At 47.6% G+C, this 89668-nt stretch carries 92 protein-coding genes; 65 read left to right on the top strand and 27 right to left on the bottom strand.

The genetic code is table 11. From position 1 onward, the window contains the following. Positions 1-93: 93 nt before the first annotated feature. A complete protein-coding gene (locus NC796_RS10410; RefSeq protein WP_310684333.1) occupies positions 94-756 on the bottom strand; it encodes a patatin-like phospholipase family protein in 663 nt (220 codons plus the stop codon). Positions 757-1090: 334 nt separating this feature from the next. On the opposite strand from NC796_RS10410, the gene NC796_RS10405 reads away from it, so the two are divergent. From NC796_RS10405 to NC796_RS10385, 5 genes are all read left to right on the top strand, one after another. Then, positions 1091-2017 carry a ring-cleaving dioxygenase gene (locus NC796_RS10405; protein WP_310684332.1) on the top strand — a complete coding sequence of 309 codons (927 nt, stop codon included), beginning with the start codon at positions 1091-1093 and terminating at the stop codon, positions 2015-2017. A 114-nt stretch (positions 2018-2131) separates the two neighbouring features. Next, positions 2132-3064, top strand: a complete 933-nt coding sequence (locus NC796_RS10400) for a ring-cleaving dioxygenase (RefSeq protein ID WP_310684331.1) — start codon at positions 2132-2134, stop codon at positions 3062-3064. A gap of 51 nt (positions 3065-3115) precedes the next feature. After that, complete coding sequence (locus NC796_RS10395; protein ID WP_310684330.1) at positions 3116-3790, top strand: alpha/beta fold hydrolase; 675 nt, start codon at positions 3116-3118, stop codon at positions 3788-3790. A 28-nt stretch (positions 3791-3818) separates the two neighbouring features. Next, complete coding sequence (locus NC796_RS10390) at positions 3819-4385, top strand: NADPH-dependent FMN reductase (protein WP_310684329.1); 567 nt, start codon at positions 3819-3821, stop codon at positions 4383-4385. 184 nt (positions 4386-4569) lie between these two features. Then, positions 4570-4920 (top strand): hypothetical protein, encoded by a 351-nt coding sequence (locus NC796_RS10385; protein WP_310684328.1) that lies wholly within the window; start codon positions 4570-4572, stop codon positions 4918-4920. A gap of 101 nt (positions 4921-5021) precedes the next feature. Here the strand turns inward: NC796_RS10385 and NC796_RS10380 are convergent, their stop codons facing one another. Further along, the gene (locus NC796_RS10380; protein ID WP_310684327.1) at positions 5022-6005 is read right to left on the bottom strand and encodes a C-terminal binding protein; all 984 of its coding nucleotides are present in this window, start codon (positions 6003-6005) and stop codon (positions 5022-5024) included. A gap of 111 nt (positions 6006-6116) precedes the next feature. Between NC796_RS10380 and NC796_RS10375 the strand changes: the two genes are divergently transcribed. The 3 genes from NC796_RS10375 to NC796_RS10365 all read left to right on the top strand — a co-directional run bounded on the left by NC796_RS10375 (position 6117) and on the right by NC796_RS10365 (position 9524). After that, positions 6117-7688, top strand: coding sequence for a cation:proton antiporter (locus tag NC796_RS10375; protein WP_310684326.1), 1572 nt, complete (start codon positions 6117-6119; stop codon positions 7686-7688). Between the two features lie 64 nt (positions 7689-7752). Then, entirely contained in the window at positions 7753-8034 is a 282-nt protein-coding gene (locus NC796_RS10370; protein WP_310684325.1) for a UBP-type zinc finger domain-containing protein, read from the top strand. A gap of 110 nt (positions 8035-8144) precedes the next feature. Next, positions 8145-9524, top strand: a complete 1380-nt coding sequence (locus NC796_RS10365) for an amidohydrolase family protein (protein WP_310684324.1) — start codon at positions 8145-8147, stop codon at positions 9522-9524. Between the two features lie 83 nt (positions 9525-9607). Here the strand turns inward: NC796_RS10365 and NC796_RS10360 are convergent, their stop codons facing one another. The 4 genes from NC796_RS10360 to NC796_RS10345 all read right to left on the bottom strand — a co-directional run bounded on the left by NC796_RS10360 (position 9608) and on the right by NC796_RS10345 (position 15532). Continuing rightward, the gene (locus tag NC796_RS10360) at positions 9608-10033 is read right to left on the bottom strand and encodes a MarR family transcriptional regulator (protein ID WP_310684323.1); all 426 of its coding nucleotides are present in this window, start codon (positions 10031-10033) and stop codon (positions 9608-9610) included. A 141-nt stretch (positions 10034-10174) separates the two neighbouring features. Further along, positions 10175-12643 (bottom strand): glycogen/starch/alpha-glucan phosphorylase, encoded by a 2469-nt coding sequence (locus NC796_RS10355; protein ID WP_310684322.1) that lies wholly within the window; start codon positions 12641-12643, stop codon positions 10175-10177. A 430-nt stretch (positions 12644-13073) separates the two neighbouring features. Continuing rightward, complete coding sequence (gene ispE / locus NC796_RS10350) at positions 13074-13946, bottom strand: 4-(cytidine 5'-diphospho)-2-C-methyl-D-erythritol kinase (RefSeq protein ID WP_310684321.1); 873 nt, start codon at positions 13944-13946, stop codon at positions 13074-13076. 167 nt (positions 13947-14113) lie between these two features. Continuing rightward, a complete protein-coding gene (locus tag NC796_RS10345) occupies positions 14114-15532 on the bottom strand; it encodes an HD domain-containing protein (RefSeq protein WP_310684320.1) in 1419 nt (472 codons plus the stop codon). 119 nt (positions 15533-15651) lie between these two features. Between NC796_RS10345 and NC796_RS10340 the strand changes: the two genes are divergently transcribed. Continuing rightward, complete coding sequence (locus NC796_RS10340; protein WP_310684319.1) at positions 15652-16584, top strand: cation diffusion facilitator family transporter; 933 nt, start codon at positions 15652-15654, stop codon at positions 16582-16584. A 711-nt stretch (positions 16585-17295) separates the two neighbouring features. Here the strand turns inward: NC796_RS10340 and NC796_RS10335 are convergent. Then, positions 17296-17484 (bottom strand): hypothetical protein, encoded by a 189-nt coding sequence (locus NC796_RS10335; protein ID WP_310684318.1) that lies wholly within the window; start codon positions 17482-17484, stop codon positions 17296-17298. Between the two features lie 311 nt (positions 17485-17795). Next, complete coding sequence (locus NC796_RS10330; RefSeq protein WP_310684317.1) at positions 17796-18809, bottom strand: sugar phosphate nucleotidyltransferase; 1014 nt, start codon at positions 18807-18809, stop codon at positions 17796-17798. A gap of 121 nt (positions 18810-18930) precedes the next feature. Between NC796_RS10330 and murF the strand changes: the two genes are divergently transcribed. The 6 genes from murF to NC796_RS10300 all read left to right on the top strand — a co-directional run bounded on the left by murF (position 18931) and on the right by NC796_RS10300 (position 24033). Then, complete coding sequence (murF, locus tag NC796_RS10325) at positions 18931-20604, top strand: UDP-N-acetylmuramoyl-tripeptide--D-alanyl-D-alanine ligase (RefSeq protein WP_310684316.1); 1674 nt, start codon at positions 18931-18933, stop codon at positions 20602-20604. A gap of 630 nt (positions 20605-21234) precedes the next feature. Then, positions 21235-21708, top strand: a complete 474-nt coding sequence (locus tag NC796_RS10320) for a Spy/CpxP family protein refolding chaperone (protein WP_310684315.1) — start codon at positions 21235-21237, stop codon at positions 21706-21708. Positions 21709-21826: 118 nt separating this feature from the next. After that, entirely contained in the window at positions 21827-22405 is a 579-nt protein-coding gene (locus NC796_RS10315; protein WP_310684314.1) for an RNA polymerase sigma factor, read from the top strand. 6 nt (positions 22406-22411) lie between these two features. Next, a complete protein-coding gene (locus NC796_RS10310) occupies positions 22412-22744 on the top strand; it encodes a hypothetical protein (RefSeq protein ID WP_310684313.1) in 333 nt (110 codons plus the stop codon). Positions 22745-22750: 6 nt separating this feature from the next. Beyond that, positions 22751-23263, top strand: coding sequence for a periplasmic heavy metal sensor (locus NC796_RS10305; protein ID WP_310684312.1), 513 nt, complete (start codon positions 22751-22753; stop codon positions 23261-23263). A gap of 119 nt (positions 23264-23382) precedes the next feature. Further along, the gene (locus NC796_RS10300) at positions 23383-24033 is read left to right on the top strand and encodes an NAD(P)-binding domain-containing protein (protein ID WP_310684311.1); all 651 of its coding nucleotides are present in this window, start codon (positions 23383-23385) and stop codon (positions 24031-24033) included. A gap of 115 nt (positions 24034-24148) precedes the next feature. Here NC796_RS10300 and NC796_RS10295 read toward each other — a convergent pair whose 3' ends face one another. Further along, positions 24149-24817: a helix-turn-helix transcriptional regulator gene (locus NC796_RS10295; RefSeq protein ID WP_310684310.1), complete on the bottom strand. Its 669-nt coding sequence runs from the start codon at positions 24815-24817 to the stop codon at positions 24149-24151. A gap of 162 nt (positions 24818-24979) precedes the next feature. On the opposite strand from NC796_RS10295, the gene NC796_RS10290 reads away from it, so the two are divergent. Then, positions 24980-25381, top strand: coding sequence for a VOC family protein (locus NC796_RS10290; RefSeq protein ID WP_310684309.1), 402 nt, complete (start codon positions 24980-24982; stop codon positions 25379-25381). Positions 25382-25489: 108 nt separating this feature from the next. Here the strand turns inward: NC796_RS10290 and NC796_RS10285 are convergent, their stop codons facing one another. Next, complete coding sequence (locus NC796_RS10285; protein WP_310684308.1) at positions 25490-26671, bottom strand: Mrp/NBP35 family ATP-binding protein; 1182 nt, start codon at positions 26669-26671, stop codon at positions 25490-25492. A gap of 280 nt (positions 26672-26951) precedes the next feature. On the opposite strand from NC796_RS10285, the gene NC796_RS10280 reads away from it, so the two are divergent. Further along, positions 26952-28271, top strand: a complete 1320-nt coding sequence (locus NC796_RS10280) for an IPT/TIG domain-containing protein (RefSeq protein ID WP_310684307.1) — start codon at positions 26952-26954, stop codon at positions 28269-28271. 12 nt (positions 28272-28283) lie between these two features. Here NC796_RS10280 and NC796_RS10275 read toward each other — a convergent pair whose 3' ends face one another. Further along, the gene (locus NC796_RS10275) at positions 28284-28913 is read right to left on the bottom strand and encodes a CPBP family intramembrane glutamic endopeptidase (RefSeq protein ID WP_310684306.1); all 630 of its coding nucleotides are present in this window, start codon (positions 28911-28913) and stop codon (positions 28284-28286) included. Positions 28914-29275: 362 nt separating this feature from the next. Between NC796_RS10275 and uvrA the strand changes: the two genes are divergently transcribed. Then, positions 29276-32083: an excinuclease ABC subunit UvrA gene (gene uvrA, locus NC796_RS10270; protein WP_310684305.1), complete on the top strand. Its 2808-nt coding sequence runs from the start codon at positions 29276-29278 to the stop codon at positions 32081-32083. A 198-nt stretch (positions 32084-32281) separates the two neighbouring features. After that, the gene (locus NC796_RS10265) at positions 32282-32911 is read left to right on the top strand and encodes a porin family protein (protein WP_310684304.1); all 630 of its coding nucleotides are present in this window, start codon (positions 32282-32284) and stop codon (positions 32909-32911) included. A gap of 804 nt (positions 32912-33715) precedes the next feature. Here NC796_RS10265 and NC796_RS10260 read toward each other — a convergent pair. Then, a complete protein-coding gene (locus NC796_RS10260; protein WP_310684303.1) occupies positions 33716-34045 on the bottom strand; it encodes a hypothetical protein in 330 nt (109 codons plus the stop codon). Here NC796_RS10260 and NC796_RS10255 point away from each other — a divergent pair. Next, complete coding sequence (locus tag NC796_RS10255) at positions 34044-34904, top strand: hypothetical protein (protein WP_310684302.1); 861 nt, start codon at positions 34044-34046, stop codon at positions 34902-34904. The genes NC796_RS10260 and NC796_RS10255 overlap by 2 nt on opposite strands. Before the next feature lie 187 nt (positions 34905-35091). Continuing rightward, positions 35092-35373, top strand: a complete 282-nt coding sequence (locus NC796_RS10250) for a hypothetical protein (protein ID WP_310684301.1) — start codon at positions 35092-35094, stop codon at positions 35371-35373. Between the two features lie 158 nt (positions 35374-35531). On the opposite strand, the gene NC796_RS10245 is transcribed toward NC796_RS10250, so the two are convergent. Beyond that, positions 35532-35945: a hypothetical protein gene (locus NC796_RS10245; RefSeq protein WP_310684300.1), complete on the bottom strand. Its 414-nt coding sequence runs from the start codon at positions 35943-35945 to the stop codon at positions 35532-35534. A gap of 196 nt (positions 35946-36141) precedes the next feature. Between NC796_RS10245 and NC796_RS10240 the strand changes: the two genes are divergently transcribed. The 7 genes from NC796_RS10240 (at position 36142) to NC796_RS10210 (ending at position 41175) form a co-directional block, all read left to right on the top strand. After that, positions 36142-36459 (top strand): hypothetical protein, encoded by a 318-nt coding sequence (locus NC796_RS10240; protein WP_310684299.1) that lies wholly within the window; start codon positions 36142-36144, stop codon positions 36457-36459. A 12-nt stretch (positions 36460-36471) separates the two neighbouring features. Then, complete coding sequence (locus tag NC796_RS10235) at positions 36472-36729, top strand: hypothetical protein (protein ID WP_310684298.1); 258 nt, start codon at positions 36472-36474, stop codon at positions 36727-36729. Continuing rightward, positions 36680-38812, top strand: coding sequence for a hypothetical protein (locus NC796_RS10230; RefSeq protein WP_310684297.1), 2133 nt, complete (start codon positions 36680-36682; stop codon positions 38810-38812). The genes NC796_RS10235 and NC796_RS10230 overlap by 50 nt, the downstream gene beginning before the upstream one ends. A gap of 273 nt (positions 38813-39085) precedes the next feature. Next, positions 39086-39373: a hypothetical protein gene (locus NC796_RS10225; RefSeq protein ID WP_310684296.1), complete on the top strand. Its 288-nt coding sequence runs from the start codon at positions 39086-39088 to the stop codon at positions 39371-39373. After that, positions 39357-39908, top strand: a complete 552-nt coding sequence (locus NC796_RS10220) for a hypothetical protein (RefSeq protein ID WP_310684295.1) — start codon at positions 39357-39359, stop codon at positions 39906-39908. The genes NC796_RS10225 and NC796_RS10220 overlap by 17 nt, the downstream gene beginning before the upstream one ends. A gap of 81 nt (positions 39909-39989) precedes the next feature. Then, complete coding sequence (locus NC796_RS10215) at positions 39990-40859, top strand: hypothetical protein (RefSeq protein WP_310684294.1); 870 nt, start codon at positions 39990-39992, stop codon at positions 40857-40859. Then, complete coding sequence (locus NC796_RS10210) at positions 40843-41175, top strand: STAS-like domain-containing protein (protein WP_310684293.1); 333 nt, start codon at positions 40843-40845, stop codon at positions 41173-41175. The genes NC796_RS10215 and NC796_RS10210 overlap by 17 nt, the downstream gene beginning before the upstream one ends. Before the next feature lie 305 nt (positions 41176-41480). Here the strand turns inward: NC796_RS10210 and NC796_RS10205 are convergent, their stop codons facing one another. From NC796_RS10205 to NC796_RS10155, 11 genes are all read right to left on the bottom strand, one after another. After that, on the bottom strand, positions 41481-41930 hold the full coding sequence (locus tag NC796_RS10205; RefSeq protein ID WP_310684292.1) for a MerR family transcriptional regulator: 450 nt from the start codon (positions 41928-41930) through the stop codon (positions 41481-41483). A gap of 28 nt (positions 41931-41958) precedes the next feature. Then, entirely contained in the window at positions 41959-42432 is a 474-nt protein-coding gene (locus tag NC796_RS10200) for a hypothetical protein (protein WP_310684291.1), read from the bottom strand. Beyond that, positions 42425-42760 (bottom strand): heavy metal-associated domain-containing protein, encoded by a 336-nt coding sequence (locus NC796_RS10195; protein ID WP_310684290.1) that lies wholly within the window; start codon positions 42758-42760, stop codon positions 42425-42427. Before NC796_RS10195 ends, NC796_RS10200 begins: the two co-directional genes overlap by 8 nt. A 29-nt stretch (positions 42761-42789) precedes the next feature. Then, on the bottom strand, positions 42790-43641 hold the full coding sequence (locus NC796_RS10190) for a hypothetical protein (protein ID WP_310684289.1): 852 nt from the start codon (positions 43639-43641) through the stop codon (positions 42790-42792). 9 nt (positions 43642-43650) lie between these two features. Further along, positions 43651-44058, bottom strand: a complete 408-nt coding sequence (locus tag NC796_RS10185) for a hypothetical protein (protein ID WP_310684288.1) — start codon at positions 44056-44058, stop codon at positions 43651-43653. 82 nt (positions 44059-44140) lie between these two features. Further along, positions 44141-44725 (bottom strand): hypothetical protein, encoded by a 585-nt coding sequence (locus NC796_RS10180; RefSeq protein ID WP_310684287.1) that lies wholly within the window; start codon positions 44723-44725, stop codon positions 44141-44143. A 30-nt stretch (positions 44726-44755) separates the two neighbouring features. Next, positions 44756-47176, bottom strand: coding sequence for a heavy metal translocating P-type ATPase (locus NC796_RS10175; RefSeq protein WP_310684286.1), 2421 nt, complete (start codon positions 47174-47176; stop codon positions 44756-44758). Between the two features lie 3 nt (positions 47177-47179). Continuing rightward, a complete protein-coding gene (locus NC796_RS10170) occupies positions 47180-47389 on the bottom strand; it encodes a heavy-metal-associated domain-containing protein (protein ID WP_310684285.1) in 210 nt (69 codons plus the stop codon). A gap of 36 nt (positions 47390-47425) precedes the next feature. Beyond that, a complete protein-coding gene (locus NC796_RS10165) occupies positions 47426-47707 on the bottom strand; it encodes a hypothetical protein (RefSeq protein WP_310684284.1) in 282 nt (93 codons plus the stop codon). 153 nt (positions 47708-47860) lie between these two features. Then, on the bottom strand, positions 47861-48034 hold the full coding sequence (locus tag NC796_RS10160) for a hypothetical protein (protein ID WP_310684283.1): 174 nt from the start codon (positions 48032-48034) through the stop codon (positions 47861-47863). A 24-nt stretch (positions 48035-48058) separates the two neighbouring features. Further along, entirely contained in the window at positions 48059-48205 is a 147-nt protein-coding gene (locus NC796_RS10155) for a hypothetical protein (protein WP_310684282.1), read from the bottom strand. A gap of 360 nt (positions 48206-48565) precedes the next feature. On the opposite strand from NC796_RS10155, the gene NC796_RS10150 reads away from it, so the two are divergent. The 20 genes from NC796_RS10150 (at position 48566) to NC796_RS10055 (ending at position 65750) form a co-directional block, all read left to right on the top strand. Continuing rightward, positions 48566-50632, top strand: coding sequence for a copper-translocating P-type ATPase (locus NC796_RS10150; RefSeq protein WP_310684281.1), 2067 nt, complete (start codon positions 48566-48568; stop codon positions 50630-50632). A gap of 12 nt (positions 50633-50644) precedes the next feature. Continuing rightward, positions 50645-50986, top strand: coding sequence for a P-II family nitrogen regulator (locus NC796_RS10145; RefSeq protein WP_310684280.1), 342 nt, complete (start codon positions 50645-50647; stop codon positions 50984-50986). Between the two features lie 94 nt (positions 50987-51080). Further along, a complete protein-coding gene (locus NC796_RS10140) occupies positions 51081-51467 on the top strand; it encodes a DUF302 domain-containing protein (protein WP_310684279.1) in 387 nt (128 codons plus the stop codon). 43 nt (positions 51468-51510) lie between these two features. Next, positions 51511-51975 carry a hypothetical protein gene (locus tag NC796_RS10135; protein ID WP_310684278.1) on the top strand — a complete coding sequence of 155 codons (465 nt, stop codon included), beginning with the start codon at positions 51511-51513 and terminating at the stop codon, positions 51973-51975. A gap of 83 nt (positions 51976-52058) precedes the next feature. Further along, positions 52059-52256: a hypothetical protein gene (locus NC796_RS10130; RefSeq protein ID WP_310684276.1), complete on the top strand. Its 198-nt coding sequence runs from the start codon at positions 52059-52061 to the stop codon at positions 52254-52256. Next, positions 52249-52437 (top strand): hypothetical protein, encoded by a 189-nt coding sequence (locus NC796_RS10125; protein WP_310684275.1) that lies wholly within the window; start codon positions 52249-52251, stop codon positions 52435-52437. Before NC796_RS10130 ends, NC796_RS10125 begins: the two co-directional genes overlap by 8 nt. A 14-nt stretch (positions 52438-52451) precedes the next feature. Then, a complete protein-coding gene (locus NC796_RS10120; protein WP_310684274.1) occupies positions 52452-52736 on the top strand; it encodes a DUF5676 family membrane protein in 285 nt (94 codons plus the stop codon). A gap of 40 nt (positions 52737-52776) precedes the next feature. After that, positions 52777-53469, top strand: a complete 693-nt coding sequence (locus tag NC796_RS10115) for a lycopene cyclase domain-containing protein (RefSeq protein WP_409070367.1) — start codon at positions 52777-52779, stop codon at positions 53467-53469. Positions 53470-53910: 441 nt separating this feature from the next. Then, positions 53911-54999, top strand: coding sequence for a site-2 protease family protein (locus tag NC796_RS10110; protein ID WP_310684272.1), 1089 nt, complete (start codon positions 53911-53913; stop codon positions 54997-54999). A 134-nt stretch (positions 55000-55133) separates the two neighbouring features. Next, a complete protein-coding gene (locus NC796_RS10105) occupies positions 55134-55349 on the top strand; it encodes an SHOCT domain-containing protein (RefSeq protein ID WP_310684271.1) in 216 nt (71 codons plus the stop codon). A gap of 23 nt (positions 55350-55372) precedes the next feature. After that, the gene (locus tag NC796_RS10100; RefSeq protein ID WP_310684270.1) at positions 55373-56404 is read left to right on the top strand and encodes a type II glyceraldehyde-3-phosphate dehydrogenase; all 1032 of its coding nucleotides are present in this window, start codon (positions 55373-55375) and stop codon (positions 56402-56404) included. Positions 56405-56455: 51 nt separating this feature from the next. Beyond that, positions 56456-57127 (top strand): isoprenylcysteine carboxylmethyltransferase family protein, encoded by a 672-nt coding sequence (locus NC796_RS10095; RefSeq protein WP_310684269.1) that lies wholly within the window; start codon positions 56456-56458, stop codon positions 57125-57127. Between the two features lie 270 nt (positions 57128-57397). Continuing rightward, positions 57398-58249 carry a restriction endonuclease gene (locus tag NC796_RS10090; RefSeq protein ID WP_310684268.1) on the top strand — a complete coding sequence of 284 codons (852 nt, stop codon included), beginning with the start codon at positions 57398-57400 and terminating at the stop codon, positions 58247-58249. Continuing rightward, complete coding sequence (locus NC796_RS10085; RefSeq protein WP_310684266.1) at positions 58246-59622, top strand: MBL fold metallo-hydrolase; 1377 nt, start codon at positions 58246-58248, stop codon at positions 59620-59622. Before NC796_RS10090 ends, NC796_RS10085 begins: the two co-directional genes overlap by 4 nt. Before the next feature lie 14 nt (positions 59623-59636). Further along, positions 59637-61142, top strand: coding sequence for a thymidine phosphorylase family protein (locus NC796_RS10080; RefSeq protein WP_310684265.1), 1506 nt, complete (start codon positions 59637-59639; stop codon positions 61140-61142). Further along, the gene (locus tag NC796_RS10075) at positions 61139-62029 is read left to right on the top strand and encodes a ribose-phosphate pyrophosphokinase (protein WP_310684264.1); all 891 of its coding nucleotides are present in this window, start codon (positions 61139-61141) and stop codon (positions 62027-62029) included. The genes NC796_RS10080 and NC796_RS10075 overlap by 4 nt, the downstream gene beginning before the upstream one ends. A 12-nt stretch (positions 62030-62041) precedes the next feature. Continuing rightward, complete coding sequence (locus NC796_RS10070; RefSeq protein ID WP_310684263.1) at positions 62042-62374, top strand: hypothetical protein; 333 nt, start codon at positions 62042-62044, stop codon at positions 62372-62374. Positions 62375-62406: 32 nt separating this feature from the next. After that, positions 62407-63936 (top strand): glucoamylase family protein, encoded by a 1530-nt coding sequence (locus tag NC796_RS10065; protein ID WP_310684262.1) that lies wholly within the window; start codon positions 62407-62409, stop codon positions 63934-63936. Positions 63937-63991: 55 nt separating this feature from the next. Then, positions 63992-64912, top strand: coding sequence for a c-type cytochrome (locus tag NC796_RS10060; protein WP_310684261.1), 921 nt, complete (start codon positions 63992-63994; stop codon positions 64910-64912). Then, a complete protein-coding gene (locus tag NC796_RS10055; protein WP_310684260.1) occupies positions 64887-65750 on the top strand; it encodes a patatin-like phospholipase family protein in 864 nt (287 codons plus the stop codon). The genes NC796_RS10060 and NC796_RS10055 overlap by 26 nt, the downstream gene beginning before the upstream one ends. On the opposite strand, the gene NC796_RS10050 is transcribed toward NC796_RS10055, so the two are convergent. Genes NC796_RS10050 through NC796_RS10040 form a run of 3 tightly spaced genes read right to left on the bottom strand, consistent with a single transcriptional unit; the run spans position 65747 to position 70721 of the window. Beyond that, the gene (locus NC796_RS10050) at positions 65747-67048 is read right to left on the bottom strand and encodes a DUF1302 family protein (RefSeq protein ID WP_310684259.1); all 1302 of its coding nucleotides are present in this window, start codon (positions 67046-67048) and stop codon (positions 65747-65749) included. The two genes, NC796_RS10055 and NC796_RS10050, sit on opposite strands and share 4 nt — an antisense overlap. A gap of 6 nt (positions 67049-67054) precedes the next feature. Then, positions 67055-67807: an outer membrane lipoprotein-sorting protein gene (locus NC796_RS10045; protein WP_310684258.1), complete on the bottom strand. Its 753-nt coding sequence runs from the start codon at positions 67805-67807 to the stop codon at positions 67055-67057. Next, positions 67794-70721, bottom strand: coding sequence for an MMPL family transporter (locus tag NC796_RS10040; protein WP_310684257.1), 2928 nt, complete (start codon positions 70719-70721; stop codon positions 67794-67796). The genes NC796_RS10045 and NC796_RS10040 overlap by 14 nt, the downstream gene beginning before the upstream one ends. Before the next feature lie 220 nt (positions 70722-70941). Between NC796_RS10040 and NC796_RS10035 the strand changes: the two genes are divergently transcribed. From NC796_RS10035 to NC796_RS09955, 17 genes are all read left to right on the top strand, one after another. After that, positions 70942-72153 (top strand): MFS transporter, encoded by a 1212-nt coding sequence (locus NC796_RS10035; RefSeq protein ID WP_310684256.1) that lies wholly within the window; start codon positions 70942-70944, stop codon positions 72151-72153. Positions 72154-72395: 242 nt separating this feature from the next. Continuing rightward, positions 72396-73526 carry a cyclopropane fatty acyl phospholipid synthase gene (cfa, locus tag NC796_RS10030; RefSeq protein WP_310684255.1) on the top strand — a complete coding sequence of 377 codons (1131 nt, stop codon included), beginning with the start codon at positions 72396-72398 and terminating at the stop codon, positions 73524-73526. Between the two features lie 164 nt (positions 73527-73690). Beyond that, on the top strand, positions 73691-74017 hold the full coding sequence (locus NC796_RS10025; RefSeq protein ID WP_310684254.1) for an SPW repeat protein: 327 nt from the start codon (positions 73691-73693) through the stop codon (positions 74015-74017). Positions 74018-74209: 192 nt separating this feature from the next. Beyond that, positions 74210-75691 (top strand): aminotransferase class V-fold PLP-dependent enzyme, encoded by a 1482-nt coding sequence (locus tag NC796_RS10020; protein ID WP_310684253.1) that lies wholly within the window; start codon positions 74210-74212, stop codon positions 75689-75691. 268 nt (positions 75692-75959) lie between these two features. Next, a complete protein-coding gene (gene glgC, locus NC796_RS10015; RefSeq protein WP_310684252.1) occupies positions 75960-77237 on the top strand; it encodes a glucose-1-phosphate adenylyltransferase in 1278 nt (425 codons plus the stop codon). A gap of 151 nt (positions 77238-77388) precedes the next feature. After that, positions 77389-79476 (top strand): isoamylase, encoded by a 2088-nt coding sequence (locus NC796_RS10010; RefSeq protein ID WP_310684251.1) that lies wholly within the window; start codon positions 77389-77391, stop codon positions 79474-79476. 216 nt (positions 79477-79692) lie between these two features. After that, on the top strand, positions 79693-79971 hold the full coding sequence (locus NC796_RS10005) for a hypothetical protein (protein ID WP_310684250.1): 279 nt from the start codon (positions 79693-79695) through the stop codon (positions 79969-79971). A gap of 20 nt (positions 79972-79991) precedes the next feature. Then, positions 79992-80159 carry a DUF2933 domain-containing protein gene (locus NC796_RS10000; RefSeq protein ID WP_310684249.1) on the top strand — a complete coding sequence of 56 codons (168 nt, stop codon included), beginning with the start codon at positions 79992-79994 and terminating at the stop codon, positions 80157-80159. Between the two features lie 21 nt (positions 80160-80180). Beyond that, positions 80181-80447 (top strand): DUF5676 family membrane protein, encoded by a 267-nt coding sequence (locus NC796_RS09995; protein ID WP_073067774.1) that lies wholly within the window; start codon positions 80181-80183, stop codon positions 80445-80447. Between the two features lie 105 nt (positions 80448-80552). Continuing rightward, positions 80553-82961, top strand: a complete 2409-nt coding sequence (locus tag NC796_RS09990) for a hypothetical protein (RefSeq protein WP_310684248.1) — start codon at positions 80553-80555, stop codon at positions 82959-82961. A 183-nt stretch (positions 82962-83144) separates the two neighbouring features. Beyond that, positions 83145-85850, top strand: a complete 2706-nt coding sequence (locus tag NC796_RS09985) for a heavy metal translocating P-type ATPase (protein WP_310684247.1) — start codon at positions 83145-83147, stop codon at positions 85848-85850. A 17-nt stretch (positions 85851-85867) separates the two neighbouring features. Further along, positions 85868-86245 (top strand): cupredoxin domain-containing protein, encoded by a 378-nt coding sequence (locus tag NC796_RS09980; protein WP_310684246.1) that lies wholly within the window; start codon positions 85868-85870, stop codon positions 86243-86245. A 253-nt stretch (positions 86246-86498) separates the two neighbouring features. Beyond that, entirely contained in the window at positions 86499-86687 is a 189-nt protein-coding gene (locus NC796_RS09975; RefSeq protein WP_310684245.1) for a YHS domain-containing protein, read from the top strand. A gap of 36 nt (positions 86688-86723) precedes the next feature. Beyond that, complete coding sequence (locus NC796_RS09970; protein ID WP_310684244.1) at positions 86724-86942, top strand: hypothetical protein; 219 nt, start codon at positions 86724-86726, stop codon at positions 86940-86942. A gap of 9 nt (positions 86943-86951) precedes the next feature. Beyond that, on the top strand, positions 86952-87134 hold the full coding sequence (locus NC796_RS09965; RefSeq protein ID WP_310684243.1) for a YHS domain-containing protein: 183 nt from the start codon (positions 86952-86954) through the stop codon (positions 87132-87134). Between the two features lie 96 nt (positions 87135-87230). Next, on the top strand, positions 87231-88376 hold the full coding sequence (locus NC796_RS09960) for an NAD(P)/FAD-dependent oxidoreductase (RefSeq protein WP_310684242.1): 1146 nt from the start codon (positions 87231-87233) through the stop codon (positions 88374-88376). A 224-nt stretch (positions 88377-88600) separates the two neighbouring features. Further along, entirely contained in the window at positions 88601-89272 is a 672-nt protein-coding gene (locus tag NC796_RS09955; RefSeq protein WP_310684241.1) for a hypothetical protein, read from the top strand. Positions 89273-89668: the final 396 nt, after the last annotated feature.

Raw genomic sequence — 89668 nt, 5'->3', positions numbered from 1 at the left:
ATTTTCTTCGCTGAGTTGGGTGTATTCTTGCATAAGCAACACGAATATAACCCGCTTGGCCGAAGACCTCAGGGGCGCGCCCCTGAGGTCTTCCTACGTGTTGCACTTATTACTTGAACTCAGGTTTGATAAATTCTCAATGGCAATATCCAGTGCATTTGTGACGACCTCAATAATGTCATCGGGCTTTTTGTACAGGCGCAGGGCGTTGATATCAACAGCAATGATCTGTTCGGCACCCATGGTTTTCAAACTTTGAATCGGTACATTTTCAACAAGCACGCCGTCAACCAGCATCTTCCCATCCGACTCGACAGGAATAAATATACCGGGCACACAAGTGCTGGCCATGACGGCAGTCGCCAGATCACCTTTTTTAAAGACCACCTTTTGGCCACTGGAAAGATCTGTTGCGGTGATGGCAAGTGGTTTCTCGGCATCTTCAATATTAACATCACCCAAGTGTTTTCTTATGAGGTTGCCTAGTTTTTTGTTTGACAACAATCCCATTTTTGAGATCGATAGGCTGGATACATCCAGCCATTTTAGGTTGACTGCTATTTCTTCAATCTTTTTTATTTCTGTGCCGAAAGCGTAAAAAGCGCCGATCATCGCACCGATACTTGTTCCACTCACGTATGTAATTTGTATGTTGCGCTCTTCCAGTGCCTTCAACACCCCGATATGTGCGGCTCCCAGTGCAGCACCACCACCCAGCGCTAAACCAACTTTGGGATCATCAAAAAAATTGATCATATACTGAAACCTTAAGTTCTTGTGCAGATGAATAGTAGCAAAAGGAAGGTCAGCTTTCAAAGAGTTCTCGCAATTTGCCTAATATAAAGCTGTATCCGTGCTTGCTAAGGCATTTTCACCGTTGAAAATAAACAACAGGATACTTCTATACTGTGTGATAAACAGTATTACCAGAATTTTGAGAATCTGATAACCAAAAAACGAGTTGTTTTTTTGAACTTGAACGATTTGTCGATTTTATGTGCTTAATCTCGTCTATCAGCCACATAGAAACTTACTATTGCAATTAAAATAGTTTAATGTTAAACTATTTTCGAATCAAATAAAGAAGCCAATGAGTCATAACAAAGGAATCCATCACATAACGGCCGTAGCAGGTGATCCTCAGCAGAATCTTGAATTCTATACTAAAGTGCTGGGTATGCGACTGGTGAAAAAGACCGTGAATTTTGATGATCCATCAGTATATCACCTGTATTATGGAGATGAAACGGGTCGGCCGGGATCTATCCTGACCTTTTTCCCATGGTCGCACTTGCAGCAGGGCGAACCCGGCCGTGGGCAAGTAGTAGCTGTTAGTTTCGCGGTTCCAGAGGGTGCGCTTGAGTTTTGGGCAGATCACCTGGAGGAACAGAATATAGATTATATGGAACCATTTGAGCGGTTTGAGAAGCAGGTGCTGGGACTACAGGATCCCAACGGTTTGCACCTGGAGCTGGTAGAAGATTCCAAAGTGAACAAACTGGCGGGTTGGTCAAGCGGTGTTATTCCGTCAGAACACGCAATCCGTGGATTCCATGGGGCAACACTTGCGGAAGAGGATTATGAACCCACAGGCGAACTCCTCGAATCAGATCTGGGATTTCAAAAAGCGGATGAACACGCAGATCGTCATCTTTACCAGACAGATGCGAAGCTGGGTTCCGTAATCGAAATTATTGATCAGTCTGAACTGGATGGGCGGCCGGGCAAAGGTACGGTGCATCATATCGCCTTCCGCGCGGAAAATGAAGAGGTACAGCGTTCGATCCGAAAGAAATTGTTGGATACCGGATATCACGTAACCGAACGGAAAGATCGCCAGTACTTCAAATCGGTCTATTTCTATGAGTCGGGCGGTGTTCTTTTTGAAATTGCCACCGACGATCCCGGCTTTGCTATTGATGAACCTGTGGAGGAGTTGGGAAGTCAACTCAAGCTACCAAGATGGCTTGAGGATCGAAGAGATCTTATCGAAGCGGATCTGCCGGAATTGAATTGAAATATAAATCAGTGGGTATCACTTGCGTTGAAATTAATTTCTGCGCTATGGGTAAGGCGTTTTCTAACTCCTGCTGACAACAACAGAAGCGTTTTAATACTAAACAAAAATACCATGGAAAATCACTATAAAGGAATCCATCACATAACAGCACTTGCAGGCGATCCCAATCGGAATGCCGAGTTTTACGTCAAGAAGCTCGGAATGCGGCTGGTGAAGAAATCAGTCAACCAGGACGATCCCAGTACCTATCACCTGTTTTACGGAAATGCCACTGGTTCGCCCGGCTCGGGACTCACTTTTTTCCCATGGCCGATGGCTGTGCAGGGCAAGCCGGGACTTGGTGAGGCGGTGACTGTCTCTTTGACGGTGCCCGAGGGCTCACAGGAGTTTTGGGCGGAGCGTTTCGGTGAGCAGGATATCGATTTCGATGGGCCGTTTGATCAATTTGGCCACCAGGTAATGCGGTTTAAGGATCCCGATCGTATGCAGCTGGAATTGGTTTTTGATGAGAAGGCGGCCGAGTTGCCAGGCTGGTCCGAAAGTACCGTTCCGGAGGAACATACCATACGAGGTTTCTGGGGTACCACACTTAGGCTGAAGCAGTATAATCCTACAGCTAAAATTCTTAACGAACTGTTTGGATTTGAGAAGACAGCTGAAGATGGAGACCGTTATCTCTATACCACGGATGCCCCGATCGGTCGTGCCGTGATTATTGAAAAAGGAGAATCCAGGCCCTCCTCCAACGGACGTGGCATCATTCACCACGTGGCATTCCGGATCCGGGACAAAGAGGAACAGGAAGAACTTCGTCAAAAGGTTATCGAGATGGGGCTTCAACCCTCGCAGGTAATCGATCGCCACTGGTTTCATTCGGTCTATTTCAGGGAGCCGGGGGGCGTACTTTTTGAGATAGCCACGGAAGGTCCGGGCTACGATGTAGATGAAGATCCCGATAAACTTGGCGAGAAACTGATTCTTCCGCCGTGGCTGGAAGCAAAGCGCGAGATGATCGAGAAAAGATTGCCGGAAATCAAGGTTTAAGATTTGAGACTGCTGATTTCTTAGATCCTAACTTTAATCAAAATTAACCAGATGTCTCTATTCAGAGTTGATCCCAAAAACCCATTTAGCGGGCCGCACCAGGAAATAAAAGAACAAACATTCGGCGCGCCATTGTCCAGGGCCAAGGCAGCCATGATATTGGTGCACGGTCGCGGTGCCACGGCCGAAAGCATGAGGCCGCTGGCCGAGGAGTTTGCGCAGCCCGACTTCCATTACGTAACTCCGCAGGCCGCCAATCATACTTGGTATCCCTACTCATTCCTGGAGCCGAAAGAAAAAAACCAGCCCGGCCTCTCATCCGGTCTCCAGAAGGTTCATGACCTTTTGGAATCAATAGAAGAAGGCGGTATCCCCCAAAATAAGATTATGATTTTGGGCTTTTCGCAGGGTGGATGCCTTGCAACAGAATTTGCGGCTCGACATCCCGCCCGGTACGGCGGCGTGGTTGGCTTCAGCGGGGGATTGATCGGCCCGGAAATAGAGTTTGAGGAGTACCATGGCGAAATGGAGGAAACTCCCGTCTTTCTGGGCTGTAGTACCGTCGATCCCCATATTCCCAAAGAACGGGTTAATGAAACAGAGCAGGTGCTGCGATCCCTGGGTGCCGATGTAAATAAAAAGCTATACCCGGGTATGCCTCATACCGTCAACGAGGATGAGATCAAGATCATCCGCGGGATGATGGCCAAGCTCTTACAGCAATAAGAAAACAAAAACCAAAAGCTATACATCTATGGCAGAACAAATAAAAATACTCGGCTTTGCAGGTAGTCTCCGGAAAGGATCGTACAATAAATCGTTGATCAGAGCTGCCATTGAGGTTTCACCTAATGATATGGAGATTGAGTTTTTTGATCTCGGAGGAATTCCACTATATAACGCAGATGTTGAGGCCGATGGAGATCCTGGGCGTGTGAAAGAGTTTAAGCAGGCCATTGAGGCTGCCGATGGATTGCTTATTGCCACTCCTGAATATAACCATGGCGTCCCGGCTGTAACCAAGAATGCCATTGACTGGGCATCGCGTCCCCCAAAGAAAGCGCCTCTCAATGAGAAGCCGGTCGGAATTTTGGGCGCTTCACCGGGCATGACCGGCTCGGCAAGGGGACAGAGTCAGCTGCGCCAGGCATTTGAGTTCACCAACTCCTACTGCATGCCCCAGCCCGAGATCCTGGTATACCGGGCCCACGAGAAATTCGACGAGCAGGGTAACCTCACCGACGAGCGAACCCGCGAATATCTCGGAAAATACCTCGAATCTCTATATGATTGGATACTGAAATTTAAAGAAACAGGTTAAAGGCCCTGGTAATTGAATTGAAAACATCCGTCTACTTTTTGGTCGTCATCTCGACCGTTAGGGAGAGATCTTAGTTGAACAGGATTACTTTTTTATTTAAAAAGATCTCTCATTCCACAAGCTCCATTCGAGATGACTTAAATAATAATATTTAATCTAAATATCCTGCTTTAAAACAGAAATCATGAAAATAACACGCTTATATACCGGAGACGACGGGGAATCCCACTTCGAAGAGATCGAAATTCCACTGGAAGACGCCGGTGAAATAGGTCGCCTTTCAGAATTGGAGGAAGCCACCGGCATTATCTTCAGGGAAACGAGTCCAGATTATGATTACGACTGGCACAAAGCGCCACGCAGGCAATATATCATCATGCTGGATGGAGCGGTTGATGTGGAGATCGGCGACGGGACCGTAAGGCGTTTCAGCACCGGAGATGTGTTACTGGCTGAAGACACCACGGGACGGGGTCATATCAGTCGAGCTGTGGATAACCAGCCCCGAAAGTCAATTTTTGTTACGCTTGATTAGTGTTGTTATTGGTTTATTGGGTGGCATGGGAATGCACTCAAACATTTAACCTGCAACGTTAAACCTTTAATCTTGCCATTTTGGCTATTTAGGTTATGATCTTAAAAAGGGTTTAAACAGTCATCGGGATTTTTATCCTGTAGCATAGCCAGAAGATTATCTGCCGTTCGTTTTTGTAGCTCTTTTTGTGCCCTATCGGAATACCAGGCATAATGTCCCGTAGCCATAACTTTGGGATGGTTTATCAATTCTTTCGATAATTCGTGTGGAATCTCTGTTTTAAACACATCAAGTCCCGCGCTGTGAATCTTGTCATTTTCGAGCGCCCCCATCAATGCTTCCTCATCAATGATTTCTCCCCGGGCCGTATTTGCAATGATTGGGCGTTGTTCCATCCGTTCGAACGCCTTTTCATCAATCAGATGGCGGCTATCATCGGTAAGATTGCAGTGGATACTGATGATATTTGCGGTCTCAAATAGTTCTTCCAAAGAGGCTTTTTTAACACCCAGTTCTTCAAACTTTTTATCGCTAATGAACGGATCATAGGCGATTACCTTTTTAAAAAGAGGCGTTGCTTTTTGAGCCAGCGTACTCCCAATTCTGCCGAGTCCAATAATACCCAGCACCTGCTGATGGATTTCCGGGATATCTTCTGCCGGTGGCGCGCTAAATTGTGAGTATATATTCTCATTTCCCGCTTTAAGCATGCGCATACAGGAAAGCATCAGGGCCAGTGCGTGATCCGAAACCGAGTGGTTGCCATAGCCTCGCACGTTTGAACACCGCACGCCATGCCGGGTACATGCATCCAGGTCTATGTTATCATATCCCACCCCATATCGGGCAACGGCTTTAAGGTGAGGCGTTTGCTCCAAAAATGCATCATTGATTTCCGTGAAACGAATCAAGATTCCGACGGCGTCCGTGGCCATCTTCAGTTTTGTTTCATAATCATCCTTTTCGCCTTCAAATACATCAAAATGGTACCCATTTTCTTCAAAAAGTTCTTTTTCATAGGTACATGAGGCGATGCCGGGATCTAAAAGAACAATTTTAGGGTTGTCAAATCTGCGTTGTGTCATAAAAAATATTGTCTGATTTTAGGAGATGCGAAGGTTAAATAATATCCTGTAGTAAGACAAAGGTTATAGAAGTACAAATCTTTTTGAATCATCTTAACAGGAAGGATTTTGATGGATATTCTCTGGATAGGAATGGCATTTATTTTCGGGATGCTGGTTTCCCGCATAAAACTACCGCCGCTGGTCGGTTACCTGGCTGCGGGGGGCATACTTTCAGTATATGGATATGAAGCGGGTGCTGCTCTACATGAGGTGGCCCACCTGGGCGTACTGTTGCTGCTGTTTACCGTGGGATTGCATCTCCGACTGAAGAATATTGTCAGGATAGAAGTGCTGGGCACCGGCGGTATCCACCTGCTCTTCAGCGTCGCAATTTTTGTCCCCATAGCGTGGGCTTTTGGGTATGATTTGCTGGCATCACTGATTATAGCGGTAGTATTGGGATTTTCGAGCACGGTATTGACCGCCAAGAACCTGGAGCGCAGGGGAGAGCTGGGGGCCTTTCACGGGCGCGTTGCCATCGGCATTCTCATCTTGCAGGATATCGTGGCCATCGTGTTGCTTGGGTTGACCAGTGGAACTACGCCATCGCCCTGGAGTTTGGCGCTGTTAGGATTGCCGCTTATTCGTCCCGGAATAATCAAAATCGTGGAGCTTAGCAATGAAGAAGAGCTCAAACTGCTATTCGCCCTCATGCTGGCGATGGGTGGTGGAGCTATCTTCGAAGGTCTGGGTCTCTCATCGGAACTCGGTGCTCTCGTTGCGGGAATGCTACTCTCTGGTCACGCAGTAGCAGATGAACTTTCCAAGAAGTTATGGGGATTAAAGGAGGCATTCCTGGTGGGATTTTTCCTGGAAGTGGGACTAGCTGGCCTACCCTCGCTGCAGGATTTTTACCTGGCACTGATCGCCATTGCTATTTTGCCAATTAAGGCGGTCCTTTTTTACGCACTGATGCTCACCTTTAAGCTCAGGGCGCGGACCTCTTTTATTGCCACAGTATCGCTTACCTCGTACAGTGAGTTTACCCTGATCGCCGGTTCTGTAGCAGCATCAGCCGGCTTTATTCCAGAAGGTGTGGTGATCGCTTTTGCTCTGCTGACGGCGGTTTCATTTGCCCTGAACGCCCCGCTATCAATCTGGGAAGAGCGGCTTTGGGAACGGATGGAGATGTTTCTCAGTCGGTTTGAACGGGATGTTCGCCACCCCGACCAGCAAACAATCTCCCTGGGATCAGCGGAGTATCTTGTGGTAGGGATGGGCAATGCCGGTCAGGCGGCCTACGATCGCCTTAAAAAGGAGGAGAAGCATGTTGTTGGAATGGATATCGACCCGGCGCGTATAGAACAAAACCTGTCGGAAGGGCGGCGCGTAATCTATGGGGATATGCAGGATATTGAGTTGTGGAATAATCTGGACCTGAGCAATGTAAAATCAGTGATTATGGCTATCGGTACACCGGAGGCCAAAGTGAATGCCACCAAGTATATGCGAACTAATAAGTACAAAGGAGCCATATATGCTTTGACAATGCGAGAGGATGAACACCGTGCACTGGGAGAAGCTGGGGCTTCAGCCGTTTGTTTGCCCATTACCCAGGCGGGACGCAAGCTTGCAGAGTTGAGTCTGTCAGACAATAATGCGCCGGAGGATATGATTCTGAGTCCAGAGTTGAATTCGTAGTATCTTCAGATTATGATTATTCAGATAGACCGGTTCCTACAGAAAACAAACAATAAGGATTGCTATGGAGTGCTCACATCTTGATCAAATTGAAATTACGGAAACTGATGTAACGGTCTGTCCCCAGTGTGTAGAGCAGGGTGACCAGTGGGTACACCTCCGCATGTGCCTGGTTTGTGGACAGGTGGGCTGCTGTGATTCATCAAAGAATACCCATGCACGGAAACATTACGAGGAGACTGGACATCCCCTTATCCGGTCAATTGAACCCAAAGAAACGTGGCGATACTGTTACCCTGAAAAACTGTATTTGAACTCACAAAACAAGGTTGTTCGTAAAGGATAGCTGAAAATTACATCATGTACTGGACTGAAATTGGTAAGTTGTTATTTTTCAGTACTTTAACAGGGTGATTGGATAGGTAGGAATACATCAAAAGATAAAGGGGAATGACTATGAAGATGAAGATTCTATTTCTGTTGACCGCCGGACTTTTATTGAGCTGCACATCAGAAGAACCGGTAGAAGCCGATAAGATAATTGAAAATGTAAATGTTATCTCCATGGCGAATGACGGGGAGATCCAGGAAAACCGTACGGTTGTAATCAGGGGAGATCGCATTGTCCGGATTACTGGAGCGGATCGGGTTCAGATGCCTGACACGGCTGAACGTATTGATGGGGGCGGTGGATACTTAATACCGGGACTTTCCGAGATGCATGCCCATATTCCTTCCGATCAGGACAATATGGGATATATTGAGGATGTGCTTTTCCTTTATCTCTCCAACGGGATTACCACTATTCGCGGAATGCTTGGTCAGCCGATACACCTCAAACTTCGGGAACAGGCGGCTCAAAATGAAATAGTGAGTCCCAGGATTTATACCTCTGGCCCGGGTTTTAGTGGTGGAAGTATTGAGAGTCCGGAACAGGCTCGTCAGCGGGTGCGGGATCAGCACAAGTTAGGTTATGATTTTCTCAAAATATTTCCCGGCCTCAGCCTTGAGGAATACAACGCCATTGCTGATGAGGCTAATTCAGTCGGTATCGAGTTTTCTGGCCATATTCCCGCTTCAGTGGGATTGCAGCGTGCCCTGGAGGCGGGGCAGGGAACCATTGATCACCTGGATAAATATATGGAGGCGCTGGTCGCTGACACTGTTGATGTAACCCAGGTTGAAGATCCCGGGGTGATCTATTTTGGGATGCATCTAGTACCGTACGTTGATAGCACTAAAATAACGGAAGTGGCCCAGATGACGGCAGAATCATCAACCTGGAATGTACCGACCCAGGCCCTGCTTGAACACGTCATCGGTACTGATTCAGCCGAGGTATTGGCCCAGCGCCCTGAGTTCAAGTATCTCCCAAGTGACATGGTCAAGGAGTGGATCAACAGCAAGCAGTCAATTACTGGTAATGAGATATATACTGAAGAATTAGCCCAACAGTACCTGCAGATTCGACGCGATATGATCAAAGCGCTGCATGATCAGGGGGCCGGTTTGTTGCTCGGTTCTGACGCGCCCCAGATTTTTAATGTGCCCGGCTTTTCAGTCCACCATGAATTGCAGTATATCGTTGATGCGGGTTTGACGTCGTTCGAAGCATTGCGAACCGGCACCTACAACCCGGCAGAATACTTCGATAATCTGGAAAACACCGGTACTATTGAGGAGGGAAAAATAGCGGATATGGTTCTGTTGGAGAATAATCCTCTGGATGATATCTCCAATTCAACTTCTGTTGCAGGAGTTATCTATAGAGGTAACTGGCTTAGTAAAGCAGAGATTGACAAGCGCCTTGCAGAGATAGCAGCCAAACATGAGTAGATTAAAAGACTTTTCAATAATCTGACCTTTTAAAACCAGGTTATTGCCGGAGTTCACTTATTAGCTTGTATATACAAATAACGCTACTCCAACTTCTCTGCTGCTTTGTAGCTCATTTCTGTGAGTACCTCTTTATAGCGTTCCCCGAGTTCTTGGGAAAAGCGTTGTTGAAGATTTTGCCAGGATTTTTCAAGCTGTGGATTCAGGGCTTTGCATTCCTCTGTGGGCATCACCTTGGTGGCACGGCCCTCAGAAACCCGCTCGAGGAAGCCACGGTACTCCATCTTTTCAATTAGCCGGGTCACGGTTGATGGGGAGAGGCCCAATTCCCGGCTTATTGCACTGGGTTGGATACCGGGTTGATCGTTGACGGTCATCAGCAGGTAAGCGTAGGAAGGAGCAAGACCGAGCGACCGGAATGCTTCTTCTGCCATAGTTGTCACTTTTCGGGACAGGATATTGGAAGCATAGTATAGACAGTTGCTGTATTTCGATTCTTTCAGTGCCATACATTCAAAATACAATAAATGATTGTATGTGCAATCAATTAATTTTAGAAAAAATAAAAGCATCCTGTAAGTGGCGACAGGATGAAAAATTATACGACGCACTCCTGTTCTGAAATGCGTCGTATATGAAGATAGAGTCTATTATTTTTCTACTTGCTCGATATCCCAGATGCGTTCGGCATAATCCTGGATGGAGCGATCGGAAGAGAAAAAGCCCATATTTGCCACATTGATAATGGCCCGCTTGTACCACTCTTGCTTGTCGCGGTACACCTGCTCTACCTCTTCCTGTTTTTCAACGTATGATTCATAATCAGCCAGAACCATGAAGTAATCGCCGTGATGCAGCAGGTTATTGATGATTGGCTGAAAAAGGTCCTTGTCCTCAGGACTAAAGAAACCTTCGCGAATCTGGTCAAGTGCCTTCTTGAGCTCCTTGTTCTTCTTGTAGTACTCAATGGGGTTATACCCCTCGTGGCGTAGCTTTTCGATATCTTCTACTTCCAGCCCGAAGATGAATATGTTTTCATCTCCCACCTGGTTGCGGATCTCAATATTTGCCCCGTCAAGTGTTCCAATGGTGAGAGCCCCATTCAGTGCAAACTTCATGTTACCGGTCCCGGAGGCCTCCATACCTGCGGTGGAGATCTGTTCAGAAAGATCGGCTGCCGGAATCATCTTTTCAGCGAGTGAAACACGGTAGTTGGGCAGGAAGATGCACTTTAGTTTATCTCCCACCTCGGGATCGTTATTGACTTTGCGACCAATATTGTTGATCAGCTTTATATGCTGCTTGGCCGTGGTGTAACCGGGTGCCGCTTTTCCACCAAAAATAACCGTGCGGGGATGCACGTCAGCATCGGGATTTTCCTTGATGCGGTTGTAAAGCGTGATCACATGAAGGGCTGCCATCAGCTGGCGCTTGTACTCATGTATACGCTTAATCTGGATATCGAAGATAGAATCCGGGTTCACATCGATATCCAGTTCTTTTTTAATGTAGTCCCCGAGCCGCTTCTTATTTTCACGTTTAATTTGATCAAACTGTTCCTGGAAATCGGCATCCTCAGCATATTGCTCCACCTGCTGTAGCTGGTCCAGGTTCGTCAGCCACTCGTCACCAATACGATCGGTTATCAGGTTTGCAAGCCCGGGGTTGCACTGCTTCAGCCAGCGTCGCGGTGTAATCCCGTTGGTTACGTTTGTAAATTTGTCCGGATAAAGCTCCGCATAATCCTTGAAGATCGTCTTCTTCATCAGGTCGGAGTGGATCTTGGAGACGCCGTTCACTTTATTAGCGGCTACAATTCCGAGAGGTCCCATATGCACCACTGGGTTCATTTCTTCTCCGACAATCCGCATGCGGCTCACGCGTTCCTCATCATCCGGGAAGTTGGCCCGAATTTCATTCATAAAACGACGGTTAATTTCATGGATGATTTGGGTATGCCGTGGAAGCAGGTTCTCCATAAGGGAGATCGGCCATTTTTCTAGTGCTTCCGGCATCAGTGTGTGGTTGGTGTAGTTGATACATTGCGAGGTAATCTCCCAGCTAGTATCCCAGTTCAGACCCTCGATATCCATCAGGATCCGCATTAGTTCAGGTACGGCCAGGTTGGGATGGGTGTCGTTACACTGGAAGGCCACTTTATCGGGCAGCTTGCGGAAATCATCGTGCTGTTTCTTAAACCGGCGTATCGCATCCTGCACCGAAGCGGAAACGAGGAAGTACTCCTGCTTCAGCCTGAGTTCCTGCCCCTTGAACACCTTGTCATTGGGATATAACACGCGCGAGATATTTTCCTCGAGCATGTTATCTCGCACCGCATCGATGTAATCGCCCTGGTTGAAACTCTTAAGGTCAAATTCATGAGAAGCGGTAGCTTTCCACAGTCGGAGGTGGTTCACAATGTCATTTTTGTAGCCCGGTACAGGGGTGTCATAGGCTACCGCCAGCACATCATGGGTGTTCTTCCATTCAAAGTGAAGCTCCCCGTCATCACCCATATGTGATACCGATTCTCCATAAAACTGAACGGGATATTCCACTTTGGGCCGCACGAGGCTCCAGGGATATCCATACTGCAGCCAGAGGTCGGCCTTTTCAATCTGCCACCCATCTTCAATCTCCTGGTCAAAAATGCCGTAGTCGTAGCGTATACCATATCCAATGGAGGGAATACCGAGCGTAGCCATGGAATCGAGATAGCAGGCGGCGAGTCGACCAAGTCCGCCATTACCCAGGCCGGCGTCGACCTCCACTTCACGGATTTTATCGTAGTCCAGCCCCATTTCCTCAAAAGCCTGAGCGGCCTCCTCCTGCATCCCGAGGTTGATAAGCATACTGTCGAGCAGTCGACCGATCAGGTACTCCATCGACAGGTAATAAACACGCTTAACATCCTGCTTGTAGTAGGTCTGCTGGGTATCGATCCACCGGTCGTGCAGGCGGTCCATCACCGAAATAACCACGCTTCGGTAGATATCCCATTCCGTGGATGAGTATTTATCTTTTGCCAGGGTATAATAGAGGTGCTGTTGAATGTCCTGTTTAAATGACTCCACGTCCATTCCGGTTCGCGGGTCAACGTCTGTAACTTTTTTATTCATAATACATACCTTATTTCTTACAAGTGAGTAGCTAATTAAAAGCTAATATTGATCAATTAAAAGTGAGGTGAGTAAATATTTCTAATATGTGGTCTCAGCTCTTCTAAGAATACAATCACGAACGGAAAAAGATCAGGTTATTTTGTACTGGAAACGGTGACAATGAGGATGGGTTATTGCTTCAAAGGTCTTGGGCTACCTGCTTCAAGCGATTTGAAGAAGAGCTTGAAGCAACTGCTACATTATCAAACAGTTTGAGATTACTTTTTAGTAGGGCTAAAGCGACTTTTCAGTATGAATATCTCGATTTTTTTTAACCGAAATGAAGTGTTGCCCAGAAGGCGATTTTTTGTTCATTTTGATCGTTCAAAAAATGATCAGAAGGAGTTAGAAGAAAATCCGCCATGCTTTTACCCGATAATCTAATTTGCTATTCTTTCCTATAAATACCGTGATCGGGTTTAAATCCCGGTTTGGTGATGTTAGTCGGGAATTCGAGTTCCACAAGGCCGTGATAGGCATTGGTCGCCACAAAATCCTGTTCAAAAAGGCCGTAAACCGCTGAACCGCTACCACTCATTGAGGCATATAACGCACCGAATTCATAAAATTGATCTTTCATATTACCTACAACGTGGTGGCGGGGCACGACTGACTGTTCAAGATCATTAAACAACGTATATTGCCATTCTTCCGGATCGGCCTCGGTCAATGTTTTTTCGAGGTCAAAATCAGGTTCAGGGTTGGGGTGGCAATGGCTGTAGGCCTCGGGTGTGCTGCTTTTTACATTGGGGAAACAGGTGATAATCCAGAAGTTGGGCTGAATGTCCAAGGGCTTGATCTCGTGCCCCACGCCCGACCCGATGCCGGTCTGCCCCTTGATAAACAGCGGCACATCTGCCCCAAGGTCACGGCTCAGATCTATCAGTTCTTCATCGGAAAGGCCGAGCTCTTCGATTTTGTTGAGCATCCGCAGGGTAAGCGCGGCGTTGCTGCTTCCACCGCCGAGTCCCGCACCCGCCGGAATTCGTTTATCCACTTTAATATGATAAGCGTTCTTGATATCCACGTATCGCTTGAGCTGGTCGATAGCCCGATTGATCAGGTTGTCCTCCCCGGTGGTGATTGTTTCGTCATCTGTATCGATGTCGAGCTGCCAGCGACTCGCTTTTTCCACCTCAAAACGGTCGCTCCAGTTTATAAACGCGAACCCGGTTTCGATGCGGTGATAACCAGTGGGCAGGCGCTCCAGAACGTGAAGTCCGAGATTAATTTTGGCGTATGATTCAGCAATCCACTTCATAAATCAGTTTAACAGTTTGGCAGTGTGTCAGTTAACAGTGGGGAATTAATGATTAAAAAAGTAGAATTGAAAATTTTCGATGCTGATGAAATCAAGATCCAGTCTAGAGCTATTAATTTAAGATATGAGCAGTAGGAACACTGACACACTGAACACTGTAGTACTGCTCACTGCTCACTGATAAACTGGTCTTTGATCTGCATCATGTATTCGTAGGCGGCATCGTGCTCGTTGGGGATCTCCCCGTCGAGAATCGCTTCTTTGATCGCATCCTTTATATCCCCGATGACAGGCCCGGGCTCAAGGTCGAACGCTTCCATGATTTCCTCCCCGCGGATCGGGTTGGTCCACTGTCGCATGCGGTCTTTTTCCTCTACTTCTTCGATCTTTTGTTCCACATGATCAAAATTCTTTTGGTAGCGGCGAACCTTGCGTTCATTTTTGCTGGTGATATCGGCACGGCAAAGCGTCATTAGATCGTCAATGTCATCACCCGCCTCATACAGTAATCGACGCACGGCACTGTCGGTCACCTCATCAGAGACCAGGGCAATGGGACGCAGGTGCAGCCGCACCAGTTTGCGAACGTAGCGCATCCGTTCATCTAGGGGAAGCCCCAAACGCCGAAAGATCGACTTTACCCACTTGGCACCGATGGCATCGTGGCCGTGGAATGTCCAGCCGGTGCCTTCTTCAAAGCGTTGTGTGGCCGGTTTGGCAATATCGTGCATGATCGCCGCCCAGCGCAGCCACAGGTTGTCACTCATCTCAGCCACATTGTCCAGTACCTTGAGCGTGTGCCAGAAGTTATCTTTATGCCGAACGCCCCGCACTTCTTTAACTCCATGGAGCCGGTGCATCTCCGGGAAAAACTCTTTCAACAGGCCGGTACGGAACAGGTAGGAAAACCCGATGGAGGGCTTGGGAGCGAGCACAATTTTATTCAGCTCATCGATTATCCGCTCCTTTGAAACAATGTCGATGCGAGAGGCCATCTTCTCGATCGCCTTGTAGGTATTTTCCTCGATCTCAAAGTTAAGCTGCGTGGCAAACCGCACTGCCCGCATCATGCGCAGGGGGTCATCATCGAAGGTTTGCTCCGGATCAACCGGCGTGCGGATAAGCTGCTTCTTCAGGTCTTGGATGCCTCCGAAAGGGTCCTTCAGGTCCCCAAAGCTATCTTTGTTGAGCGACCATGAGAGCGCGTTGATCGTAAAGTCACGCCGCAGCTGGTCGTCTTCGAGCGTTCCATCTTCTACAATAGGCTTGCGGGAGTTACGCCGGTAGCTTTCTTTGCGTGCGCCCACAAACTCGAGGTCCAGTCCCTCATATTTAACTTGTGCTGTCCCAAACTGCTTGAAAACCGCCAGTTTATCGCTGCCCAGCCGCTTTGCGACCTCTTTCGCCATTTTTATTCCAGATCCAACTGTGACAAAGTCGATATCCAGCTCATTGCTATCTTTATCACGCTGCAGAAAATAGTCGCGGACATATCCGCCTACCACATAGACCGGCTGGTCGAGGGCGGCGCCAGCTTCAGAAATAACTTCGAATACCTTTTTATGTTTAGGAGCTATATCCTTCAAAGGAAATGGTGTTGCCTGTTCAGATTCTTCAAATGAGCGTAAAAATAATAACAATTGTACTTGCTTTCAGGTATTCTTTCACTAATCTTTTTGGGCAAATGGAGGTAAAGTAAAGCGCTTTGAAAAAGTCTCGTCCCAAGATAGCATTACGCGTAAGCCTGGTGGTTTCGCTGTGTCTGTTGCTTGTTAAAACCAGCGGCTTCCTGGTTACCAATTCTACCACGGCGCTCTCCGATGCCGCCGAATCCTTTATCCACGTGCTGGCAGTGGCGTTCGTTTATTACGGATTTCTGCTCAGCTCCAAGCCTGCCGACGACAAGCACCTTTACGGCCACGAGCGGGTTGAATTTCTATCGGTCGGGGTGGAGGGAGCCGTTATCCTGATCGCCGGTATCACTATTATTTATCAATCAGTGAACACCTACCTGACGGGGTATAATCTTCAGGAATTAAATACCGGGATTTACTTGTTGGGCGGGGCAGCTGGAATCAACTTTTTGCTGGGCCGCTACCTGATGAAAGTGGGACGTGAAGAGGACAATATGATGGTAATCAGCAATGCACGGCATACCCTCACCGATGTGTGGACGAGTCTCGGTGTTGTAGGTACGCTGTTGATCATCAAGTTTACCGAGTGGGATGTGCTTGATTCCATTGTGGGGGTGGGACTGGCTCTGTTTATCATGTACGAGGGATTTAAGCTGCTCAAATATTCCATAGACGGACTGATGGACAGCCGGAATCCTAAGATCGATAAGAAAATCAGGGAGATTATGCGTGAGGAGCTGCCCGGTTCCATGAGCAACGTACACAACCTGCGGCACCGTACAACCGGCAACACGACCTGGATTGAGCTCCACGCTCTCTTCGAAAAGGGCGTCAGCCTGAAAAAGGCCCATGAAGATGCCACTGTATTGGAACGGCGACTCATCGACGGCGTGCGCGGAGATGTGATTGTGACGATTCACCTTGAGCCGGAGGGCCACCATGATGAGATCCATAAAACACTCCGCGAAGCCGACCAGGAGCGCCCGTTTGAGGATTTTATTTAGCAAACTCTTAAGAAACGATCCCCCTATTCTGTAAATATGACTTCCTCAAAAAGGTCCTGTTAGGTTTTCTAAACCAAATAAAGGTGTCCCTTTTGTCTTGAAACAAAAGGAACGAAAAATTCAAGAAGCATTTAACTCAACCGGTTTGACTCCAGCCAGTAGCGCTGAATGAACCCTATGCCGCACCGGTTTCAGACAGAAATGCTTCCGGTTTTTCATCTTTTGCTATAAGGAGAGGACCTTCGGGAACAAATTTGGCAATATGTTTCTTTAGCCCAGAGAATCCCTGCAGAAAGTCAATGAAAAGGCAACAACAGTTCCAAAGCAATTTATTAATTAAGAGCGATATGGAACAAGATCTGGGATTTTCTGGTGAATTTTTTGGTTCGTTTTTTCTTCATCGAAAAAATGAACAGCACAAGGGAAAATGCTTCCAGGTTTATGAACGGTTATCGGAATTGAAAACGATTTATTCGTTGGTTAGGTCACTTGCCAGCTCCCTCGGCAGGTAGAAATGCTTCGATTTATTATCCTGTTGCATAGTTGAATATAAAAACCCTCCAAGGTTTGGAACCCTTGGAGGGTTAAATTATAGACTAGGCAAAGGGATGAAAATCGATTAATCAAAAATTCCACCATCATCGGAACAGTCAGAACATGAGATATAAAAGGTATCTTGCCCGGTTTTGTTTCCGTCATCGACTTCAACCATTAGTTCCAAATCCAGCCGACATCACGGTTCAGAAAATGCAGATCCTGAATGTTATAAGAGTTATCTTTTTCCCCTACGGGAACATCGACTTCAAACCAGCCTTCCGGTGGAGTGGACTTACGGGAATTCAGAAGGGTACAGTTGGATAATATCGATACCAACAGCAGTACAAGAGTTACTCTAATCATGATGGATAAAATTAAACGTCTCAATGTATCAAGTTCACTAATCGTCGTCTCTTCGCCTTACTCCTGCTGCTGAAATCTAAATAGAAAGGTCTATCAATTTGTGTATATAACCTTCAAAAAAAATCTGGAAACACAATAAATTCTCTGTAAATATTTCTCGTGGTCTAAAATAAATTTGTAGATTTGTTCTTGATGATGTTGTGAGCTGTAAAACCAAAAAACCTCCAGGGCTACGAAAACCCTGGAGGTTTAGTAATGCTGATCAACAAGAGTTTGAAAATTTAATACTTTTACTCTCTACTCAATACCAATTACACTTTAACGCCGATCTTCGAATGATCTCCCACATGCACTTCCTGGTTCACATTTTTGAGCTCTACGTGCTGGCCTATGGTAGAGTTGGCGATCTGGCTGTCTTCAATCGTTGTATTTGAGCGAACAATGCTGTTTTTGACCGTCGTGTTTTTCAGGCTGCAACCGGCGGCTATACTGGCATTGGGGCCTATCGTGCAGTTTTCCAGGTCCACGCCTTCGCCGATATAAACCGGCTCTTTAATCGTAGTGTTTTCGTAGTCATCCTCGTTATAGGGATGCTGTTCCTGCTCTTTTTCGAGGATGACGCCTGATGTTGCCCGCCATGCCGGCAACGTACCACAGTCAAGCCACTGGTCGACGGTCGCTTTTTTGAACACTTTGTCATCCTTGAGCATCCGGTCGAGGGCATCGGTCAGCTGGTATTCATCACCTTTGCCGCGGATATTATTGTCGAGCAGATATTTGATCTCTTTCTTAATATCACCCGCATCTTTGAAGTAATACACACCGATGATCGCAAGGTTCGAGATCGGCTTGTCGGGTTTTTCCACAAAGTCGGTGATTTTATTCCCTTCATGCACCGCTACGCCAAAGCGGGAGGGATCGTCAACCTCTTTCAGCCACACAACGGAGTCAGCCTCTTCGACAGAAACTTCGGAGTCGGTATCAAAAATGGTATCCGCAAAAACGACAATGCATTCCCCTTCAAGATCTTCCTCAGCACAGTATACCGCATGGGCGGTACCCAGAGCCTCATTCTGTACCCGGAAGGATGATTTCGCGTCGTGACGGTCGCTCATCTTAGAAAGGGCGTCCTTAATCTCCTGCCCAAAATCTGGACCCAGGATAAATACAATCTCGTCAATGGTGCGGTCCAGCGTTCGAACAAAAGTCTCTACAATGCGTTCAACAATCATTTTTCCGGCTACGGGTAGCAGCGGCTTGGGTGTAGTATGCGAGTGGGGACGGACCCTTGTGCCGCGCCCTGCCATAGGGATAATTAATTTCATATATTTTCGTCCTGTTTAATTTGGATGAAAGTTTATTGAAGGCCGTTAATATAATGGAACTCAGTTACTTTAGCGACTTTCAAACAGACAGTTAACCTCAATTTAATTCGGATTTTCGCCTTTGAACTTGTACTTCCAGTTTATTGAACTCCTGCTCGTGGTCTTTGTATTGGTGATGGCCCGGCACACCTTCCTCAGGGGTAAATATTTCCTGCACATTTTTCAGCAAAAGGGATATAAAATAAAGGAATACCGGGGCTGGATTTTTGAGCACTGGAACCAGCGGGTGTTAACACCGGAACATGTGCTGTATAATCTCATTATTTTTTTGCTGCTCTATTTTATGTCGAATACCATTACCGGCAGTGCTGCGATTATTACGCTTTCAATGTTCGCCATTTTCTGGTTTGGTAAATTTGATTATTACCGCGGTGAAAAGCAGAAAAAACCGCTCGTGTTCACATCGCGGATGATCCGCCTTTCGATTCCTTATGCCATATTTAGCCTGATATTACCTTACCTGACGACAGCAGGTGCCTATCTAGGGCAGATCCCGTTTACCAATATTCCAATGAAGCAGCCACTTCTCCACAGTGCCGATATCTACGTGCTGGCGTTTGGCTGGGTGCTGGCTGATGCCCTGATGCCATTCTGGATTTTCCTGGCCGCCATGCTTACGGCTCCTATAGAGAAGCGGGTGCATCAATACTATATTGACCTGGCCCGGAAAAAGGTGGCCTCCATGCCAGAGCTGACCGTGATCGGGATAACGGGCAGCTATGGGAAGACGAGCACCAAATTCATGATTCGCGACCTGTTGGAAGAGCGGTATAGCGTATGTTCCACACCCGGCAGCTACAACACGCCGATGGGCATCTGCAAGGTGATCAACAACGACCTGGAGGCCCACCACCAGATTTTGATCCTTGAGATGGGCGCACGTTACGAGGGCAATATCGATGAACTTTGCGACATCGTGCAGCCGGATATTGCAGTGGTGACCAATGTGGGTATTGCCCACCTCGAGACCTTTGGCTCCCAGGATGCCATCGCCCGGACCAAGAGTACAATTGTGAAGCGTCTCAATCCCAACGGCAAAGCGGTGCTCAATTTCGATGATCCCCGCGTGCGGCAGATGGCCGCCCTCCGTGAGGATGTGGAAGTTTTGGGGGTGGGATTAGAACAGGGAGAAATCAGGGCCAGTGACATTACATTCGGTCCGGAAGGCACCGGTTTTCAACTACACTTGAATGGACAGACTGAGTCATTTCAAACCAAACTGCTCGGTTCCCACAATGTACTCAACATGCTGCTGGCTGTGGGGGTGGCTCGCCTTTTTGATATCCGCCCCAAAACGATGGCGGTGGCGGCATCTCAGATTGAACCGGTAGAACACCGCCTAGAGTTGAAAAAGCAGGGCGATATATACGTGATTGATGACGCTTTTAACTCGAACCCGGTTGGAGCGCGAAATGCTGTTGAGATTCTTTCCCAATTCAAAAGCGGTCGCCGTATTATCATAACTCCCGGCATGATAGAGCTGGGTGAACTGGAGGAGCAGAAAAACCGGGAGTTTGGGGAAGCCGTAGGCCGTGCTGATCTCGACCTGGTGATTCTTGTCGGCAAGCAGCGTACCAAGCCGATCCTACAGGGAATCCATTCCACGGGATTTCCCGGTGAAAAAGTGCGCGTAGTAAACAGCCTGTTCCAGGCCAACGATATTGTGCAGGAGTTTGCTCAGCCTGGCGATGTCATCCTCTACGAAAACGACCTTCCAGACACCTACAATGAGTAATTTGGTGATTATGGCTAATTGTTAGCTGGCCTAAGTAAATTTCGCTGATAGAGAGTGTAATTCTTGGAGATGTTCCTTTTATCTTGATAACGCCGGTAGTCGGACACAGAACAAAAGAGACGAAAAATTCAAGAAGCATTTAACTCAACCGGTTTGATTACCTCAATTGCTGCTGATCTGATTCGTCGCGGCAATGGTTTCAAGCAGAAATGCTTCCGTTTTTCACCTTTTGCTACAAAGAGATGAATATGAAACTTAAAAGGGCTACTGGAAAAGAATTTGGCAATACGTTCCCCGAGTCCAGAGAATCCCTGCAGGCAGCTAATTAAAAGGCATTAACAGTTCCAAAGCAATTTAGTATATAAAGGCAATCTAGAACAATATCTGGGATTTTCTGGTGAATTTTTTGGTTCGTTTTTTCTTCATCGAAAAAATGAACAGTAGAAAGAGATGATAACATCCAATCTGAAATTCAGGGCTAATGTCCAATAACGGGGAGTTGGTCTGAATGTAGCCGGAGATGCATAGGAAAATTAATTTCTTATTTTACCACAAGTTTTCTCCATGGTTGGCATCTAACTAATTGAAGAGCGATTAAAACTGCCGATAATAATTCCAATGGAGAAACCAATGAAATACTACATCCCATCCCTAATCCTGCTATTTACTTTCATGTTTGCCGAAACTGCTGCTGCTCAACAAGGGCGGCGGGCTATGGCCGAAAGGCCACACTTTCAACGCGGGAATATGGAGTATATGCTGCCGGATCTGACCGATGAGCAGCGGGAACAGATCCGCGACATCCGCCTGAAAGCACAGGAAGAGAGTCTCGACCTTCGAAACCAACTTAACGAAAAACGGGCGCGACTCCGAACGCTTACCACAGGTGGTGACGAGATAGATACAGAGGCCGCAAACCAGGTGATCGAAGAAGTGGGTGCATTGCGAACCGAACTCATGAAACAGCACCTGCAAACCCGGATGAATATACGAGAGCTACTAACCGACGAGCAAAAAGTGGTGTTTGATTCCCATGGGGCGTTTGGAGGTAATTTCGGAGACATGAAGTTTAATCGTCGCGGCATGCGATTTCATCACAGGTAAGATAAGATGCTGGCACAGCTGCCGGTAAGTCATTGAGCTTTCCGGCAGCCAATTGTTTGCGATTTAATTAGTCTTTAACCTGCAGTATCAGGAATTGGATAAACGAAGAAAGTGATAGTTGGAGAACGAGCAGCAACTCATAGAGCGGCTTAAAGAGCGCGACTCCCAAGCATTTAAAACGCTTGTGGAGGAGCAAAAAGACCGCATCTATAATACCTGCCTCGGTTTTCTCCATAATCATGAAGATGCCGAAGATACGGCACAGGAGGTATTTATAACGGTGTTTGACTCAATAGACTCATTCCGCAATGAGGCTTCACTTGCCACGTGGATCTACCGGATTGCAGTGACAAAGTCGCTGGAGCTTATTCGATACAGAAAGCGGAAAAAGCGGTGGTCGTTTTTTGAAGCCGTTGCCAACGAAGGGAATCCGGACCGGGTTTCGGCGCAGGATATGTTCGAGCATCCCGGCGTGGCGCTGGAGAATAAAGAGCGATCCGCGATCCTGTTCCGGGAGATCGATAAGCTCACGGAAAACCAGAAAACTGCTTTCATTCTCCACAAAGTGGAGGGCTTGGCTTACAAAGAGATTGCCGATGTCATGGAAACAAGCGTATCGGCGGTAGAGTCGCTCATTCACCGTGCCAAAACTAGCTTGCGGAAGCAGCTGCATAAATTTTATAAAGATGAGAGTTAGCTAAAGATGAAAAAAGATAGAAATATTGAGCAAGAGGTGGAAAAAACCCTTCGATCGCTGGAGGGTATAGAACGTGCCCAAACGAACGACTTTTTCTACTCGCGACTGCAGAAGCGCCTTGAGAATAAAGAAGAAGGCGTCAGTAGAAAATGGAATCCTCAGCTCTTGGTAGCCGCTGCCGCAGTTATTGTTCTTGTCTTGTTCAATATCCTGACGGTACTTGAATACCAGGAAGCGTATGGTGATGCCGAAACCGTTCGTCAACAGAACCTGGAGGCCTTTACCGAAGATTATCTGCTTGAAATTCCCACTATTTATGAACTTACTGACGAGGAATAAAATATCATGGAATATGCAAAGAAGTATCGCTGGGCATTAACGGGATTTATCATATTGCTTATTCTGAATATCGGGACCATAGCTACAATCTGGTTGATACGTCCCCCCAGGGAGGCCGTTTTTTTCAGGGATGAACCGCCCCGCCGGGTTCAGCAGTTTCTGCAGCGCGAACTTGAATTGAATCCCGGGCAACAGGAACGCATCCGGGATCTTAGAATACAGCACGTCCGTAAAATACGTCCCTTGATGGATCAACTCCGAAAGAGAAGGACCGCTTATGTAGGCCTGCTGCAATCTGCAGACAGTCTAAAAACAGAGCAGAATGTCGACAGCCTCTCAGCCCAGATCGGGCAGGCTCAAGCACGCATTGAACGCATTAACTATGAACATTTTCGCCAGATCAGGAGACAGCTCAGGGAAGATCAAAAACCGCGGTTCGATCGCATCCTTGAGCAAAGTATGCGCGGAATGCACCAACGGCGCGGGCCGGGAGCGGGGAACCGTTTCCTTGGGAACTGACGTGTCTATTTGTTAAGAAGGGCAATAGGGTTAAGCCTTCCTGATCTATTTTAGAGCAAATTATTTTCCTTTTGTGTATTCTACATAAACAACTGAAATCTATTGAGATGGAGGTGTTTATGAGGTTGGGAATCATAGGATCCGGAGATGTTGGAATGGCACTTGGACGTGGTTTCATAAAGTATGGTCACCACGTGATGATAGGTTCGCGTTCTCCCAAAAGTGAAAAGGTGACGAGCTGGGTTCACCAGGCGGGAGCAAGGGCCTCGGGCGGGACGTTTGAAGAGGCAGCGGAATATGGTGAAGTGATTGTGCTTGCCGTGGCCTGGAGCGGTTGTGAAAATGCAATCGGGTTGGCGGGTAAAAAGCATTTTTCTGGTAAAACAGTACTGGACGTCACTAATCCATTGGTGTTTGAAGAGGGGAAGCCGCCGCGCCTGGCTATTGGGCATACAGACTCAGGCGGGGAACAGATCCAGCGCTGGCTGCCAGAGGCTCACATCGTTAAGGTTTTTAATATTGTAGGAAATGCCCATATGGTTGATCCCGATTTTCCCGATGGCCCGCCAGACATGTTTATTTGCGGTAATAATGGCAACGCTAAAGAGACGGTTACCGAAATTTGTGAGCTTTTTGGTTGGTCCGTGATCGATATCGGGGGGATTGAGGGAGCGCGGGAACTGGAGCCTCTTTGTATCTTATGGGTCAAATATGGGATGCTTACCCAATCATGGGATCATGCATTCAAGTTATTGCGTAAGTCAGGTTAGCCAATATTTTTCAGCAATTTACTGCATGTTGTATGCTGATGTATTTGGCGGTTTTAAAAACTCTGTGTCATCCTGAACTTGTTTCAGGATCAAAATAAATATAGAGTAACACAGGCTAGCGAAAATACAGTTGGATGGCATGTTCTGCTATATTTTCCGTAATCACATAGGTTGTGATGCCCCCGATCACCAGCAGGCTGATCGCCACGATAGTCATATTCCACCTGTTTCCTACATATTGGATTGAGCTAAATAATGTTTTAGTGCTAAATCGGAAATTAAGATCCAGGAAAGGCACGAGATTAAGGGCAAATGCAAGTGCCAGACAACCGAGCAGGAGCGCCGGGGAAATAGTGTTCCAAAGAGCAAAAAGCATATCAGATCCCTGTAGCCATTTAAATGGATCGGGATACCACTCAATCTGCATTGTGTACTTGAAAATCCCTACGGAGAGGAAGCTAACGGGCAGGATCAGAAGAAAAGCCCCAACAGCTGTCATCACATTTTGTAGTCGATGTTTATCTACGTTGAGCCAGTCCTCCGAACTGGAATCAGACTGTTCTTGCGATACCCGACTCTCAGTCTTTAGGTCTGTAAATTCCTTTACGTCCACATCAAAAGCTGCCGCTACCGATAGCAAGGTTTCTTGAGAGCAAGTCCCTCTGCGCTCCAGTCGCTGAATTGTTCGTGTACTAACCCCGGCCGCTTTTGCCAGGTGAGATTGCGACCAAGAACGCTGTTTCCGTAAGGAGCGCACCATCCGGGCCAGTCGATTATTTGACATTTCTATATAGGTTATCTTCCTGTTTTGTAGTAATTTAGCAAATGCTGTCAACGCTGCAAATTAGACAGCACGACAGTAGGACGACAATTGAATAGTATGTTGTGAATTAACCGTTCTGTTAGCGTTCTTATTCCATCAAAAACAAAAAAAGGAGAGGGAATTATGGCACCAAAAACACTTAAAAAGATGAAAACAGCGGTCGCTTGGTTTGAAATTCCCACCAAGAAAATAAGCAGAGCCAAAAAGTTCTACGAGAGTATTTTTGAAGTGGAACTGACCGACCTGGATATGGGTGATGATGATTTCAAGATGAGTATGTTTCCCGTAGAAGAAGGCGGAATAGGTGGTGCTCTTTGTGAACACAAGGGGTTCTACAAACCCAGCCACGATGGAGCGCTGGTCTATTTAAGCGGTGAGCCCGATCTTCAACTCGTATTGAACCGTATTGAAAAGAATGGCGGTAAAATATTGACGCCCAAGACTCAAATATCCGGTGATTACGGGTATATGGCGGTCTTTGAAGATACCGAAGGCAATCGCGTAGCTCTACACTCAATGAAATAAATAAGCACAAACGGATGGGGTACACTCCCAGGTGTGCTCCATCTTACAAGCGAAAGTTTATTCGAAGGTGCAGCCCCACTTGTGTAGTGGACCGCACCAGCGGATTTATTACGGCTTGATCTTAATATCGATTTTCTCAGTAGGTCCCTGTTCCTTGTTGCGGAGGGCCAGTTGCTGGATAGTATTGTTGGACAGCTCGATAAAAGCCTGTGCCGACTTCGATTCTACATCCTGCAAAACAATGGGTTTGCCGGCATCGCCGCTTTCCCGGACGGACTGCTCCAGCGGGATTTCGCCCAGGAAGTTAATGCCCATGCGTTCTGCGAGGTCGCGGGCCCCGTGCTCACCGAAAATATGGTACTTCTTGTCCGGCATGTCCGGGGGCACGAAGTAGGCCATATTCTCTACGATACCCAGCACCGGCACGCTCACTTTTTTGAACATTGCTACTCCTTTTCGCGCATCATCCAAAGCAACATTTTGTGGAGTAGAAACAACGATAGCACCGGTCAAAGGCACGGTTTGCACGATCGTCAGCTGCACATCACCCGTTCCGGGAGGCAGGTCGAGAACCAGGTAATCGAGGTCGCCCCAGACCACTTCCTGCATAAATTGCTTGACGGCACTCGTAACCATCGGTCCGCGCCATATCATTGCCTGGTCAGGATCAACAAGCAGGCCCATGGAAACAAACTTAACTCCATACTTTTCCAGTGGAATAAGCTTCTTTTGTGTCGTGATATTCGGCCGCTCATGTGTGTCCATCATGGTGGGTATGCTCGGCCCGTAAATATCGGTATCCAGCAGGCCCACTTTGGCCCCGGTTCGCGCCAGGCCACAAGCCAGATTTACCGCAACTGTGGATTTTCCCACACCGCCCTTCCCGGAAGCCACGGCTATGATATTATCTACGCCCTGCAACAGCTCTTCATCGCCCTGCTGCTGGGGTGGCTTTTGCTGTTTCTTTTCCCGGTGCCCCTGACCCGGGAATGCCGGTTCGCCGCCTGCATCTTCATCGCCCTCGAGCTCTCTTTTTTTAGACAGATTCACTGCAGTCTGAATATCGAGGACCAGATCGTCGTCCACATATTTGCGAAGGGTGTCCTCGCACATCTTCTTCAGCTTAGTATCCAGTTCGGGCGTCTTTTCAGGAAGATCGATTGTGAACGTGATAAATTTATCCTGCACGATCAGGTCCTGGATCAGATTTAGGGTTACAAGGTCCTTTCCATACTTTGGATGGATGACATGGGCTAGCGCTGTTCGTACCTGCTGTTTATTGATGGACATTAAATTCCTGTTTGTAAACGATTTTGTTTTGAACGATCAAAGATAATGATTTTGCCAGAGATGCTAAACGCTGGTTCTGTATAAAAAAGTTCACAGATGGGAACATCATCCACCTATTACAGTTCAAATAAATGGAGAGATAGGTTTATCTGAGTCATTTCTGGAGTTGATAGTTTTCCAGGAGCAAGCGCAAGTTAGTATACGTCGGATTGTTCAGGCGTCTGATGCCCTTCATTTAACTTTTGAGCGGTCGTCTAAAATAGATAGAGAGGAAAAAACTATGTTAAGAGAGAAAAAGACAGTCCGGGAGTGGCTGCTTATTTCCTGTGTTGCCCTCCTTGTTAATTTAACTGCATGTTCAGATAGCAATACAATCGTGGGTTCGATCTATACCGAACATCCCCATCTAATTTCTATTGAACCTGACAGTGGAGTCTTCAATACACGTGTGATTATAACCGGTGATTATTTTGGCGGAGGAAAAAGTACCAATACAGTCCATTTCAATGGGCATGAGGCGCAATTGGTTTCTGCATCTAAAGAGCGATTGGAAGTACTTGTACCCAAAAATGCCGGATCCGGACCTGTAAGCGTTACAGTAAATGGCAAAACCGGGGAAGGCTCTCAGTTCACATATATTTATACCATTACAGTAGAAACCTGGGCCGGTGGGGTGATGGGAAATCGCAACGGAGATGGAGAGAGTGCACGTTTTAACAGGCCTTGGGGTATTGCAACAGATCCCAGCGGGGCCCTCTATATAGGTGATTCTGAGAACGCCCTGATTCGAAAGATCGACCGAGACCGGCATGTGACGACCTGGGCAGGAAGAGGTTGGGGTTCAGGATATAAAGATGGATCGGCTGATGAGGCACTTTTTTCAAAACCGATGGGCCTGGCATTGGCACCCAGTGGAATGTTGTATGTAGCAGATGCACATAACCTGGCGATACGAAGTGTCAGTTACGATCGGGATGTAGGCACCTATTCGGGCATTGCAAATGGGATATCCTGGAAGGCTCCCTCTGATATTGCCATTGGTCCCGACAAGACGATGTATGTCACTGATCCCTATAATTTCCAGGTTAAAAAGATCGATCGATGGGGAAATGTCAGCATATTAGCAGGGTCCGGCAGGCCGGGAGATAACGACGGCCCGGCGGAATCAGCTACATTTACTGCACCCTTGAGCCTGGCACTTCACCCCGATGGAAAGAGATTATATGTGGCTGACTATTACAGCCACCGAATCAGGCAAATTGATATCGAAACCGGAAGCGTGTCTACCCTGGCCGGTAATAGGGAGCCCGGGTTCCGGGACGGGGATTTGGAGATGGCCCGATTGAATCGACCGACCGGGATCGAGGTTGATGCTGACGGGACCATCCTTTTTTCTGACTCCGGCAACCACGCCATCCGGATGATACGAGATGAGGAGGTGGTAACATTGGCCGGTAATGGCATGCCGGGTCATGCTGATGGAATTGGTGACAAAGCTCGCTTCAACAAACCCTACCACCTGGCACTCAGTTATAGCGAGACCTTCCTGTATATCACTGACTGGGAAAATCACCTGGTGCGGAGAATGCGGATTGAATGAGCAGTTTACACCTCAAAAAGCCTCATAAAAAAAGTGCCCCATCCCGATGGTGAAGACCAGGCAACCGTAAATGGCATGTTCCACTGAAACCCAGTATAATGATCTCGATTTTCGGTAGGTCTGCACAAATATAAAGCCCCCGACAAGGGACAATCCCACAGCCCACCAGTTGTCATAAATAATGTGCAGGGCAGAAAAGGCGATAGCGCTCGCGATCCCCAGCAATTGTTCCGAGGGAAAAAGCTTGTCATACCGCTCGAAGAAAAAGGCCCGGTAGATAAGTTCTTGGGGAAGTGCCGACAGGAGCGGGTAGAGCAGCATTACGATCATCCAGACCAAGGGTTGTTGTCGCGGGAAAATGAACAGTTCATCGGGATTCAACAACAATACCAGCCCGGTGATGGTCAGCGCAACGGCAAGACTTTTAAGCAGCAGTTTTTGAACAGAGGCATTGCCATCCGGCAGCGAGAAGAGCTTGCTGAAGTCATGCCGTTTATCAAACCAGAGTACCAGAACAGTGAAGAGCGACACGGCCAGCAACCCCGCAATTTTTGGGATTGACACCAGGTCAAAATAAAATGCCAATGGCAGGCCGATAAAAAGGACCAGGAATTCGGCAAACAGGTAGTAACGGTTGTCCATGTTGTCTTGGCGTGTATTATCTTGATTTGCAGGTATTAAAATCTGCGAAATCTGCGCAATCTGCGGGAAGATTTAACTCCCGCGGTTTACGCTGATATCTCAGATTTACAGTTTAATTAAATTAGTCGCATTGATAAACATATTCAGCAGGAAGCAACGTTTCACTTTTAGATGTGCGACGCACTTGTGAAGTGCGTCGCACATGGTATATAGCCAACCAGAGAACGATACCACTCCCATTTTTTGTTACCACCCATTCATCAACCGCAGTAGAATTTTTTATCCATATTCAGGTCACATCTTCTGATCTAATTTTCGTATATTCACTTGTTTATTTGAAAGCTTAAAATTATCACTACTGAATGTCCCAATCTGAAGCTGTAGCGAAAGAGAAGCAAATCAAAAGTGGCGACCGTCCCATCATCGTTAAGGGAGCCCGGGTGCACAACCTCAAAGACATTGACATTGAAATTCCCAGGAACAAAATGACTGTGGTGACCGGCGTCTCCGGTTCCGGGAAGTCGAGTCTGGCTTTTGATACGATCTATGCCGAAGGCCAGCGACGATATGTGGAGAGTCTCTCCAGCTATGCCCGGCAGTTCCTTGAGCGGATGGACAAGCCGGACGTCGATTTTATGCAGGGTATTTCTCCCGCGATGGCGATCCAGCAGAAGACTACTTCATCCAACCCGCGTTCTACGGTTGGAACCACAACCGAAATTTATGACTATATGCGTCTGCTCTGGGGACGTATCGGCCGCACAATTTCTCCCAAGTCGGGTAAGGAAGTAAAGAAGGACTCCACCAAGACGGTCATTGACGAGCTGTTTGACCAGTACGAGGAGGGCACCAAGTTTTACGTGCTGTTTCCCATCCCGCACCACGAGAAAAAGAAGTTAAATGACGAGCTCAAGGTGCTCAAAGAAAAGGGACTCACACGCCTGCTTCATGTTGAAGATGAGCAGCTGCTGGATCTGACTACCGATGACGTCAATCCCAAGAAGATGAATGCTGATGAATACCGCGTGCTGGTTGACCGTCTCGGGGTGAAGAAGGACGACGATACCCGGAGCCGCATCGCCGATTCCGTGGAAACCGCTTTTCATGAAGGACGCGGCCGTTGCTCTATCAAAATTCGGAATGGGCAAGAGATAAACTTCAGCGAGCGTTTTGAGATGGACGGTATCGAGTTTGAAGAGCCTACGCCGCAGATGTTCTCCTTCAACAACCCGTATGGCGCCTGTGACAAATGCGAAGGCTTTGGACGGGTGGCCGGCATTGATGAAGACCTGGTAATTCCCGATCCCGGCAAGACGATCCGCGACGGTGCAATTGCCCCCTACAGTGGACAGAAATTCAGCAAAAATCTTCGCGACCTGATTAAGGTGTCGGCGCGCTACAGCCTGCCGATTGACACGCCGTATAATGAGCTTTCCAAGGAGATGAAGGATATCATCTGGAAGGGTAAGGATGAATACAAGGGGCTGAATGACTTTTTTGAGGATATTAAAAGCCAGTCCTACAAAGTGCACATGCGGGTATTCTATTCCCGGTACCGCGGCTACAGTCGCTGCCCCGATTGTGAAGGATACCGCGTGCGTCCGGATGGGCTTTACGTAAAGGTGGATGGCAAGCACATCGGGGAGATTGCTGAGCTGACGATTGGACATGCTCGAGAATTCTTCGAGGATCTGGAGCTGACCGACTTTGAAAAAGAAGTAGCTGAGCAGATCCTGTTCGAAATTCGCAAGCGCCTGAAGTACCTGGATGAAGTGGGACTCGATTACCTGACCCTGAACCGGCTGGCCAACACGCTCAGCGGCGGAGAATCCCAGCGAATTAGCCTGGCAAATTCACTGGGAAGCTCGCTCATTGGAAGTCTTTATGTGTTGGATGAACCCACTATCGGGCTGCACCCGCGCGACAACGATCGCCTGATCAACATCCTGAAGTCGTTACGCGATATCGGCAACACGGTGCTGGTGGTTGAGCACGATCCGGCAATGATCGAGGCCGCGGACAATATCATCGATATCGGTCCTTTTGCCGGTATACACGGCGGAGAAGTGGTCTTTGAAGGTTCTTACGAAAACCTTAAAGAAGCCAAGACGCTAACCGGTAAATATGTGAGCGGGCGCAAAGAGATTCCCGTGCCCGCCAAGCGTCGGAAGGGAAGTGGCAACTCCATCGTGCTGGAGGGGGCTACCGAACACAACCTGAAAAGCCTGGAAGTGGAATTTCCACTCGGCAAGTTTATATGCGTGACGGGAGTCAGCGGTTCTGGCAAGTCTACCCTGGTGCACGATACGCTCTACGGGGGCATCCAGAAACAGCTGGGTACCTACAACGACAAAGTGGGTCGGCACAAGGCTATTAAAGGATTAAATCACATCGACTCCGTGGAGATGGTCGACCAGTCACCGATAGGCCGTTCGTCACGCTCTAATCCCGCCACCTATACAAAAGCCTTTGACGGTATTCGCGATCTTTTTACCAACACACGACAATCCAAGCTGATGGGCTACGAGCCGGGTCATTTCTCTTTTAACGTGCCCGGCGGACGCTGCGAAACCTGTGAGGGCGAAGGCGTGCAGACGATCGAGATGCAGTTTATGGCGGATATCGAGCTTACCTGTGAAACCTGCAACGGCAAGCGCTACCGCAAGGATGTGCTGGGCGTGAAGTACCGTGGCAAGAACATTCATGATGTGCTGGAGATGTCGGTCTCCGAGGCGATTGATTTTTTTGTGGATGAAGCCTCGATTACGAACCGCTTACAGCCACTTGAGGATGTGGGACTAGGGTATTTGAAACTGGGACAGAGTGCGCCCACGCTATCTGGCGGAGAAGCGCAGCGGGTGAAGCTGGCGAAATTCCTATCCAAAAGTGCCGGTGACCACACGCTCTACTTCTTTGATGAGCCGACCACCGGCCTCCATTTCGAGGATATCAACAACCTGCTCGACTCCTTCAACCGCTTGGTAAATGAGGGGCATACGGTCATCATCATTGAACACAACCTGGATGTCATTAAAAGCGCCGATCATATTATTGATATCGGTCCCGAGGGCGGCTTTGCCGGCGGACAGATTGTGGGCACCGGCACCCCGGAAGAGATAGCCGAAATTGAAGAGAGCTATACGGGCAAGTATTTGAAGGAAGAGCTTTAAGGGTGTGAAACGCCAGATGTGAGACGAATACTATTTGCTATTCCTGAAGTTGTGAAAAACGGGAATAATAAAGTGGAAGTAAATTCAAGCTGAGTGCTATACGCATCACGAGTCAGGCATTTCGAATGGTTATTTCTATTTTCCAATCGCATCATATAAGTTAGCACTGTACAATCCACGGTCATCAACTCAATTTGTATGAGATTTAAAATATTCATTTCAGGAATATTTCTATTGGCCTTTGCCACCGTTCCGCTAAAAGCCCAGGATGAAATAAAACCCGACAAACGCTTAAAAGGCGGGATCGCTACCAGCAGCCTGACGAATACCGATTGGGAGAGCTCCTCTGCCCCCGGTTTTGTGATAGGCCTTTCATTCGATTTCCGGTTCACCCGTGCCTTTTCTGTGCAGCCGGAAGTATTGTACCTGGAAAAGGGAAGCAGTGAGCGTGATCCTTCGCTGGATATCGAGTTTGATCTCACGCTGGATTATGTGGAGATACCAGTGCTGGCCAAATATCATCTGCCGTTTGATGGATTCTTTCGTCCTCATCTTTACGCCGGGCCTTACATTTCATTTTTGATTGCCAACAACAGCAATATCGAACTGGTTGAAAATCAGCAGTCCACGCCCGATAAACTAGTTAACCAGGCCAGTGATACCGATTTTGGAGGCGTGTTGGGCGTAGGTACCGATCTTCATTTTCCTTTCAATACCATGACTGCGGAAATTCGCTATGACGTGGGGTTTACCGATGTTTTTAACGGGGCGGCTTCACAAGCTTCGCGGAACGGTACCCTGCTGTTTATGATCGGATTCCATTTCTAATTTAGAAAAGTCTACCTGCGCAAACGCTTTTATAGGTTGGGAGGTAGTTGTCTATCCTTACCACTCAACATGTCTGCCCTTATAAGCACCGTCTGTGCGACATCACAATGTCGCGCTCCATGACATTATGATGTCGCATGGTCTGACATTACAATGTCATGATGGATAACATTAGTATGTCGGAGTGCCTGACATTATAATGTCGCATACCCTGACATACTAATGTCGGATAGCCCGACACTATAATGTCAGACACACGGAGTAGTCCTTGTAGTCCGATGGAGTAGTAAGCAACAGTCACTCGTAGTAGTAAGGAGTGTACAACGGCACTGGTGCGGTCTACCTTCCACGGTGGGCTGCACCTCGGTACAGCACCGCCGCCAGAATGCTAATCGCCTGGTATTTCAATGCGGACGGTCGTGGATGGGGCTTAATGACAGAAACGAAACTTGCCCTTTGGCACAAAGATCTCTCACTCACGTTCGAGATGACTGGGTTATAGGGATGGAGTATATCCCCAGATAGTAGCCCAAAACCTGGCCAAATTCGGAGGGTTCGCAGTAGATTATGCTCGTCCGACAGACTACTATCCTCTATTCGACGTCGTCATTTCGACCGAGAGGGAGAAATCTTCCTACGATGAGGACTCGGTATTCAATTCAGACAAGAGCTGTAATTCTATCTGGCCATTTTTATGCCAACACACCAGCTCGGAAGTAGCTCCACTGAAACCAAAGAAATTGAATTGAGTATTCTGCGATTCACATACGTAACGCAGTTAAGGGTTGAAAAGAAGTCTCTGTGTCATCCTGAACTTGTTTCAAAACGAATATCGGGTTTAGCTGGCATAAAGGCCAATTTTGAGGATTCATGTACTACTTTTTGTACTACTACAAATGAACTATGTGAATTAAATTCACGTGCCCGACCGGTGGAAAAGTAATTCTTTTCTATATCTTTTGTGCCACAAGCCACGGTATTTTCCTGGGAAAAAAGTCTGTGAATTTCCTGCAAAAGACGTAGCTTTATTCGGTCTGCCGGTGGCACTACAGGGTTCCCATGAAGGGAAATGCTGTGTTCTACCGCACCCCAACATAACGGTAAATCAGCAATAAAAAACTCATTTGCATCCATGCCTGAAAAGGTGCCTGTATTATTAAGCAATACTCTTCCGAAAAGAGACCTGCTGCTCAAACTTATCGCAGGCCGACTGGCAAAACTCCCCAGCGATCTTAACTTTGCATCGGATCACGAACGAATGGTTGCAACACGCATTACTGCTGTTGAATATCTAAAAGAAACAGGGCAATACCGGAAACAATTGCAGGGTTGCCTTAAAAACTTTTCAGGCCGGACGACCGAAACCTTTCGCCCTGAGTTCGCCGCTTCGGTTCGCAGGCTATACCATGATCACCTGTTGACTCTTGGCCGGAGCCTGGTCGAATTTGCTGAACAAAAGGTCAATCGCAGGAAAGTCGTTGACATAGATTTTACCGGAGCAGACCTTACCAATCCCCACTTTTCCGGGCTCCTGGAGAGTCTTTTTAATGAATATGGCGAAGGTGTTCTTAACCTGGACTATGCCCCATGGACGTGTAGAATAGCCCGCATCTACAATTGCTCAAAGGATACCATGAAACGACTGGAAGGCAAGCTTCGCAGCATAGGGCAATTCGCCTGTATTGACGATGCCATTTCATTTTTAGAGCTCCGCATAGGTCTGCATGGGAAGTATACCTTTAAGCTCTTGGTGGATGATTTGGATGAGCTAATCAGTGATTTCCTCATTGATAGCACCAACGGGCATGTCAATAACGTGAAAGCTCGCAAACCCATTGATGAACTTGTAAAGGAAGCGGCAGGAAAATACGAAGTTCTGAATGCCCCAACATACCTGGTCAACCCCGAAGCCTACAAATCCATTCTCAAACACCGAATCAGAGCCACCCTTAAAAAGGGTACCCTATTTTCTCGAAAAGCGACCAAAATTTGAGAAAACAAATATGCGATTCCTCACCATAGAGGGTATAATTTGGGGTAAAATTACAGATTTTGAATTTATCCCCAATAATTGCTGGGTGTTTTCCAAAATCTGATTTTTTGGGGGCGTGAATGTTACTGGCAGATGTGGTTTCTTTGGCGGCGTTATCAAATAATTTGAACACTCTAATCTACCCGTCATGAACCAACAAGACCCCAAAGATACCTTGCTGGAAACCATTGCCAATCTTGAATCCAAAATAGAATTTCTGTTACGCGCGTACCAATCCAAGCCCGATAAATCGCGTTACATAACGGCCCAGGATATCGAAGCAGATTTTGGTATCGATCAGCGAACAGTCCTCAATCGCAGTAATCTGCCACCGTCCCACAAGCAGTTTATTCCGTGCCTGAGAGTGGGCGGCCGCCGGAAATATTTTGATCGCAAAGTTATTGAACGACTTTTTTCGGCAAATGTGTAACAAACTCGGGCTAAGCTGCTCTTGTATATTTTTTTTGGTAACACAGAACACTAAAAAACGTAATCAATTAATAGTGCCAGCGACCATGCACACAAACCAATCAACCTGTAGCCCTTGCAAAACCCAACACGATAATAGCAAAAAACAGGTACTTACCCTTATCGAACAGCTTTCTTCAGTAGTTCAAGAAGTGCGCTCTGAACATCCGGATCAAGCCGCAGGTGCGGTTGCTCGGATAGCTGATCTTCAATGTCACCTACAAGCACCTTAATCTCTTTCATGCGGTTATCAAGCAACTGCTTTTCTTTCAGCTCTTCGCTAATATCGGCCATTTCATTAACGGTAAATGGTGCGCCCTCTCCCGTTAGTAGCCAATTAAGATTTATCCCTGATTGTGCAAACCGTATTAGCGTGGAGCTGTTTACTTCCGTCTTCCCTCCATTTTTTATCTCTGAAATCACAGACCGATTTACGCCCGTCTCCCGCTGCATTTCAGACACATTTCCATCGTAATACTTCTCAAGCAGATACCGGACATTATCTTGTAATGTTTCGCCAGATTTTTTCTCCAAAATTCCTCTTTCCTATACTATTGGTTTTTATGTGATTGGAACAAATGCCCTTCCTAAATATTTTCTGATCACATCATTTTTTGTTGTTTCGTTACTATCACATCACTACTTTATCCCTGTAGGTATCGGTAACGTTTAACTGTTACCATCCGATTATACTACTTACCCATAAATTTTAAAAGACAGAAATACGCTTGTGAACGGACCAATAACAAAATATGAAATTAATCGAACCCGCTTGTCGCTAATTAAACAGGAAATTTTCCAGCAATTCGACTCTTATAATGAGTTCCGCCAGGAAATGTTTCCCGACGTCAAATTAAACACTTTTCGCCAATGGTTTAAAAAACCCTATTACATTTCTGACCGGCGCCTTTGTCATATGGAAAACACCTTGGGTATAACCCCTGCCCAGGTCAGAGCAAGACTGACAGAAGAATTTAACCTACCAAGCCAGCTACTGCAGGTAGCCAAGGGAATAAAATTTGAATTTATCGAACCTCAACTCACCTGACAGGCCCCACTTATGGCAACTATTAAAACGCGCTATACCCTTGGGGATACCATCCACTTTATAGACTGCGATGGTAAGAAACGTAAAGAAATCATCCGCATGATCGAAACCCAACTGGTAGAAGGTTACGACCTCTGGGTGATTTACGGATATGGAGACAACCTCTATGAACTCAACCATGTAAGCGAGCACAAAATTTTAATATCTCAAAAACAACTAAATGAGCAGCAGCAAAACCCGGGAAAGCTCTCTAAAGCTACTATCACCTAAAAATCGAAACAGCCCAGATGAATTAGAACCATCTGCCGTCACCGACTCTCAAAAAGAACCGTTTGAATATGTGGACAGCTCCGACCAGCTTGATTTTGGCTGGTACCGAAACGAAACTGATGGTACCAGTCGACGGATTGGCACCTTCGACATTGAAATACACTCTAAGATCATCCGCTATAATCCCGAAACACTGAAATGGGATTCGACGCTCTATGAATGCCAGGTGAGCTGGCTGACCCCAGAAACACGAACTCTAACCCAAAGCGAACTCTTTGTACTGGAGCCGGAAGATCTGCTGTCGAAGAAGGCCTTTCAGATTCAGATATTTAAGCATTCCTATCAATCAGCTCGCTTTAAGTCTGATGATGAAATCCTCTTCTTTATGAGCTTTTTGTGTAACCGCTGGCAACCGCAAACGGTCTATGAGTTCAACTATTATGGCTTTATAGAACACCATGGCTATACCTTTTATCTGACCCGCAACGCCTTAATTAATATTCCGGATGATCACCTTCGGGAGCCCCAATACATGATAGCACCCGACAGAGACTCTGGCCTATTCCCCATGGTAGCTGCCGACACTACCTTTTACGTGAAACCCGGCCGCATTGAGCCCGCCCCGTTGTTAGATCTTCCTTCGCCCACAGATGGCTTTTACAGCGATGAGGAACATCATCTGTTTGTGGAAAAAGAGCTCCAGTACTTTATCGATACCGTTCGAGACAAATTTGGAGAGCTTATCGCCGGACAACAGCCCGAGAAAAAGGTGGAAGGGTATTTCATCTTCTCCTATATGCTTTCCTTTCTGTTTTTTGACGAGATCTACGATGTGTTTAAACATGTCGTGTTTCTATACTTGTTTGGGGAACCCTCAACGGGGAAAGGCCAGCTCTCGCAGATCATGCTGAATTTCTTTGGCCAATCCTTTACGGACGTAGATTCCAATCCTACGCTCAAGTCCGCCGAAAACAAGCTGGCCAACCACAGCAAGATCCCAGTGATCATGGATGAGTTTGTGCCCGGGAAAGGCAAGATCACGCCACAAGTATTTAACATGTGGTACGAATTGAGACAACGTGGCGTGAGCGCTTCTCATGACCGGACCAAAAACGCCTGGAGTCCTGTTCGGTCGCAGCTGATGTTTATCTCTAACTACAAACCCACCGAAGATCACTTCCGATCGCGGTGTATTATGATCGAATACGCCAAAGATAAACGTGGTTCGGTGGATAATCTTTGGTGGTTTGATAACCACAAAAAAGAGATGCAGCGACTCTTTCTCTCGCTGCTTTACACCTTTAATGACTTTAATCGGGAGCTGTTCAAAAGTGAGCTACTCTGGACCAAGCGACTGCTAACCGAAGCCGTCGAGGAAGAATTAGGACGACGAAGTGACCAAGAAGGCGTTCGTTTTCAGATTAAAGACCGTCAAATCGAAAATATGGCGGCCCTTATTACCGTAGATCTATTTGTCTGTCGGCCCGGTGATGTCCAGTTCGCGGAACTGGTTGAACAGTCAGTTCAAGAAAGAGCCAAGGTAAGCGAAGAGGACCTACGGGAGATGCAGAACCTGCTTCGGGATTCGCGCGTATCCACCGAAATATTTCGTTATGGAGTGGAGTTTCTAGCCAACTCTGCAGAGCGCGAAGTGCACCAAACCCCACTTCAGCAGTTCTTGGCCAGTATTGAGATCATGAACGATAACGGGGAGCTGCCGAAACGCTATTACGGCTGGAACAGCAAGGATGGGCTGGTCATGTACTGGAGCGGTATTTGGGACGCCTACACCAACTATAACAAAGGCCGGGAGTATATCAGCCAGGATATCATCCGGGAAGAAATTGAGGCTCTTGACCTGCACGGAAAGGCAAAAACCAATTATTACAGCTACGAAGATCCGCTGAAGGGTACTGTCAAAGAAAGCCGACATGGCTACCATATTCCCCGCAAACATCTAACGCCAACCTGGCTACGCGCCTTTGGCAAGCGGGAGGAGGCGAACATCATGTTGGAAGAGCAAGGCCGCAAACCCGCCACCGAATACCAGACAAGCACCGGTGATAGCTCGCCACCATTTTAGGCGAAAATAGGAGAAATCTATGATTTTCTAAGAATTTGAAAACACCGTCTTATTTTCTTAGAACTTCCATTTCTCTCCCAAACAACACCCTATAAGTATAATAATAATAGTTAGTTAGTAAATAATTATATATCTAAGAAAACCACTAAGAAACGACTAAGAAGTCTAAGATCGGTCTAAGATATCTAAGATGAATCTTTGCCAATTTCTTAGACACTTAACCGATAGTTTTTACTGCACTTAACCTTGGCCTCTAAGAAAATAAGAAAGACTATGTCTAATTTTGAAAATCCTGAAAATACCACCAACCCGACGGGCAACATGTCCTCCAACAATGAAGATTTCATGACGATTGGTGAAGCGATCAGCTACATGTGTGAAAAGCTGGGACGCATCTCTCGGACCACCTTTTACCGATGCGGCTATCGCAAAATGATCACCGTGCGCAGTTACGGGCGGAATAAAAGTACCGGGCGTGAAGCTGTTAAACTATGTCGCAAGTCAGAAGTGGATTATATCATTCAGACCATCCAGGAGAATCCCCATGCCGAAAACCTATAACCGCGTAGATGAAATGCCGATTACCCGACAAAAAGTGGTAAAACCATCTATATCAACTGAGCATCTGGCAGCAAAAGTAGATGAAATCAACTGCCAGTATCATGATTTCAACAGACTCCATCTAACTATAGATGAAACGAGGCAACGCATTCAGGTGAATTATATAAATGAGGATGGTTTTGATGCCCCATTAACGGGTTGGCTTGACATGGGACAAATTGGGACGTACCTTGAAAACTACCAGCGTATGTTCTGCCTAGATCCCAACCGATTAGACCGTTTCTTCGATATGACGGAAGCTACAGCGATTCTACCGATCTGCTGGCTCCAGCCTACAAGAAGACGCCCGAAAGGCATTGCCAACGCTTTTATCTACATGAGACAAGCCTACCAGGGAATAATACCGAGAAGAAAACCTATTTCTATTAAACCAAATAAAGAAGAAAACAGTCTTTTTGATATTGTGGATGGGAATTCGACCTATTTTGTAGCGGAGTCGATTGGGATGACATCCTTGCCAGTTGTTTTAATATAAATCAACTATTTCATCTATCTGTTCAACTGTATAACTCTTATCTTTATCCCTCTCAAGCAAATTTTTAGAACAAAACAATTAATGAGTTTACATATAGGCGGTAGTTGGGATCCTTTAGTACGTATTAAGGAATTGGTAAAGAATCTGAGAATCCTTAGCTCTATTCCTGATGGCGGTACAGCGAGTTTTTCTACTATCGATTTTATTCGACCAGTTTCTATACTTCCTATCGCCAGCTATGCATTTGATCATAACATCACGATACAAAATGCCAATTCATATTTAGATAGTATTGAATTCCCTGAAGGAACGAATACTTCTGAATTCAATAAAATTGGGCAAACTTACTTTCCCATTACAAAAGCTGACCTAAAATCAGCCAATAGGGACGGGCGGGAAGAAAAGCTTAGATTTTTATCTGACCAATACCCAAAACTTTTGCGGCGCAATATTGATGACCAAGAATTTCTTGACCGAGTTGGTAATAACGTATTCTATCTTCTTATTTCCGAAATGGTTGATAATATAATGGAACATTCAGAAGCGGATTTAGCCTATATATTTTCCCAGTTTTGGCCAGCCAATAACTCTTGCGAAATCTGTCTTCTGGATAACGGGATAGGAATTTATCAATCCTTAAAAAATGCGGATAGAAGTGTTACCAATGATATGGATGCATTACAAAAAGTAATTCGCCAGCATTTATCTGCTAAAGATGAATTTGGCTCTCAAAAAAGAGGGACGGGAATTAAAAACACCATCAATTTGCTATCTAATAATGAACTAAATGGCTATTTTTGCGTTATAAGTGGTAATGCCGGGTATTTTATTGACAATAATGGGCGGAATCACTTTATTAATTTGACACAGGTTAGTTGGAATGGCACCATTATTTGTATGGGATTCCAAAAACCACCTAAACACGTCGACATCTATGAGTATATTCGATAAACATATCAACCTACGAAAAGAATTCGATGTAAGTGCCTTAAATAACAGGGCTACTGCTAAAAAATTGGTCAAGAGAATTGAAAGCTCATGGGTTAATACAGTTGTCTTAGACTTTTCCGATATAGAGTTCGCTTCTCGTTCTTTTTTGGATGAGCTGAACTCACACCTGCCTCATATCGACAAAGAAGTTAAAATGACAAATATGAATTCTTCTGTGAGAGAAATGGATGAATTGGTACAAAAGCCGAAAGACCATTCTAAAGCAGCATTCAGCAACTCAAAAGCCACCTCCGAGTCAGAACTCCTGACATTTTAAATAAAACTGTGGGAGTAGGCTCGAAACTTATTCCAACACTCAAGAAAAGTCAACTTGACCACTAACGAATAGTGTGAGTAGCAGTATCAAAAGCCATTGACTGCAGGTTATTCTTTCTGAACGGGCGGACAAGGTATATCACCTCACGAACAGCACACACCAATCTTTTTTTTAGGTTTTAAGACATCTCTACAGTTTGGACACTTCCAAAAATATTGGCAGGAATCGTAGGCATGGTCTCGGTTAACCATATCCACAGTGGGGACACGTAATGGTAGATTTGAGTCAAATACCTTTTGAGGAGCTCATTGTCGCAGCTGGTTTCCCGTTTCACTGTCTCCTTCCAGGGCGCCCAGAATAGGGCAATCTCCCTTAGGTCCTTCGCCGGTACATGAATCAATTAAATCTACTAGGGTATTTTTGATACGCTGTAGATCTTCGATTTTTTCTACCACATCCTGGTATTTTTCCTGCGCCTCACTTTTAATCTCTGAGCAGGTAGTGTCTTCATCCATCCGCAGCTCCAGCAGTTCCTTTATTTCACTGAGGGTAAACCCCAGCTCCTGGGCCCGTTTGATAAACCGAATCTGATCGATATGTCGTCGGGTAAATATGCGGTAGCCGGACCGGCGGCGGTCGGGTTCGGGAATGAGTTCGCGTTTCTCGTAGTACCGCACCGTTTCTTTGTTAACGGAAGCTCTGCGAGCCACTTCCCCGATTTTGAAAGTGACAATGCCCTCATATTTTTTGTCCATATCTTCTCTCATCTCATAACAAATTCATTTACTGGTATTCAGGAACATTCAATATGTAACTGCTGGACTTAACTGTCAGCAACATACTAAAAAAAGGAAGCAGCGTCATTTGCATTACTGGAGAAACTCCGACCGTCTCTCCAAACAACGTAATCGTGGGCATCAGCTCGCTATAAGTCCACCAGTCCATAAATTTGGCCGACCACTCCAGAATTAATCCACTTATAAAACCAACTGTTATCATGCACCCACCGGCTGCCGGCAACAGGGAACGTAATTTCTTGAAACCACAGATCCATCCTGTCAATACGCTGATAAGTAGTACCATCAGGACGTCTCCGATAATAGCCAGAGTGATGTGAAACAGCCCTGCTGCTAGTGTTACTTCATCCCACATGTCATAGAGCGGACCCGCCTGGGCGAACTCCCAAATAACATTCAAAAGAAACCCGTATGCAGCCAAGCAGAGTAATGTCCGTTTTGAGAAGAACGTCTTACTCATTGGATTCTTTTCTATTGGGATACGTGATATCTCGTACCGTGAATCCCGCTTTCTCTACTGCTTTTGTGAGCTCACTTTTATCGAGGGTTGTATTCTCTTTTAGTTTGATATCTGTGATACCTTCGTCAATATTTACATAGATATCTTCCACGCTATCCAACTTTTTCAATTTCTTCTCCAGACCGTAAGCGCAGAATGGACAAGCCAGCCCGTCCACTCCGACTACAATATCAGGATTCTTAATTTTCTTTTGTGCGTGAGCCTGATCAGCGGCTGACAGCATAAACAGTAAACCAAGGACCAAGCCAGTAATGGTTAAACGTTTCATAATGATCGTACTTTAAGATTTATGTTGGATTAAATGTGAAATTCTACGGCGAAGGTGAATCGGGGAACCGGGCTTTCACGCCCAATATTATCAACTACAGGCACTTGCAGGCCCGGCTTGACGGCCCAGTTTCGATAAGTGATCCAAGCTCCGAAGCCGGCAAAAAGACGACCTCCCTCTGAGTTTTGGATCACGGTACCGTTTCGTTTGTTAGCACCAAATACCTGTCCATTCAACTCCGCCATCAACACCACGTCGGGTTCATAGTAGTCTGTAAGCACGGGACGCACGCCGAGGGCCAAGTCATATAAAAAAGCATTTCCGCGTTCTATTCCATTGACGTTTGTATTAAGTCTATATCGGCCGGTAGCAAACATTAGCCAGCGTCGTCCTTCATAAGCCCCTGAAAGGCCGGCAAAAACATCCGTAGTATTGGGACTTATATTATTGTCACCGGTGGGTAGTTCGACACCTCCTAAAACGGCCGCATGATATACCCCTCCTGCCACGTCGTTTCGAAAGAACCGATACTTGGAACTGATGCCCAGATTGCCGAAACTCAAGCCGTTTGCTCCATGCCCGTTCAAGGGTTGATGGGTACTCAAACTCACTGCCCAATCCGCGGTTATTCCGTAAATTCCATGATAATCCATTTCGTACAGGGCCTGACGCGTATAGTGCTGAATGTTCAATCCCACTTCAAAACCAACGCCATATTGCCAGATAGTTCGCGGGCCGATTCCAAAAATAGGCTCATGGGCTTGAGTGGTTGAAATACTACCCAGACTGAAGAGAGCTAGTAACAGCAGACTTTTAATAGATAAGCTGGAAATTCTATTGAACATCGAAAAGTTCATAAAGCTATTGTGATTATTTTTCATCGTTAAAATTTAAATCCCCAGAAACCGCATGATTGGAACCAGTGCGTAGGCAAAAAAAGCTCCGGTGCTATAAATGATGACCGAAGACCAAAACATAACTTTGGTAAATCGGCCAGCCACTTCACATCCCTGACCTCCGGTGATGCTGCATGCCACTTTACCTTTTGGGCGGTACACCAGAATGCCACTTATAAGCAGCATAATTCCGGATCCAAGAAAAATCCATACTTTGTAGCCAGACAGGGTAACCATCCACGGAAACGTAGAAATCATGGATGTGACGGCTGCGCCCCCTGCAATAGCCGCCACAGCAGCTGGAAGGGCACAACAAATCAACGTGCCGGTTGAGGTAAACAGCGCTAAAAAACTGGATATTTTTTGCTGCCACGTTTGAATATTTTGGTCGTCAGTATTCATTGGTAGCTACATTCTTTGTTGTTCGATGGTAATATAAGGTCTGTACCATACCCCAGAGTCAAATTATTTTTGAGTTTATTAATCACCGATGTCCGCCTGGCCAGACCAGTACAGGCATATTTACTACAATACCGGTCTCTTCAATCGCAAGCTCACCATTTGACTGTGCCTCCATGAGGGCCTCAACCGTTTTCAATTCCCTGAGTTCGGCATTTTCATTCCAGCGCACCAAGTGGATAGAGCGTAGCGGACTGTAGCCAGGATCATCGGGTACGGAGCCAAAGATATCAGGCTGGAACCCGAAGGGGCCATGTCCTTCTACCCCGTCTTTGAAAACATAGATATCGGCCAGCAGGCTATCTGGTGTCTCTACCAACTTCGGAAGATGGACTACTTGCGGTCCCATCATTTCAGTAAGTAAATTGGCCACGGAGGAGTCAGAAGCTTCGGTATGAATGAAGTAGAGATCGCCTCCATTGTAGTAGCCTTTCACCAGGGGTGCCAGGTTCATGGCCTGCAGGGAATCGGGCACCACGCCCATGGCCGCGGTCATATCCTGCGGCTGGTCGTCCCAGTCTTTGACGAATTTTTGTTCGCACCCGGCTATTAACAATGCACCCAATAACGGGAGCAGTAAATTCGATTTTTTCCAATTTTTAAAAATCATAGTCCTAGCAGGTTAAAGGTTGGTATTCTATCAGTTTTTTGTTTCTGGTTTATAACCAATCTCCACAAGTGCTTCTCTCAAGCTGGAATCATTTATGTTTCCGTTGGTAAATAGTACGGTTACTTCACTTTGATCCAAGTCGGTACGGATGGTGATGTCATCAAACCGCTTGGAAAGCGCCTGCCGAATCGTTTCCACACAATGCTCGCAGTGCATGTTTGGAACCTGATAGGTGATCGACCGTTCCTTCTTTTCTTCTCTGTATTGAGAGGTTTTGGAGATCAACCGTCCCCAGAATGAGTTGGCCAGTACGGCCGTCACGCTGGCCACCATGGCGATCATCGCCCAGACCGGGTACAGCAAGCCGGTAGTAGCCAGGGGCACCCCGATGCCGTTGAAGCTGAAAGCCAGCAGCAAGTTCTGTTTGGTTTTTTTGAAGGAGTTTTCCCCGATTTCAAAGGCTTCGACCAAGGCGTACAACCGTTCGCCCATCAGGATCACATCGGCCGATTCGATAGCGATGTCCGTTCCCGTGCCGATCGCTATGCCCACATCAGCCTGGGTGAGCGCCGGTGCGTCGTTGATGCCGTCGCCGACCATCGCCACGCGCTTGCCTTCCTTTTGGATGTTGCGGATGCGTTCGGCTTTCTGGTCGGGTTTTACCCGGGCTTCGATCTGCTCGATTCCCACCTGCTCGGCGATGGCCCGTGCTGTTCGCTTGTTGTCGCCGGTGAGCAATACAAGATCTCTTCCCTGTTCCTTCAGGCGGCTGACGGTCTCGTTGGCATCCTCTTTAAGCGTATCGGCCAAGGCAAACAGGCCGTACATGCGGCCCTCAGAAGCCATCCCGATAACGGTGTGCCCCTGCTCTTCGTGGCTGGAAATCCAGTTTGAGTGGAGCTGTATATCCACACCCTCTTCCTCCAAATACTCCAGGCTTCCCAGCAGTATGGTTTGCCCTTCGATATTGGCACGGATACCTTTCCCGGTTGTTGAGTCGAATTCAGCGGCTTCGGGGAAAGCCTCTATTTCAGTTTTGGCATGTCCCACTATGGCCTGGGCCAGCGGGTGTTCGGAGTGCTGCTCGGCGGCTCCGGCCAGCCTGAGAAAGTCATTTTTAGGCATCTGATCGGTGGTAAACACATCCACAACCTTAGGTTCGCCAATAGTAACCGTACCCGTTTTGTCCAGCACCACGGTCTCGATATCTTTCATGATCTGAAAGGCTTCCCCCGAGCGCATCAGGATGCCCCGGTCAGCGGCCATGCCTCCGCCGCGAATCATCGCCAGCGGTGTGGCCATGCCGAGGGCACAAGGATAGCCCAGCACAAAGGCATCCAGCATGGCAAAGATGCCGCGCGGCAAGTTGGTCTGGCCCGTTACCAGCCAGAGGCCCAGCGTCCAAATGAGGATAGAAAGAATCGCAAAACCAACAACCCCCGGGACGTAATATTTGAGCACCCGGTCCACCAATTGGATGATGCCCGGCTTCATGGCACGGGCCTGTTCAATGTGCCGGGCGATCTGCTGCAAGAAGGAATCATCACCGAGAGCCGTCACTTTTACAAGCAACGTCCCGGTCTGATTGATGGATCCGCCCACAACCTCATCGCCTTTGTTTTTCTCCACCGGGATGGATTCGCCGGTCACGATGCTTTCGTCCACCCCGGAGCGCCCTTTGAGAATCTCCCCATCGACGGGAATATTTTCGCCGGGACGGATCCGGACGCGATCTCCAATTTCCAATTGATCCAGTTCGACTTCCCGCTCGTTTCCCTCTTCGTCCACCCTCCGGGCGGTGTCGGGCTGCAGGTCCAGCAGCTTGCGTACCGACTCCGAAGCCCGGGCGCGTACCTTGTTGGCTGACCAGCCGGACAGGATATGGTAGGTAGTAATAAACACCGATACGCCAAAAAACTCAGTGGCTGGAAAGACGGGGTTGTAGAGTCCGGCGATGCCGCCGACCAAGCCCGAGAATGCGCCAAACTCCAGCAGGTTGTGCTGGTTGAGGATCCCCCGGCGCAGGGACTGCCAGGCCTTTTTCTTGATATACCAACCCGGGCCGAACATCGTAATCAGAGCCAATATCATTGTAACGTAAGGATGCCACCAGCTCATAATACCGGCCCACATCTTTAACATGATGCCGAGCGCAGCCAGTGTGAGCACCGAAGCAACCAGCAGACGATTACGGTGCGTTTTTAGTTCCTGTTGCTGTTCCTGGAAGGCCTTGACCTTGTCGGGATCCCGGATGGTATAGCCCAGATCAAGCAGAATCTGTTTTAGGTCCGCTTCTTTTATATCGCCCGAATCATACTCAATCAGTACCTGCTCGTGAGCCAGGCTCACGTTGACTGTTGCAACGCCTTCCCGCTGCCCGATAGCCTTGTCGATACTTTGGGCACAGAATGAGCAGGCCATACCGCCGATATGGAGTTGAAGGGTTTGCATAGGTTATTTTTCGGCTGTGTAATTTGCTTTGTCCAGAGCCTGTTTCATCTCATCGAAGGAGGTTTTATCGGAATCAAACTCAACCTCGGCCGATTTATCGTCAAAGGTTACCTTTGCCTGATGAACGCCATCCAACCGCTCCAAAATATTGGTTGAACGGTCGGCGCAGCCTTCGCAGTGCAGATCGGGAATGTTGAATGTCAGTTTTTCCATACTATCATTTTACTTGTATTCAGATTAGTTGTTGATTTATAAAAGCATGAATTGAGCTGTCAAATAAGTTATTACTACCAGAACGGGTAGTTGCAATACCGGGGTCACGGCCACATCACCCAGGCTCTTCGGGAAGTGAGGCACCTTTCGGTTAAAGTGCCACCAGCCCAGTCGCTGGGCTACGAGTTCGGTAAGGTAGGCTCCAAGAAAACTTAGCAGAAACACAAAACTGTAGTGAACAATACCTGCCTTACTCAGCCACTGGTAGTCCGAAAGCCACCAACCGATTAGATAGAACAGGCCTACGGTGTATAGCACGTCCGAGACAATACCTATGGAACAATTCCGTAGTCGAATGGGCCATGGTTTACCAGCGCATGTGCTCAGGGCTTTGGTTTGGGCCAGCTCTCAGGGCGTATGCAAGAGCAGCGCTATTGCTGCGAGAAATACAACTAATTCAAGAGACATAACTCAAGAGTCCTGGTCAGAATCGTTCTCCTTATTTCGCTGAACCTTTGTGAGTTTAAAACCGGCATTTTCTACGGTTTCTTTCAGGATTTCATCCGAGGGCATATAGGGCTGTTTGAATGACAGCTTGGCAAAACCTTCCTTGGGATCAATCTCATGAATGGAGATGCCATCCAACTTTTCCAGTGAGCTTTTCAGCCCTCATGCACAGAACTCGCAAGACATGCCCTCAATTTGAAGCGTAATGGCTTTATCTTGCTGTATGGTCGTTGTAGTGTCTGCTTGACCGTAGGCATTGAGTGCAATGGCACCTACTAATATCAATAGAATGGCTGCGATTTTTTTCATACTTACCTCCTTTACATGGTAATTTGTTCTTCAAAAACAGGCTTATTGGCTTTATAAAACCTAATTCACCGGTAATATAAGGCCTGTACCATGGTCGAGAGTCAAATAAAAAAGATGCTTAACTTGTTTTATTGCCTTCACGTACCATCCCACCTTTTTTCCCTCAGTCATATCTGGTAAAAAACACTGTTTTACCTATCCCATTGCTAAGACATTCTCAAAAAGCTTCTCCCTATCCACAGTTATTTAAGCTTAATTTAAGCCTCTATTCTGTATAATGATGTAGAATAACTGGCGATAGCTGGATTCACACATTATTAAAAAAATATTTTGTCAAAATAACATTAATAGGATGGTACTATGGAACACGATCAAGAACATATCAATCATGACCACGCTCATAGTGAGCATCAGCATCATGAACATGATCAGATGCATGACAATCACAAAGAACACAATCAATCCGGTGGTCACTCTAAACACCACGCCCACATGGCCGAAGATTTCCTGAAGCGATTTTGGATTTCTATTGCGCTGACGGTGCCCATCCTGGTGCTGTCTCCGATGATTCAGGCATTCCTTGGACTAGCAGATACCCTCCGGTTTACCGGGGATATTTATATCTCCTTTGTACTCTCCAGCATCGTCTTCTTTTACGGTGGTTGGCCTTTTCTAAAGGGGCTCTACGATGAGCTGAAGGATCGCCAGCCCGGGATGATGACCCTGATCGGGATTGCCATTACGGCCGCCTACGTCTATAGCACGCTGGTGGTGTTTGCCGTGGAGGGACAGGTCTTTTTCTGGGAGCTGGCCACACTGGTGGATATCATGCTAATCGGCCATTACATCGAGATGAAGTCGGTGATGAGCGCCTCCCGTGCTTTGGAAGAGCTGGCTAAATTGATGCCATCGGAAGCTCATGTTGTTCAAGATGATGGGTCCACAAAAGATGTCCCGCTTGAAGAGCTCCAAAAGGGATTTAAAGTATTGGTAAAACCTGGTGAAAAGATTCCTGCTGATGGCGTGGTCCTGGAAGGAAAAAGCTCGGTCAATGAATCCCTGATGACAGGCGAATCAAAGCCGGTATCCAAACAACAGGATGACGAAGTAATCGGGGGATCCCTAAATGGAGAAGGATCTCTTACTATTGAAGTAAATCGAACGGGTGAAGACTCCTTTCTCTCCCAGGTCATTGATCTTGTACGGCAGGCACAAGAAAGTAAATCACGCACCCAGGACCTAGCCAATCGCGCCGCATTCTGGCTGACCATCATTGCGTTAGGTGCCGGTGCGCTTACCTTCTTTGCGTGGATCTTCTTTACTACTGAAGATTTTGTTTTCGCCCTGGAACGTACTGTTACCGTAATGGTGATTGCCTGTCCGCATGCGCTGGGACTGGCTGTCCCGCTGGTCGTAGCCGTTTCCACCAGCCTGGCCGCCCAAAACGGATTCCTGATCCGCAACCGTACCGCGTTTGAGGAAGCCCGTAACCTCGGCGCCATAATCTTCGATAAAACAGGAACGCTTACCCATGGTGAGTTTGGCGTAACAGATGTACTGACATTCAATGGCTTCGACGATAAAGAGCAACTGTTGAGCCTGGCCGGCTCGCTTGAGCAGAACTCAGAACATCCAATTGCCCGGGGCATCGTAAAAGCTACAGACGGGTTAATGAAAGTAGAAGAGTTTAACTCTATTACAGGAAAAGGAATTGAAGGTCGCATAGATGGCAAACAGGTCAAAGTGGTAAGCCCCGGTTACCTGCGTGAAAATAATATTGAACTCCCGACAGAACAGTATGAGCAGCTTTCCGGTCAGGGGAAAACCGTGGTATTCGTCATTATTGACGATAGACTTCAGGGGGCGATCGCCCTTGGCGACAGTATCCGGGAAGATTCCCGCGAGGCTATTCAAAGCCTCCATGATATGGGTATTCAATGTATCATGCTCACCGGCGATAACCGTCAAACAGCCGCCTATGTGGCCAATGAGCTCGGGCTGGATGATTACTTTGCCGAGGTATTGCCGGAAGAAAAAGCGGCCAAAATAAAAGAAGTGCAACAGCGCGGACTTAAAGTGGCTATGACCGGCGACGGGGTAAACGATGCTCCTGCCCTTGCGCAGGCCGATGTGGGTATCGCCATCGGGGCCGGCTCGGATGTGGCCGTGGAAACCGGCGATATCATCCTGACACAGAGCAATCCCAAAGATGTGGCTTCGCTGATTGCTCTGGCCAAAGCCACCTACCGCAAGATGGTACAGAACCTGTGGTGGGCCACCGGTTACAACGCCTTTGCCATACCGTTGGCTGCCGGCGTGCTATATACCTACGGCATCATACTGAGTCCGGCGCTGGGCGCGGTACTGATGTCACTCAGCACGGTGATCGTGGCCATCAACGCCCGTTTCCTTAAAATCGAACGCTAAACGAAGACTACTATGAAACTTGTCAAAGCCTATATAAGACCGATGCTGCTGGAAGACGTTTACTCTGCCCTGCGCAAAGGGGGCCACTGCTGCATGACCGCCTTCGAAGGCGAAGGTACCGGCCGATACAGTGACCCGGACCGTCAACACGGGTCTCTAAATTTTCCGGCTATGCATACCCACATCGTCAAGATTGAAATTGCAGCTAAGGAGGAGGATGTGAGTTCAATAGTTGAGATCATTAAAAAACATGGCCGCACCGGACGATCTGGTGACGGAATTGTATTTGTATCACCCATTGAGCAACCCATACGGATACGAGATGGGAAACAGGGGGCTGATATACTCAATTAATTAAGCTCCACACTTTAAGGTTACCTTAAGGGAGGTTGTTGTATGTTACAGTAGAACATCAAAACCTATTAAATCTTAAAAGACCAAAAATACTATGGAATATTTCACATCACAAAAAGTAGATCTCTCCTATGATCAGGCCATAGAAAAAGTAACCGGCCTACTCGAAGAAGAGGGCTTTGGCGTGTTGACGGAAATCGATGTCAAGGATACCCTGAAAAAGAAGCTGGATGTAGATTTTAAAAAGTATAAAATCCTGGGTGCCTGCAACCCAAACTTTGCCCACAAGGCGCTGCAGGCGGAAGATAAGATCGGCGTGATGCTGCCCTGCAATGTCATCGTAGAAGAAAATGAAGATGGCACGGTAGAAGTTTCAGCCGTAAACCCAGTGGCCTCAATGCAGGCCGTATCCAACGAAGGGCTTCAGCCTATTGCTGATGAGGTCCGAAAGAGATTAGAAAAGGTAATCAACAATCTATAACAAGAAATCAATTAGAATTTAATCCAAAATTAAGGTGACCACTATGAAACGCTTAACACTTATTCTATCAGCATTTTTTCTTATCACTAGTTTAGGTTTTGCCCAACAGCAAAACAAAGATATGCAAATGAAAAAACAACAGATGATGGAGATGATGCAAGACTCCACCATGCGTGCCATGATGATGGAACATATGGCCCAAAATCCCGAGATGCGCCAGCAAATGATGCAAAACATGATGCAAAGTATGGATATGGACAGCACCATGATGATGGGGAATATGCAAAAGATGATGAATAATCCCCAGATGAAGCAGCGTATGCAAAAACACATGGAAATGATGCAGTCCATGATGGACGGCAAGGAAATGGATCACTCCAACATGATGAAGATGATGGGCGACTCCTCCATGATGAAGATGCACATGATGTGCATGCAGATGATGCAGGGAGACTCCAAATCGGATATGAACAACATGAAAAAGGGGGACCACAAGCATAATCACTAATCACGTCCACCTTTAATCTTTCTGCCGGACAAGAATGCTGTTGTCCGGCAGAGTTTTACCTATAGCAACCCGAGGAAACGCTCATGGAAGAACTTACAACTTTTAGCAACGGCTGGTTGGTTATTCTTTGGCTTGGTGCGCTGCTGGTTACACTGGGCGTCTGGATATGGGCTTCAAAGAAGAAATCACTGGGCCTGATTGAAGATGCCAAAAACCATGTGTACAGGCAACGACAGGCCGATCAACACAATCGTAAAAATGAGAACAAAACTCATGGATAAACACACCCTCTGGATGATCATCGGTTGCGGCGTGCCGCTTCTGCTACTGTTTTTTGCGCCTCTATTAGGGTTGAGTAGCAGCATAACCATCTTTCTTTTTGTCATAGCCATGTTTGCCTGCCATATCCTGATGATTGGTCACCACCGAAAAGGATCCAAACATCAAGATCATCAACATTAAATTCGGAGGTCACTATGAAAACGCTAAACATCAAAAAAATGGGATTGGCTGTTGGCGCTACCGGCGCTGTTCTATATATCGGCTGTATTATCCTGATGGTTTCGGTGGGAAGAGAGGGGACTATTTTCTTCTTTAACAGCCTATTACATGGACTGGATGTAGAACCCATAATTCGCATGAGTGTCCCGCCATTGGATGCATTCTTTGGCATCATACAAACCTTTATCCTGGGTTGGTTGATTGGGGCATTGGTTGCGTCTATTTATAATATCGGCATAGGTGAGGAAGAAGAGCAGTAACGGTTTCCCTCCCCCCTGAAAATCGTGTCCAAATATGAATATGCAATACGTTTGGCTTATATGGTCCCTACTCATCCTACTGTTGTGGGGAATCATCTTCGTTTATACAAAGTCCATCAGAGCAGAAATGCTAAAGGTAAGCCTCTGGACGATGCCCATGGGACTTACCGAGCCGCTCTTTGTGCCTGAATACTGGACGCCGCCCTCCCTGTTTAATCTGGCAGAGCTTACCGGTTTTGATATTGAAAGCCTTATTTTTTCTTTTGCGATCGGTGGAATTGGAGCGGTGCTGTATAAGGTGATTACTCCCGTAAACACCATTAGCGTTTCGGATCATGATCGCAGGCACAAACGCCACCGGTTTCATTTACTTAGCCTGTTTACTCCACCCGTCGCTTTTCTCATACTTGCCCTGTTTACACCACTCAATCATATTTATTGCGGGTCGATCGCCATGTTTGCAGGAGGAGCTTCAGCTATGCTCTGCCGGCCCGATCTGACCCGGAAAATCTGGATTAGCGGCCTACTATTTACAGGGCTGTATTTCATCTATTTTACCACTTTGAATATGGTCTTTCCTGATTACGTAGAACATGTCTGGACGCTTGAGAAGCTGTCCGGTCTGGTGATCGCCGGGATACCGCTGGAAGAGTATCTTTTTGCCTTTACCTTTGGCATGTACTGGTCCAGCCTGTACGAACACCTCACCTGGCACAGGCTACAACCTGCCTGATGAGTCAAGTCTATTCTGTGTATTGCCAAAATAATTAGAAGAACGCCTTCCGGTTTAAGCTTTATTTCAGCAATACCCTCGTATGTTCTACCAAAGAACATGACATCCGTTAATTCAATCAAAAATTATTATTATGGAAATACTAAAAAGCCTGCCTCGCAATCTTGCGGATAAACTTGGCGAGCTATTGGGTAACGCTCAGCTGCAGGAAGTTCCGGTAAGAGTAGAGACCAAAAATCATCCGAATGCATATAAGATGAATAGGTACCATCATATACGCGGGTAACACTTTGAAACAGGCACTTATTTTTTAGGACGCTTTGAAATACTTCCTCACAAACTCCTCTTGAGTCTTTAGGAGGGTTTGGGGAGGTCCAAACAAAGGTATTTCAAAGGCCCCTTTTTATTCAATAAATAACCACCAATCGAAAGAACACTGCCATGAAATGGTCACTTTACATCGGAAAACCTGCAGGTATCAAGGTCTTTATTCACTGGACCTTTATTCTGCTGATTATCTGGCTCTCCTGGATGCACCTGCAACAGGGACACGGTCTTGTTGAGATAACCATGGGCCTGTTGTTCCTGACGGCCCTTTTTGCTTGTGTGACGCTACATGAGTTTGGTCATGCACTTACAGCCCGACGATACGGTATCGAAACGCAGGATATCAATTTATTGCCCATTGGTGGAGTGGCCCGTCTGGAACGCATGCCCGAAGACCCCAAACAGGAACTGGCGGTGACCATCGCAGGGCCGGCGGTTAATGTGGTTATCGCCATCGGGTTGTACCTCATCATGCTGGTATTGGGGCAAAGCAATATGGAACTGAGCCACCACGTAACCGGCGGCAATTTCCTGGCCGACCTGCTGGTAATTAACATTATTTTGGTACTATTTAACCTGATACCTGCTTTCCCGATGGACGGCGGGCGGGTGCTCCGGGCATTGCTGGCCTTCAAAATAAAAAGAAGCAAAGCCACCCGGGTGGCCGCTTCGGTCGGTCAACTGCTGGCCATCGGATTCGTCCTGATTGGCCTCTTCTATAATCCGTTTTTGCTGTTTATCGGAATTTTCATATTCCTGGGAGCCGGTGCCGAAGCCCGGCAGGTTTCGATGGCTGAATCTGTAAGACACCTGACGGCCAAAGATATCGTTACGGGCAACTATCCGGGCGTAACGCTCAGCGCCACGGTGGCCAAGGCCGCTTCAGCGATGCTTGAAAACCCGGCTTCAGAGGTAGTCGTTACCAATGGCGACCGGTTTGAGGGTCTGGTCTCCCATGCATCGATTATCAAAGCGTTACAGGAAGGCAAATCTAATCGTCCGGTAGTCGAAATTATCCGGGAAGACGTCCAAACCATTCCACCTGACATCACTTTACTGGAGTTGATTTCCGCCACTCAGGTCGAGGGGCAATCTATCTACCCGGTGGTTGAGGAGGGGAAGTTATTAGGCGTTATAACAGATCATAACCTGAACGATATCATGCGGGCACGACAAACGCTGTCCGCCCATATCGAAGAATAATTGCCAAAGCAGTGAGAACTACGCAAATTTAAGCTTGTTTTAAGGCACGGGCTTTATTTTACAGACAGCACCTTGCTACAACTGACAAATAATGGCACAGCATATATTCAACAGTAACATAATACCTTAGCACCATGTTTTACGATCATCACTTTATAGGCATGCACTGGATCTGGTGGATTATCATCATAGCCATCATTCTGCTGGTGGTTTTTAATGTTATTCCCTACCGACCGACAACCGATGGCGGCGAAGATGCCATAGATATTTTAAAAAAGCGGTTTGCCCGCGGAGAAATTGAACGGGAAGAATTTGAGGAACGAAAAAAGATTTTAAAACAGAATAAATGACTCACTATAACAATCTGATCACTATGGAAACAATAAAAGTAGCCGTAAACGGATATGGCGTCATCGGAAAACGGGTGGCGGAAGCAGTAACCCTGCAAGAAGATATGGAACTGGTGGGCATCGGCGATATAGCCGCCGACTGGAGAATTAAAGCCGCAGCCGCCAAAGGATATGCCGTGTTTGCCAATACCGAAGAAGGCCGCAAGGCAATGAAGAAAGAACATATTCCGGTAGCCGGCGATCTTGACGACCTGCTTGAGCTCGCTGACCTGGTGGTGGATTGCGCTCCCAAAAAGTTCGGGGCCCAGAATGCCAAACGGTATAAAACGGCAGGTGTGAAATATATTGTGCAGGGCGGGGAGAAACACGAGACGACCGGGCATTCCTTCAGCGCGGAAAACAATTATGTATCAGCGCTGGGAAAAGAAGCGACCCGCGTAGTCTCCTGCAACACCACCTCCATCGTAAGGACCCTGAGCGCATTAAAACGGGCGGGACTGCTTAACAAAGCACGTGGCACACTGCTGCGACGTGCTACTGATCCGTGGGAGAGCCACAAAAACGGCATCATGAATACGCTGGTGCCAGAGCCGGAGATACCCAGCCACCAAGGTCCGGATGCCCAGAGCGTAGACCCTGAACTGGATGTGGTAACCGCAGCGGTGAAAGTGCCGGAAACACTGAGCCACCTGCACTACTGGACCGTTCAATTGACCAGAGAAGCATCTAAAGAGGAAGTGCTGGAAGCTTTAGGCACTTCAACGCGAACCGCATTTATCAATATGAGCGACGATCTTTCGGCCAACAATGCCGTTAAGGAGCTGATGCTGGACCTGGGGCGCCCGCACGGCGATATGTACGAAGTGGCCATCTGGGAGGATATGCTCAAAGTGGAAGGTGACGAGCTGTACTACGCCTACCTGGTCGATAACCAGGCCATCGTCATTCCCGAAACCATTGATGCGATCCGGGCGCTTACCGGAATTGAACCCGACCCCAACAAATCCATTGAAAAGACAAACCGGTCGCTGGGTATTACACAGAGATTCCTTTAGATAGACCCGGTTATTTTACCAACATAGATTAAAACAAAACGGAATAATAATATGGAAAGAGGAATAGAACATTCGGGAGCCTGGGTGGTAGCGATTTTTGTTATCGTTATTGCTTCCTGGCTATTATACAAGTACATGGCACCCAAAACCTGGCGGGAGTGGGTGGGAGCCGGATTGATTCAGGGCTTTATCATCGCGCTGTATGCAGAAATGTATGGCTTTCCTCTTACTATTTATCTGATGGTGCGGTTCCTGGGGTTGGATAGTGGTAGTGGTGATCTAAACGCCAACCTTTGGTCTACTTTAGTGGGCGTTGGTGAAACGGGTATGATGATCTCTATGATCGCGGGTTATATCCTGCTTTTTATTGGCTTCGGAATTTTTATCCAGGGCTGGCGCCAACTCTATCGTGCAAAAGAGGAAAACAGGCTCGCAACAGACGGCTTATACAGCCTGGTCAGGCATCCCCAATATACGGGGTTGTTTATCGGGCTTTTTGGAGAGGGTGTCATTCACTGGCCCACCATATTCTCGGTAGGCCTGTTCCCGGTCATCGTTATCGCTTATGTTCTGCTTGCCAAAAGGGAAGAGAAGAAAGTGATCGAGGAGTTTGGAGAAGAGTATCTCAAGTACAAGCAGAACGTCCCGGCCTTCCTTCCGGTGAAAGACAACTGGAAACAGTTTATTCAACGGTCCGGTAATGCTCCTGAAAACCCAGACTAAGCGGATTTATTGCCGAACAAAATATCATCCGTGAAGAAACCCGTACTACCGTAGAATATTTCGCGTCAACATCTCGGTGCAGTATACTTTCCTTTTCCTTTATCTGCTAAAATTTTCTATCCCCGAAGAAATTTAAGCTTCTCTTAAGCAAGTCGCTATTACATTACCCCTGTAATGCTTTGGCAGTGATACCTGTTGGTATCGAAAAAGATGTCGGACGGTTGCCGATAATCAATCGATACTCTTTGAAACCTAAAATTGGATAAAACTATGGCACAGATTACAGTCACTAAGGCATCCGGAGAACAAGAACCGTATAACGAGTCCAAGCTGCGCCGCTCTTTGGCCAGCGCCGGAGCCGAAAAGCAACTAATTGATCAAATTGCCGGGGCAATCAGTGATATGCTTTATGATGGCATCTCCACACAGAAAATTTACAAAGAGGCGTTCCGCCTGCTACGTCAATACTCTGACCGTACAGCCGGACGGTATAAGTTAAAAGAGGCCATTTTAGAGCTGGGCCCCACCGGCTATCCTTTTGAAAAGTTTGTGGGAGAGCTGCTCAACAGGTTGGGATATAAAACTAAAATCGGTGTGATTGTCGAAGGCAATTGTGTTTCTCATGAAATTGACGTGATTGCGGAAAAAGAGGATGAGCACTTCATGATCGAGTGCAAATTTCACAACCGGAAAGGGCACAAATGCAATGTCAAGATCCCACTGTATATTCAATCCCGTTTCAAGGATGTAGAAAAGAACTGGAGCAGCCAACCCGGCCACCGGCACAAACACCACCATGGATGGGTTGTCACCAACACCCGCTTTACCGAAGATGCCCTGCAATACGGAGCCTGCGTCGGGCTGAAGCTGCTGAGCTGGGATTATCCCAAACACGAAGGACTGAAAGACCTCATAAGCGAAGTAAATTTACATCCTATAACGTGCCTATCCACCCTGCACAAGGAAGAGAAACAGTTCCTGCTTGAAAAGAATGTTGTTTTCTGCATGCAGTTATGTGAGGACAATAAAATACTTGACCCGTTGGGACTGGACAACAGGCAGCAAAATAAGGTCCTGAAAGAGGCACGAGCTATCTGCAATTATAATACCATTGAACAATGAGACGCTCAGCAAACATACACTTCCTCGGAGCGGCCGGAACCGTAACCGGCTCCAAATACCTGGTAGAGCTTCCGGGTAAAACCATACTGGTGGATTGCGGCATGTTCCAGGGCGTCAAAAAACTGCGTCAGCTTAACTGGCAACAGCTCCCGTTCGATGTCTCCCGGATTGATTTCGTATTGCTGACCCACGGACACATGGACCATACCGGCTTTTTGCCGCGCTTGGTAAAGATGGGATACAACGGCCCGATCCGGGGCACGGCTCCCACGCTGGACATCGCCGAAATCATCCTCCGCGACAGCGCGAAAATCCAGGAGGAAGATGCCGGAAGGGCTAATGAAAAAGGTTTTACTAAACATGATCCTGCCGTACCCTTGTATGATACCGATGATGTGGACCGTACACTCCCTCTTTTTGAAGATCAACAAGATGGGAAATGGATAGCCATTGATAACAATATCAGCGTCCGGTTTCAATATAACGGTCACATTTTGGGGGCTACCTTTATTGAAATCGAAGCCCATGGCAAGCGCTTCGTTTTTTCCGGGGACGTAGGCCGGATACTTGATCCGCTGTTGAAAGCGCCCCAAAAGCCACAAAAAGCAGATGTGCTGCTGATCGAAAGCACCTATGGTGATCGCTTCCATCCGGTTGAAGATGTAGAAGTCAAGCTTCAGCGCATCGTTCAACAGACGGCCGCAAAGGGCGGTACGCTCATCATCCCCAGTTTTGCCGTGGAGCGCACGCAACTGCTGATGTACCTGCTTTGGCAGCTGGACCGTTCTAACAAGCTCCCTTCGTCTCTGCCGGTCATTATGGACAGCCCAATGGGCGCCAGCGTGCTGGAACTGTTCCACAAGCATGCCCAATGGCACACTCTGAGCCCGCAAGAGTGCACGGAGATGTGCCGCAGAATTCGCTTGGTTCAGTCCTTCAAAGAAACCTGGGACATCATTGATGACCCACAGCCCAAAATTATAATTGCCGGCAGCGGCATGGTCACCGGCGGACGGGTGCTCACCTACCTGCAGCAGTATATAGGCCGGCCCGAAACCACCGTGATGCTGGCGGGTTACCAGGCCGAAGGCACCCGCGGGCGACAGCTACTTGAGGGAGCTGGAGAATTAAAATTTTACGGAAAATATTATCCGGCACGGGCACGCGTCGAGTACCTGCAAGGGTTGTCTGGTCATGCCGACCAGCGTGAACTGCTGGACTGGGCCGGCGATATCACCGAAGCCCCGGAAAAGGTGTACATCGTTCACGGCGAACCCCAAGCTTCGGATATCCTGCGGGTAAAACTGAACGATCTTTTTGGCTGGAAGGCGGAGATACCGGAGCTATATGACATTAAAGAACTAAATCTTTAAAGAGGTTATCCGTTATGGAAGAAGCTTCAACGACACTCAACTTAAAATGGCTGGGCATCGATACCCAGAAGGAGTTTGTGGTATATATGCGGTCGGATTGCCCGGTGTGTGTCTCCGAAGGATTCTCAGCCCTGACCCGGCTGATGGTGACCGTTAGGGGCAACACCATTATAGCTACACTCAACGTTATTGATTCTGATCTGCTTGGCCATAACGAAGCAAGCCTGTCAATAAGCGCCTGGGACAAACTTGATGCCCAGGAAGGAGACCAAATCCATTTTGCTCACCTGCAGCCCGCCGGGTCCATGAGTAAGGTACGGGCCAAAATTTATGGTCAAACGCTCGGGCTGGAAGCCTATGAGCATATCATCTCGGATATTGCCAACCACAAATATTCGACGGCTGAACTTGCCGCTTTCGTTACCGCCTGCGCCGGAGACCGGCTAAAGTTGAATGAAATCATTTCTCTTTCCCGGGCCATGATCAAGGCCGGATCACAGCTTACTTGGACCCGCGACATTATTGCCGACAAGCACTGCGTGGGTGGTTTGCCGGGCAATCGTACTACGCCCATTATAGTAGCCATTTCAGCGGCGGCTGGACTTACTATTCCGAAAACCTCTTCACGGGCTATTACTTCTCCGGCGGGAACGGCCGACACCATGGAAACCATGGCGCCGGTCGATCTTTCTATCAATCAAATAAGAAAAGTGGTGGAACAGGAAGGCGGCTGTGTGGTTTGGGGCGGGGCTGTTAGGCTGAGTCCGGCTGATGACATTCTGATCGGGGTGGAACGGGCGCTGGATATCGACAGCGAGGGACAGATGATTGCCTCCGTACTGTCAAAAAAAGCGGCAGCAGGTTCCACCCATGTGATCATCGACATCCCGGTTGGACCTACCGCTAAGGTGAGAACTTCTGAAGCGGCACAACAACTAAGCGGGTACTTCTCTTCGGTAGGATCAGCCATCGGCCTGACCGTTGAAGTTATCCAAACCGAAGGTGCCCAGCCTGTGGGTCGCGGTATCGGTCCGGCGCTGGAGGCACGGGATGTTCTGGCGGTATTGCAGAACAGCCAGAATGCACCCGAAGATTTAAAGCAGCGAGCCCTGTTGCTGGCGGGAAGCCTGCTGGAAATTGCCGGGCTTGCTACGCACGGCGAAGGCGAAAGCAGAGCTGAATCCATCCTGATCAGTGGAAAAGCGTGGGAAAAGTTTCATGCCATCTGTGAAGCTCAGGGTGGTTATCGAGAACCAGAAACAGCCCCCTTTACGCATGAAATCACAGCAGAACACCCTGGAACGGTTTCAGCCATTGATAATCGCCGGCTGGCAAAAATAGCCAAACTGGCCGGGGCGCCACACGATGCCACGGCCGGGCTGACGCTTCATACGGTCCTTGATACCAGGATCGAAACAGGCCAGCCACTGATAACCATCCACGCAGAAGCCCGCGGCACCCTCAAATATGCCCTGGAGTATGTTCAATCGCAATCAAATATCCTGGAGATCACATCATGAAATCCCTTATTTTTGCACTGCCCGGAAATGAAACACTGGCGAAGTCGCTAGTAAAATCGGTTGATGCCGAAATCGGACAGGCTGAGATCCGTTCTTTTCCCGACGGTGAAACCTATATCCGGGTCGCATCGGATGTGAAAAACAGGAGGTGCATCTTGGTCTGCAGCCTGGATCGTCCCGACAGTAAACTGCTCCCCCTGTATTTCTTGTCTCAAACCATCAAAAACCTGGGCGGACGGTGTACTTGCCTGGTGGCCCCATACCTGGCGTACATGCGTCAGGACAAGCAGTTCAAGCCCGGAGAAGGCGTCACCTCGAAATATTTTGCGGCCCTGGTTTCGCAGTTTGCCCATTCGCTTATAACAGTGGATCCGCACCTGCACCGCCGCAGTTCACTGGCAGAAATTTATTCCATACCCACAGAAGTTGTCCATGCCGCAGCCCATATATCAAACTGGATTAAAAATAACGTGGATCAACCGGTGCTAATCGGTCCGGACAGTGAAAGTGAGCAGTGGGTGGCAGAGGTAGCCCGAGATGCAGGCGCCCCGTTCATTATCCTGGAGAAAACCCGCCGCGGCGACCGCGATGTGGAAGTCTCGGTACCACGGGTTGAAACATACAAGGATCATACGCCCGTTTTGGTGGATGACATTATTTCCACTGCCCGTACCATGATTGAGACGGTTGGCCATCTGGAACGGGCCGGGATGAAGGCTCCCGTTTGTATCGGCGTTCATGCGGTATTTGCCGGTGATGCTTACAACGAACTACAGGATGCAGGGACTAAACAAATTGTAACCTGCAATACCATTCCTCATCCCTCTAACCAAATAGGGCTTGAGAAGCTCTATGTGGATTTTATTCAAAACACGAATTTTTACTAAAAAAAGATGAATATGAAACTGAACAACGAGGAAAAAACCATGGAGATTAGCAAGGAACCCGAAGAAAATTCAACGATAATCATTTACTGCAAGGAGTGGTGCGACTACCTACGCGAGCTGGTTCATCTACTGCGGGAGAAGCAGAGGTCATTTACCTTCATTGACCTGCGGTTCGATACGGAAAAAGCTAAGCAGCTGGTATCGGTATTGGGCAATCCGCTAATTTTGCCGGTACTTGCAATTGATGACACCTATTATGAAAAACCGCCTATTTCAACTGTTGCAGACATACTAGACTTGAATGGATGGAAACAGCAATTTGACAAGAAGTTCTATGGTACCTAAACGACTGAAGCATGATAACATCTATTAGCGTTATGAAAACTATCAACGTTACCAAAGCCTCCGGAGACAGAGAACCTTTCAATAAGGCCAAGCTTCGCCGTATGCTGGTTGCTACCGGTGCTGATTCCAAAGTGATTGACCAGGTAATTAAGGCTATAGAGGATAAACTCTATGATGGTATTTCTACCCAAAGGATAACAGAAGAAGCATTTCGCCAGCTACCAAAAAAATCAGAAAATATTCGATTCGATAAGATACCAACAGAACACGAACCACCTTCCGACTTTAATAGTGAAAGACTGAATAGGTTGCAACGCCACGCTTTTGATTATTTCTTGCATGAAACCAATCCAAATAACGGGCTGGTAGCAGACAATTCACAGTTGGGCGCGCCTGCCAGTATAGCATCGGTCGGTTTTGCATTAGGAGCCTATGTGGTGGGAGTCGAACGCGACTGGATATCACGAAGAGAAGCAATTCAACGTACCTTATCCACCCTGCGCTTCTTTTGGACCAGCGAGCAAAGTCCCGCTCCAAATGCTACCGGACACAAAGGCTTCTATTATCATTTTCTGGATATGAAGACTGGGAAACGTGCCGGTAAGTGCGAATTGTCGACGATCGATACCGGTATTCTGCTGGCTGGCATGCTTCTGGCTGCCGCTTTTTTTGACCGCGATACCAAACAGGAACAGGAAATACGTAATCTGGCCGATGACATTTACCGCCGTGTCGATTGGAAATGGGCCTGCAACGGTAAGGCCACAATCACCCACGGGTGGACACCAGAGGACGGCTTTCTGCCATATCGGTGGGAAGGATATGACGAGGCTGGGCTCCTGTACTTCCTTGCTCTTGGCTCTCCGTCCCAACCGTTGCCGAAGGAAAGCTACAAAGCCTGGACTTCTTCCTATGAATGGAAAAAGATATATGGCCATGAATTCATCTACGGCGGACCGCTGTTTATCCACCAATATTCCCACATCTGGATCGATTTTCGAGGGATCCAGGATGCTTTTATGCGAGAAAAGGGAATCGACTATTTTGAAAATAGCCGCCGGGCTACCTATGTCCAGCATGATTACGCCATACGAAATCCATTAGACTTTAAAGGCTACGGCGAAAATTTCTGGGGAATAACAGCCAGCGACGGCCCGGGTTGGACCACAAAAAAAGTCAACGGCATTGAACGTTCCTTCTTTGGCTATATCGCCCGTGGCGCACCCTACGGACCCGATGATGGCACGATTGCCCCGTGGGCTGTAGTCGCTTCGCTACCCTTCGCCCCGGAAATTGTCTTGCCAACCATCCAAAATTTCCAAGACGTGTATCCCCAGATCACCGGGAAATATTGCCTGAGATGTAGTTTCAATCTTACCTATCCCAATAACCAAAAAAACCGGGATGGGTGGACGTCTTCTTATCATTATGGTATCAATCTTGGGCCGGTTGTCTTGATGATCGAAAATTATAGGACCGGATTGATCTGGAAGCTTATTCGTGGATCCAGGCATCTTGTGAATGGATTAAAAAAAGCAGGATTTAGAAACGGATGGTTATGAATCCTATTAAAAGAAGTTTATCATGAATTAACTTTAACTTGAGAAGAGAGTTAAGATGAATAAAAAAGACGTTGGATTTTATCTGGTAATAGTAGGACTCCTCGTTTTTCTATCCTCATGTCAAATGGGAGGCTCTGGCTACATGAGTGAGGAACAACGGGAGGAATTAGAAACCGCCTATGATTCTCTGCAATCTAATTACAAAAAGCTGTTGACAAATTATGAAGGCGCAATGGACACGCTGCCTTCGGACTTACAATCACTTTACAGCCAGATGCAGAAGATGCACGGCAACATGGATGTCAGCCACCGCCAAATGATGACTGGCAACATGGGACGTCATATGCAGGGCGATAAGATGATGGGGCAAGGCATGGGCATGCACATGCAGGGTCATATGACCGGTGAGTGGTATGACCAGATGATGGGCATGCACGATCAGATGGCCCGAATGCACCAACGAATGGGGCAACAAAATATGGCCAGAATGAACCGCCGCCTCTCTGAAGAGTATGGAAATATGAGAAAGATGGTTCCCGGACTGGATGAGCCTAGCGAGACACCTTTCAATGAGGAAGGGGATCCGGCCTTATTAAATGGTGAAAACCTATATTCTCAAAACTGTTCCTCCTGTCATGGCGGTAATGGGGAAGGCGTTTCAGGCGTTTTTCCACCACTGGTCGATTCTGAGTGGATTACCAGCGATAAATCTGTTCCAATTCGCATTCTGCTTCATGGGCTTTCGGGGGAAATCGAAGTCAACGGACAATCTTATCAGGGCAGCATGCCTTCTTTTAAAGCACGGCTCAGTGCAGCGGAAATGGCTGCTATTTTGAATTATCTAAGGGATGAAAGCGTAGGTAATCATTCGAATATTTCCCAAGAAGACATCATCCGAATTAGCAATACCTACAGCGACCGAGCTACTCCTTGGAATGCAGAAGAGTTGAATGTACAAGAACAAGGCAACCAATAATATGCATGCTGAGTCTAATAAAACGGCACTTGTTCTCTGCGGAGGTGGGGCCCAAGGCGCTGCCGAAATTGGTTTCTATCAAGCTATGGTGGAGCAGGGGGTAAAGCCGGATTATATTATTGGCACTTCAATTGGGGCTATTAACGGGGCTTTCATTGCCTCTGGACTAGATATAAGTCAATTAAAAGAACTATGGAAAGGAATTTCAGAACAGAAACTTTACCGGTTCAACCCGGAGCTTCTATGGAAATGGGGCAATGCTTCTAGTTTGTTCAAACCCACAGGTATAAAACATTTCCTAAAAAGGAATCTACCAGTCGATACTTTTGAAGAACTCGATATCCCGCTGACGGTAGTAGCAACCGACCTTCAAAAAGCTGGTTCCACCTATATTGATAACGGTGAATTACTACCTGCCCTGTTAGCAAGTTGTGCCCTTCCGGTATATTTTCCTCCGCAAATTATAAATGGCAATCAACTGGTTGATGGAGGGATCACCAACAATATCCCTATAGACAAAGCTTACGAGCTGGGAGCAGATGCCATTTATTGCATGTTGAGCAATTGCAGGCACCAGTTTAAAAACACGGTAAATGGACTGTTTAATATGATTATTCGTACTGCCCAAGTCAGTCAACACGAAAAATTGAGAAATGATATTCAAAAAATTGCTGCCAATACAGAGCTGTACCTATTGGATCTCTGTATTAATACCCGTCTCACGAGCGTGCTGGATTTCAGCAAGACTGAAATGATCATTGAAGAAGCATACCAATTTTCCAAACGAGCCCTGGAGCAAGGATATGGATGCGTTCCTCTGCCAATTGACCGCTCTTAAAAGTCTACCCGAAACCTTACAAAAACTTGATCCAACTCTTCCCAGCTGTTAAAAAGGGTTCCTTCTTCTCCCCATATCAGGAATGCACCTAATCCGGCTTCTAAATTGTCGATGGCCTGGTAGGTAAGCTCCGACGAAAGTCCGTACCCCAGTTGTTCCCAATCGTTGACTTCCAGGGTATTATTCAAAGCAACTAACACATCTTCATTAAAAAAGTCCTGCTCAAGTCGTATTACAAAATAGTCGTTCAAATTTTCTGTCCCCCGATCGGTGAAAAATCCATGCATCCACTGGGTATTCAGGTAGATACCATTTGTGAAAGTATAATCACCACCAATCGTAAATTTCAGATAGGGGTCATCTTCCAATTGGATTTCCCGGCTTGAAAAACCATTTACATCTGAAATCAACTCCACCTTTTCAGGTAAGAACAGACCAGCCTCTCCCCATATTCCTATTCCCGAAAGCTCAGTCACAACATCAGCTCCAATAACCTGCATCCTAGGGAATTCCATCTCTATTTGGGGCTGTAGTGGCGGAAAGATAGTCAAGCTTGTTGCTATAGGGATATCATCATAGCCATTAAAGTAACTAATGGAATAATCCCATTTATCGATGCTGCCATCCCAGCGAAAGGCAAACATGCTGTTTGCAGACGTCCGGTCGGGAAGGTTCAATTCGTCATTGAATGCACCCAAATCACCCAGAAATAAGGTAGACCCATTCCGGGGAAGTAGAACCGGGGTAATGCCCGGCAACCATACTCCCGTTAACCGGCTGTCATCAAAATACCAGGTCCCCTTGAACGCCCAAGAAGGAGCCATCTCAGTAAAGTTAACAAAATCGGAAAAATCATTGGGGTTCAGGTTGTCGGTGGGATTCAGCTTGTCGGCCCGTCCCCAGGCAATGCGCTGTTTTCCAACGCGGATGTCCAAATCATCAAATAGGAATCCATAGACATCGATAAAAGCCTCCCACACCGAAAGCTCATGGGGAAATTCGGATTCCAAGCGTTCCAAGTCACTCAATGATTGTGGATCAGGGAAATCGTAAAACCGAAGGTCCATGCTGGTGAATATATACAACCGGGATCCTGCCGGGGCACTCATTTCCAGCCGGAATTGATTATAGAAATTATCGATATAGGTGCTATCTCCGCCCGTCACAAACCGCTTGTCCAACTGTAGGAAACCGCTAAAGGTGGGTTGGGCATTAGTCAGCTGCGTATTGACCATGAGCAAGAACATGAGGGAAAGCCCCATACTTATAAATAACGATATGACTTTTTTTCGGACCATAACTGATCACCGGATGGGTCGTTTGAGAGAGCGATCACTGAATTCACTGTCTGAGAGCCCTTGATCAAATTGAATGTCTGAGAGTTCAAGAACGGTTTTGTGATTTTCATCCAATGATACCATTCTCATCGTTTTACCCATCCAATAGCCATCTATTTTTTCTATATTATCAATCGTCAGTTCCTTGATCTTCTCCTCTTCCCGGTCGTAAAATTCAACTTTACGCAATACATAGTTGGAAGTATCGGCTAAAATTACCAAATGGTGGTAATTAACATCCGCACTGGGCTTTGGCTCAAGGAATAAACGGTATTGTCCTTGTTGAGTCGACAATTCCCGGGCTGTATAATCGTCTGCATAGACACTTTGGGACATGTCTTCATACGTAAAGTCCGTTCCCATGAAGTTTTCATTGGTCGCTAAGGAGGCAATTCTCCGTACCTTCCGAAAAGCCGGCAGATAGAGATAAAGCCGGTCGGAATCCAGCCGAAGGAATCCGACACCCCGCACATCGGCCGGTTCTCGGAAGCGTACCATCCGTAGCTCCTTCCCCTTTTGCTTGATTTCAACAACTCGCTTTTTTACCCGATTCTCCTCATCAATAAGTTTCATTTGCTCGGTAGCCGACATATCAGAAAAAGCATTTTGTACTGAGTCAATTTTTGCAAGAATTTGATCCGGCGATTGTCCAACAGCGGGAAGGGTTATAAACACAATTAACAATAAATTCAGGGATAGGATATATTTAAATAGTTTCATGGCGTTTCTCTTTTGTTGTTTCAATTATATCATCACTTGTAGAATGTCCGACAAGGTATTTTGGCTTTAGCCAAATGATTAACACAGCAAGCAGCGTGAGACTGAGGGTAGCACTGACTAGCACGGTAAGAGAAGTGAGTCCTCCAAATCGACGAATATGCTGCCCGCCGGCAAACAGAAGCACCAAGAATCCCAATCCCACCGCCAGGGCGTTGATCAAAATCGACATGCCTGTCGTTTTGATCGTTTCCTGCAAGGCCTGAAGTTTGTCTCCGGAAGCGATCAGTTCATCCCTGTAACGAGAGATAAAGTGAATATCTGTATCGATGCCAAGACCGATGGCAATGGAGGCAATCATAGCGGTAAATGAGTCAAGCCCAATACCGAGGTATCCCATCACTCCAAAGTTGATTAGGATTGTTAGGGAAATCGGGATGATCGCAATCAGCGCAACTATGGTGGATTTGTGGATAATTGCCAACAACACCAATACAAAAAGCAGTGCTGTCAACAGACTCTTGATCTGGGTTGGCACAAGTTCCTCCTCCATCCCCTTCAACACCTGAGGCATCCCAGCCTGATATATTGAAACCGGTACTTCCCGTATAACCGCAGGGTGTTTATCACCGAAAATTTTATTTGCCATCTTTGAATCCAGGAATGCTATGTTACTATTTACGTTCCATAAGATGCCTTTCACATTTTCCCGGAAGTTTTCATCGTTCTCGGGATTAAGTGACGATAACAAATCAATGGCTGGTAGGATTCTGGCCCGTCCGATTGTCGTATTAATGATATTTGCAAGTGAACCGGCCAGCCAGTCAGCATCTTCCTCAGGTAATCCAAGCAAGGCAGATTCCAGCATGTGGCTGACCTCTCGGGCTGTCACCTGAATGTTATTTATCGGCAGATCTTCAGCAATCCGATCCAGCACCTGAGCTCGTTCGGTATTCTCAAGAACGATTTCTGCTTGGGAGCTTGCAAGGTACCGATTTAGTTGAACCAAGACGCTGTCTCGTGTCGATCTGCCAGCTGTAAAATTCAGGAGCTTATCTTGTACCTCTCTCATGAAGTCGGGTTTCCATGATATTCCCTCTTTACTAAAATACCATCGGAGTTCCTGCATTGCCAGTTGTAACTGCTTCTGCTTTACCAGTTGCCGTTTTGGAGGATCCAATTGGTGCAGGTTGACGGCACTCAGATGCTCTGGCAGTGTTTCCAGGTAACGGTTAATACTGTCTACCGAGGTCACTAACGTACCGGTATGCCACGTACCCATCTTAGCTTGAACCAGCCCCATATCAGATTCTGGCGTAACCATACGTTCAATCTGGTCCTCGCCCTCGATCAGGAACCATAAGTTGGATACCCCCTGCTGCTTTTCCGGCACCTGGTAACGACCATTCATCACCTCGTTTATTTCTGCCATGACCGACCCCATGGAACTCGGCTTGCCCACTTCGGGAATGGTCTCCAGCCTACGCTCCACTCGGTGCATCAACTGAAGGATAGCCGGATCTTTTATATCCCCATCGACGACTACCTGTACCGGAAGCGAACCTTCGAATTTTTCGCGCAGCATCATTTCAGCGTGATAGGGATCACTGCCTCGTGCCAGGCAAAGTGACCAGTCCACATCTTTTTCAATTTTAGGGATGGCAATAACCGCCAGGACAATTATGCCAAGACTACCTGCCAGAATTAATTTTTGGTGCTTATAAACACGAAATCCAAACCGGTCCAGAAAGTGATATTCTGATTTCACATTTTTGGTACCGGGTTTGAATCCTATACCGAATGAAAGCAGGGCAGGAAGCAGTGTCAGAGTTACGATCAGGGCCAGGATTACTCCCACTGCTGTCAACAAGCCGAATTGCTTTATAACTGAGAAATCGGAGACAAACAATGAAGCGAATCCTACCGTAGTTGTAATCGTTGTAAGGGCGATAGGTGTGCCCATTTGTTTGAAGGTTTGTCGAGTAGCTTGTTTGGAATCGTTACCTTCATTGCGCAACTCATAATAGCGTTTCATCAGATGAATCCCGTCGGCACTACCCAAGGCCAGCAAAACCACCGGCATGATCCCAGTCAGCAAGTCGAATTCCAACCCGAAGGTACCCATTAATCCGGTTATCCAGATGACACTTACCGATACGACGATCATCGGGAACACCACGCCCGCCCAGTGGCGGAACCCGAGATATAAAACGAGCACCAGTAAGAAAATCATAATTGGGATCAGCGTTGATAAGTTCTCGCTGATCAGCAGGGTCATGTTGTAGACCAGAAATGGAAGTCCGCCAAAATAAAGTTTGGAATTGGATTCCAGGTCTGCGGAATCTAATACATTGTTAGTCACATCTTTGATACGTAGAGAGGTATTAAACTGGTTGGACCCTGCCTTTCCACTTCCTTCGAACTGCAATAGAATGGCGGCGGTCCGGCTATCTTCTGATATTAGATTTCCATAGTAGCGTTCATTCCCAAGTACATAATTTTGCAATTTGTTTAATGCTGAATCCTCCGATGGAACCCGGTCCGGTCCATATAGCCTGCCAACCTCCAGTCCCCATTCAGTCTCCCTAAAGTCAATCACATTTGATAGGCTTGTGACGTAGGAAATACCCTCAACCTCTTCGTAAGCCTCCGTCAGTTGGCCGATCAAGTCCAAATTTGCCTGGGTAAATACCTCGTTATCGGAGTTCAACAACACCACACCCAAGTCGTTTCCACCGAAAATATCACCAATCCGGTTATATTTTTGCACTGCTGGATCATCTTGGCTAAGATAGGTCGAAAAATCAGCATTAAGGGACACAGAAAGAGTCTTCCAGCCCAATATTACCGTAAGTAGCAGGGTTGAGGCGATAATCCACCAGCGGTATCGAATAATTAGATCAGCAAGGCGTAACATAATGATAGATTTAAAAATCTGAATATCTTTGCCTGTAATCTACGGTAGCCTTCCTTAAAAAAAGCTTAAAGCGACTTTATTACGTTGTAAAGAAAAGACTACTGAAGACCTTTTGCGTTTAAGCTTGCTTTAAGGAAACCCGATGTATACTTGTCAGGAATGAGTTAAAAAAGGAGCCGACGTTTCCTTATTAAATTGGACACAGTAATTAATATTTAGAATGAACAAAAAAGAGATCGTAATCCTGCTTTTCTGTCTGTTTCTGGTAATGATCGGCTACGGGTTGACCCTGCCCATACTTCCCTTTTTAGTAGAAAAGAGCGCCGGTTCAAGCGTGCTGTTTGGTTTAACTCCGGCTATACACGTGGGACTGATGACCGGTATTTTCCCATTGATGCAGTTTCTCTCGGCTCCTTTTTGGGGACATTGGTCCGACCGCATCGGCCGGTTACCGGTGCTGGCAGCAGGCATGGGTGGCTATGCCCTATCCCTGGTCTTTTTTGGATGGACGACCGACCTGGTCTTGCTTTATGTACTGCGTATAGCAGGAGGACTTTTTTCAGCCTCTGTTTTGCCTACGGTCAACTCATGGATTTCGGATATGAGCTCGTTAAAGAACAGGGGTAAAGTGCTGTCGTGGGTAGGGGGATCGGCAAGCCTCGGGGTAATCTTCGGACCGGTACTGAGTTCTTTCTTCATGGACGTTGGGTGGTTTGCCGGATGGTCCTGGAAGCTGCTTGAAGCAACTTCATTTACCGTACCCTTTATGATTGCCGGCGGCTTTTCACTGTTGGCTCTTGCAGCTTTGGTATTGTGGATGCCCGATGCTCCATCTCCGGCTGTGAACAACAGCACCCCCCCGGACAACCGTGGTTTATTGAGTATTATAAAGGGTGAGATGATCCCGATATTGATCTACGTTTTGATTATACAGGGAGCTCTCTCCATGTTTGAAAGTACCTTTGCCCTACATGCCCAACAGACACTGGGTTACAGCGTTCTTGAAATGGGCTATATATTCATGGTTTGCGCACTCGGGATGAGTATCAGCCAGATTGGATTGACGGGGTTTTTGATCGACCACTGGGGGGAAGAGCGGCTGTTGCCTGTTGGATATCTGTTGGTGGGTCTGTCTTTGTTTCTGTTGATGTTTGCCAATGCTTTTGTCCTCATTATTACGGTAGTCAGCATTCTGGCGTTGGGTATGGCGCTGGTTACCCCAAGTCTGGCTTCGCTGACGAGCAAAATAGGTGAAAGCCGGGTCGGTGAGCGGATGGGATTGCTGGCTTCCATCAGTAGCCTGGGACTGGCCGCCGGTTCGTTCCTGGGAGCCGGACTATATTCAATAAATATTCACCTGCCGTATTTTTTATTTTCAATTATTGTATTAATCGTTCCGGTATATATTATTAAAAGATACCTGAGACAGTAAGTCAGCCAATAATAATTTTCTCACCTCGCTGGCACCTGCACGATTTAAGCTTCTTTTAAGTCTTTCTATTGTATTCTATCCTTAGAACAAGAGAAAGAGTTTTAAAAATTTCTCTTAAAACCTGAATGAGAGCTTTCTATGGGTGGTACTACTAACAATACGTCCTTGTCAGTGGTGAACTGTAATGCAATCAATGTGCAACATTGATTAATTAGCAGAAAGTTAAAAAAAAGTTGACGATCATGAATCGCATTATCAAAAAGATAGAAGCTGAACTGGAACCGGCCGGGATTCACATTAACGGTACCCGGCCCTGGGATATACAGATTAAAGACGCGCGTCTTTTTGAACGAGTTATGCGAAAAGGTTCACTGGGACTGGGTGAGGCGTATATGGACGGCTGGTGGGAAGCCGAAGCACTCGACCGGTTTTTCACCCGGGTGCTTGAGGCCAAGCTGGAGGAACAGTTTATCTTAAAACCGACCTATATCTTCGAATATGTAAAGTCGGTTATAACAAATCCCCAAAACAAAGAGAAAGCCTTTGAAATCGGAGACCGCCACTACGATATTGGCAACGATCTGTATAAAATCATGCTGGACAAACGCATGGTATATACCTGCGGATACTGGCAGGGGGCAGAGACGCTGGATGAAGCCCAGAAAGCCAAACTGGATCTGGTGTGCCGGAAAATAGGCCTGCAGGCCGGGCAGCGCGTACTGGACATTGGCTGCGGGTGGGGAAGTTTTGCCCAATATGCCGCCGAAGAATATGGTGCCGAGGTGGTGGGAGTCACTGTTTCCAAAGAACAGGTGGAACTGGCCAGAGAACGGTGCAAAGGCCTGCCGGTAGAAATCCGACTGCAGGACTACCGCGAGGTCAACGAACTGTTCGACCATATTGTCTCACTGGGCATGATCGAGCACGTAGGCAGCAAAAATTACCGCACCTATATGCAAACGGCCCACCGGTGTTTGAAAGACGACGGCATTTTTCTGCTTCATACCATCGGCAGCAACCGTTCGGTTCGCACCACCGATCCCTGGATTGAAAAATACATCTTCCCAAATTCCCAACTGCCATCCATCCGGCAGCTGGCCCTGGCATCCGAGGGGCTGTTTGTAATGGAAGACTGGCAGAACTTTGGCGTGCATTACGATAAAACCCTGTTGGCCTGGTACCAAAATTTCGATGCGGGGTGGAATGAACTGAAATCAACCTATTCCGAACGGTTCTACCGCATGTGGACATATTACCTGCTTAGCTGCGCAGGCAGCTTCAGGGCGCGTAAAAATCAGCTTTGGCAGATCGTCTTTACCAAAAATGGAATTTCCGGAGGGTTTGTTCCGCCCCGCTACCGGACAGAAGGATAACACCCGGGAAGTTTTATCTTAAATCGTCCCGCCTGATTTAAGCTTATTTTAAGATGTGGTTTTTAAATTGATGATAGGCGGAGCCCGCAGATAAGGGCTTTAAAAAGACCCAAAATGCGATCACCGTTGTGCATAACTGAATTTTTAATTAAACGGAGAACACCATGAAAACGAAAAGCTGGATTATCGGCATTGTAGGACTTTGGATTCTGGCATCGGCATTCCTGAATGATGGTCATGAATTCATACTATGGAGCAACCTGATTGCAGGTGCGCTGGTTAGCGGCTTTGGATTTGCCCTGGTGCCTGAAAAACCGGGTCTCGGATGGACGGCCGGTATTTTGGGTCTATGGCTTATTGTAACCGCTTTTATCCCCGGCCTGCACGAAGGTATGGGACTGCTTTGGAATGGCATCATCGCGGGCATCATCGTAACCTATGATGGATTCTATGCCCTGAGCACATCTCCAAAGCAGAAGCAAGCCGTCTAAAGTAGTATCAGGCCCAATTTCTAACAATATAACAATAACAGCCTCCCTGCAGCAGGGGGCTGTTTGATAAAAGCATCATTCTGACAAACCGGTAAAAAGGATCGTTTACCCCGATACCGTGGCAAAATACTGCGATTTTGTACCAGCCAATGGGGGATATTCGGTGAGTGGAAGACAAAAATTTTCTTTACTATGATGACCAACAAACAAGTCACGTCGTTAGAGCACTATTTTCAGAAATTCCGATCAAATATTGTTGGAATAGGTGCTGAATTTGAAACCCCCAACGGTCTGAAATCTTTGGTATATGCCGACTGGGTAGCCAGCGGCAGGCTGTACGGGCCTATTGAGGATATTATGTGGAAGCAGGTTGGCCCGCGGGTAGGCAACACGCATTCCGAGTCGAGCTATACCGGAAAGCTGATGACCCGTGCTTATCATGAAGCTCATGCCATTCTCAAAAATCATGTAAATGCTTCTTCCGGGGATGTGATTATCACTTCAGATTCAGGCATGACCGGCGTGCTGTGCAAGTTTCAGCGTATCCTGGGCTTGAAACTCCCGGAAAAATACAGTGATCAGATAGATATACCCGAACAGGAGCGCCCGGTGGTATTTGTTACCCATATGGAACACCACTCCAACCAAACCAGCTGGCTGGAAACCATCGCCGACGTTGTTGTTCTGGAACCAACCGAAGATCTTTTAGTCGATCCGGAACATTTAACCATAGCTCTTGAACAATACAAGGACCGAAAGGTAAAAATCGGCTCGTTTACAGCCTGTTCCAACGTAACCGGCATCGTTACTCCTTATCATCGCCTGGCTGAAATCATGCATGATCATGGCGGATACTGCTTTGTTGACTTTGCTGCTTCGGCCCCCTACACAGATATCAACATGCACCCGGAAAAGGAGGCTGAACGCCTGGATGCTATCTTTTTCTCTCCCCACAAATTTTTGGGCGGCCCGGGCAGTTCGGGCGTACTTGTGTTCGACAAAAAACTATACAAAAATCGCATTCCCGACCATCCGGGCGGGGGCACCGTTGCCTGGACCAACCCCTGGGGCGGCCGCAGCTATTTTAACGATATTGAAGTGAGGGAAGATGGCGGCACCCCCGGCTTCCTTCAGGCTATACGAGCGGCGCTGGCCGTAAGGCTCAAGGAAAAGATGACGGTGGAAAAAATGATGGCACGCGAAGAAGAGTTGATATCCATCTGTTTTACCGAATTTACCAAAATACCTGAAGTCCACGTGCTTGCGGAAGGAGTAAAGCACCGGCTGGGCGTATTTTCTTTTTACGTAGAAAATATTCACCACAACCTGATGGTAAAACTCCTAAATGACCGCTATGGCATTCAGGTGCGGGGAGGATGTTCGTGTGCCGGCACCTATGGGCATTTGCTGCTGCACGTCTCCAGGAAGCAATCCCGACAAATCACCAATCTGATCGATCATGGCGACCTTTCCCAAAAACCAGGGTGGGTGAGGCTGTCGCTGCATCCCACCATGACCAACGATGAATTGTACTATATTATGGAGGCCATTGAGGAAGTTGTCCGAAATGCCAAATCGTGGGCACAGGACTACCGGTATTCTGCTTCTGTCAATGAATTTTACCACCGGTCGGAAAAGACCGATCCTGAATTGGCCGAATGGTTTGAGCCGTAGAAAAGAGTTTTTATTACTCCTTAATGCTTACCCCATGCGACAGCCATCCTGTAATGGGAGGCTGTGAATATTATAACCTTTCCGGTATTCAAGGCATTTGTAAATAAACAGAAAATCCTGCATTTCCACAGAAAATTCGAGCCTTTTTAAGGTCTATTTAAGGTGTACTCATGTAATTTCAGTATGATAAGGATTTTATCCTATCATGAACGCATAATCCATAAAACTGCTCGAAACACAACAAGCACTCACTTTTAATTAAGCAGCTATGAAATCATTTGAGCCATTTGAGCATTACTGTGATATCGGAAATGATATAAAAAATACCCTGGCATTGATCTTGGCCGGAGGCCGTGGCACCCGGCTAAAAGAACTGACCCAGTGGCGGGTGAAACCCGCCGTTCCATTCGGGGGGAAATTCCGGATTATTGATTTCGTACTGTCGAACCTGGTCAACTCCGATATCCGCAAGATCGGTATCCTGACCCAATATAAGTCACAATCGTTGATTCGTCATGTAATGCGGGGGTGGGAGTTGCTTCGTTCGGAACTTGATGAGTTTATCGAATGCGTTCCCGCCCAAAAACGCCTTGGTGAGGATTGGTACACCGGAACCGCCGATGCGATTTATCAGAACATCGATCTCATCCGGTTTTACAACCCCAAGTATGTACTGATTCTGGCCGGAGATCATATCTATAAAATGGATTACCGCCACATGCTGGCTTTCCATAAAAGCTCAAAGGCAGACTTGACCGTGGGGTGTATTGACGTGCCGCTGGAGGAAGCCCGGCGATTTGGTATTATGAGCGTGAACGAGCAGTACCGCATTACCGGCTTTCAGGAAAAACCCGATCAGCCCGCGCCCATGCCTGGCCGGGAAAACAGGGCGCTGGCCTCGATGGGTATCTATATCTTCAATACCACATTTCTGCTGGAACAACTCCTGATCGATGCAAAAAACAAAGATTCCTCTCACGATTTCGGCAAGGATATTATTCCACCCGTTATTGACAGCAACCGCATTTACGCCTATCCCTTTATCGATTTCGATAACAACCGCCCCTTTTACTGGCGGGACGTAGGTACCGTTGATTCCTACTGGGAAGCCAGCATGGAACTGATCGGCGTTTCCCCGGAACTGAACCTCTACGATATGGACTGGCCCATCCGTACTTCACCCCACCACTACCCCTCGGCCAAGTTTGTCTTTAATGAAAGCGGACGGCAGGGCAAAGCCGTCGATTCCATCGTTTCGGAGGGGTGTATTGTTTCCGGGGCTGAGGTGCAGCATTCCCTGTTGTCCACCAACGTGCGCGTAGAAGAGTACAGTTCCGTAAAAAATTCAGTCATCCTTCCCAACGTCAAAATCGGGGCGCGGTGCCGGATCACTAATGCCATTATCGACAAAGAGTGCGTGATACCGGAAGGCACGGTAATTGGAGAAGACACGGAGGAAGACCGGCGGCGGTTTAACGTGAGCCCGGGAGGCATTGTGCTGGTAGAACCAGAGATGTTGGGACAGAAAATCCATCAAATCGAATAGCGATAGAAGCTGTAAAATGCACATGACAAAACGCAGCCGTCAGCTTGCAAGTTTTGATGAGAATGAATTTAATCTTTGATCAGAGTAATACTTTCGAAATTGATAAGCGGGATTTTTGAGCCGCTTATATTTAAACATAGCCAAGCTTGATATGAACAAAAAAGCGACCGAAGAAAAACAGGTTAATAAATGGGCGCAGCGGGAAGGCACGCCTTATCCGCTTGGGGTTACAAGTATAGACGAGAATCATGCCTGTAATTTTGCCCTGTATTCCGAGGCTGCCACGGGTGTAACGCTGCTGCTATATGCCAAAGATGACACCGACACACCCTGCTATCGATATCCCTTTGATCCGGCCATCAACAAAACCGCTCATATCTGGCACTGCCGGGTTCCGCACTCCATTATGCACAAGGCGGCCTATTACGCCTACCGGGTAGAGGGCCCTGACGATCCAGCCTCCGGCAAGTGGTTTGATCCCGATAAAATATTGCTCGATCCCTATGCCGAAGCGGTCTATTTTCCGCCGGATTTTGATCGTGAAGCAGCGTGCAAACCTGGACCAAATGCCGGCAAGGCACCTCTTGGAGTCATACACACCCACGCCCCGGCCTTCGACTGGGAGGAGACCGTAAAGCCAAAGCACAGCCACGATACCATCATTTATGAGCTGCACGTACACGGCTTTACCCGGCACGCCAGTTCAGGTCTCTCAAAGGACAAACGGGGAACCTTTCGCGGGCTGATTGAAAAAATACCTTACCTCAAAGAACTGGGTATAACCGTGGTAGAGCTGATGCCGGTGCACCAGAACGATCCGCAGGAGGAGGATTATTGGGGCTATATGCCGCTCAATTTTTTCTCCCCCAACCGCAGTTATGGCAGCAGCCGTAAGCCCGATGCCCTGATGAATGAGTTTCGCGCTATGGTAAAGGACTTGCACCAGGCAGGTATCGAGGTCATCATGGATGTGGTGTACAACCACACGGCCGAAGGTGACGAAAACGGTCCGGCCTACAGCTACCGAGGAATCGACAATGAAACCTATTATTTGCTGGAAGAGGACCGCCGCCAATATCGCAACGATACGGGTACCGGGAACGTGCTGAACTGTGCCGACCCGGCCGTCCGTAAAATGATTATGGACAGTCTGCGCTTCTGGGTAAAGGAGATGCAGGTGGACGGCTTCCGGTTTGACCTGGCCTCCATTTTTACCCGCAACCGCGACGGTTCGCTGAACCTGGACGATCCCCCTCTCATTGCCGAAATTTCCGGGGATCCCGCTTTCTCAAAGACCCGGCTTATTGCCGAAGCGTGGGATGTAAGCAGCTATCAACTGGGCGTCCGCTTTCCCGGTATTACCTGGATGCAATGGAATGGGCAGTACCGTGATGATCTGCGACGATTCATAAAAGGAGATCCCGGCATGGTGGGCCCTGTGATGACCCGCCTGTATGGCAGCGACGATCTGTTTCCCGATTCGGTAGAGTATGCCTGCCACGCCTGGCAAAGTGTCAACTTTATCAATTCGCACGACGGGTTTAGCCTGTACGACCTGGTTTCCTACAACCGGAAGCACAACGAAGCCAACGGCCATGATAACCGGGACGGGATGGACCAGAATTTCAGCTGGAATTGCGGCTGGGAGGGCGATAAAAATGTGCCTGAAGATGTGATGGAGCTGCGCAGGCGTCAGGCCAAAAATTTCGGCTGCCTGCTGTTTCTGTCGAACGGAACGCCCATGTTCCGGGCCGGAGACGAGTTCTTAAATACCCAGTACGGCAACAACAATCCCTATAACCAGAATAACGAAATCAATTGGCTGGACTGGAGCCGGAAAGAAGAAAATGAAGAGATATTTCGTTTTTTTAAGTTGATGATCGCCTTTCGTAAACAGCATCCTTCCCTGGCACGAAGTCGGTTCTGGCGCGATGATGTGCAATGGTTTGGCACAGACGGGGCGGCCGATACCTCGCATGCATCGCACAGCATCGCCTTCTACCTGAACGGCGCTTCCGAGGAAGATGATGATTTGTATGTGATAATCAATGCCTGGTGGAACGGCCTGGACTTTACCATACAAAAAGGAAATGCCGGGGAATGGAAGCGGGTGATTGATACCAGCCTGCCAAGTCCTGACGACATTGCCATTCCTGGAGATGAGAAAACAATAGATCAAGTCATTTACACCGTAAATGCCCGTTCAGTAGTCGTATTGATACGTGAGTGCTCCGTATGAATTATGAATTTCCCACCGGTTCACCCGCTTTCGATAAACCTGTTCCATATTTAATACACCGCAGGGCATCGCGGCCCAGCCTGCATAACTCATAAAAAATTTACCCCGAATTTAAGCTTCTTTTAAGCCTCCATGTGTTAACCTGTATATAGAAAAAGGTTGCTTTCCTTTTCTGTAGTACAAGAACGAACCCTTTAACCCCGAAAGGAGGCGCTTATGTGGTTTGAAAATATATGGAATACCCCGCTGCTTTGGTGGCTCCTGTTGGTCGTTTTCGGTGCAGGACTCATCATATTGGTCCTCATCCGGAAGCGAAAGAAGGCCGACCCGCTAAAGGAACACCTGGATCATTTCTGCCGGTGCTATGCCCGGGGTGAAATAAGCCGGGACGATCTTGAGGAATTGAAAAAGGATCTGCAGGAATATGAAAAAAAGATTAAGCCTAAGAAAAAACGAACACCAACACATCAGCTGAAAACGCTGGAAAAACGATAAATAACTTTAAGGTGAATACTATGGAATGGATAGCTGAAAACTGGTTCCTCATATTGATCATCATCCTATTTGTGGGCATGCATATGTTCGGTCACGGACATGGCGGGCACCGCCACAAGCACGGGCAGGATTCCCCGGAAGATCACAACCACCCCGAAGATGACAAAAACAAACATCAACATCATTAACTAAACAAAAGGTGATTCATTATGCTTAATATCAAAATCGTTAGCTGGGCGGCAGGTACTTTTACGGCGGTCAGTTTTATTTTCTGCGTTATTTACGGGCTAGTAACGCCCGAGAGTATTCACATGCATCAGTTTCTGGAAATTGTTTTGCCCGCATTCGAATGGCTCTCGGTCGGCAGCTTCTTTCTCGGACTGATCGAGAGCTTTGCCTGGGGTGCCTATATCGGTCTGGTTTACGTACCGATTTATAACTTTTTTTATAAAAGGTGGGGATCGGTAACGGCCTGAGATTCAAAAAACAATAATCAATAAGGCCGGGTGCTTACCAAGATCGTTATAGCCCGGCCCCCGTTTTTCAGGAACGTTTCTGACGGGATGCGAAACGAATATATCATGACTGATAAACATAATATGGGTAAACGATGGTATAACGCCACCGGCACACCAATACATATGTTATGCTCGCTGGCCCTGGTCTCCTTTGGCATGATACTCTACGAAATCGTATTGACGCGGATCTTTTCGGTCATCCTGAGCTACCATTACGTATTTGCCATCCTTTCGCTGGCCATGCTCGGGCTGGGCATGGGTGGACTCCTGCTGAAAAAGGGCCGGCAAATATGGCCCTCCATCAGCACAAACAAGCTCATTCTTTCTACGGCCCTTGCTGCCGGTATAATTACCGCACTAATCCTTTATTTTACACAGGCAGCCTCCCCTTCGTGGAGTACGCCAATCACCTACACCGTCTTATTCCTGCCGGTACTACCCTTCCTGTTTTTCGGCATGACTATCGCCTCCTTTTTTCAACAGGCCCCGGGGCAAAGTTCAGTGCTCTACGGCTTTGATATAGTCGGTGGGGCGCTGGCCGCCCTGGCTGCCGTACCCCTGCTCAATACGGTTCCTGCGCCCCAAGTGGCTTTTATCGTGGTACTTGTCGTAGTTTTCGCTTCGATGATCCTGGCGGCAGTAGAATATTTCAATATGAAGATTGCTATATTTTCGCTGATTGGGCTCCTGTTAGGTGCCGGTGGCATATGGCTGGCTCCGCCGCGTATCCTCCCGATCAAGAACGATCTGAACAAAGATATCAATCGCATTCTATACAAAGATTCCGGGGATGGCCGCATCGTAGAAACGCGCTGGAGTGCCTTTGGACAAACAGATTTGGTGGAAAGCGACTTGCTGCCCGGTGAAAAGATCATCTACATCGACGGGGCTGCGGGGACATCCATGTACGGGTACCAGTCGCTGTTAAACGACTCGACAAAACTCCGGGACCTGACCACAAATTTCGGGCAGTACTTCCCGTTCTATTTTTTACAGAAAAACCAGAAAGACAGTGCCCTGGTTATTGGTCCGGGCGGCGGCCGGGACGTGTTAGTAGCTCTTTTCGGGGGCGTATCATTCATCACCGCCGTTGAAGTAAACCCGGAGCTGGTCCAGATCGTCAAAGATTATGAAACCTTTAACGGCGGATTGTATACCCGGTTGCCGAACGTGAACGTGATTGTGGAGGAGGGCCGTAGCTATCTGCGCAATACCTCCAGCCGGTATGACCTCATCATGCTGGCCTTGCCGGTAACCAAGAGCAGCCGCAGTATCAACGGCTATGCCCTGACCGAAAATTACCTATTTACCGTGGAGGCCTTCGGTGATTATCTCCGCCGTCTTACCCCTGAAGGACGCATTATTTTTGTTACACACGGCAAGGCTGAACTCTACCGCCTGCTGGCACTAACCTTGACGGCCTTTGAGGAGCGAGGGATCCCGGTGGATCAGGCCATGAACCACCTCTACACCATCGCCCGGCACGGAATGCCCACATTGATAATTCAGAAAAACCCATTCAGCCCCGAAGAGATGAAAACCCGGCATGCCGCTTTGCACGAGCTGGGATTTGACGACGGAGACTACTTTTTACCTTTCCAGGAACAAGTTTCTCGTAGCCTGGCCCCTTCCCATGATACCTCTTCCACCTTAACATGGAATATGTTCGACCAGGCCATGGTGGAGCTGTCAAAAGGGACACTGACACTGGATGAACTCGTAAATACAGCGTCTCTGAACATTGAGCCCGTGCGCGACGACAATCCCTTCTTTTACAACTTTGACAAGGAGTTGCCCTCCCCATTCCGCCAGCTATACGGCCTGTTGGTGCTGGGAGTGGTGATTGTGGTACTTCTGGTGTCGGTTAAAAAGCGTCCCGAGCAAGTGAAAACCGGCTTTATCCGGCCCTATGCCCGGCATCCGAAATTAAAATGGTTCCTGCTGGTATTTTTGCTGCTGGGGATGGGCTTTATGATGCTGGAAATTGCCCTTTTTCAAAAACTGACGTTATATCTGGGCAATCCCGTATCAGCCACTTCCGTACTATTGTTTTCGTTGTTACTCGGAGTTGGAGTCGGAAGCTTAAGTAGTGCGTGGATTTCCAGGCGACTCCCGGCCGCTGTGGTTCTCAGTACGGTTGCCGTTTTTGTCCTCAGCCTTGCATACAACTACCTGCTTGACGATCTGTTGGCGTCGGCGGCCTCTGTGCCATTGCTGGCCGGTTTGCTCACTGGGTTTATTGGTTTTGCCATGGGCTTCCCCTTTCCTTTGGCCCTGCGGATGATGAATAAGCACGGGCTGGGAGAATTTACCGCAGCGATGTGGGGCGCCAACGGCCTGGCGTCGGTCGCCGGGGCGATCACTGCGATGATCATCGGCATCGAATGGGGGTTTACTGAGGTCCTTTTCATTGGAGGTGTACTCTATCTAATTACCGGCTTGCTTTTCACAGCTATCAGGCGTCAGATTTAGTTTCAGATTCCAGTCTGAAGCCCAAAGCTCACCTATTTACCATATATAAATTGTTGAAAGATTTATTTCAGATTTATTTGTCCGATTTAAGCTTGCGTTAAGGTAGCGGGTATTATCATTGAGTAGAAACTTGAAAAAAATACTTGATGAAAATATTCATTATAACCTATAACGGAGCAACCGATGGCTAAAGATATTGTTTGCGGAATGGAAGTGGAGAGTCCCTCCGACTGGCAAAGTACGTACCAGGGAGAGACCTTCGAATTCTGCTCGGAAAAATGCAAAAACGAATTTGAAGAGAACCCTGAAAAATTTGTTACCGGGAAAGATAAAGCGGGAGCAACCTACAACATCACCCCCAACGGGGTGGAAAAATTGCAGCTGCCGATCGTGGATATGAGCTGTGCTTCCTGCGCGGTTACGATCGAGAAGGAGATCCGCCGGCTGCCTGGTATTCAAAAAGCAGTGGTGAACGGAGCCACCGAAAAGGCCTATGTAGAGTTCGATCGTTCTGAAACGTCGGTAACACAGATCATCGGGGCCATTAAGAAATCAGGCTATAAGGCAGGTTATGCCACACTCCGGTTGGGCATCGGAGGCATGCACTGCAATTCGTGCGTCTCCCAGATTGAGCGCGAGCTTGACCAGACCCCCGGTGTGCTCAGCGCCAGCATCGACCTGGGGACCGAATCGGCCGTTGTCAAATACCTGCCCTCAGAGGTGGACATGCCCGCAATCAAGAACATTATTGAACGGTTAGGATATGAAACCTTTGAGGCTTCCCGACTACCCGATCCGGTTGAAGACGATAAAAAAACCGGCAAACAAGAGAAGCCCAAAACTAAAGAAGTACCGGTGGACGAGAATCAGCTGGTCCGCGAAAAAGAATATAAATCATTGATGTGGAAATTTATTTTTTCCGCAGTGATCTCCATACCTGTGATGATTTTTAGCTATCCCGATTTCCTGGGCCTGCCGGACCAGTTCCAGCGGGGCACCGACCTGCTGTACTGGATCTGGTTCTCGATGGGCGTTGTAACCCTGCCGGTAATGTTCTGGGCAGGTTCACATTTCTATACCGGAGCGTGGGCAGCTTTCAAAAACCGGTCGGCGAACATGCATACCCTTATTGCCGTGGGTATTACGGCAGCCTGGCTGTACTCTACGGTAGCAGTATTATTCCCGGAAATCTTTCCAACTGAAGCACTGGCTGAAGTATTTTATGATGTTACAGCGGTGGTTGTAGCACTGGTAGATTTAGGCCTGGCTTTAGAGATTAGAGCCAAAGGGCGCAGTTCTGAGGCCATTAAGAAATTGATGGGCTTGCAGGCCAAAACCGCGCGTGTAGTGCGTGATGGGAAAGAACAAGATATACCCGTCGAAGAAGTAGTATTGGACGATATAATTGTAGTTCGTCCCGGTGAGAAGATACCGGTTGACGGCGAAATCGTGGAAGGCTCTTCGGCTATTGACGAATCTATGATCACCGGGGAATCCATTCCGGTTGAAAAACATAATGGTGATGAGGTGATCGGCGCCACCATCAATAAAACGGGTTCATTTAAATTCCGGGCCACCAAGGTGGGCAAAGACACCGCCCTGGCCCAGATTGTACAGATGGTCGAGGAAGCCCAGAGTTCCAAGCCGCCCATTCAGCGGGTGGTGGACAAAGTTTCCGGCTACTTCGTGCCCGCCGTCATTATCTTGGCTATCGCTGCTTTCGTAATCTGGTATCTTGTAGGTCCGGCTCCCGCACTTATTTACGCGCTCGTTGTAGCCGTGACCGTACTGATTATCGCCTGCCCCTGCGCGCTGGGTCTGGCTACCCCGATCTCTCTGATGGTGGGTGTAGGTAAAGGAGCCGAAAACGGCATCCTGATTCGCAGTGGTGAGGCGCTGGAGACCGCACAGAAACTCGATGCAATTGTTTTGGACAAGACGGGAACAATTACGGAAGGACAACCCTCTCTGACCGACGTGGTTACGGCCAACGGTTTTACCGAAGAAAATGTGCTGGCCTGGAGCGCCAGCGTGGAGCGCGCTTCCGAACACCCGCTGGGTGAAGCCATCATAAAAGGAGCAGAAGAGCGAGAACTCACCCTTCTGGACCCCAAAAACTTTAACGCCGTGCCCGGTCACGGGGTAGAAGCCGAAGTGGACGGACGCAAGGTACTCCTCGGAAATATTAAAATGATGCTCGATAACAATATTGATGTCGGCGGCCTGCAGGATCAGAGCGTAACCCTGGCCGATGACGGTAAAACCCCGATGTTTGTCGCCGTGGACGGCAAGGCCGCTGGAATCGTGGCTGTGGCCGATACGGTGAAACCGGATTCGAAAGAAGCCATTGCCCAGTTGAAGAAAATGGGGCTGGAGGTTGTCATGATTACCGGCGACAACCGGCGTACCGCCGATGCTATAGCGCGTCAAGTGGGCGTGGATCGCGTTATGGCCGAAGTGCTGCCCGAAGACAAAGCAATAAACGTGCAGAAGCTGCAGAACGAAGGCAAACGGGTGGCCATGGTGGGCGACGGCATCAACGATGCGCCAGCGCTTGCCCAGGCCGATATCGGACTGGCCATCGGCACCGGAACTGACGTGGCGATCGAGGCCTCCGATATCACCCTGATCAAAGGCAGCCTGAAGGGCGTGGTACTGGCGATCCAGCTTTCCAAGGCGACGATGAGAAATATCAAACAGAACCTGTTTGGCGCCTTTGCCTATAACACAGCCGGACTGCCGATTGCCGCAGGAGTGTTCTACCCGCTGTTCGGTCTACTGCTCTCTCCGTTGATTGCAGCCGCCGCCATGGCCTTTAGTTCTGTAACAGTTGTTACCAATGCCAACCGGCTGCGCAAGTTCCAACCAAAATTTTCAAAAGCCAACTAAATTAAAAGGAGATTATTATGACACTCGATGAAATTTTTGTGCTGATCGGAGGCATCCTGCTAATTGCACTTGTCGTGTGGTATTTCTGGCTTTCCAGCTCGGAGGGTACCCATGTTCAAAGCGGCGCCGGAGGGCTACAGGAAGCCCTGATTAAAGTAAAAGGCGGTTACAGCCCCAATGTTGTTGTCGTGAAAGCCGGAAAACCGGTAAAACTAAACTTTCTGCGGGAAGAAACCGCCGCCTGCTCCGAGCAGGTGGTGTTCCCGGACTTCGGCAAGCAAGCTACGCTAACGCCGCACAAAACCATTCCGGTTGAGTTTACTCCGGAGCAGCCCGGTGAGTATGAGTTTCAGTGCGCCATGGGGATGCTCCGTGGCAAACTGATAGTCGAATAACAAAAATCTAAAATCAAACAAATCCGCAGAACGCATCATGAAGAACCGACGATCCATATTGAATCTCATACAGCGGGGAAGAGTCCCTGGTCACAAGCAGTTAAGCGTAGCCCGGGCCCTTACATGGAACAATCTGTGGATGCCTCGAACAAGATTAATCCCCCGATGGACGGCCCGGCCTTTCTATACGATTACTCCCAATCCCCAGGCCGGGCCTCCATTTTTTAAACATTAACCAAACATGGAGAACATCATGAACAACGAACAAATATGCCCCGTAATGGGACACGAAATCAATGACATATCAACTGCACCCAGTAGTGAGTACAAGGGAACGACCTACTACTTCTGCTGCGAGAACTGCAAGGAAACCTTCGACAGCAACCCGGCGACATATGCCGGCAACAGCGGCGCCGAAGGACACCATCATCACCATCACTAACTAGGAGATAATCGACAACCGCTAAACCAACCCTTTATGGCAAGAACAAACAAGGTATGCGCAGTGACCGGTAATGAAGTCATCAACCCCACCCAAGCTCCCAGGAGCAGCGTAAATGGGAAGGTGATTACCTTCTGTACTTCGACCTGCAAAGATATTTTTGACCAACACCTGGTCAAGTTCGCTGAGAAACGTTACCCGGCAAACGGCCAGCCGTCTTATTCAACAATCCTGAATCCCAAATATAAACGATAGGAGGCTATTATGGCACATCATGAAACCTGTCCGGTAAGCGGCCTGCAGATCGACGACCTGGCCACGGCTCCCAATATGGAGTACGAGGGCAAAATGCTCTATTTCTGCTGCCCTTCCTGCCAGGATACCTTCCTGGAGGACCCGGATCACTATATATCCGGCAGCGCTTCGCATAAAAGTGGCTGCCATTAACATATTGAATCCTGACATACCATCCCCAATACACTCTCATGCGCCCGGATCCTGAACCGGCCGGGTGCATTTCAAATTGAACATAATAAGACCGATATGAATGAAGGACACATACACGTCATAGGCGCCGGACCGGCAGGCCTGGTAGCTGCCATCAATCTTGCTAAAAACGGGTATCCCGTTACGGTTTACGAAATGAAAGAAGATGTAGGCACGCGTTTCAACGGCGATTACCAGGGCATCGAAAACTGGTCGACCGAAGAAGACGCTCGCCAGTTCCTGGAGGCCGTCGGCGTCGAAACGAATTTCCGCTTTGAATCGTATGCCGACGGCGACTTCTTTAATCCCTCCGGAGAAAAGTACAATTTTAACATGTCCCGGCCGCTCTTCTACCTGGTGGAACGCGGAACCAGCGAGTGGAGCCTGGACCAGGGCCTCAAACGGCAGGCTTTGAAAGCGGGCGTGCAGTTTGAATGGGGAAAACGCATGACGCACGCCCCGAACGGAAAAGTAATCATCGCTACCGGACCCAAGGCCGCCGATGCCGTGGCCCGCGGTATGGTATTCAAAACTATGCATGAAAACTATTACGCGGCTTTCCTTGACGACGAAATTGCTCCCCAGGGTTATGCCTACCTGCTGGTCAATGAGGGCAAGGCCACCTTTGCTACCTGTCTGTTTGAAAAATTTTCGGAATCCTTCTCCTTTTTTGATGCGGCCCTCAAACGGATGCAAAAGCACGTCGATATCGATATCATCGATTCCAAAAGTTTCGGCGGATATATCAATTTTTCCCTGAACCAACCACTGATGAAAGACCACCGTATCTACTATGTAGGCGAAAATGCGGGCTTCCAGGATTTGTTGTTCGGCTTCGGCATACGCTTTGCCATGCACTCGGGCTACCTGGCCGCCCAAAGCATCATCAAGCATCGTTCCTATCCGGCCCTGTGTAAAGAGCATATCATCCCGAAGATGGAAACCTCCCTGGCCAACCGCTGGCTGTTTACCCGCCTGGAAAACCTGGGCTATACGATCATGCTGGACCGGCTGGCAGAAAAGGACGACATTATACCCACACTGCAAACACAGTATAACCCGAGCTGGTACAAACGAACTGTATTGCCGGTCGCCAAACGAGCCTTTAAAACCCGCCTGGAAGACAAGCAGTGCATGCACGAGAACTGCTCGTGCGTATGGTGCAGACACGGCGAGCACGCCTATGCCGAAGTGGAATGCTGATTCTCCTATTTTACATAAATCTATTTCATCAATTATTAGATAATACGTTTGTCTTAAGCATTCGGTGAAGAATGACTGGAAGTTTGGAATTTTATTTCTTCAAGAATAGATTCCTACCTCAGGATCAATGTTGCCCTCTTCAATCTTTAATGCATATGACAAAACCAATAATATTTCAAAAAAGCACTAAGAAAAAATGCTTCCAATTGTTATCAATTGCTGTAATGGGAATCGGATTATGGTGGTCACTTCCCCTCGATACCAGTGCCCAACAATCCAGGAAGATGGTACTTTTTGAAATTGACAATAATCGGTACAAAAAGTGCAATTACAACAAAGAGGGAGAGCTGGAATCCTTTCAAAAACTCGTGGTTGGTTCCATCGAGGAACAATCGGATAACTACCGACTCCCGGTGGAGCTGTATTCGTATAATGCTGAAGGGGAGCTACAGGACAGCACCAGAACCATCTATACCTGCCGGCCGGACGAACAACAAGTACTGTTGAATGTTTTCCCGTTTACTGACTACGGAAAAGGCAGCGAAATCAAGGTCAACCTGTTGGATACGAATGCTTTTTACCCAACGGCTCCCAAGCCCGGATGGGAGATGGAACCTATTGAATTTGCCTTGAATATTGATAAGGGACTGGTGGGCTTTTTGGGAGGGAAAAGCAATGTTAGAATATATAGCCGGCAGGTTGTATCTAACGATACCCTGCAGGCCGGGCAGTATCAAATTAACTCGGAAGTGGATCTCGGTGTGTATGTGCTGGGCATTAAAATGAAAGGATTTGGTTATCAGGTTATTGAGATCATTGATAAAGATCGGGGCATCATCCGTCAAAAATTTACCAGTGATGACGATGGTAGCTACTTTGTGATCCGGCTGATTTGAAACCTTGTTTTACAACAGAACCTATCATCAATATGTTACCACTCTTTATTTTAACCTAATCGTAGGTAACTATTCCATACCTACGAGCACTAGAATATCACATCAGCAGCGACAAAATAATAGATAGCGCTTAACAACTGCTTACATGAGATGGATAAAGCTATTAATGAGCATGTGAAACTTGGTACCTGTGACCGGAGGCTGGACTAATCTCCCCATCTGCAATACCCCAAAAATGGGAAACAGCCATCACGCCATATTTCACCTAGCATTGCTGGTTAAAATCAATTTCAGACTTTTTTATCTGATTTAAGCTTGCTTTAAGGATTAAGGCATTATCATTGAGTAGAAACTTTAATATCCGCTGCTATTCAAATGGCGGTATGTATTTCACTA

The organism is Aliifodinibius sp. S!AR15-10 (assembly GCF_031569985.1).
GTDB lineage: Bacteria > Bacteroidota > Rhodothermia > Balneolales > Balneolaceae > JAMQKA01.
This window is presented reverse-complemented; position numbering and strand designations above follow the sequence as displayed.

Coding starts and splice junctions, on each gene's coding strand:
- NC796_RS10410 (WP_310684333.1), bottom strand. CDS start 756: ATGATCAATTTTTTTGATGATCCCAAAGTTGGTTTAGCGCTGGGTGGT.
- NC796_RS10405 (WP_310684332.1), top strand. CDS start 1,091: ATGAGTCATAACAAAGGAATCCATCACATAACGGCCGTAGCAGGTGAT.
- NC796_RS10400 (WP_310684331.1), top strand. CDS start 2,132: ATGGAAAATCACTATAAAGGAATCCATCACATAACAGCACTTGCAGGC.
- NC796_RS10395 (WP_310684330.1), top strand. CDS start 3,116: ATGTCTCTATTCAGAGTTGATCCCAAAAACCCATTTAGCGGGCCGCAC.
- NC796_RS10390 (WP_310684329.1), top strand. CDS start 3,819: ATGGCAGAACAAATAAAAATACTCGGCTTTGCAGGTAGTCTCCGGAAA.
- NC796_RS10385 (WP_310684328.1), top strand. CDS start 4,570: ATGAAAATAACACGCTTATATACCGGAGACGACGGGGAATCCCACTTC.
- NC796_RS10380 (WP_310684327.1), bottom strand. CDS start 6,005: ATGACACAACGCAGATTTGACAACCCTAAAATTGTTCTTTTAGATCCC.
- NC796_RS10375 (WP_310684326.1), top strand. CDS start 6,117: ATGGATATTCTCTGGATAGGAATGGCATTTATTTTCGGGATGCTGGTT.
- NC796_RS10370 (WP_310684325.1), top strand. CDS start 7,753: ATGGAGTGCTCACATCTTGATCAAATTGAAATTACGGAAACTGATGTA.
- NC796_RS10365 (WP_310684324.1), top strand. CDS start 8,145: ATGAAGATGAAGATTCTATTTCTGTTGACCGCCGGACTTTTATTGAGC.
- NC796_RS10360 (WP_310684323.1), bottom strand. CDS start 10,033: ATGGCACTGAAAGAATCGAAATACAGCAACTGTCTATACTATGCTTCC.
- NC796_RS10355 (WP_310684322.1), bottom strand. CDS start 12,643: ATGAATAAAAAAGTTACAGACGTTGACCCGCGAACCGGAATGGACGTG.
- ispE (WP_310684321.1), bottom strand. CDS start 13,946: ATGAAGTGGATTGCTGAATCATACGCCAAAATTAATCTCGGACTTCAC.
- NC796_RS10335 (WP_310684318.1), bottom strand. CDS start 17,484: ATGATTAGAGTAACTCTTGTACTGCTGTTGGTATCGATATTATCCAAC.
- NC796_RS10330 (WP_310684317.1), bottom strand. CDS start 18,809: ATGAAATTAATTATCCCTATGGCAGGGCGCGGCACAAGGGTCCGTCCC.
- NC796_RS10320 (WP_310684315.1), top strand. CDS start 21,235: ATGAAATACTACATCCCATCCCTAATCCTGCTATTTACTTTCATGTTT.
- NC796_RS10310 (WP_310684313.1), top strand. CDS start 22,412: ATGAAAAAAGATAGAAATATTGAGCAAGAGGTGGAAAAAACCCTTCGA.
- NC796_RS10305 (WP_310684312.1), top strand. CDS start 22,751: ATGGAATATGCAAAGAAGTATCGCTGGGCATTAACGGGATTTATCATA.
- NC796_RS10300 (WP_310684311.1), top strand. CDS start 23,383: ATGAGGTTGGGAATCATAGGATCCGGAGATGTTGGAATGGCACTTGGA.
- NC796_RS10295 (WP_310684310.1), bottom strand. CDS start 24,817: ATGTCAAATAATCGACTGGCCCGGATGGTGCGCTCCTTACGGAAACAG.
- NC796_RS10290 (WP_310684309.1), top strand. CDS start 24,980: ATGGCACCAAAAACACTTAAAAAGATGAAAACAGCGGTCGCTTGGTTT.
- NC796_RS10285 (WP_310684308.1), bottom strand. CDS start 26,671: ATGTCCATCAATAAACAGCAGGTACGAACAGCGCTAGCCCATGTCATC.
- NC796_RS10280 (WP_310684307.1), top strand. CDS start 26,952: ATGTTAAGAGAGAAAAAGACAGTCCGGGAGTGGCTGCTTATTTCCTGT.
- NC796_RS10275 (WP_310684306.1), bottom strand. CDS start 28,913: ATGGACAACCGTTACTACCTGTTTGCCGAATTCCTGGTCCTTTTTATC.
- uvrA (WP_310684305.1), top strand. CDS start 29,276: ATGTCCCAATCTGAAGCTGTAGCGAAAGAGAAGCAAATCAAAAGTGGC.
- NC796_RS10265 (WP_310684304.1), top strand. CDS start 32,282: ATGAGATTTAAAATATTCATTTCAGGAATATTTCTATTGGCCTTTGCC.
- NC796_RS10255 (WP_310684302.1), top strand. CDS start 34,044: ATGCCTGAAAAGGTGCCTGTATTATTAAGCAATACTCTTCCGAAAAGA.
- NC796_RS10260 (WP_310684303.1), bottom strand. CDS start 34,045: ATGGATGCAAATGAGTTTTTTATTGCTGATTTACCGTTATGTTGGGGT.
- NC796_RS10250 (WP_310684301.1), top strand. CDS start 35,092: ATGAACCAACAAGACCCCAAAGATACCTTGCTGGAAACCATTGCCAAT.
- NC796_RS10235 (WP_310684298.1), top strand. CDS start 36,472: ATGGCAACTATTAAAACGCGCTATACCCTTGGGGATACCATCCACTTT.
- NC796_RS10230 (WP_310684297.1), top strand. CDS start 36,680: ATGAGCAGCAGCAAAACCCGGGAAAGCTCTCTAAAGCTACTATCACCT.
- NC796_RS10225 (WP_310684296.1), top strand. CDS start 39,086: ATGTCTAATTTTGAAAATCCTGAAAATACCACCAACCCGACGGGCAAC.
- NC796_RS10220 (WP_310684295.1), top strand. CDS start 39,357: ATGCCGAAAACCTATAACCGCGTAGATGAAATGCCGATTACCCGACAA.
- NC796_RS10215 (WP_310684294.1), top strand. CDS start 39,990: ATGAGTTTACATATAGGCGGTAGTTGGGATCCTTTAGTACGTATTAAG.
- NC796_RS10210 (WP_310684293.1), top strand. CDS start 40,843: ATGAGTATATTCGATAAACATATCAACCTACGAAAAGAATTCGATGTA.
- NC796_RS10205 (WP_310684292.1), bottom strand. CDS start 41,930: ATGGACAAAAAATATGAGGGCATTGTCACTTTCAAAATCGGGGAAGTG.
- NC796_RS10200 (WP_310684291.1), bottom strand. CDS start 42,432: ATGAGTAAGACGTTCTTCTCAAAACGGACATTACTCTGCTTGGCTGCA.
- NC796_RS10195 (WP_310684290.1), bottom strand. CDS start 42,760: ATGAAACGTTTAACCATTACTGGCTTGGTCCTTGGTTTACTGTTTATG.
- NC796_RS10190 (WP_310684289.1), bottom strand. CDS start 43,641: ATGAAAAATAATCACAATAGCTTTATGAACTTTTCGATGTTCAATAGA.
- NC796_RS10185 (WP_310684288.1), bottom strand. CDS start 44,058: ATGAATACTGACGACCAAAATATTCAAACGTGGCAGCAAAAAATATCC.
- NC796_RS10180 (WP_310684287.1), bottom strand. CDS start 44,725: ATGATTTTTAAAAATTGGAAAAAATCGAATTTACTGCTCCCGTTATTG.
- NC796_RS10175 (WP_310684286.1), bottom strand. CDS start 47,176: ATGCAAACCCTTCAACTCCATATCGGCGGTATGGCCTGCTCATTCTGT.
- NC796_RS10170 (WP_310684285.1), bottom strand. CDS start 47,389: ATGGAAAAACTGACATTCAACATTCCCGATCTGCACTGCGAAGGCTGC.
- NC796_RS10155 (WP_310684282.1), bottom strand. CDS start 48,205: ATGAAAAAAATCGCAGCCATTCTATTGATATTAGTAGGTGCCATTGCA.
- NC796_RS10150 (WP_310684281.1), top strand. CDS start 48,566: ATGGAACACGATCAAGAACATATCAATCATGACCACGCTCATAGTGAG.
- NC796_RS10145 (WP_310684280.1), top strand. CDS start 50,645: ATGAAACTTGTCAAAGCCTATATAAGACCGATGCTGCTGGAAGACGTT.
- NC796_RS10140 (WP_310684279.1), top strand. CDS start 51,081: ATGGAATATTTCACATCACAAAAAGTAGATCTCTCCTATGATCAGGCC.
- NC796_RS10135 (WP_310684278.1), top strand. CDS start 51,511: ATGAAACGCTTAACACTTATTCTATCAGCATTTTTTCTTATCACTAGT.
- NC796_RS10130 (WP_310684276.1), top strand. CDS start 52,059: ATGGAAGAACTTACAACTTTTAGCAACGGCTGGTTGGTTATTCTTTGG.
- NC796_RS10125 (WP_310684275.1), top strand. CDS start 52,249: ATGGATAAACACACCCTCTGGATGATCATCGGTTGCGGCGTGCCGCTT.
- NC796_RS10120 (WP_310684274.1), top strand. CDS start 52,452: ATGAAAACGCTAAACATCAAAAAAATGGGATTGGCTGTTGGCGCTACC.
- NC796_RS10115 (WP_409070367.1), top strand. CDS start 52,777: ATGCAATACGTTTGGCTTATATGGTCCCTACTCATCCTACTGTTGTGG.
- NC796_RS10110 (WP_310684272.1), top strand. CDS start 53,911: ATGAAATGGTCACTTTACATCGGAAAACCTGCAGGTATCAAGGTCTTT.
- NC796_RS10105 (WP_310684271.1), top strand. CDS start 55,134: ATGTTTTACGATCATCACTTTATAGGCATGCACTGGATCTGGTGGATT.
- NC796_RS10100 (WP_310684270.1), top strand. CDS start 55,373: ATGGAAACAATAAAAGTAGCCGTAAACGGATATGGCGTCATCGGAAAA.
- NC796_RS10095 (WP_310684269.1), top strand. CDS start 56,456: ATGGAAAGAGGAATAGAACATTCGGGAGCCTGGGTGGTAGCGATTTTT.
- NC796_RS10090 (WP_310684268.1), top strand. CDS start 57,398: ATGGCACAGATTACAGTCACTAAGGCATCCGGAGAACAAGAACCGTAT.
- NC796_RS10085 (WP_310684266.1), top strand. CDS start 58,246: ATGAGACGCTCAGCAAACATACACTTCCTCGGAGCGGCCGGAACCGTA.
- NC796_RS10080 (WP_310684265.1), top strand. CDS start 59,637: ATGGAAGAAGCTTCAACGACACTCAACTTAAAATGGCTGGGCATCGAT.
- NC796_RS10075 (WP_310684264.1), top strand. CDS start 61,139: ATGAAATCCCTTATTTTTGCACTGCCCGGAAATGAAACACTGGCGAAG.
- NC796_RS10070 (WP_310684263.1), top strand. CDS start 62,042: ATGAAACTGAACAACGAGGAAAAAACCATGGAGATTAGCAAGGAACCC.
- NC796_RS10065 (WP_310684262.1), top strand. CDS start 62,407: ATGAAAACTATCAACGTTACCAAAGCCTCCGGAGACAGAGAACCTTTC.
- NC796_RS10060 (WP_310684261.1), top strand. CDS start 63,992: ATGAATAAAAAAGACGTTGGATTTTATCTGGTAATAGTAGGACTCCTC.
- NC796_RS10055 (WP_310684260.1), top strand. CDS start 64,887: ATGTACAAGAACAAGGCAACCAATAATATGCATGCTGAGTCTAATAAA.
- NC796_RS10050 (WP_310684259.1), bottom strand. CDS start 67,048: ATGGTCCGAAAAAAAGTCATATCGTTATTTATAAGTATGGGGCTTTCC.
- NC796_RS10045 (WP_310684258.1), bottom strand. CDS start 67,807: ATGAAACTATTTAAATATATCCTATCCCTGAATTTATTGTTAATTGTG.
- NC796_RS10040 (WP_310684257.1), bottom strand. CDS start 70,721: ATGTTACGCCTTGCTGATCTAATTATTCGATACCGCTGGTGGATTATC.
- NC796_RS10035 (WP_310684256.1), top strand. CDS start 70,942: ATGAACAAAAAAGAGATCGTAATCCTGCTTTTCTGTCTGTTTCTGGTA.
- cfa (WP_310684255.1), top strand. CDS start 72,396: ATGAATCGCATTATCAAAAAGATAGAAGCTGAACTGGAACCGGCCGGG.
- NC796_RS10025 (WP_310684254.1), top strand. CDS start 73,691: ATGAAAACGAAAAGCTGGATTATCGGCATTGTAGGACTTTGGATTCTG.
- NC796_RS10020 (WP_310684253.1), top strand. CDS start 74,210: ATGATGACCAACAAACAAGTCACGTCGTTAGAGCACTATTTTCAGAAA.
- glgC (WP_310684252.1), top strand. CDS start 75,960: ATGAAATCATTTGAGCCATTTGAGCATTACTGTGATATCGGAAATGAT.
- NC796_RS10010 (WP_310684251.1), top strand. CDS start 77,389: ATGAACAAAAAAGCGACCGAAGAAAAACAGGTTAATAAATGGGCGCAG.
- NC796_RS10005 (WP_310684250.1), top strand. CDS start 79,693: ATGTGGTTTGAAAATATATGGAATACCCCGCTGCTTTGGTGGCTCCTG.
- NC796_RS10000 (WP_310684249.1), top strand. CDS start 79,992: ATGGAATGGATAGCTGAAAACTGGTTCCTCATATTGATCATCATCCTA.
- NC796_RS09995 (WP_073067774.1), top strand. CDS start 80,181: ATGCTTAATATCAAAATCGTTAGCTGGGCGGCAGGTACTTTTACGGCG.
- NC796_RS09990 (WP_310684248.1), top strand. CDS start 80,553: ATGACTGATAAACATAATATGGGTAAACGATGGTATAACGCCACCGGC.
- NC796_RS09985 (WP_310684247.1), top strand. CDS start 83,145: ATGGCTAAAGATATTGTTTGCGGAATGGAAGTGGAGAGTCCCTCCGAC.
- NC796_RS09980 (WP_310684246.1), top strand. CDS start 85,868: ATGACACTCGATGAAATTTTTGTGCTGATCGGAGGCATCCTGCTAATT.
- NC796_RS09975 (WP_310684245.1), top strand. CDS start 86,499: ATGAACAACGAACAAATATGCCCCGTAATGGGACACGAAATCAATGAC.
- NC796_RS09970 (WP_310684244.1), top strand. CDS start 86,724: ATGGCAAGAACAAACAAGGTATGCGCAGTGACCGGTAATGAAGTCATC.
- NC796_RS09965 (WP_310684243.1), top strand. CDS start 86,952: ATGGCACATCATGAAACCTGTCCGGTAAGCGGCCTGCAGATCGACGAC.
- NC796_RS09960 (WP_310684242.1), top strand. CDS start 87,231: ATGAATGAAGGACACATACACGTCATAGGCGCCGGACCGGCAGGCCTG.
- NC796_RS09955 (WP_310684241.1), top strand. CDS start 88,601: ATGGGAATCGGATTATGGTGGTCACTTCCCCTCGATACCAGTGCCCAA.